This is a genomic window from Algoriphagus resistens (assembly GCF_001442615.1).
In the GTDB taxonomy this organism is placed as follows: Bacteria; Bacteroidota; Bacteroidia; order Cytophagales; family Cyclobacteriaceae; genus Algoriphagus; species Algoriphagus resistens.
The window spans coordinates 57,672-173,014 of the sequence record NZ_LMXN01000006.1; the positions used below are offsets into that span (position 1 = coordinate 57,672).

General features: G+C 42.9%; 80 protein-coding genes (2 of these 80 cut by a window edge). 36 read left to right on the forward strand and 44 right to left on the reverse strand.

Going from position 1 to position 115,343, the window contains the following annotated elements:
* The 7 genes from AS141_RS12425 to AS141_RS12455 all read left to right on the forward strand — a co-directional run.
* Positions 1–870, forward strand: the 3' portion of a protein-coding gene (locus AS141_RS12425; RefSeq protein ID WP_057937993.1) for a hypothetical protein. It extends 372 nt beyond the left edge of the window; the window shows 870 of its 1,242 coding nt (coding positions 373–1,242); its start codon lies off the left edge, out of view; its stop codon occupies positions 868–870.
* 313 nt (positions 871–1,183) lie between these two features.
* A complete protein-coding gene (locus tag AS141_RS12430) occupies positions 1,184–2,293 on the forward strand; it encodes a hypothetical protein (RefSeq protein ID WP_057937994.1) in 1,110 nt (369 codons plus the stop codon).
* A gap of 47 nt (positions 2,294–2,340) precedes the next feature.
* Positions 2,341–3,360 (forward strand): sensor histidine kinase, encoded by a 1,020-nt coding sequence (locus tag AS141_RS12435; RefSeq protein ID WP_057937995.1) that lies wholly within the window; start codon positions 2,341–2,343, stop codon positions 3,358–3,360.
* Positions 3,357–4,448 (forward strand): sensor histidine kinase, encoded by a 1,092-nt coding sequence (locus tag AS141_RS12440; RefSeq protein ID WP_057937996.1) that lies wholly within the window; start codon positions 3,357–3,359, stop codon positions 4,446–4,448. The genes AS141_RS12435 and AS141_RS12440 overlap by 4 nt, the downstream gene beginning before the upstream one ends.
* Complete coding sequence (locus tag AS141_RS12445; RefSeq protein ID WP_057937997.1) at positions 4,429–5,202, forward strand: LytR/AlgR family response regulator transcription factor; 774 nt, start codon at positions 4,429–4,431, stop codon at positions 5,200–5,202. The genes AS141_RS12440 and AS141_RS12445 overlap by 20 nt, the downstream gene beginning before the upstream one ends.
* A 415-nt stretch (positions 5,203–5,617) precedes the next feature.
* Positions 5,618–8,851, forward strand: coding sequence for a DUF5689 domain-containing protein (locus tag AS141_RS12450; RefSeq protein WP_057937998.1), 3,234 nt, complete (start codon positions 5,618–5,620; stop codon positions 8,849–8,851).
* Positions 8,852–9,047: 196 nt separating this feature from the next.
* On the forward strand, positions 9,048–9,545 hold the full coding sequence (locus AS141_RS12455) for a MauE/DoxX family redox-associated membrane protein (protein ID WP_057937999.1): 498 nt from the start codon (positions 9,048–9,050) through the stop codon (positions 9,543–9,545).
* 628 nt (positions 9,546–10,173) lie between these two features.
* Here AS141_RS12455 and AS141_RS12460 read toward each other — a convergent pair.
* The 10 genes from AS141_RS12460 to AS141_RS12500 all read right to left on the reverse strand — a co-directional run bounded on the left by AS141_RS12460 (position 10,174) and on the right by AS141_RS12500 (position 22,366).
* Positions 10,174–11,091: a helix-turn-helix domain-containing protein gene (locus AS141_RS12460; RefSeq protein ID WP_057938000.1), complete on the reverse strand. Its 918-nt coding sequence runs from the start codon at positions 11,089–11,091 to the stop codon at positions 10,174–10,176.
* Positions 11,092–11,410: 319 nt separating this feature from the next.
* Complete coding sequence (locus AS141_RS12465) at positions 11,411–13,216, reverse strand: HAMP domain-containing histidine kinase (protein ID WP_057938001.1); 1,806 nt, start codon at positions 13,214–13,216, stop codon at positions 11,411–11,413.
* 13 nt (positions 13,217–13,229) lie between these two features.
* Positions 13,230–14,360: a histidine kinase gene (locus tag AS141_RS12470; RefSeq protein ID WP_057938002.1), complete on the reverse strand. Its 1,131-nt coding sequence runs from the start codon at positions 14,358–14,360 to the stop codon at positions 13,230–13,232.
* A gap of 21 nt (positions 14,361–14,381) precedes the next feature.
* The gene (locus tag AS141_RS12475) at positions 14,382–15,515 is read right to left on the reverse strand and encodes a porin (RefSeq protein WP_057938207.1); all 1,134 of its coding nucleotides are present in this window, start codon (positions 15,513–15,515) and stop codon (positions 14,382–14,384) included.
* 67 nt (positions 15,516–15,582) lie between these two features.
* Positions 15,583–16,155: a potassium-transporting ATPase subunit KdpC gene (kdpC, locus tag AS141_RS12480; protein WP_057938003.1), complete on the reverse strand. Its 573-nt coding sequence runs from the start codon at positions 16,153–16,155 to the stop codon at positions 15,583–15,585.
* Between the two features lie 10 nt (positions 16,156–16,165).
* Complete coding sequence (kdpB, locus tag AS141_RS12485) at positions 16,166–18,199, reverse strand: potassium-transporting ATPase subunit KdpB (protein ID WP_057938004.1); 2,034 nt, start codon at positions 18,197–18,199, stop codon at positions 16,166–16,168.
* A gap of 10 nt (positions 18,200–18,209) precedes the next feature.
* A complete protein-coding gene (kdpA, locus tag AS141_RS12490) occupies positions 18,210–19,904 on the reverse strand; it encodes a potassium-transporting ATPase subunit KdpA (RefSeq protein ID WP_057938005.1) in 1,695 nt (564 codons plus the stop codon).
* 2 nt (positions 19,905–19,906) lie between these two features.
* Positions 19,907–19,984, reverse strand: a complete 78-nt coding sequence (kdpF, locus tag AS141_RS27405) for a K(+)-transporting ATPase subunit F (RefSeq protein ID WP_082632295.1) — start codon at positions 19,982–19,984, stop codon at positions 19,907–19,909.
* Positions 19,981–20,349 carry a DUF7674 family protein gene (locus tag AS141_RS12495; protein ID WP_057938006.1) on the reverse strand — a complete coding sequence of 123 codons (369 nt, stop codon included), beginning with the start codon at positions 20,347–20,349 and terminating at the stop codon, positions 19,981–19,983. The genes kdpF and AS141_RS12495 overlap by 4 nt, the downstream gene beginning before the upstream one ends.
* A 676-nt stretch (positions 20,350–21,025) precedes the next feature.
* Complete coding sequence (locus AS141_RS12500; protein ID WP_057938007.1) at positions 21,026–22,366, reverse strand: sigma-54-dependent transcriptional regulator; 1,341 nt, start codon at positions 22,364–22,366, stop codon at positions 21,026–21,028.
* Between the two features lie 427 nt (positions 22,367–22,793).
* Here AS141_RS12500 and AS141_RS12505 point away from each other — a divergent pair, with 427 nt between their 5' ends.
* A complete protein-coding gene (locus tag AS141_RS12505; RefSeq protein WP_057938008.1) occupies positions 22,794–23,855 on the forward strand; it encodes a bifunctional transcriptional activator/DNA repair enzyme AdaA in 1,062 nt (353 codons plus the stop codon).
* 202 nt (positions 23,856–24,057) lie between these two features.
* Here the strand turns inward: AS141_RS12505 and AS141_RS12510 are convergent, their stop codons facing one another.
* Entirely contained in the window at positions 24,058–24,927 is an 870-nt protein-coding gene (locus tag AS141_RS12510) for an alpha/beta hydrolase (protein ID WP_057938009.1), read from the reverse strand.
* 484 nt (positions 24,928–25,411) lie between these two features.
* Between AS141_RS12510 and AS141_RS26865 the strand changes: the two genes are divergently transcribed.
* From AS141_RS26865 to AS141_RS12530, 4 genes are all read left to right on the forward strand, one after another.
* The gene (locus AS141_RS26865) at positions 25,412–25,690 is read left to right on the forward strand and encodes a GNAT family protein (RefSeq protein WP_198293541.1); all 279 of its coding nucleotides are present in this window, start codon (positions 25,412–25,414) and stop codon (positions 25,688–25,690) included.
* A 644-nt stretch (positions 25,691–26,334) separates the two neighbouring features.
* Positions 26,335–26,625 (forward strand): nucleotidyltransferase family protein, encoded by a 291-nt coding sequence (locus AS141_RS12520; RefSeq protein ID WP_057938010.1) that lies wholly within the window; start codon positions 26,335–26,337, stop codon positions 26,623–26,625.
* Positions 26,626–26,648: 23 nt separating this feature from the next.
* On the forward strand, positions 26,649–26,966 hold the full coding sequence (locus AS141_RS27410) for a HepT-like ribonuclease domain-containing protein (RefSeq protein ID WP_198293542.1): 318 nt from the start codon (positions 26,649–26,651) through the stop codon (positions 26,964–26,966).
* Between the two features lie 244 nt (positions 26,967–27,210).
* Positions 27,211–28,080: a PDZ domain-containing protein gene (locus AS141_RS12530; RefSeq protein WP_157243464.1), complete on the forward strand. Its 870-nt coding sequence runs from the start codon at positions 27,211–27,213 to the stop codon at positions 28,078–28,080.
* 77 nt (positions 28,081–28,157) lie between these two features.
* Here AS141_RS12530 and AS141_RS12535 read toward each other — a convergent pair whose 3' ends face one another.
* The 12 genes from AS141_RS12535 to AS141_RS12590 form a co-directional block, all read right to left on the reverse strand.
* The gene (locus AS141_RS12535; RefSeq protein ID WP_087149416.1) at positions 28,158–29,705 is read right to left on the reverse strand and encodes an alpha/beta hydrolase fold domain-containing protein; all 1,548 of its coding nucleotides are present in this window, start codon (positions 29,703–29,705) and stop codon (positions 28,158–28,160) included.
* 17 nt (positions 29,706–29,722) lie between these two features.
* Positions 29,723–32,026: a discoidin domain-containing protein gene (locus AS141_RS12540; protein WP_057938012.1), complete on the reverse strand. Its 2,304-nt coding sequence runs from the start codon at positions 32,024–32,026 to the stop codon at positions 29,723–29,725.
* Positions 32,027–32,127: 101 nt separating this feature from the next.
* Positions 32,128–34,431 (reverse strand): TIM-barrel domain-containing protein, encoded by a 2,304-nt coding sequence (locus tag AS141_RS12545; protein WP_157243465.1) that lies wholly within the window; start codon positions 34,429–34,431, stop codon positions 32,128–32,130.
* Positions 34,428–37,013, reverse strand: a complete 2,586-nt coding sequence (locus AS141_RS12550) for a glycoside hydrolase family protein (RefSeq protein ID WP_057938014.1) — start codon at positions 37,011–37,013, stop codon at positions 34,428–34,430. Before AS141_RS12550 ends, AS141_RS12545 begins: the two co-directional genes overlap by 4 nt.
* 23 nt (positions 37,014–37,036) lie before the next feature.
* Complete coding sequence (locus AS141_RS12555; RefSeq protein ID WP_232424895.1) at positions 37,037–39,325, reverse strand: FAD-dependent oxidoreductase; 2,289 nt, start codon at positions 39,323–39,325, stop codon at positions 37,037–37,039.
* A 7-nt stretch (positions 39,326–39,332) separates the two neighbouring features.
* Positions 39,333–40,988, reverse strand: coding sequence for a sodium:solute symporter family protein (locus AS141_RS12560; protein ID WP_057938016.1), 1,656 nt, complete (start codon positions 40,986–40,988; stop codon positions 39,333–39,335).
* Positions 40,989–41,052: 64 nt separating this feature from the next.
* Entirely contained in the window at positions 41,053–43,530 is a 2,478-nt protein-coding gene (locus AS141_RS12565; protein WP_057938017.1) for a hypothetical protein, read from the reverse strand.
* A 133-nt stretch (positions 43,531–43,663) separates the two neighbouring features.
* Positions 43,664–45,352 (reverse strand): RagB/SusD family nutrient uptake outer membrane protein, encoded by a 1,689-nt coding sequence (locus AS141_RS12570; RefSeq protein WP_057938018.1) that lies wholly within the window; start codon positions 45,350–45,352, stop codon positions 43,664–43,666.
* Between the two features lie 11 nt (positions 45,353–45,363).
* The gene (locus tag AS141_RS12575) at positions 45,364–48,474 is read right to left on the reverse strand and encodes a SusC/RagA family TonB-linked outer membrane protein (protein ID WP_232424896.1); all 3,111 of its coding nucleotides are present in this window, start codon (positions 48,472–48,474) and stop codon (positions 45,364–45,366) included.
* Between the two features lie 484 nt (positions 48,475–48,958).
* A complete protein-coding gene (locus AS141_RS12580; protein WP_057938019.1) occupies positions 48,959–49,471 on the reverse strand; it encodes a TlpA family protein disulfide reductase in 513 nt (170 codons plus the stop codon).
* Positions 49,472–49,526: 55 nt separating this feature from the next.
* Complete coding sequence (locus AS141_RS12585; protein WP_057938020.1) at positions 49,527–50,609, reverse strand: hypothetical protein; 1,083 nt, start codon at positions 50,607–50,609, stop codon at positions 49,527–49,529.
* Positions 50,606–52,396, reverse strand: a complete 1,791-nt coding sequence (locus tag AS141_RS12590) for an FAD-dependent oxidoreductase (RefSeq protein ID WP_057938021.1) — start codon at positions 52,394–52,396, stop codon at positions 50,606–50,608. Before AS141_RS12590 ends, AS141_RS12585 begins: the two co-directional genes overlap by 4 nt.
* A 278-nt stretch (positions 52,397–52,674) precedes the next feature.
* On the opposite strand from AS141_RS12590, the gene AS141_RS12595 reads away from it, so the two are divergent.
* The gene (locus AS141_RS12595; RefSeq protein ID WP_057938022.1) at positions 52,675–53,691 is read left to right on the forward strand and encodes a LacI family DNA-binding transcriptional regulator; all 1,017 of its coding nucleotides are present in this window, start codon (positions 52,675–52,677) and stop codon (positions 53,689–53,691) included.
* 211 nt (positions 53,692–53,902) lie between these two features.
* Here the strand turns inward: AS141_RS12595 and AS141_RS12600 are convergent, their stop codons facing one another.
* Together AS141_RS12600 and AS141_RS12605 are read right to left on the reverse strand one after the other, a co-directional pair.
* On the reverse strand, positions 53,903–54,958 hold the full coding sequence (locus tag AS141_RS12600; RefSeq protein WP_082632282.1) for a succinylglutamate desuccinylase/aspartoacylase family protein: 1,056 nt from the start codon (positions 54,956–54,958) through the stop codon (positions 53,903–53,905).
* A 189-nt stretch (positions 54,959–55,147) separates the two neighbouring features.
* Positions 55,148–56,443: a nucleoside hydrolase-like domain-containing protein gene (locus tag AS141_RS12605; RefSeq protein WP_057938023.1), complete on the reverse strand. Its 1,296-nt coding sequence runs from the start codon at positions 56,441–56,443 to the stop codon at positions 55,148–55,150.
* A gap of 360 nt (positions 56,444–56,803) precedes the next feature.
* On the opposite strand from AS141_RS12605, the gene pnuC reads away from it, so the two are divergent.
* From pnuC to AS141_RS12675, 14 genes are all read left to right on the forward strand, one after another.
* Complete coding sequence (gene pnuC, locus AS141_RS12610; RefSeq protein WP_057938024.1) at positions 56,804–57,430, forward strand: nicotinamide riboside transporter PnuC; 627 nt, start codon at positions 56,804–56,806, stop codon at positions 57,428–57,430.
* The gene (locus tag AS141_RS12615) at positions 57,408–58,481 is read left to right on the forward strand and encodes an acyl-CoA dehydrogenase family protein (RefSeq protein WP_057938025.1); all 1,074 of its coding nucleotides are present in this window, start codon (positions 57,408–57,410) and stop codon (positions 58,479–58,481) included. Before pnuC ends, AS141_RS12615 begins: the two co-directional genes overlap by 23 nt.
* Before the next feature lie 263 nt (positions 58,482–58,744).
* Entirely contained in the window at positions 58,745–60,244 is a 1,500-nt protein-coding gene (locus tag AS141_RS12620; protein WP_057938026.1) for a rhamnogalacturonan acetylesterase, read from the forward strand.
* Between the two features lie 593 nt (positions 60,245–60,837).
* Entirely contained in the window at positions 60,838–61,131 is a 294-nt protein-coding gene (gene rhaM / locus AS141_RS12625) for an L-rhamnose mutarotase (RefSeq protein WP_394331077.1), read from the forward strand.
* A gap of 11 nt (positions 61,132–61,142) precedes the next feature.
* Complete coding sequence (locus AS141_RS12630; RefSeq protein ID WP_057938028.1) at positions 61,143–63,920, forward strand: glycosyl hydrolase; 2,778 nt, start codon at positions 61,143–61,145, stop codon at positions 63,918–63,920.
* Between the two features lie 94 nt (positions 63,921–64,014).
* A complete protein-coding gene (locus tag AS141_RS12635) occupies positions 64,015–65,439 on the forward strand; it encodes a purine-cytosine permease family protein (RefSeq protein ID WP_057938029.1) in 1,425 nt (474 codons plus the stop codon).
* 2 nt (positions 65,440–65,441) lie between these two features.
* On the forward strand, positions 65,442–65,630 hold the full coding sequence (locus AS141_RS12640) for a hypothetical protein (RefSeq protein WP_057938030.1): 189 nt from the start codon (positions 65,442–65,444) through the stop codon (positions 65,628–65,630).
* A 221-nt stretch (positions 65,631–65,851) separates the two neighbouring features.
* Positions 65,852–67,129: a hypothetical protein gene (locus tag AS141_RS12645; RefSeq protein ID WP_057938031.1), complete on the forward strand. Its 1,278-nt coding sequence runs from the start codon at positions 65,852–65,854 to the stop codon at positions 67,127–67,129.
* A gap of 135 nt (positions 67,130–67,264) precedes the next feature.
* Positions 67,265–67,495, forward strand: coding sequence for a hypothetical protein (locus AS141_RS12650; protein WP_057938032.1), 231 nt, complete (start codon positions 67,265–67,267; stop codon positions 67,493–67,495).
* 185 nt (positions 67,496–67,680) lie between these two features.
* Complete coding sequence (locus AS141_RS12655) at positions 67,681–68,892, forward strand: hypothetical protein (RefSeq protein ID WP_057938033.1); 1,212 nt, start codon at positions 67,681–67,683, stop codon at positions 68,890–68,892.
* A 217-nt stretch (positions 68,893–69,109) separates the two neighbouring features.
* A complete protein-coding gene (locus tag AS141_RS12660) occupies positions 69,110–69,691 on the forward strand; it encodes an RNA polymerase sigma-70 factor (RefSeq protein WP_057938034.1) in 582 nt (193 codons plus the stop codon).
* 3 nt (positions 69,692–69,694) lie between these two features.
* Positions 69,695–70,678 (forward strand): FecR family protein, encoded by a 984-nt coding sequence (locus AS141_RS12665; RefSeq protein ID WP_057938035.1) that lies wholly within the window; start codon positions 69,695–69,697, stop codon positions 70,676–70,678.
* Positions 70,679–70,766: 88 nt separating this feature from the next.
* Positions 70,767–72,536, forward strand: a complete 1,770-nt coding sequence (locus AS141_RS12670) for a peptidase associated/transthyretin-like domain-containing protein (protein WP_057938036.1) — start codon at positions 70,767–70,769, stop codon at positions 72,534–72,536.
* Positions 72,537–72,774: 238 nt separating this feature from the next.
* Complete coding sequence (locus AS141_RS12675) at positions 72,775–72,996, forward strand: hypothetical protein (RefSeq protein WP_057938037.1); 222 nt, start codon at positions 72,775–72,777, stop codon at positions 72,994–72,996.
* Positions 72,997–73,560: 564 nt separating this feature from the next.
* Here AS141_RS12675 and AS141_RS12680 read toward each other — a convergent pair.
* Positions 73,561–73,830 carry an ArdC-like ssDNA-binding domain-containing protein gene (locus AS141_RS12680; RefSeq protein ID WP_057938038.1) on the reverse strand — a complete coding sequence of 90 codons (270 nt, stop codon included), beginning with the start codon at positions 73,828–73,830 and terminating at the stop codon, positions 73,561–73,563.
* Between the two features lie 1,046 nt (positions 73,831–74,876).
* On the opposite strand from AS141_RS12680, the gene AS141_RS12690 reads away from it, so the two are divergent.
* Together AS141_RS12690 and AS141_RS12695 are read left to right on the forward strand one after the other, a co-directional pair.
* Positions 74,877–75,089, forward strand: a complete 213-nt coding sequence (locus AS141_RS12690) for a hypothetical protein (protein WP_057938040.1) — start codon at positions 74,877–74,879, stop codon at positions 75,087–75,089.
* 158 nt (positions 75,090–75,247) lie between these two features.
* On the forward strand, positions 75,248–75,754 hold the full coding sequence (locus AS141_RS12695) for a hypothetical protein (RefSeq protein ID WP_057938041.1): 507 nt from the start codon (positions 75,248–75,250) through the stop codon (positions 75,752–75,754).
* A 503-nt stretch (positions 75,755–76,257) separates the two neighbouring features.
* On the opposite strand, the gene AS141_RS12700 is transcribed toward AS141_RS12695, so the two are convergent.
* On the reverse strand, positions 76,258–77,202 hold the full coding sequence (locus tag AS141_RS12700) for a DUF4097 family beta strand repeat-containing protein (RefSeq protein WP_057938042.1): 945 nt from the start codon (positions 77,200–77,202) through the stop codon (positions 76,258–76,260).
* A 315-nt stretch (positions 77,203–77,517) separates the two neighbouring features.
* Between AS141_RS12700 and AS141_RS12705 the strand changes: the two genes are divergently transcribed.
* Positions 77,518–77,835: an antibiotic biosynthesis monooxygenase family protein gene (locus tag AS141_RS12705; protein ID WP_057938043.1), complete on the forward strand. Its 318-nt coding sequence runs from the start codon at positions 77,518–77,520 to the stop codon at positions 77,833–77,835.
* A gap of 78 nt (positions 77,836–77,913) precedes the next feature.
* On the opposite strand, the gene AS141_RS12710 is transcribed toward AS141_RS12705, so the two are convergent.
* The gene (locus tag AS141_RS12710; RefSeq protein ID WP_057938044.1) at positions 77,914–78,486 is read right to left on the reverse strand and encodes a hypothetical protein; all 573 of its coding nucleotides are present in this window, start codon (positions 78,484–78,486) and stop codon (positions 77,914–77,916) included.
* Positions 78,487–78,617: 131 nt separating this feature from the next.
* Here AS141_RS12710 and AS141_RS12715 point away from each other — a divergent pair, with 131 nt between their 5' ends.
* Positions 78,618–79,217: a hypothetical protein gene (locus tag AS141_RS12715; protein WP_057938045.1), complete on the forward strand. Its 600-nt coding sequence runs from the start codon at positions 78,618–78,620 to the stop codon at positions 79,215–79,217.
* A 4-nt stretch (positions 79,218–79,221) separates the two neighbouring features.
* Positions 79,222–80,286 carry an alpha/beta hydrolase gene (locus AS141_RS12720; RefSeq protein ID WP_057938046.1) on the forward strand — a complete coding sequence of 355 codons (1,065 nt, stop codon included), beginning with the start codon at positions 79,222–79,224 and terminating at the stop codon, positions 80,284–80,286.
* 143 nt (positions 80,287–80,429) lie between these two features.
* Here AS141_RS12720 and AS141_RS12725 read toward each other — a convergent pair whose 3' ends face one another.
* From AS141_RS12725 to AS141_RS12755, 7 genes are all read right to left on the reverse strand, one after another.
* The gene (locus AS141_RS12725) at positions 80,430–82,352 is read right to left on the reverse strand and encodes a sialate O-acetylesterase (RefSeq protein ID WP_232424898.1); all 1,923 of its coding nucleotides are present in this window, start codon (positions 82,350–82,352) and stop codon (positions 80,430–80,432) included.
* A 77-nt stretch (positions 82,353–82,429) separates the two neighbouring features.
* Positions 82,430–84,211 carry a glycoside hydrolase family 9 protein gene (locus AS141_RS12730; RefSeq protein WP_232424899.1) on the reverse strand — a complete coding sequence of 594 codons (1,782 nt, stop codon included), beginning with the start codon at positions 84,209–84,211 and terminating at the stop codon, positions 82,430–82,432.
* Positions 84,212–84,218: 7 nt separating this feature from the next.
* The gene (locus AS141_RS12735) at positions 84,219–87,497 is read right to left on the reverse strand and encodes a VCBS repeat-containing protein (RefSeq protein ID WP_198293543.1); all 3,279 of its coding nucleotides are present in this window, start codon (positions 87,495–87,497) and stop codon (positions 84,219–84,221) included.
* Between the two features lie 281 nt (positions 87,498–87,778).
* Complete coding sequence (locus AS141_RS12740) at positions 87,779–89,059, reverse strand: glycan-binding surface protein (RefSeq protein ID WP_232424900.1); 1,281 nt, start codon at positions 89,057–89,059, stop codon at positions 87,779–87,781.
* A gap of 28 nt (positions 89,060–89,087) precedes the next feature.
* Positions 89,088–90,755, reverse strand: a complete 1,668-nt coding sequence (locus tag AS141_RS12745; RefSeq protein WP_057938047.1) for a RagB/SusD family nutrient uptake outer membrane protein — start codon at positions 90,753–90,755, stop codon at positions 89,088–89,090.
* Between the two features lie 18 nt (positions 90,756–90,773).
* Positions 90,774–93,932, reverse strand: coding sequence for a SusC/RagA family TonB-linked outer membrane protein (locus AS141_RS12750; protein WP_057938215.1), 3,159 nt, complete (start codon positions 93,930–93,932; stop codon positions 90,774–90,776).
* A gap of 440 nt (positions 93,933–94,372) precedes the next feature.
* On the reverse strand, positions 94,373–95,377 hold the full coding sequence (locus AS141_RS12755; protein ID WP_087149417.1) for a glycoside hydrolase family 5 protein: 1,005 nt from the start codon (positions 95,375–95,377) through the stop codon (positions 94,373–94,375).
* A 380-nt stretch (positions 95,378–95,757) separates the two neighbouring features.
* Between AS141_RS12755 and AS141_RS12760 the strand changes: the two genes are divergently transcribed.
* Positions 95,758–96,096 (forward strand): hypothetical protein, encoded by a 339-nt coding sequence (locus AS141_RS12760; RefSeq protein WP_057938048.1) that lies wholly within the window; start codon positions 95,758–95,760, stop codon positions 96,094–96,096.
* A gap of 75 nt (positions 96,097–96,171) precedes the next feature.
* Here the strand turns inward: AS141_RS12760 and AS141_RS12765 are convergent, their stop codons facing one another.
* From AS141_RS12765 to AS141_RS12790, 6 genes are all read right to left on the reverse strand, one after another.
* The gene (locus AS141_RS12765; RefSeq protein WP_057938049.1) at positions 96,172–98,598 is read right to left on the reverse strand and encodes an ABC transporter permease; all 2,427 of its coding nucleotides are present in this window, start codon (positions 98,596–98,598) and stop codon (positions 96,172–96,174) included.
* Positions 98,599–99,161: 563 nt separating this feature from the next.
* On the reverse strand, positions 99,162–103,259 hold the full coding sequence (locus AS141_RS12770) for a hybrid sensor histidine kinase/response regulator transcription factor (protein WP_057938050.1): 4,098 nt from the start codon (positions 103,257–103,259) through the stop codon (positions 99,162–99,164).
* A gap of 131 nt (positions 103,260–103,390) precedes the next feature.
* Positions 103,391–104,704 (reverse strand): xylose isomerase, encoded by a 1,314-nt coding sequence (xylA, locus tag AS141_RS12775; RefSeq protein ID WP_057938051.1) that lies wholly within the window; start codon positions 104,702–104,704, stop codon positions 103,391–103,393.
* 41 nt (positions 104,705–104,745) lie between these two features.
* The gene (locus AS141_RS12780) at positions 104,746–106,248 is read right to left on the reverse strand and encodes a xylulokinase (protein ID WP_057938052.1); all 1,503 of its coding nucleotides are present in this window, start codon (positions 106,246–106,248) and stop codon (positions 104,746–104,748) included.
* Between the two features lie 13 nt (positions 106,249–106,261).
* Positions 106,262–107,905 carry a sodium/sugar symporter gene (locus AS141_RS12785; protein WP_057938053.1) on the reverse strand — a complete coding sequence of 548 codons (1,644 nt, stop codon included), beginning with the start codon at positions 107,903–107,905 and terminating at the stop codon, positions 106,262–106,264.
* Positions 107,906–108,022: 117 nt separating this feature from the next.
* Positions 108,023–108,748 (reverse strand): aminotransferase class IV, encoded by a 726-nt coding sequence (locus AS141_RS12790; RefSeq protein ID WP_157243466.1) that lies wholly within the window; start codon positions 108,746–108,748, stop codon positions 108,023–108,025.
* A 254-nt stretch (positions 108,749–109,002) separates the two neighbouring features.
* Between AS141_RS12790 and sdaAB the strand changes: the two genes are divergently transcribed.
* From sdaAB to AS141_RS12805, 3 genes are read left to right on the forward strand one after another with little or no spacing between them, the layout of a single operon-like run.
* A complete protein-coding gene (sdaAB, locus tag AS141_RS12795) occupies positions 109,003–109,680 on the forward strand; it encodes an L-serine ammonia-lyase, iron-sulfur-dependent subunit beta (protein ID WP_057938055.1) in 678 nt (225 codons plus the stop codon).
* A 7-nt stretch (positions 109,681–109,687) separates the two neighbouring features.
* Entirely contained in the window at positions 109,688–111,037 is a 1,350-nt protein-coding gene (locus tag AS141_RS12800) for a TolC family protein (protein WP_057938056.1), read from the forward strand.
* A gap of 3 nt (positions 111,038–111,040) precedes the next feature.
* Positions 111,041–112,351, forward strand: coding sequence for an efflux RND transporter periplasmic adaptor subunit (locus AS141_RS12805; protein WP_057938057.1), 1,311 nt, complete (start codon positions 111,041–111,043; stop codon positions 112,349–112,351).
* A gap of 105 nt (positions 112,352–112,456) precedes the next feature.
* On the opposite strand, the gene AS141_RS12810 is transcribed toward AS141_RS12805, so the two are convergent.
* The 3 genes in view from AS141_RS12810 to AS141_RS12820 are tightly spaced (at most 1 nt apart) and all read right to left on the reverse strand, a layout consistent with a single transcriptional unit that may run on beyond the window.
* On the reverse strand, positions 112,457–113,056 hold the full coding sequence (locus AS141_RS12810) for a Maf family nucleotide pyrophosphatase (RefSeq protein ID WP_317043038.1): 600 nt from the start codon (positions 113,054–113,056) through the stop codon (positions 112,457–112,459).
* Positions 113,013–114,323, reverse strand: coding sequence for a DUF1015 domain-containing protein (locus tag AS141_RS12815; RefSeq protein ID WP_057938059.1), 1,311 nt, complete (start codon positions 114,321–114,323; stop codon positions 113,013–113,015). The genes AS141_RS12810 and AS141_RS12815 overlap by 44 nt, the downstream gene beginning before the upstream one ends.
* A 1-nt stretch (position 114,324) precedes the next feature.
* A protein-coding gene (locus AS141_RS12820; protein ID WP_057938060.1) for an acetyl-CoA carboxylase biotin carboxylase subunit crosses the window boundary here: on the reverse strand, positions 114,325–115,343 show its 3' portion. It continues 478 nt past the right edge of the window; only the last 1,019 of its 1,497 coding nucleotides appear in the window; its start codon lies beyond the right edge, outside the window; it ends in the stop codon at positions 114,325–114,327.

A 115,343-nucleotide genomic window follows, 5' to 3' on the forward strand; every position in this document is an offset into this window, starting at 1 on the left:
CTCCAGATGATGGAACCAAATGTCAATCCTGTTGAGTATTCCTTTTCCCTAAGTAAAATCAAAACCACAGGCGTTCCCAACTCTGTGGTCTTTAGCTACGATGCATCCAACTCCCCCAGTGATTCAGTTTATATTGTGCAGACATGGGATATCAGACGAAAAACCCTGGTCCCCAAGAATGGAAAAAAACATTCGGCAATCTATTATTACCCTGGTTTTTTTAACACCAAGCTGATCATCAACAACGAGGTCGTCAGCAATCAAGATCTTCAAATCAGCACTGATGGCTGGCTGGGCTTGATAGAAACCCCAGACAAGCCTATTTATTTCTCCCGAGAGGAAATCCAGTCAACAGAAGGGGTAAAGGTTGATGGAGACTTGCTCCAAACTCACCAAATCGCTTCCAGCCCCTCCTCCCCCAAAGTGCGTTTTTTCAACCAACAGGATCTGGGGGGGCTGATGAATGATACCTATGAATTCGAGACTGAAATCAGAAATCTTAATCAGGGATCAGACAATCTCTGTCATTATGTGGAAGTACTGATCCAATGCAAAAATGACATCATCATCATTCCTCTGGCGGACAGTGCCTGTATCGGAGACTTGGGGCTGGCGTATTTGGGACACTACCTGGAATCCAAGTATGAAGATTTGAGTGGCTTTGGTGCTGATCTGGGAGAATGGACCAAACTGAAAATCACTTCCCGAAATGGCAAGGCAGAGATTTTTGTGAATGACTCTTCAGCCATGGAACTAACGGCCAAAAATACTCCAGTCGGAATTGTGGGAGTCCAATACCGCTTTATTGGTGAGGGTGAGGTCAGGTATGCTAAATTTCGTGACAAAAATGGACAGGTAATTCAATTGTAAGAGATCGGTTCTATTAAATAGCTTTCACCTGAACTAGTATTTGAGCACTAAATTAAATCCAGGAGAATGCTATCTAGTAAGTAAAGATTCTTTTAAGAAAAATATTCTTACGAGTACCTAAATGATAATGCATACCTGCAAGACCATCTACATCTTCCTCCTTGTATACCTAAGAACTAATCAAGTTAACTGAGTTCAATCCAATCATTCGACGATTCATTCCATTTATCCCACACTTGACTGCATCTGGTTTTTTCCCAATGTAGCTAATGGACATATTTGAAGTATAATCTTTAAACTACATTTTCTGAACATGAATATTTCACCAAAATTCTATTACTTGTGGATACTGCTTATTGCAATGTCCTCCCTCCAGCTGGTTAATGGCCAGTCCATCAGCATTTCGAGCAGTGAAACCACCCATAACTTTGTCTTTAATGACGACAATCAAAAGCTCAAGGTGGAGTCGAATGGGAAGGTTGAAATCGGCAACGATGAAAAATCCATTTCCTCCATCTCTGCTGGAGGCTATCTGAAAATCGAAAAAACAACCTTTGGCAATTCCCGGTCAATTGTCATTAAGAATGACGGTTCAGGCCTATCTTACGAATACAAAGAAGGGGGTAGAAAGAAACCTTTTGAGCCAGATGGTAAAGTCTGGCTTGCAGAAATACTCCCAGAACTTATGAACACCACCAGTCTGGGAGCTGAAGAACGGGTGGAAAAGATCTATGCATCTAGCGGAGCAAAGGCTGTTTTGGGACTCGTAGATCAACTCAAGGGTGATTACCTTAAATCCATCTATCTAGGTCTGCTGATGAAGAAAAACCTTAATCCTGCAGAGATCTCCTCCTGCATAGACAAAACAATTTCGCAGATTGATTCGGATCATTACCAACTTGAGGTCTATAAAAGAGTTAATCCGGGGTATTTTAAGGATCTGAACCAGTTAAACAAAGCTGTAGGTGCTCTGGATTCCGATCATTTCAAGACTGAATTGCTCATGCCTATCTTTAAAACCAATGTCATGGACGGCAAAGGAGAGGAATCCATCAGATTGATCAAAATGGTGGACAGCGATCATTTCAAGACAGAAATCGCAAAAAGCATTTCATTCAGTTCACTTTCAGATCAGGAAATGAAATTCATGGTAAATGAGCTTGTGCCTACCATCGATTCAGACCATTTCAAAAATGAACTGCTAAAAACCGCTGTGGATAGTGGAAACATGAATGAAAACAGAGTCTTAATCATCCTGGACGGTATAGAAAGTATAGACAGTGATCATTTTAAGGCAGAGCTATTACTTTATCTTTGCAGAAAGCACGGATCTGAAAAAGTAAAAACAAAAATCAGGGAAACCGCCAAAAACCAAATTGATTCCTCCCACTTCCTGGGTGAAGTCATGAAGTGCGCAGCCTAGATCAGTTCACAACTAACGATTGCAGCTTATTGCGATTGCATTACCCCATGTCAAAACCGCTATCCTTTATACTCTCTCTCCTATTGGTCCTGGCTTTGGGATTCTATCTGCTCTACAATGGCGGATTAATCGATTGGCTAACAAAAGCCTCCTGGTTTTCGGGGGCTTTTCTGCTGATCAGCATACTTGCCGGATTGAGTATTTATTTTGGAAATCTATGGTTCAAAAGGATTGAGACCAAGCATGGAAACCGTTATGCTTTATTACTACTTCTGATTTGGGGATCCCTGATGGCTTATTCCTATGGAATTGGCCAGATGGTCAACAGAGCACTCGGAGATGGATTGGAAAACAGAAGTGATGGGTTGGCCTTGAAAGGAAGTATAGTGGGATTGATTCTGGCTATTTTGATCGTTTGGATCAATTATTCCTGGATCTCTTATGCCAGATTTTCAAAAAAAACCATCCAGCATTTGCGAAATGAACGCACCAAGGAAGAATTACAATACAAATTACTTCGCTCTCAGCTGACCCCACACTTCCTTTTTAATTCTTTCAATACTGCCTCAAATCTCATTGCTTCCCATCCTGAACAAGCTGAGAATTATATCCGGAAGCTTGCTTTTAATTTCAGGCATCTGGTCAAAAATGGGATTCAAGCTCTCAATACGCTGGAAAAAGAACTTGAAATAGTTGAAAACTACATGCATCTGATGAAAGTCAGATACGGTGAGAAGGTGATACTTGAGCAGCGTATCAAGCAGGAAGTAGTGCAAAACTGTATTCCTGCCCTTGCAATCCAGCTTTTGGTGGAAAATGCACTCAAGCATAATGTGGCAAGCTTAGACAATCCCTTGAAAATCCTCATCACCGCGGACCAGAAGCAGGTGGTGGTGACAAACACGATTACCCATGCTCCTGGGCAAATTTCCTCTACAGGGGTCGGACTGAAAAATCTCAAAGGTCGCTACAGCTATTATGGCAATATGCTTCCTACCATACACAGTTCCGAGCATTGCTTCTACGTGAATCTGCCTTACATCTCCAATTCAACTTCCCAAAGATGACCAGGATTCTTATCCATAATCCTCTCAGAAGGCTCTTGCTTCCCTTAGGTGTCGGGGCATTGGTATATTTATGCGTTTTGCTTGCATTCGATACGATTGAAACGGCTTTGGAAGGCTTTTTCACCCAAGAACTTCTATTCTGCATCATCTGCAGTTATCTGATTTTGGAAGGGAATCTACTCCTGCTTCGATTTTCGGAACCCAAGCTGACTGAATCCCCGAATTTCAACAAACAGGTAATCACGTTACTTGCCTTTACCACCCTTGGCAGTATTGTCTTGACAAGCGGAATGCTGATCGCCTACTTCTATTGGTTTGAAAATATGGCGGACATTCAGGTTTATTCTACTGAACTTCAGATATTCAACGGGATATTTCTGTTTGTGTCACTGATGTACCAAGGCCATTTCGCGGGATATTATTTTATCCACAATAAATTCCAAAGAGAACTGGAAGCTGAGCAAAAGGAAAAGGAGCTTCTGGAAAGAAGCATCGACCTTTTTCATTATATGATGAATCCTGATTTTCTTATGGTAGGATTGGAATCCATCTTACTGAGAATAAAAGAACAGAATTATGAACTGGCTGATGAAGGCATTCTTTTGCTTTCAGATATCTATAGGCATTCCCTGAAAAACCAGGACGAATTGGTTCCTATAGCGGAGGAACTACAAGCGATGAAAAGCACGAGCACATTTTTTCAGCAGTTCGTTTCAAAACATATTCTGTTACAAATAGCCTCTGAACCTAAAAATACGCTGATCGTTCCCCGGACTTTGACCAAGCTATTGGAAGCTATTGCCTATTCTCAACTTTCCTCCGCTACACGGCCTCTGCAGGTCAATCTGGACTTTCATAAAAATGAGCTGGTACTGAAATTTGAGTCCAATTTTGCCCTGACCAAAAGCGAGCAACTTACAGATACACTGAAAATAGTCAAAGATCAATATGGCTGGCTGAACAAGACGTTGAAATGGAAAGATCAACTGATATTTTCCATTTATGTGCCTTTGGAGCAGCCGTCCTCCCAAAATCCAACAAACCATTCCCCAGACTTACACCATCAAAATGAAAGTAATCCTGATTGAAGACGAGCTTCCGGCAATAGAAAAAGTGAGGCATTTTCTGGAAAAATATGATTCAGAATCCCTCATTCTGGGAGTGGCGCATTCGGTAGCTGAAGCGATACCTTTACTCAGTAAATACGGAGAAGAAGCAGATCTGCTTTTGGTAGATATCCAACTGGAAGATGGGCTGTCATTTCAGGCATTGGACCAGGTTTCATTTTTCAAGCCTGTGATTTTCATCACCGCTCACAACCAATATGCTTTAGAGGCCTTTCAGGCAAATGGGATCGATTATCTGGTAAAACCTATCCGATACAGCGCATTTCAAGCCAGCATTGACAAATTCCAACAGCTTCGGGGAACTACCCTCACTCAAAAGATAAACCATAATCTTTGGGGAAATTTCAATAAGCCTTCCTATAAAGAGCGCTTTATGGTGAAAATCGGAGAACACATTCATTCCATTCCCACTGCCTCCATCAGGCTTTTCAATACAGAAGGACGGAATACTGATCTCATCCTCCAGGATGGGAGAAAGTTCGTCACCGATTATAAAATGGAAACATTGGAGGAATTGCTGGATCCCTCGCTGTTTTTCCGTGTCAACCGAAGTTTCATGGTTCACTTGAACGCTATCAAAGACGTACTGGTCTATTCAAACAGCAGACTTAAAATCAATCCTACACTCAGCTTTAAAGAAGAAATAATTGTGAGCAGAGAAAGGGTAAACCGGTTTAAGGAATGGCTTGGAGGAACTACCTGTTCAGAAAAATAGGGTTTTGCATCCATCTCCCTTGTAGTCCAGGTTACCTATGGCCTACTGAAAAACCCAGGCCATCTACGTTAAAAAAACAGGACAAAATGAGTGAATGACCCCAGTTTTTAATTTTAGATTTTGGTGCCATGGGTATAGCAATTTAGTGACAGTTCATATCCACCCATGCTGAAAAACCATTGCGCAGCAGTACCATCCCGGCAAGTCCTAACTGGTTTAGGGTCCAGATGATAAAAACAATCCGCGACTGGCTGGCGTTTTTGGGCCTTGCGTGATCCTGAAGGTAACAGGTTTAAGTACATCACCCATGCTGTGAATCATAGAAGTCAATACTTAAAAATATAACTCAGAGTTAACTTTTTGCACACTGAAAGAAACTATAAAATCATGACCTTTAGTAAAAACCATTTTATTTATGAATAATTTTTTACTTAAAACAACCTGGATACTTTGGGCATTAACCAGCAGTTCTGCACTGGCCCAAGAGGTCTTCATCAATGAAATCCATTACGATAATTCCGGAACGGATATCGGAGAAGCTATCGAAATTGCAGGGCCTGCAGGAACTGATCTTTCCGAATGGTCATTGGTACTTTATAATGGGGCAAACGGAACTGTTTATGATACAGACAATTTAGCCGGATCAATTCCTGACTTAGGGAACGGTTATGGAGTTGTTGCCCTTTCTTATCCTTCAAATGGCATACAAAACGGATCCCCTGATGGAATTGCCCTTATCCAAAATGGCACCGTCATTCAATTTCTAAGCTATGAAGGTTCATTTCAGGCAGTAGGCGGTCCAGCTGATGGAATGAGCAGCTCGGATATTGGTGTGAGTGAAGCAGGTACCGCGCCTGTTGGCAGTTCTCTTCAGCTCTCAGGAAACGGAAAGGTATATTCTGATTTTGCATGGCAGAACTCTTCGAACGCTACTTTTGGGACCTTCAATACCGACCAATCCTTTCAGGGTACGCCAGTACTTTTCATCAATGAATTTCATTATGACAATACTGGTACAGATGTAGGTGAAGGTATAGAAGTCGCGGGTACTGCAGGGCTGGATCTTACCGGGTATTCTTTGGTACTTTACAACGGAAATAATGGGGCTGTTTATAATACCATCGCCCTTAACGGTATTATCCCAAACCACGACAATGGATTCGGAACACTATTTATTGAAACCGTAGGGCTTCAAAATGGTTCTCCGGATGGTTTTGCTTTGGTAGGCCCAAGCCAGGAAGTAATCCAGTTTTTAAGCTATGAGGGGAATTTTATTGCCGTAGGAGGCCCTGCTGATGGAATGAACAGTGAGGATGTAGGTGTAGTCGAAGCTTCCTCTTCGCCGGTTGGAAACTCACTTCAACTTCAGGGTTCAGGCACTAAATATGCCGATTTTACCTGGTCTGATTCCCCTATCGCCAGTACCTATAATGCTATTAATACCGAGCAAAGCTTCGGCGGAATTATCGTCGATCCTGAACCGGAATTGATCAGTATTGCAGCTGCCAGACAAAAAGCACTCGGTACTAAAGTTATCGTAAAAGGCATTTTGACTGCCTCAGACCACTTCGGAGGACCTGCATTCATTCAGGATCAAACAGGAGGCATTCCGGTATTCGATTCCCAAATCCACGGGAAGGAAGTTTTCCAAATCGGAGATGAAATCCAGCTGTTGGGCACTATCGGCTCATTTAACCAGCAACTTCAATTGGTGGAAGTTGAGGAGTTTGAATTGATCAGTTCCGGCAATCCACTAAGTCCGATTTCAGTAAGTATCAGTCAGCTCACCGCTGAACTGGAAGGCCAACTGATCAGTATATCTGCAGCCTCTTTTGCGACTCCAACCGGTCTATTGTTTCCGGAGAGCAACTATGTAATCACGGATGGCAGCGGCAACCTAGAACTTAGAATCGACGGGGAAATCACTAGCCTAGTCGGGCGTGTAATTCCTTCGGATGCACAGACCATTACCGGTGTATTGGGAAGTTTCCGGGGCACGCTCCAGCTTTTGCCAAGATTCTTGGAAGATCTGCCGGGTACCAGCCCATATGCTCAGGAAGGTTCAGATATCCCTTCCGGTGAAACATTGGATATCATGACCTGGAATATGGAATTTTTTGGTGCTACCCTTACAAATTATGGTCCTTCGGATGTAAATCTTCAAGCTGCAAATGCCTTAAAAGTATTCGAAGCTACCCTACCGGATATTATTGCCGTGCAGGAAGTGAGCGATGAATCTCTTTTAACATCCGTGGTAAGTCAGATGCCGGGATATTCCCTGATCTGCTCGGATCGCTATTCCTATTCATTCGACGGACCTGATCCAAGCTTTCCTCCACAAAAGCTGTGTCTTATTTACAATACCGCTGTGATAGACATTATCGGAGAGAGAGCCATGTTTGAGCAAGTTTATGATGAGGCCCGATTGGGATTAAATCCTATTCTGGACAGCTATCCTACGGGAACTCCATCTTCATTCTGGTCCAGCGGGCGTCTTCCATGGATGGTCACGGCCATAGCCGAAATCAACGGTGTGAAAGAAGAAATCAATTTGATCAACATTCATGCAAAATCAGGTTCTGCCACAGCGGATCTGAACCGAAGAAGATTTGACAACCAGGTCTTAAAGGATAGCTTAGACGCCTATTTTGCTGATGCAAATATCATCCTTCTGGGAGATTACAATGATGATCTGGACGAATCCATCGGTTCCGGACCAAGTACTTATGAGGAATTTATTTCGGATGCTGATTTTGATGGTGTGACAGTGAGTCTCAGTGAGGCAGGTCTTCGCTCCTACATTTTCAATGATAATGTGATTGACCACATTACCTTATCCAATGAGCTTTATGACAATTACTTGGAAGGATCGGAAGGGCTGTTTATCCCTTTTAATCTGATTGACAATTATGCCAATACCACCTCTGACCACCTGCCTGTATTTGTTCGGTTGCTGCCCGGTGAACCGTTGCTTTCGGATGCGGGTGAAGGGGCTGTAGTTTACTATGGTTACCCACCACTTTCCGGCACAGTTCTCAGCGCTGCAGATGCTGTGGGTGGCATCGCTCCTTATACTTATGCCTGGAGTGATGGCCAGGTAGGTCAGGAAATTACGGTTTCACCTACAGAAACTACCACCTATACCCTTACTGTCACAGATGCCCTGGGCAATGTGTTTACAGATGAGGTGACAGTTTGCGTGGTAGATGTGAGAAGTGGCAATAAAGGCGACAAAGTAATGGTTTGTCTACGTGCCGGGAATTCCGGAAAATCCCATACCCTGAGTGTAGCATTAAATGCTGTCCCTTCATTTCTAAAAAGAGGAGCAACTTTAGGAAGCTGCGGAACGGTGATTTGTGACATGGAAACAAGCACCGAGTCGCTTGTCTATAAGGAGGCACAAATCATAAAAGCTTACCCAAATCCTATGGAGGATCAGATAGCCATTGAACTCGATCGGGAGATAAGTCTGGACATAAGCTATATTCTTTACAGTGATAGAGGCGAAATGATCGAAAGTGGTGTGAGCCAGTTTAATCAAGGGCGTAGTGAATTTATCATCCGATCCGACCGATTCAAGAAGGGCATTTATTTCTTACACTTAACGGGTGGGGATAATACTAAAATTATCAGATTGCTGAAAAAGTAACTATTTATCAATTTTATGAGAAGGTCCAGAAATTTTCTGGACCTTCTTTGGCTGCGGAGGATAGCCCTTTAAATTCTGTATATTCCTCCAGGGTGATCAATTGGTATTTCTGCTTATCCAGTTTTTTTCACTTTATTCAGGCTTTTGTAAGCATATGACCTGCTTCTGCCTGTCAAAACCATGACCGGTTACAGAGTTGCTGATCACCCTGCTCCTGCACTTTTCGGTCAGCAGATGGTGGGGATACCTCTCAAGCATCCTGCTACTCACTGTATTTACCACCTATGGGGGACTGATCTGGGCAGGGGCTTTCCCAAGGATACCCTGCAACTGTGCACGGATATTGGTATCCATGGGATGGGAAACCCATTTCTTCCTGAACCTTGGATTTATAGGAATGACAGTCTGGAGTATGGGGATGGAGAAATCAGCTACGGTAAGTTATCGATATACCGAAGGCCCATACCGCGGACTAACCGATGACCCGGGGAAAAAGGAGGTCAAAAGCCCCCTAACAAGTAAATGGGGAGCAGCAACCTTAACTGCTAATGGCTGTAGCAGGTTTCAGCTGGATGACCAAGAACTGAAAAAGGGCGGTGGAAAAGTCCACCGCCCTACAGCCCAAATCCTGCAAGTGAAATGGGCTGCAAAAAATGCAACCGGAACAAAAAGATTGGCCTTGTTCTACTTTTGAAGGTTAAAACAACTCAGCCGATGAAAATAATCAGTGAATACAACATATACAACTAACTTTACAACAACTGCACCGTCTGTTTCCATGATCGGAAGTGGAGACTCCAAACAATACTCTGCGGTACAGGGAGCAGAACCGGCTCCCGTATTTTTAAAAGCAGCATCTTTACTCCCTTCTAATACATATCCATTTCTTTCTTTTTCAATGTAATCGCAGCCTCAAAGGATCAAGTCATTGGTCTGCGTTGCCCAATTTTACTATCCTCATTGTTTTTTTGAACTGTCAAGGAAATACTACCATATTCATCTTCTCCCCGCCTCACCCACACTCAAATTAAGATTAAGATAAATCTACTGATATTTGGAGAGACATTATCACTAGAAAAAAGCCCTAGATCGTATTGATTAAAGAAGTACCTATAAAGGTTTACAACAATTGCAGCCATTTCAACTGAGCGGTAGAAATGGCTACAATTGGCGCTGGGAAAAATAAATTTCCTTACCAAATCCTTAGCGTTGATAAAAGATGAATTGGATCTACTGCACCCTGTTCCCAAGGTGCATGAAGAGCTTATCATGCATAAATTCCGTTTGGACTGGAACTACCATTTCAGGAAGCATCAAGGCCATCAGTCATTTCCTCCTTCTGCTGTGATCAAAGTAATACCAGTCAGATCCGCTTTCCCTTGTTTCAAGAATTCGTAGGTCATCCGATCTGCCTTGCAGTCTATAAAACGGATACGTTTCAATTTTTTATTGTTCTTAAAAAACGTATTTATAAGTGTCGCATCCTGGAAGGTCACCCTGGTAAATGCACAGTTTTCAAAACAGCAGTCCTCAAACGTGCCATTGAAAACGATATCGGCAATATAGGTGGCGTTGAAAGAGGTACTGTTCCAAACGGCATCTACCATACTGCTTTTCTCGAAGCCCCCGGATTTAATAACTGATCCGGAAAAATCGGTACCGGAAAAATCGCATCCTTTGACATAGCTTTTTGAAAATTCTGTTTCTTTCAGGGAACTGCCCTTAAACAGATTGCCTAACAAATAAGAGTTCTGAATGTGGCTGTTGCTGATATCTGAACCTGAAAAGTCGCAGCCGTCAACATTATTGCCCTTCAGAAGAAGTCCGGACAAATCAGAACCGATGAACAAGCAGCGCTGCATGTTGGATGAACCGAATTTTTCATGTAGGTTTTTCAATCCGGAAAAGTCAGCGTCTACCCAGTTTCCCTGTGACATATCCCAGCTTAGTTTTCCCTTCTGCTTTTCATCCTGCAATTCAGCCGATTGTTTTACCAACGGCTCATTTGGTACCGCCCCAGTGACCGAGGATCGGAAGTTCTCAGAGAAATAGTTAAAATCAACTCCAAGAATTTCAGCAAGGCGGTTAAACGTAGTGATATCCGGCATGGATTCCCCACGCTCCCATTTACCTACCGCCTGTGGGCTGATGAATAATTGTTCGGCGAGCTGTGCCTGAGAAATAGTTGCCTTTTTTCGGGCTTCGGCAATTTTATTGCCAATCTTTTTAGTGTCTAACATAGGTGCGAGTTTTACTATTTATGATGCTTCAAAGGTATTTTCAAGCAGGCCCTGAATCAAAAAAAAACAGCTACTTACAGTTGTATCTGCACTACTTCTGGTTGTTTTCGACAACTATCAGGGGGAGGTGTAACATTCTTTAAGAGTTGACTGATTTTTACCACATAAGTTGGTAAAAAATCGATTGTTATTCGATTGATTGACCGTCTCCCTAGAATTTCGGAAAAGTGCAAAAAAACCTAATCGAAGTCGCGCATTGTTATAGAAACTTCCTTACGTAAGGATAGCTTGCAGACCAAAAAATTCTCCCTTAACATTTTCAGCTGGCTAAGTTCAGCCTAATCCAAAATGAAGCCCCCTTTCCCTCCTCGGACTCCACCCCGATACTTCCCCCCATTGCCTCGATAAATTCTTTGGAGATGGCCAGTCCCAATCCCGTTCCCGAATCATCAGAATTCTTCAGCCGTGAAAATTTTCGAAAAATTTTCTTTTGATTTTCAACAGCAATACCCTGGCCCTGATCAATCACACCTATCTCCAAAAACTTCCCTTTTTGCGCTGTCTTTAGTTGAATTGTAGAACCTTCAGGCGCATACCTTATGGCATTTGTTAAAAGATTGTTCAATACCCACACAAGCTTATGGGCATCCACGGTAACAGCGGGGAGATTTGCTTCAGACAGATGCGTTATTTCCAATCCCTTATCTTTCAAAAATAGGCTCACCCCCTCCACTGCTTTATCAATCAGATTATCAGGAGATTCAACTGTTAGATTAACATCAATTGTTCCGCTCTCAATCTTGGATATGTCCAGAACTTCATTGATCATTCTTCTAATGCGTTCACTATTATTTTCAATAGTCTCTACCAATTCTACCTGACTTGGAGCCAGCGAGCCTGTCTTTGTATTCCTAAGAAGATTAGTACTCATCAAAATTGCTGAAACGGGCGTTTTCAATTCATGTGAAAGCGTGGCTATGAAGTGGGTCTTCGCTTTATCTTTTTCTGTGAAATCGGTGATGTCTGTCAATACTATTACATGTCCCATGAGACCTTCCTTCTTATCCTCTTCCAGACGGCCTACTACATTAATGATATTTTTGGCGAACAGCCTTTCCTTATGATTATCTATTATAGTTACCGGAGGGTAAATCTTTTCTTCGAAAGGCATAAAATCAATCATCAACTCTTGGATAAGGCTCTCCATCAATTGATTATCTGCAGCCAATTTAGGGGCATATTCCCCCATTATCTGATCGCGGTCTAGACTCAACAGCTTCAAACAATGGTCATTTGCAAATATTACTTTTTTGCATTCATCCAGTCCCAGAATTGCTTCATCCATATGGTTAATGACCGCATTCAAGCGCTTCTGCTCATTGATAAGTTTAGCCAGATTAGAATCCTCAAACTTATCGAGTTTTGCTGCCATAAGATTAAAAAGACCTGCAAGTTTGCCATATTCATCCTTAGAGTGTAAGGGAATATTGACCTTGTAGTTTCCTTTCGAAATCTCCTTGATGGCCACAGCAAACGTCTTAAGAGGCCTTGAAATATAAATTGGCAGGGCGATTATAAAAACCAATGCAACCAAAATACTGGCCCCGGTAAAGATATTCATGTATAACACAGCATTCGAGGCGGTAGTACCTGCCAGCTCATTCTTGTGTAACATGGTCTCCTCATTTATTGAATAGATGCTCCCTGTCTGGATTTTTATCTGATAGATCATCGCCAGGATTTGATCATTAGTTGCAGCAGTTGAACTTGCTCCCGCCAGGTATAATCCCTCTAGCTTCTCCAGATTATCGGAGAGCTCTTTTGTAAGCTTTTTTTCACCTGATTCTGTGACATTTACATGCTGTAGCCGGATGGCCTGCTTGATCGGATCAAAGATCTGTTGGGCTTCAGCTTCGGAAAATGCCTTATCTAAAACTTTTAACTGCAGCTCGTCGAGTTGGTGTTCAATGTCTCTGAGGTACATCAAGGTTCTGTAATTATCCTGCATAATGGCCGCAGAATCCTTTGCCAGCCATCGCAGGTAGTAACTTCCAAAACTTCCAAGGAGAATAATCACCCCGAAAAGAAAGAGCAGTGAGAAAAACAGTTTGTACTTAACTTTCATTTTATGAGTTGGATTAAAAAACCAGGATCACGTCGATTTCCCGGTTTACCAGTTTTTTGAGCAATTTATCGAAATAATTTCTTCCGCTAAGCTGGCGGTAGAGACTGAAATGCGGTCTTCCTATGATCAGATTGCTGATCTTATATTTTTCTGCATGCTGGAAAATTAGCCCGGGGATATCATCTCCTTTTACTTTAATGACCTCTGCACCTAATTCAGCTGCCCATTTAAGATTTTGAAGCAGCTTCCGCTGCACCGCCAGGTCGATTCTGTCTGACTGCTCTTTGGGAATCTGTATATAAAGCACAAACCACCGTGCCTGGTAATGGGCAGCCAGACGCGAAGTTTTCCTGATGATTTTACGCCCCCCCTCAAAGTTGGTGCTTACGCAGGCCATAAACCGTTCGGAAGGCATCCGGGAAGCTTCCGGAAGCACATTCTGTATTTGATGTTCCACCTGCGTTGCAACCTGACGTAGGGCAAGTTCCCGAAGCTGTAGTATCTGCTCCGGCTGGAAAAAATTATCCAGTGCACGCCGGATACGGTCTCCGCTATAAATTTTTCCCTCTTTAAGTCTTTTGATTAAATCCGCTGCCGGCAGATCAATGTTCACCACCTCATCTGCGTAATGAAGGATTTTGTCCGGAATACATTCTTTGACCTGTATCCCGGAAATCTTATGTACCCTGTCCACCATATTTTCCAGATGTTGTACATTAAACGCGGTGATTACATTGATCCCGGCAGAGATAAGTTCTATCACATCCTGCCAGCGCTTTTCATTTTTACTCCCGGGAATATTGCTATGGGCAAGTTCATCCACCAATACCACATCCGGCCGAACAGTCAAAATCCTTTCCATATCCATTTCCTCTAGCTCTCTGCCTTTGTAGAAAACTTTTTTACGGGGAATCAAAGGAATACCATCCACTAGCGCAATCGTATCCTTTCGGTCATGCGACTCTATAAACCCGATCTGCACATCAACCCCGGCTTCTAACAGCTCATGTGCCTCCTGCAGCATGCGGTATGTCTTTCCCACACCTGCAATCATTCCGATATAAACTTTCAGCCGTCCTTTTTTACGTTGGCGGATTAGCTTTAAGAATTGATCCCCGATTGGTTTTTCCCTGTTTATATCCATAGACTTCAACAAATCATTGGTTTAAAATGCTACTGAAAGGGAGGTTCCCACGAGGGTATTCTTCCCTGAAGGAGCTCCATTATTATCGAAAATCCTATCGTCGCTTTTTAAACTTCTTGCCTCAATCCGCCACAGCACATTTTCAGCCAGCGCCAAATCCGCATTCACAGAATATCCGAAGGTTTTAAATCCATTAGGTGTTCCCGTGGAAATAATCACCTCCGAAGGATCGGCATAGTACTCCGCCCTTGCTGCCAGTGCCAATTTTTCGCTTACTTGATAACGGGCTATTACTACCGGAGAATACCAACAATCAAAGGATTTACTCTTTTTTGCCTGCTGCTGGACACCGATATCAAAACCCGCTATCAGTCCCAAGCTCCCAGTGAGTTCAAACTGGCCATAGAAGTTATGAAAATACCTCATTTCCCTCAAGCTGTCAGGCGTATCACTCCCGATAAAGGAACTACTGTTCAAGGTGATTTTACCGGTAGGCTTATAGGTTAGCTGGTGTCCAAAAGCAGGCGTATTATTTCCTTCAATGCGCTGAATCCGCTGCCAACCGTTCAAAATTAAACCACTGACAAACCAACGCCCATCTTCAGAAGTGTAAGACAGCTTGGCCCCGCTTTCAAAATAGGGAGAATTATCTGCGAGCATGGACCTTGTCATATTCCAACAAACTGCCCCAATGGCACTTTCAAACCCGATGTGCGAGGGGAAAATCCCTGCATCAACCCACAGTTCGTGGTTTTTGGAGATTTTCACCCCCATGCTGGCTTCGTAGATAGTTTTGAGTACTCCCGGCTCAGCCGCGAGATTGGCATTGGCATAAGTCCCTGTCATCAAGGCTAGATTTGCCCGTACCTGCCCAGTACGATAGGAAGCCTGTAGGTAACCAATATTTAGGTTCACCTCATTATGGCGGTTAAAGGAATACACAAAGTCTGGCCGGGTGTGGTTGCCGGGATTCCCAAAATCGTAGAGATAATAAGCCTCCAGGTAACCGCTAACAGAAAATGGAGATATTTCTTTGGTATCCTGGGCATAAACAATCCCACAAAAACCAAAGCTCATCAAAACTGTACAAAGTCCCTTGTTTGGCGTTGGAAGAAAAGAAAACAGAGACTGGAAATAAGTAACAAAAGGGTTCATACGCATGGTAATATAACTTACATCAAGTGGTTTTGGTGACAAAACCGGCCTTAAACCGGTTCTAGCGTCAGTTTGAAACAGTCAATTCATCAAGGGCCAGATTTATTTTGAGGACATTTACGTTATCCGAAGGACCAAACAGACCCAAGAGTGATTTTTCTGAATATGATTCAACTAATTCATGAACCCGCTTCGGATCAATGGACCGTGCTTTTGAAATCCTGTTTATCTGAATCAAAGCCCCCTGTTTGCTGATGTGGGGATCCAGGCCAGAACCAGACGCTGTAATCAGCTCAACAGGAATTTCAGCTATTTTCAATCCGGGATTACTGTTCACCAAAGATCCGATTCTTTCCCGGACCAAAACCATAAGTTCCGGGTTCGTCGGTCCAAGGTTTGATCCGCCGGTTGAAGACGCATCGTAATCCACAGCAGAAGGTCTTCCCCAGAAATATCCAGGACTTGTAAACGATTGGCCTATTTGCTCAAATCCCACTAATTGCCCATTTCTGATAATGGGATTTCCTGCTGAGCTTTTAGGCATTGCTTTTCCTATGCCTACCATGGCAAGAGGATATAAGATTCCGAATAGGACAAGGGTACAAACCCCAAGTCCCAGCACTCTTCTTAAAGATTTCATAGTATATATTTTAAAGCGCGAGATTGACTATCATGTCTATAATTTTGATTCCAATGAATGGTACAACAATGCCTCCCAAACCATACACCAACAGGTTTCTGGTCAGCAAAGAGGAGGCACCGACGGGGCGGTACTTCACCCCACGAAGGGCTAAAGGAATTAGCATCGGAATGATGACCGCATTGAAAATCACTGCTGAAAGAATAGCTGATTCAGGAGTGGAAAGATTCATAATATTCAGGGCACCAAGCCCTGGAATTGCTGCTGCAAATAAAGCGGGGACAATTGCAAAATACTTTGCCACATCATTGGCAATAGAGAAAGTAGTTACATTTCCGCGGGTAATGAGCAACTGTTTTCCTATCTCGATTACTTCCAATAGCTTAGTTGGATCACTGTCCAGGTCCACCATGTTGGATGCTTCCTTTGCTGCTTGTGTACCACTGTTCATAGCCACTCCCACATCTGCCTGGGCCAATGCCGGAGCATCGTTGGTTCCATCCCCCATCATTGCTACCAGTTTACCCTGACGCTGTTCTTCTTTGATATAGTTCATCTTATCCTCAGGTTTTGCCTCAGCGATAAAATCATCAACCCCTGCTTTCCCGGCAATGAATGCTGCAGTAAGCGGATTGTCTCCGGTTACCATTACTGTCTTCACGCCCATCTTTCTTAAACGTTCGAAACGTTCTTGAATCCCGGGTTTGATTATATCCTCCAGCTGGATCACCCCAAGTGCCTTTTTATCCACAGCCAAAGCAAGGGGAGTTCCACCCTTGTTCGAAATTTCCAGTACTTTCTCTTCCAACCTCTTCAAATCGTCCTTGTTTTCAGACCATTTACAGATTGCATCCCATGCTCCTTTCCGTATTTTTCTGCCATCGGGCAAATCCACACCGCTCATTCTGGTTTCCGCACTGAATTTGATAAAGGAAGCATCTCCTATAGCATTCTTTTGTACGGTTATATTTTGCGTCCTTGCCAGTTCAATGATGGACTTTCCCTCCGGGGTGCTATCTGAAAGAGAACTGATGACACATAATTCAGTAAACTCCTCTTTACTGATCTGCTCAAGATGGGAGAAGCTTGTAGCTTTACGGTTACCGATGGTAATAGTACCGGTCTTGTCCAACAGGAGTGTATCAATATCCCCGGCAGTTTCCACAGCCTTACCGGATTTCGCTATGATGTTTGCCCGAAGGGCACGGTCCATCCCCGCGATCCCTATGGCTGACAGCAGGCCTCCAATGGTGGTGGGTATTAAGCATACAAAAAGAGATACCAGTGCAGCGATTGTGATGGGGGCATTTGCAAAATCGGCAAAGGGCTTCAATGTAACTGTTACGATCAAAAAGATCATCGTAAAACTCGCCAACAGTATCGTCAGAGCTATTTCGTTAGGTGTCTTCTGTCGGTTGGCCCCCTCCACAAGCGAGATCATTTTATCCAGGAAGCTTTCTCCAGGTTCAGTCACAACCTGAACTTTCACCTTATCTGAGAGCACTTTTGTACCCCCGATCACACTGTTGTGGTCTGTATCGGCCTCCCGGATCACAGGAGCCGACTCTCCTGTAATCGCAGACTCATCTATAGAGGCTAGCCCCTCGATGATCTCACCATCTGCAGGGATCACATCGCCTGCCTCAGCAAGGAAAACATCTCCTTTTTTTAGATCAGCAGAGCTTGTTTCCCTTATTGATCCATCCCCATTTAGAAGTTTGGCCAGGGTATCCTTTCTGGTTTTCCGCAGTGTATCGGCCTGTGCTTTTCCTCTTGCCTCAGCAATGGCTTCGGCAAAATTCCCGAACAATACGGTCAGGAAGAGTAAACCGGTGATCACGGCATTGTATGCAAAATCACCAAGGCTCTCATGGGAGGAAAAGCCGGATAGTGCTGTCACCACCATCATCACTACTGTGCCCAGCTCCACGGTAAACATTACCGGGTTTTTGATCATTAACGCCGGAGAGAGTTTTGCAAATGCCTGTCCCACGGCTTCACTGATAGTCTCTGCACTAAACAGAGATTTATTTTTATCTGACATAATCCAAGAATTAAAAGGTGTAATATTCCGCCAACGGCCCTAAAACCATGGCGGGAAAGAATGCCAATGCTGCTACAATCACGATGACCGAAATCAGCACTGCGCCAAATGCCGGGCTCTCCAGCTGAAGTGATCCTGCTGTCACAGGCACAGGATTCTTGGCTGACAAGGATCCTACAATGGCCAATGGCCCTATAATCGGGATATACCTGGCCAGCAACATGATAATGCCCGTCAGGACATTCCAAAAAGGGGTATTATCGCCCAGCCCTTCAAATCCTGAACCGTTGTTTGCCGATGCTGAGGTATTTTCATAGAGCATTTCTGAAAACCCATGGAATGAAGGATTATTCAACCACCCCAGAGAAGGGTCCTGCACTAAACCGTAACTGGCCATCGCGGTACCTACCAGAATCAAGAAAGGGTGAAGGATGACAACAAGCGCGGCGATTTTGACTTCTTTCGCTTCTATTTTTTTACCAAACAGACCCGGGGTTCTGCCGATCATCTGTCCAGCGATGAATACCGCCACGATCACAAAGAGAAAGAAATTGATAAAACCAACCCCTACTCCCCCATAGACAGCATTGATAAACATATCAAGCATAAATATTCCCCCTGAAAGAGGCGTATGACTGTCATGCATACTGTTGACAGAACCGTTGGAAGTCGCTGTGGTAGATACTCCCCAAAGAGAAGATGCAGCCGCACCAAAGCGGACTTCTTTGCCTTCCATATTCGATTGTCCGTTTGCGATACCCATTTCTGTAAAGGCAGGGTTACCTTTCAGTTCTTCGCTGATCGAAATAGTGGCAAAGCCCACAAATAACAGGCTCATTATACCGAAGAACATCATGGCTAGTTTTTTTCTGTCCATGAAAAATCCAAAGGCAAAAACCAATGCCATAGGAATTAGAATAATAGCCACATTCTCAGCGATATTGGTCAGGTAATTCGGATTTTCAAATGGGTGCGTGGAATTGGGTCCAAAATACCCCCCTCCATTTGTCCCCAATTGTTTGATCGCCACCATGGGTGCAGTAGGCCCGCCGGCAACCTGCACCGTTTGTCCTTCCAGGGTGGTGACCTGAGAGAGTCCCTCAAAATTTGAGGTTGTACCGTTGATCATCAGGATCACTGCCAACACCACTGCTAAAGGCAGCAATACACGGGTGCAGCTTTTTACCATAAGGTTGTAGAAATTACCCAGGTTAGTACCCCTGCGGTTTTTCAGACCCTGGAATAGCAGTGCACAGGCAGCAATTCCTGTACCCGCGCTGACAAACTGTAACCAGCAGAATACCAAGAGCTGCGTAAAATAGGAAGCCCCGGTTTCCCCACTGTAATGCTGCAAGTTGGTGTTGGTGGTAAAACTTACAGCGGTATTGAAAGCAAGTGTAGGCTCCCAGTTCCCGATATTCACCGGATTCCAAAAGGGATGGGCTCCCTGAAATACCAAAGCAAGGAATGCAAAGAGGAAAAAAAACACATTGATACCAAGAAGCGCTTTGAGGTTTTGTTTCCAGTCCATAGGCTGGTCTGGATCTATTCCGGATAACTTAAAGATCAAACGCTCCAATGGTGAAAGAAAGTCTGTCCAGGTTTTTTGCCCACCGAAGACCTTCACCATGTACTTGCCAAGCGGCCAGGCCAACCCTACCGAAAGCAGGAAAATCAGGATAACTCCAAGGATTTCAGTATTCATGATCAGAATTTTTCAGGTTTAACAATAGCATAAAACAGGTAGCCAAATGAGGCCGCCGATACGATTAAGAGAATGATCATTTTTCCAGTTGGTTAGGTCTATACAGGATCAGGTAGGTTCTCAGCAGGCAGAATGGGAGCATTGCCCTCACCATCTGATGTGTCCTATCATCGATGTCGAGATGTAGTCTGGGAATGAATATGTGCTCAAATGCCACCTTTACCATTTCATTTCCTTTGCGGTAAAGGTTTTCTGCGAGCTGGAAGCATTTTTTCACCCGCGCCAAATCACCGATAAGAATCATCTTTTCAGTATAGGCCGAGAAATTGACCAGCGTTTGAAACAGATGCACGGTGCTTATTTCCTGGGCCTCCAACCCGGGCTCCTGCTTCAGATCAGGAATCTCCTGCTCGATCAGTTGGGTAATAGCATGAAAGGTTTCCATAGTCAGTTCTTTAAAAGTCTGTGAAAGAAGACAAGTGATCCGTAGAAAATACCAAATACTGCTATGCCTAACAGCAGCATGGAAAGTGTCATCATTAAATTCATTTTTAACTTAGGTTTAGGCCAATCAGCAGCGCAATCAGTAAACCTGGCAAAGCCATTTGTAGGAAAGGTCCTTTGAGGTAAACGATATCCTCCAGCCAGTCTTCGGAGGATTCATATCGCTTGGACTTGCTATTCTTTCTTATTGAGCTGCATGACCGACGTTAGTTTTCTGCCAGCGTGCCAAAAGAAGTGCCCTATGGGAACCTATAGCGATAAATAATTTTCAGTCCACTGGATTTCAGCGAATTACAGGCAAATACGCTTAAGAAACATAGATTTAGCCAACCCTAAAACCCTTTCAAAATGACATGATTTATCAATATGACGCAATTGAACCATAGAGCTTGGGGGAGGAAAAAATAAGATTGTATGTTTGGCTATACGTGCTACCCTTTACACTTTTGGGTTAATAGGTGTTCACATTAAGCGGGAAAACAGATGGTTCCCATGCCTGATGCCGGGTGGAAAGAGGAAAAGATAGTATTGACAGTCTGTAAGGAATTGGGGTATTAGCTAGTTAGCTGCGCTATAGTCACAACCTTTCACCAGCACAAAAGATCGATACGGCAGACTTATTCTATAAGCTGGTACTCCTCCATCTTCCGATACAGTGTGGAGACTCCTATACCCAAAAGATTGGCAGCTTTGGTTTTGTTGCCACCTGTGTAGTCCAGCACCTTTTTAAGGTGTTGTTTTTCCACTTCTTTCAGATCAAAGACGCCGGCACTACCCCCGATTTTGGCTTTCTCAAAATCGAAAGGTAACAGCTCTTTTGTAAGCATATCACCTTCGCACAATATCACCGATCTTTCAACAATATTTCGCAATTCGCGGATATTCCCTCTCCAGGAATGCTTCTTGAGCGCTTCGCTGTAATCTTTTGAAATTCGATTAATCCTTTTCCCTGTTTTGAGGCCGAATTGGGCTGCAAAATGTTCTGTCATCAGTGGGATATCCTCTTTTCTGTCATTCAATGCAGGTAATTTAATCTGAAATACGGATAGTCGATAAAACAAATCTTCCCTGAATTTGCCACTGATACTTTCCTCTTCCAGATCACGGTTGGTAGCGGCAATAATGCGGACATCTACCTGTGTTTCTCTGGTATCCCCCAATTTCAAAAATGTTCCCGACTCCAGTACACGCAAAAGTTTAGCCTGCAGGTCCAGATCAAGCTCACCTATCTCGTCAAGGAATATAGTCCCTTGATTGGCTTCCTCAAAAAGTCCTTTTTTGTCCTTGGAAGCACCTGTAAACGCTCCTGCTTTATAGCCAAAAAGTTCACTCTCCAGTAGATCCTTACCAAAAGCACTACAGTTTACCGCTACGAATCCCCTGTTATTACGGGAACTGGAAGAGTGTATTGCATGCGCAAAAACCTCCTTACCGGTCCCTGTAGGTCCGGTAAGGAGAACCGTTGCATCCGATGGTGCAACTTTTTGGGCCAAAGTGATTGCCTGTTTTATAAAGGGGGAGTTGCCGATAATCTGTTCAAAACCAAATTTTTGGAGCATCCTGTTTTCCAGTTCCTTGATCCTAAACTGTAATCTGGCCTTTTCATCTGCCCGGCTCACCAAGGGAATGATTTTATCATTATCATCTCCTTTGACCAGGTAATCAAAGGCACCGTTTTTCATCGCCTGAATCCCGTCAGCTATAGTTCCATATGCAGTGAGGCATATAATTTCTGTCTCAGGGAAACCAGCCTTAATTTCCCCTGCTAGCATAACGCCCTTTGCATCGGGGAGTTTGACATCGCAAAGCACTACATTGACCTTTACTTCTCCCAGGATGCGCATTCCCGCTTTGGCGTTCTCAGCAGTGCGGACCACATAGCCTTCATATTCCAACGTCTTGGCCAGTAGGTTACGGATATCCTTTTCATCATCAATTATCAAAATTACTCCTTCCATAATACTGTTCTCTCCCTTGCTTAACTAGAATAAGCGAAGTAAGATAAATCAGGGTAATTTTGTCACAATAAGATCAAAAACTTACTTGTTGTAATTTAATCATCCCCCCATTATCGTACTTTCATGGGCCTTCCATTTGGCTTTTAAAATCCATCTTTGCCAATCGCCAAATTTTTAGGCTTTGCTGAAAAACACAGTATTTAATATCATGTATTAGAAGAGATAAAATAACATATAATACTAGCAATCAACAATTTAAATATTCACAAATAGTATCTTTTCAAAAAGAATAAATAGTCTTCTAGCGGCCCTTCCTACGTATCAGTCTTTGGTTTAGATAGTAACTGCTAAAAAATAGCTGTTAATTTTTCGGTTGCGGGCCGGAGCCCTATAGCACAACTTTGTATCGTAAATAAAATGAAATGCAATGACAGGACTTACACAAGAGATCATGTACGCAGCGATTTTAGAGAAAGACACTTCTTTTGAGGGAGTATTTTTTACTGCTGTAAAAACGACCGGAATTTTCTGCAGGCCATCCTGCACCGCACGCAAACCAAAACTTGAAAATGTGGAATTTCTATATACTTCAAAAGATTGTCTTTTAAAGGGTTACAGGCCATGCAAGGTATGTCGTCCCCTGGAAAACCTGCATGAGACCCCGCTCCCGATCAAACAGTTGTTGGAGGAATTGCATGCGGACCCTACCCGCAGGTTTAAAGACTGGGACCTGAAGCAAAAGGGCATAGAGCCACACTCCCTGCGCAGGTGGTTTTTAAAGAACCACGGTATTACTTTTCAGGCTTACCAGCGGATGTTTAGAATCAATTCGGCTTTCAAAAAAATACAGGTCGGAAATACAGTTACCCACACCGCCTTGGATACAGGCTACGAATCATTAAGTGGCTTTGGACATTCCTTCAAAAACATATTTGGTGTATCTCCAAAAAACAGCAAAGCACAACGGATTATAGACCTTAAGAGGATTGAAACTCCACTGGGGACGATGTATGCCTGCGCAGTTGCAGAAGGTGTTTGCCTGTTGGAATTTACAGATAGAAAAATGCTTGAAACTGAATTAAAGTCATTGTGTAAACTATTGAATGCAGTTATTGTACAGGGGGAAAATGAACATTTTAAAGTGCTGGAACACGAGCTTTCTGAATACTTTGCAGGCAAACGCAAGTCTTTTAACACCCCGTTATTCACACCAGGATCCGAATTTCGGAACAGAGTCTGGCAGGCATTACAACAAATCCCTTTCGGAACAACCAGATCATACCTGGAACAGGCAAAAGCCATTGGCAAGCCGGAAGCTGTACGGGCCGTTGCCAATGCAAATGGGATGAACAGGATTTCTATCCTTATTCCCTGCCACAGAGTGGTGGGCACAGATGGCAGTTTAACCGGCTATGGAGGAGGAATATGGAGGAAACAATGGTTGCTAAACATGGAAAAAGGCGCTGCTGATAGTACCTCAGAAATGTGATAAGGCATCTATACCCTTCCCAAAAATGTCATTCGTTTTACCTATTGTTAAGCTTCCTCAGATTTAGCATGTGGCCCTGACTTGATTCACACACGAAGATGACAAGTGGCTGTACGCTCACTGATCCCCAGGTTTGCTATTGCGCACTACACTTCAATTTGTAGAATGTGAGGCACTTGCCTCGAAAATCATAGCTCAACGATCAGAATTGATGGAAACCTGCAGTAACAAACGTTAATACTTCCGGAAGTGCACTACGCCAATAGGACCAAGAGTGAACACCATCGCGGATCCGAAATTCGTGCTCTATTTCTTTCTTTCGCATCGCAATATGTAAAAGGCTGTTGCCTTCGTAAAGAAAATCACCGTCCCCACAGTCAATGTACCAGCGGACACTGTTTTTCTGATCTTCTGGAATGTTCTTCACTAACTCCAATGCACTGTGATGCTGATAATATGCTTCTAAATCCTTTTCGGATACTCCTGCATACTGTTTTTCCCATCGTTCCAATGCCTCATCCAATGAAATCGGACCAACGTAAGCGCTCAATGGGCAGGCTGCAGAAAATAAATCCGGACGCTGAAGGGCATACATCAGCGTTCCTCCCCCTCCCATTGAAAGACCCGCAATGGCTCTATACCTTTTTTCTGTCCTGATTCTGTAGGTTTTTTCGATGTAAGGCATAAACTCGTCAAAGAAGAAATCCTCATAATTCCAGTCATTTTTAGGACTGTTAAAGTATCCTCTTTGACCGGTATTCGCATCGGGCATCACGATAATCATCGCCGTGGATAGTCCCTCCTGGATTGCCTTATCTGCAATATGCTTTACTTCACCGAATTGCACCCAGCCGGTCTGATCATCCCCGGCACCATGCAGCAAGTATAGGACCGGATAGGAACGACCGGATGATTCATAGTCCTCTGGTAGATAAATTGAATATTTCCGGTCCATATCTAAAATAGTGCTCTTCACAGCTAGGTTATCTATCACCTTTCCCCCACTCTGTGCGAATAAAGCATGGGAGGAAATCACTAAAAAGGTAAAAATCAAAAAGATTGCTTGTTTCATATTTGCTTGATTTTAATTCTATATCGCTTAAAAGGAGGTACTAACCCCAGGGGTTAGGAGATAATAAATATGAAGTTTTTATTGGTAATAAAACAGTGTGGAGTGTGGATAATTCTGTAGACCGACTTAAAAGCACCACACTTCCATCATATTTGCCTACATTTTCCAAAAGAATACACCCTGTCGATTAGGTGTTTTTTCTTTAACTTGGTTAAAATCAAAATATGGGCGGTATAGTAAAAACTAAATAGTAAGTGGTAAAGTTTGAACTAAATTGATGCCAGCGATTACAAGTCTAAAACGCAAATGGAACTATAAAGCTGTGCTGGATTATTCGATAAAGGAAACCAAATAAAAGGAAATCTCCTGCAAAATTATAAAGGACGACATTCCCGATAGGCAGATTGCCAAATTCACTAAGTTGTCCATAGTGGAGATCGAGAAAATTTGATGAAATTCTTACAAACAGTTACCCAACGTAACCATGATGTTTGAACAGGATTTTATCGAGTTTGTGGAGTTTCTTAACAAGCACCAAGTCAAATATATGGTGGTCGGGGCGTATGCCCTTTCGTTTCACGGAAGACCAAGGCATACAGGCGACCTCGATATATGGATAAAGCCCGATGCCGAAAACGCCCGTAAGATGGTCAAGGCGATAACGGACTTCGGATTTGACCAGCTTGGCTTACCAGGATTATTTCCTATGAGAAAACTGTGTTACACAATTGGGCTATCCTTTGTTGCTCATAAAGACCCTTAACGTCATATCAGGAGTTGACTTCGATAAGGCATACAAAGCCCGTATGGAAACCGAAATTGACGGCCGGCAAATATCATTCCTCAGTGCCAATGATTTCATAAAGAACCAACAGGCATCCGGACGTGCACAAGACCTTGGCGATAGCGAATCCTTATGGACATAGCCAAATTGAAATTTCAAGAATCATAACATCGAAATCCATTTCAGACCATAGATCTGCACCAGTTACTCCACCCTGTTATCTACGAATAATGTTCAAAGTTGACAATATTGATGAATTAGTACCAGAATTATCAAGCAAGGTACAGACTTGTTGGTGAAGTGGTTAGTATGAAGACATATAACGTCTTTGCTACCTTCTTGGAACAGAATGACTGCTAATTGGACTTGCTGAACAACTAAACGAAAAGTGAACAAACAACGAACCTCCAGTAGTGCCTTCACCTCCTTAACTTAGCAAGAGCCTACTCGGACAAACCTCGGAAACGGCTAAGTGGTTTGTATTTGCTAACTTTAGTGCCAAAACACCGTTACTTCTCACACACAAAAAAACGTTAGGGTAAAGGTAAGACGGAGTAGTAACGAGCTAGAGTTCGGCACATTGATTTTACCAAAGATTGAGTAGAAAGTGGTATTTTTGGATTATGAGTACGTTACAAGAAATAAAAAATGCATTGAGTGTTCATAAAAACAGATTATTTAATGACTATCCATTAAAATCAATGGCGATTTTTGGCTCTTATTCCCGGAGAGAACAAAATGATTCTAGTGATTTAGATATTCTCGTAGATTTTTCTGATAGGATTGGTGTCAGGTTTATTGATTTAGCGGAAGAGTTGGAGAATATTGTTGGATTCAAGGTAGATTTAGTTTCGAGAAAAGGAATTAAAGAAAAATATTTAAAATACATTGATTCTGATTTAATATATGTCTAAGCGCGATACAACATTGTAGTTAGATGATATGTTGCAATCTGCGCATAGGATCAAGAAATATAAGAGCACTTGATTATAATCAGTTTGTATCGAATGATAAAACAATTGATGCAGTTGTTCGAAACTTTGAGATAATTGGAGAAGCAGCACATCGTATCGATTCTCATTTCAGAGATAGTAACCCAGAGATTGAATGGAAACGAATACGAGGATTTCGTAATCGGATAGTTCATGATTATTTTGGGATTGATCATGATATAGTTTGGAGTAATGTGGAATCATATTTAGATGAACTAATTGATTGGCTTGATACGATAATCGACAAGAATAAAGCCACATAGCCCCTTCTTTAGGCAACAAGCGGTAAGGCAGAGTTAGCAAGACTTTTAAAAGCAATGTTGGAGAAGTAACACCATTCCTCCTTGAGGAAAGGCATAACAGCTTTGATCCGATCATGGAGATGCACCAGCGTATTCTATTAGAATACCTGAGTACCAGCTCAGAAATCATTGTACCAATCCCTTTGGAACAAATTTTCTTATTAGTGTAAAAATCTTTCATAAAACGTTCCAAATATCCACCTTGGTGAGTAAGCACCCTGAGTGGATAATGCTTGATGCTATTAAGACTACGATTATTAGAAATAACCGGTTTCATTGTGAACATGGCTGGGATATAGATCTGGATGACGGGTCAAGTAACTACGAAATCTATAACAATCTTTGTTTAAACGGAGGAATAAAACTTAGGGAGGGATTTTATCGAAAAGTCTACAACAATATTGTGCTTAACAATGGATTCCACCCCCATGTGTGGTTTAAGAATAGCCATGATGTATTTACCAGAAATATCATTATGGCCCACCATATGCAGATTGGAGTAAATCATTGGGGAGATAAAGTAGACGGCAATTTTTTTACCTCAGAAAGGGATTTGCTAGTAAGTAAAGAGTACGGCGTTGAACAGAACGGGGAATTTGGGGATCCTGGATTCATAAATCCTGAAAAAGGAAATTTCGGGGTAGCTGAAAATTCACCTACAAAATCAGCAATAGGTTTTGAAGATTTCGACATGGACAAATTCGGGGTCACTTCAGCCAGATTGAAAGGTATGATTGAAAAACCTTCCGTTCCGGCACTACTGATAGAGAGAAAAGAGGAGACGGCTAAGATTTATGAATGGCATGGGTTCAAAGTGAAAAACATAGAAACACCGGGAGAACAATCAGCCGCCGGGCTAAATGAGATCACAGGTGTTTTGATTTCGGAAGTGCCTGAATTATCTCCTGTTCCACTGCAGAAAGGGGATGTGATTTTAAGCTGTTGGGATAAGCAGATAAAGGATGTATTGGATCTACAAAAAACAGAAAAAGGCAATGCTTGGAAAGGGCGCCTGGATCTGAAAGTTTGGAGGAATCAGAAACTGATCGGTATCACCGTTGATACGAATTGGTAGCGCAACCTCAACAGAAGATCTACCATCGGAGGAATTTATAAAGACATCTGATTTCAGTACCAACCCTGCATTAAAATTCACTTCAGCTGCTTTTTCAGATACCCATACTGTCTTAAGAAATTCTCAGAATCCTGAATCATCTCAACGTAAAAGGGGGAATATCCCTTTCGGTAATAAAAAATAGGGTGCCCTGCACCTGGGTAAAGCTTTAATTCACATTGTACGCCTTTGCTTACAAGCAATGATCTATACTTTTCCGCAGTGGCCACAGGCAATAAAGGATCTTCAGTACCCACCAAAATTAGAGTCGGGGGTGTATTTACGGTCACATTATGTAAGGGAGAAATAGCCTTATAACCGGCTTTCATCTTATCAGATCCATAGCCATTGGGACCATTGTCAATCACCGGGTAGAAAAGTAAATTCAGGTTTGCCCTGGCACTGATTGACAGCTCATCATCAGGATCATCGAAACCTGAAAGGGTTCCTGTGGCCGCCGCCAGATGTCCACCTGCAGAGGCTCCGGCTACCGCTATTCTGTCGGGGTCTATGTTATATTTTTCAGCATTCTTCCTTATCCACCTGATAGCTGATTTGGCATCACCCACACTTTCAAACGCTGAGGTACCGTTATCGAATTCCGTACTGTAATCTGCAGAGATTGCCACCATTCCCTTTGATGCAAAATAGCTTGCTTCCCTATAAAACTGAAGCGGACTTCCTACTTTCCATCCACCGCCAAAGAAGAACAGTATGCAGCTGCGTTTCGCTTCGCCATCTTGCCCATCAGGTTTAAAAATGTGGAGTTTTAACTCCTCGGTGGGCGTGTTTTTATAGGTGACCAACTCAGGGTTGAATCTCAGCGATGGCTTATCCATTACCTTGGTCAGCTTATCAAACCAAACGGTTGCCATCTTCAGGGCGCCACCCTCATTTGGGTGCACTTTATCATCAATGGTATCCTCCTTCCACTCAAACGCGTTAGCCTGATCCACCAGATAAACTCCCCCGAACGTTTGCCGGGTTTCAGCCACAAACTGTTCAATTTCTTCGTTTAGCACAGGGATATAAGAATACTTTGGAAGCTTTCCGCTTTCAATCACTTTGGCAATTAAAATAATGGCCTCTGGGTTGATACTTTTGATTTTTGCAACGATTGCTTGATGTGCCGCAATTATCCCTGTCACAGGATTCTCCTGTGAAAAATGATTATGCCCAGTATGAAGCAAAACAATGTCTGCAGGAAATTGTCTATAAATACGATCAGTTTGAGATGCTAAAAACTCCGCATTTCTTCCGCTGTATCCGGCATGGGCAATTCCCCCAATAGTTGTCTGAGATTGATTTGGGCCAATAAACTCCACCTGATATCCTGCCAAATACAATTTCTCCCATAGCGGATATAAGTAGGAACTGAAATTATTTCCGCCTTCAGTAATGGAATCACCCAAGCCCAAAAGGGTATAATTTCTTTCCTGTACCTCTGAGACTTGTTGTGCCATACCCAAATGAAAAACCAAAGAACAAATCACCACAAAAGGAAAAATCATACCTCTCCTTTTTATACGCTGCGGCAGCCACCCTTCCGTCAGATGATAAAATTGATCCAGGGGACTATTTTTCATTTCTCCTGCTGTTTAACTTATAATTCTACTTTCAAAACATCCGTTTTTGCCATAAACCCATAGCCATAGCGCACAGTAAATTCCCCGCCCTGCCGAATCTCCATCTTCTCATTCTGTGAGCTAATCCAGCCGTTTTCTATTTTCACCTTACCTAAGTAAATCTCAGAATGTGGAGCTTGCTCAATAAGGGTAACAATAATATCCTGACCGGCTTGGTTGCTTAAAACCACTTGTACCGGCTCATTCCTATCAGCATCAAAATTTAATGGGGCTTTAAGCCTGATTATCAACTCGCCCTCTTCACTATCCAGTGTGATGCGGCTATAATGGTTGGCCAAATAAGCCATGCTGGTATTGAAAGCTGTATTAAATTGCACCCATCCTTCTGTCCAGCCCAGGTTCCCTACCTGCGGATGATTGGGATAATGGAAAGATTTTGGTGATCCATCAAAGACAAATTTCACCTTATCCAATAAGCCAATCCCGCCGGTATGATAGCTGTACCACCCCAGGTCAACCCCCTCTATTTCGCTTGGACCTCTGAAGGAAAAATGTCTGCCTGTCGGGTTTCTCCCAAAGGAATTGTCAAGATGGGACCATACCAAAATCTCCAGGGAATCCTTCAGCTTTTCATCATCCAAAACCTCCATAGCCGCTAAAGCAGCAGCTGGAAACCCCAGCACATTCCCTGTTTCATTCCAACTTGGGGGAGTCCATTCCTCTTGGCTGTACTTTCTGAAATCCCAGTAATTATCAGCCCGTGAAAGTGCCACATTTGCCCACGCCTCCACTTTTTCTTTTAATCCTTCAGGAGCTTTATCGGGATATTTTGCGTAAAAATAAGCAAATGCCCTCAGGGTAATATGCTCGGACATTCTCTGCCCTTTGGTAGTCATAGGATCATTCCAATCCAGATTCCTGATCATCCAGTCCAACTGTAGGAAAGCGGCATCAAAGTATTTCCGGGCATCGCTTTCACCGTTTTGCATAGCCACCTCATACATCATCAGATTGGGAATTACCGAATGTCCCGGCGGCAGCTCTCCTTTTGTAGTACCCAGCTTGGTTTTCAACTCCAACAGATTATGGCTTGGACTCAGGTCATATTTGGTGGTGGAATATTCTGAAACCGTTTCTTTCTCCCAATTGTCCTTAAGGTATTCATACACCACATCAAAATTTTGCTTTGGCAGCCACCGCTTCAAATAGGGCCATGCGTAAAGAAAATAAGCGAGCTCAGCCTTCTGCATTTCATGGTCCAACTTCTGTGAGATCTTCACATCTGCATCCCAATGGATCAGTTGCACCAGATCAGGTGTGTTTTCCGCGTACGGCTCAAGTACCCCCCATTTCCCCTTGTAGGCTTGGGGAAAGGAATCATTGGGCATGTAGTGGATTGTCTGCTCCATTCGTTCGAAAGCGGCAGGATTGGCCAGAAACAGAGACACCAGGCTCTGCTGCGCCCAGTTAAAAAAATCACCGTCTCTCCACGCCCATGAAAGTGGTCTAATAGCATCGGTGGTCCCTAAATAATGCCTGGCTCCGATCATAAAATCCACCATGTTCCTATAAGTAACCCGTTCGAGCCAGTTCACTCCGATCCGAAAGGGAAAGGACTCGTGCCCCTGGATCCTTACCAGATACTCCCGATTGGAATGCGGATTGAATGCAGAGAAATCACCTACATGATTTTGCAGGAACGACTCAAAGACCGTTTCGCCGGAGGTAAGGTCAACCAGCTCAAAATGTGCTTCGGGAGCTAAAGTCGGAGCGGAAAACCGCTTAGGTCTATTCAGGTTGTAACCGCTTTGATTCACCAAAATTTTCCTCACATCCAGCGCAGTGCTATCGATGTACTCTTGTCCATAGATTCCTAATTCAGAAATACCCACTGCCTGATTCGCCTCAGCAAAAAAACGGATACGATCCGAAAGTACAGGCTTTTCCAGAGCCAAGGAAACCCTGTTTTGCTGATTTTCTTTGACCTCCTTCACATTTTGCCAATTCCCATTGTGCATAATCTGAAGTTTAAATTCCTTCAAAACAGGTAAGTCTTCAGCAAGATCCACTTCAATTTTTACAATTTCAGTCGCCCCCGGCAAACGCACCATCAACCAGCTGGCTTCCTGGCCAAGCTTACTCTTCCAAGTACTGGAGGCTGACAATTTCCCGTCAATAGCCCGCGCTGGATTAAATTCTTTCTGGGATGAACTGGCACTTGCGGAACCAGTCAGTGACAGGTTATTCTGCTGGGCACTGGCACTGAATCCTGCTGATGTCACCAGGACAAAAACCAGAAAAGAAAAGTAGGAAAATTTCATATGATTATAATTTGCTTTTTAAAGGCCATATGGAATCTCGCATGCGTTATGATCATCCCTCTGTATGTTGCTTGCAATATGCTCGATTTCATTTTATCTTATCATTTTGCATGTATTTGGTAGGATTTGCCAGGCATTATCTCAAAGAAATATCCACGCATTTCGGCATCCCACACCATTTTCTTTTTATCAGAACTATCTTCGCTAACACGGTAGGAATCCCCTTTAAACACAGGAGGTTTCACAACAGATTTTGATTCCCCATCCGGAAAAATAAATTCATAATCTTTCCCGCTAAAATTCAGGGGGAAATAATAGAGTAAAAGCCGTGAATCCTTTCTAAGTACCAGGAAGTCATTGCCCCCGATAAAAAGCGGGATTTTTTCATCCGGAAATTTATAATCAGGATAGGTCTTTCCTCCATCCAGCACCTCCCCGGACTCCCAGTCCATCCATTTTCCTTCGGGCAAATACAGATTTCGCGACTGCACGGAGGCATAATCATTCCCAAATACAGGAGCAGCCAGGAGGGACTCTCCTATCATCCAACTATATTGGCGTCTGGTGGAATCAGCGAGTATATACGTGTTTTTATCCTTGGGAAAAGTAAGTGGAAGCGGAGACATAGCATGGGGAAATCCGGTCTCAAATCCCCTCACCACTTCACTGTAGATATATGGAACAAGCTGGTGATGCATCGCCACAGCCTTTTCCACCACCTTCTCATAAGCTGGATTCTGCATATGCCAGGGACCATATCCCAAGGACATGACCGGCATTACAGCTGCCAGCATTGCATTCCGAACGAAGTACCGCTTTTGATCCTCAGTCAACGGATTGGTCAAATACTTTCCGGCCACAATATCAGGATACACATTTCCTGCGCCGCTGTAGGCATAGCTCAGTGCATTGATCGGCGTGCGATCCTGGTCAAAGCCATACTTGGTATCCTCCATTCTCAGAATATCCCCGGGAACACTGTAGGCGGAATTCCTTACCATCACCAATTTTCCCCGGTCCATAAATGCCTCATTGACCGGGTTTAGCTTCGCGTCATTATTGAGCAATACGCCATCCTGAAGCATCAAATCTTCTTTGATGCCATCAACTTTCCATTTTTCAAAACCGGAAACAAACCAATTGACAGCATCAGGCTTTTGGGTATTGAGCAAATAGGTTTTTCCTGAGGGAAAGTTCACATCAAAAACTTCGGGAGCTCCCATCGCATCCTCTACAAAATATCCTCTTTCAAGTCCTTCCTTGACAAAGTCACCGTCATTGGCAGCATCGTAATTCCCCCCGTCCCCAGGCAAGGCTTTGAAATTGATCCTGCTCCCCAAGAGTAATTTAATAGCTCTTTGTCTGAAAAAATCTTTCATTCCCTGCACATCAGGATACCTGGGATTCGGAAGTCCGTCATCTCTTCCCCGTCCGGGAACACTGTCCCAAATCCCAAAGGAAGCAGTAGTGCCCTCTGTAGGTTTTCTACGCTCTCCCTTCCAGAAACCACTTCCTACCACTGCCCATTTTAGCGGATACCCTTTTTCCAGATAGGTATCAATATCCTGCTGAACAGATGATTGGTAGGTGTTCCACCCCAAAGACCCGAATGCTTCGTAACCTACTTCAAAAAAATCAAACTTGGGCTTCTTAGCGGGATACCCTTCTTTTTCCCTTACTTCATTGTAAGCATGATAAAGTTGCCTGGGGTTTCCGAAAAAATAATAGGCATTCAGTTTTTCTGCATCACCTACTCCCATTTTGTTTTCAGCAGAGTCAATGGCTATCCTTTTCTCCCCGTTTGCAAAGATTACCTGAGCGATGTGCTCGGAGGGAAAAACAGCAAACGTCGAGATAAAGCGGTAATGGTTCCAGTTATGGCCTGAAGTCTTATCGTTCATAAAATGATCATTTCTGTAGCCAAAAAGATCGGTTTTCCCTTCATAGCCTCCATGATCTCCCAAACCATACACCGGAGACATACTGGCAGTACGGACTTCCATTGTCAACGGTAAAGACGGCTCGGAAGACCATACTTCTACATGTAACTGCCCCTCACCTAAAGTCATCCGAAAATCGGCGGTTTCCCCCTCGTTATTGAGAAGTTTTCCATGCAATTGGTTTCCGTCTTCCGTATAGCTATCAACAAAAGCTGAACTCGGTTTCACAGAGTCCCAGGCGGAAAATAAAATCCCTGAACCCGCATGGGCAGGCAAAAGCTCTTTACCATACCTGTCGAAGACCGAAAATGCCGAGTTGGATTTAGTTAATCGGAGGCTAAGTGTTTCACTCTGGATAAATATAATATCCTCCTCGGCGGTTCTGCCTGAAAAAACACCACAGGCGGCCAAGGGCAACAACAGCAAGTACATGCACTGCCTGATCTGTAGGGTAACATTTTTCACTCAAACATTATTTTTAGTGCAGAAAGCCCATACCCCTCAATTTCAATAGTCCAGTCCTCTTCTTTATCCAAAGTCCTGATTACTTTCCCACTATCATCCAAAACCTGTATGGATTTTAGTGTGGATGGCAATCCTGCTTTTTCCAGGTCCAACAGCACGGTCCCGCCCTGCTTCTCAAATCGCTGATTAAGAAGGACTACATGTAGTGTTTTGCCATCTTCGGATGCTGTCACCACATGTTCTATAGAAGGATTGCTTAGGGTTAATCCCCGGGTTATAATTTTCAGGTTAGCCGCATCGCCAAATACGCTGCCCGGAGCAAACCCGTAACTCTGGTGCGGTCCGACTTTGGGCGTAATAAATCCCCGCGGAAACGTAATAGTTTGATTTGACCGCAATTCAACTTCAGCCATCAGATAATCGGTAATCCAACCAATCTGCCACCAGGCATGATGCGGAAAAGGCCCAGAACCGGCATCCATTGCCCGCCAGTAATAGGATGCTACACTGGTTTGCTTGTTTACAAATGCATCCCGACCAATCGCCGCCGAGCGGGCCATGTCTTTAAAAATCGGTTCTCCTGTCAACTCATACATCCGGATAAACATCCCTGCATGGCTGGCAAGCAAAATAGGGCCGTTCCCATTGGCTGAACCCAGCGCTCCCCCATGCTCAAAGCTCAGACCGGCCTGTGCTATTTCCCAATCCAGTACTTCCTTGCCATGCACAACCTTTTTGGTAGTGTTTGCAATAGGATGGGTATAGATATGGGTGGTATATAGTTCAGCTGCTCTGATGGCTGCATCCCGGTAGGCAGTATCCTTTGTCAGCTCATAAAGATCCAAAAATGCCTGGGCACTTTGGCCTGTTGCAAAATCCGGAACATACCTGGCATCTCCGCACACGCCTAGAAATTTTCCGTTCTCAACCCCGTTTGCAATAAACCAATCCGCACCTCTCACTGCAGCATCCAGGTATTTCTGATCGCCCAACAGCCTATTGGCAACCAGCAAACCGTAAAATGTGGGTCTGAAATCAGTGAGTTCCCGGAACAGTTCCTCTTCATCCCGGCCATAAGCAACAGCCCAGCTTCCGTCACTTTTCTGCCAGTCCAAAAGTAGCTCAGCACCAAGCCGCAACCTTTCTTTTAATTCTGCATTATCCGGTTCAAAAAGAAGTATATTCCCGATATCCAGCATGATGTAATACATCAGTGCTATTGGCTCCACCATATCCCCCCATTCCTCCACAAACTTCCTGGATTTATAGAGGTAGTATTGACCGATCGCTGCCCCTTTAAAAAAACCATCAGCTGTCTGCTGCTGTTTTAGCTTAAAATTCAGTGCATAGGGCAGTATCTGCCGGTTTATTTTCGGGTTTCCGGTGCTTTTTGCCAGCATCCACATCGCTCCGTAATCCGCATTTTTCATCGCGTCCTTATCCGAGCCTACCACTCCGCCCAGGTAGGATTGGGCACCTATTTCTTTTCCCTCAAAATCCTCTATCCGCCAAAGGGATGTGGCCGGATCCATCAGGTAAGCGTGCATTTGCGCTACTCTGTTACTCAGCGACTGTTTGTTTGAACGCAGGTGTACCCCTTCTTCAAATTCATAAACATCATACACTGCATGGTTCAGCATGGCAAACCAGTCCACCTGCTGAATACTTATGCGAAATCCGAAAGTCAACGTTTCTCCTGCTTTCATTGCACTGCTTTGTTCACCAAGGACTGGGTAATAAATAGAAGGAGACAAATGTGAATTCCTGTTCATATGTGATATCCCCAAGTGCCATTTGGCATGGGTGTTTTCATCAGACTCCCAGGGATCTCTCCCCAACTCTGGATTGGGAATAGCCGCTATTGTGAAGCCCTTAACCGAGGTAATCATTGGACTCAGCGTACTTGCCGTATGCTCACTGAATACAATTGGCCTGTTTGGAATTCCATTCCCGTAGCCATAGGAAAGAGGAAGGTTTTCTTCCAGCTTGTTCCCATGGAAATAGCCCGGAACAGTAGCCCATTTCAATTCATTTTCCGGTACAATAACAAGTGTAGGACTTGCCAGGGAATAGTAACCATCGTGATCCGCATCAAAAGTTTGTTCAATTGAAATGTCGTTGGACTCTTTACCCAAAGTCCATAAACTGGTAACGGTTCCAAAATCCGTAACTGCTGTAAACTGAACACTTGATGCATTAATCTTTTCCGCCTTCCCAGGGTAAAAGTTAAGCGCTTCCCCTGCTGTATTCAGGTTTACGGGAGCCGTTCTTTTTTTCCAGGTCGGGACGATGTATTTATAACTTTCTCCGGGGAAAGGCTCTCCTGTGCCGGTAAGAAATTCCTCTTGCGGATCAGCTACAGGTTTTTGACCTGAAGTCAAGAGCGTATATTCACCAGACAGGTGCCCGAGATCCTGCCATTGCGTTCCGTTATAAATTGCAAGCTTGGAAATCTCCCACCCATTCGAGGTTTCGATCCATTCAATATGGATTTTTTGGTTGGAAAGCTCCATCACCTGCTGCGCAAAAGCCTGCACGGGAAGCAGCAAAAATAAGCTATAGATTATAAATTTAGGGTTCATTGTATGTCTGTTTAACTTCCGTCTTAGTTGCAAATAAGCCCAAAAAGTGCTGCGGGAATTGCCTCTCCGGGGTGGTCTAATTCAATAATCAGCCGTTCTACAGAAATAGCCGGCTTAAAGGAAATTACATTGATTGTCTGGTGATTTTCCATTTCAGCATGCAAAAGCTTACCGTTCCCATCCGTAATCCTGTAGGATTTCACACAAAACGGGATTTCCGATTCGGGATGTCCCATCAGTGTGGACTCCATGGGATGATCGTAATCAGTATCAAAAAACAACTTAATTTCCTTGATAGACTTCGCTTCCCTCCAACTGATTTTTAACTGCGGATGAGCATCTTCAAGCGAGGCTACCCAGGCATTGGGCGTGAGCGTGGGTCTGAATATGCCGTTCAACAGGTTTCCCTTTCCGAATGCTTTCAGGGGCTGGTTTAATTCAAAGCCCAGATTATGCCCGTTTGGGCGTCTTTCAGGAACCCAAAATTCAAACTCATCGATGCCAATTCCGATGGGCGGAGATTGAATACTGCTGGTAGCAACAGACTTATTGAATTTATTAAATACAGAAAGTATTCCGGTAACCCGGAGATCCGAACACTTCACTTCCACCGAATCGTTTTGCAACAGACAAAGCGCCAGGTATTGGGACCCCTTACTTTCAAAATCAAAGTCAATGTGATAAACGTGCTCACCCTTTCGTAACCGGATTTCCTTTTGCTCCAGTAATCGGTCCAACGTAAAATTCCCTGGCTTTTGGCTATTTCTAAGTTCAACTTTTTGAATACAATCCTGCGCTGATCTAAGCATTAATTTCATCGAGATCTTCTCCGATTCTGTTACCGGAAGCAATTGTGCCATTGAAAACCCAAGCGATTTCCAGGGGCCGCTATAAGGAAGCGAGGATAGCTCAAATTCACTGGAAACTTCCAGCCCTGCATCGCTGAGCATATCATTTTTTAGATTCAGGGCAGTATGGGGTATATACTGGCCCGATTGTAAAAGCAAGTTTTGAAGTGCCTTCATATGATCAGCGGTAGCCAATCCAGCCGGTAGCAGTCCTTTTTCCAGGCAAAGCTTAGCTGCCATTGCAATTGCCTGGCTATTGTGGGCACAGGTTGCCATGACACGTGTAGATCCAAATGCCACATGGCTGGCGCTCATCAACCTTCCGCCCAAGAACAGGTTTTTAATGTTGCGGCTGTACATAGACCGGTAAGGAATCTGGTAAACTCCTTTCGAATGCCATTGCGTACAGCCCGGCTTGTCGCTGTAAACACCGTCTGCAGGATGAAGGTCAAGAGCCCAGCCTCCAAACGAAACCGCATCAAAATGTTCCCGCTGCTCAATTACATCTCTTTGATGCATGATGTAATCCCCTTCAAACCTTCGGCTTTCCCTTTTTCCCGGGATGGTTCCCACCCATTCCAGGGTCAGGTTTTCAACATCCGGATATTCCCCGGAATTTTTCACATGATCCCAGATCCCATAAATTATTCTCCATAATTCCCATTTAATATCCTCACTGCTCAGAATAGTATCTGCGCGTCCCCCATATTCCACCCACCAGAGCCTACAACCGTCCTCACGTAAGTTAAACGTTTTGAAGCGGGGTAATTTTGACAGCTCCCGGTTGGCGAACGAGGGGGGCACAAAACGTACAGGCTTCCCGGTATCCTTACTGTAGAAATAAAGGGAATGCCCCAAAAGCTCTCCGTATTTTTGATCCGGAGCAAATAATTCATCAAACTCTTCCTTTGATTCAGCTCCCATTCTAAAAGCTGCCCCCGCCAAAAAACCTACTATTCCATCCCCGGAGGCATCCATGAACAAAGGGGCAGATAACTTAAATTCGGTAGAATTCTGGCTACAGAATGCTTTTACAAAAGCAATCTTGTCCTCTCCGGATTTTTCCAGATCATACACACTTGTATTAAGCAAAAGTGTGATGTTCTTTTCCAGAGCTATTTTTTCCAGCAGGATTGTATCCAGCAGAATTGGATTCCCTTCCGGATTTCTGTACATGTTCTCCACTAGCAGCTCGTCAATGACACCACCTTCCCGCGCCCAGCGATTATTGTTGCCCATATGAGAGGTGGCCCCCAATACCCATAGACGGATTTCGGAAGAAGCGTTTCCCCCTAGTACAGGACGATCCTGCACCAGGCAAACCTTCAGCCCTTCCCGCGCCGCAGTAATGGCCGCGCACGTGCCGGACATTCCTCCTCCCACAATTACCAGATCCGATGCAATTGCCACTGCATGGGATTGTCTTTTTCCGGTGAATGCGCCTTCTTGTATCATAGTATTCATAAATGAATTAATTCTCATGTTGGATTTTGTGGATCCGTTTGGTGTAGCTGTAGAGGAATGCTCCAAAAACCACTATAGCAATTCCAAGGATCATCAAATAAATGGCAGCATTTTCTGCCCAAACGGTTAAAATGAGTAATAGACCTCCAATTGCCACCATGGCTATGGAGAGCACTCTTATTCCATAAATATTCTGGATCTCTGCAGCGGAATTTGTGGTTGCGGGGATCTCATTTTCAGGTATTTCCTGGGATTTTTGTTGGCTTTCCTTCCCTATAAACTCATATCCTGACAAAAGCAAAAAAGGTAAGCCTACCCCTAGGATCATTTCTTCGCTTCTGCTAAGGGAAAACCCAAGCATTAGCGGGGATAGAAATTTAAAAAACAGATTGACTGCCAGGCTGATCATGGTCACCCCCAGGATAGACTTCCCTATTTGTTTTTTGGAAAACAAGGCCCAGATCGCAGGACCATACAGCGCTCCTCCGGTCACAGCCCCTATACTTAGCACTACTTCCACTATTCCACCGGCTAAAGGGACCAGGAATGCCACCCCAATAGTGAGTATCCCAAATATCAATGTGGAAATACGGGCAAAGACCATTAGGTTTTTGTCCGAAGACCGGGGCCTCAGCGGTTTATAAACATCATTGGTCAATACCGCTGCGGCAAGGTTCAACGAAGTATTTACAGAACTGGCAGTGGCAAATATCATCCCTCCGATCATCAGCCCCAGCATGCCTACAGGCAGTACTTCCTTACAGATCATCAAGTAAGCGCCTTCAGCCTCCAACCTGCTCAAAGCAGGGTTAATCACCTTGTATATCATTGGGGGAAGCATCCAGATAATCGGGCTCACTAAATACAATGCACCAAACAAATACCCGACTTTACTGGCGGATTTGGTGTTTTTGGTACTGGTATAGCGTTGGACATAGGCCCAGTTCCCCCCTATGAAAACCAGGTTATACGCACAAAAAGCACCTATAAAAAGGGGGGAATATTCCCCGTTAAACATATGAAAGAACGTCTCGGGAGCAGAGGTTGCGAAATTGGAGAGTCCTCCGACTTTATCGATAGAAAGGGGCAGCACAATTAACACGGCGGCTGTAAGAATAACAAACTGCAGCACGTCGGTCACCACAACTGCCCAGAGTCCCCCTACTGCAGTATAAACCATGATTATACCTCCCAAAAGCAGGATGGAGTAATAGATATCAAAACCGGTTGATACGTTTACTATTTTTGCAACAGGGTATAGAAAGGATCCCGTATAGCCCAGGGACAAGGACAAAAACAGGTAGGTATAATATTTCTGGACTTTTACTCCGAAACGCCGGGTAAGATATTCCGCCACAGTAAGTGCATTTGTAGCCCGCCATTTGGGAGCAATAAAATACCCTATCAAGAATCCGGCAATGCACATCGCCATCTGTATGGTGATGGCCACAAGACCGTGTTGATAAGCAATTGATCCCCATACCACGAAAGTCCCTGCGGAGAAAAAGCTCATAAACAGCGACAGGCCATTAATTCCCCAGGGGACGGCGCCTCCTGCGGCAAAGAAAGATTTCATATCCCCTCCCTGTTTACCAAAAGACAGTCCTACGACCATAATGATCAGGGTAAAGAGGATAATGGTGGAGTAATCTAGAAAGGCCATTGAATGTAATTATAAATGCCTAAGGCACTTTTAAGGTGTTAATTCATTGAGATGTTAGGGAATCCTACTTGTACGTGAGCCAGGCAGTCGCGCTGCAGGCAGAGGTAGTTTTGAATCGGATCCAGCGGGATTGAAAAGTCTCTGGAAATTCAAAATGTATTGTTTCATTTGCAGGAACTTTGATTTCCTTATAAGTCATCCACGGGCCGTGTCCTATTGGTTCTACTTCAAGGATAAAGGTGATCTCCTGATCTGAATCATGGGAAAGGCTTAGGCTTTTTTGGTCATAAAACCCGATCAAATAGGGATCTGATGGGACATTCGCCTTTACCCGGGTATCCTTCCAAGGACCACCTGTTCCCGTAGGTTTGCCGAGTTTCCAAAGGTCATCGATTGCGCCTACCCAGACAGACGCCTTTCCATCTTCTGAAATAATGATATGCTCCCCATCTTTGGCTCCCTTTTGGAGGCCTGATAATACCAAAAGCCCTCTGTAAGACGCAAAATCGTGCACCTTAAATTGGTGGGAAGCAACAGGACGGATCTTCGCAAAGCCATCTGCATTCTCTGCAGGGAGCTCATAAAACGTTCCGTGCGCGTTAAAAAGATCCCTTTCAGTAGCCACTTCACGGGCAATTCGCATTGTCCCATTTACAGTAAGCGGGTCAAAAGCTTTCTCGCCCAACGGCAGGCGCCATCTTCTGCCCGAATCATCAATTACCAAAACAGATGAAGCATCCACTGCAACCACTCCTTTTGCTATGGCAAACTTATCTTTGATAAAATCCGCAGTTTCAGGGTCATCTTTTTTTACAAGATTCATTTGCCCATCCAATTCATAGTAGCCGTTTTCCTGAAACGTCCCATCAACAAAAGTCCCGGAGAGAATTCCCAAAGCACGGCGGTTTTCGCCCAAACCGTACAGCAATCCTCCTGAGTAATCCAGCTCCTTCAGCGTGGCCAGCCCATTAAAAAGCGCATCCGCAGACGAATAATACCTGCTTTGATCGGTGTATGTGAAATGTACAGTAGCCTTTATGTTTCTATCTGTTTTCACCCGTACCCATTCACCTACTTCATTTTCCCCGAATGCCACTTCGGCAGATTGACCGGGAGAAACCGTAATACTTTTCAGGGCTGTCCAGTTTCCATTGCCCAATTTATCAACTTCAAAATCAAAGGAGGCTTCACTTTCCCCTTCATTTTTCACCCAAGCCATGCGCTGATCCCAGCCGGCAAACAAGAATGGGTCAGAAGGATTGTGTTTTACTATTTGTTCAGATATGTATAAGGCTCCCTCTGCGGTATTAGGTCCCAGCTGGTCCGGTCGGTCAATCGAGGTGAACCATAGGTTGGAATTGGACTGGCCCGGGCCTTCAATCCCACCCTTCACATTCCTTTTGTTCAGAAATTCTTTTTGGGCAGAATCATCACAGCCAAATACCAACTGGTCATTCCATCTGGCATAATCCCCTATAACCTTTAAATAGGCTGATCTTGGACGTATCCCTGCAGTATTCTTAGAATTGAAACCCTGTGGAAAATCCCAGAACATTCCATGCATTGTCATCAAATACTCAGGAGTATCTTCTGTTCCTATATCTCTGATTCTCGGCCATTCAGTATTCCAGCCATGGGCGCCGTCGTAGCTATGGCTTGCCTTCGGCATTCTGTAAAATGACCACTTTCCATGATCTCTTGAAGCTAATAGTACAGATCTATGATCCCAGCCAGTTGCCCAAATCGGATCTGTTTCAGAATTGGGATTTCCATGGATTCCGCCTGGCCCAGTCACCTCCACAAACTGGTTTCTGCGGACTATTTTCCAATCTTTACCATCCCATTCAGCCAAAGCCCCAGCCTCAATATCGAATTGCTTAAGCGCTTCAGGCACATCCTCTCCATTATTGGAATATGCCAGCACGCCTTGGCCAGCGTATAAACCCTTACCGTGCGCCCCGACTAATAAAGGACTAAACTGTGCAGCGTTCCCCTGCTTTCTCACTACATTTCCATCAACGTAGAGCTGCTTGACTTCTAGAGAATGAACATCTACTTCATAGAAGCCCTCCTCCATCGTGCCATAATAGATTTTATTTTCTGGATCAGACAAATGTCGGGCGTTGCCCGTATGTCTTCCGGGCATAATTTCATAGGGTATTGTCCTGACATTCCCATCATCAGCTATGGCATAGGGACCGATAAACAATTGGTTGCTTTCATCATGGATCATCCTGTTGGCGGGTGTGCCGCCTATGCTTTCTTTTCTTACAATTTCATCTAGATCAGGAGTGATCTCATAGAGTTTATCAGAAGAACCAAAGGGCATATGAGGTGCATAGGTAATCACCCAAAGTCTGTCCCCCCAAGGCACGACTGCTCCGGTACCACATTCCCCTTCATCATTGTAGAAAGCTAAATGGGGATAAATCCCGCTGATCTGTCTGTGCTTACTTTTGCTTGAAACCTGGGCAATTATTGAATTGCTTACCAGGGTAAACAAGATAATAGGAAGTATAAATAAAAATCCGAAATATTTCATTGAGAGAAGGATTGGTAATCACTGTGTTCTAACTCTTAAATAAGTGATTTTAAGAAACAAAAACCTTTAAATAAGCCTATACCCCAAACCCAAACTAGTTACCGTTCGGGAGAAGCATAGGCCTTATAAAGGGTTAATAGCCTGGGTTTTGTTCAAGATTTTCATTGATCAAAATCTCTTTGGTAGGTATAGGCCATAGATATTGTTTAGACCCATCGAATGACCTGATAGCCAACCTTTTCACCAAGCCTGCCTCATACATTGGGGATAAATCAGCAATGCCATTTTCATCAATTTCAGGAGTCATCGGAAAAAACCATGTCCCCGCATCCACTACTTTTTCCTTCAGTTCGACAGGATCCAGCAAGCCATAGATACTTTGGTTCAGTGCTTTTTCAGCAATTTGCCATCTGATCAGATCACGATACCTGTTTCCTTCAAAGGCAAATTCCATCCTACGTTCAAAACGGATAATTTCCCTAAGTTTTGCCTGATCCATCGAGGTAACTGCCGGATAGGATGAATCATCTGAAACAGCTGCCCCATAGGCCCTGGCCCTGACGCTGTTGATTGCATCGAGTACTGATTGGTCTATCTGACCCAATTCAATACTTGCTTCTGCATACATCAACAATACGTCCGCAAATCGCATAAGAATTCGATCATTCTCAGCATTGAAGTTTGGTAGCCAGTCCTCATCGACCCCTTTCTGTAAAAGCAGACCGTTAAAAGAAGCAAAAGGCGCTACTGACCGAGTGTCATTGTTGGTTTGCTTTGTACCCGTATTGAAATTCATAACCATCACAGAATCCGGATGAGGCTCATAGATAAAATTCAAATGTGTTGACCCAAACTCAACGATGGTTGAGGCGCACCTAGGATCTCTGTTTTCAAATGGATTGTGAGGATCATATAGAGGAGATTCATCTATGGGAAGTCCGTCTGTACACAAGAACGCACTGAACAAATCCCATGAAGGAGCTTGGGCTCCTCCCCATCCACCGGCATTTCGAGGAAGGAAATCCCTGACATACCAGGTGACATTTAACGCTCTGGAACGTGGAATTGCAAAAATAACCTCGTTGGGATTTCTGGTCTGCGTAAGAAATAAGTCATCAAAATCCTCATGAAGCGTGTATTCCCCCAAATCCATGCATGCCTTTGCTGCTTCCCTGGCGACCTCCCAATCTCCCATTTCCAATGCAAAACGTGCCTTCATTGCCAATGCTGCACCTTTTGTCCCGCGCTTATTTTCTGAAGATCCATAGGCAAGCGGCAATAAGTCAGCAGCAAGGTCGAAATCACGGTAAACCGCTTCTTTAACCGTGTTTTTATCGGTCCTGGTCAATGTAAATGCTTCATCCAAAGTCAAAATATCCTCTGAATAAATGACATCACCGAAAAGAAAAACCATTTCCGCATACTTTTCTGCCCTCACAAATAATGAATTCCCCCTGAACTCATCAATGGTAGCCTGGGGTACGGTGCCTTCTACCTTGTCCAGGTTCAATAAAATGGTATTGCACCTGGCAATGACTTTATATGTGTTCGCCCAAAGGGTATTGATAGTTCCCCATTCCCCATTAATAGTAGCATTTGTAATGGGCGTCAATGCTTCTCTATTCGTGTAATCATCAGTCCAGCTATCGTTTAGATCAGTCCAGAAAACATCTCTAAAGAGATCGTTTACCGACATGTCTATCTCAGTTTCATTCGAGTACCAAGATTCACTTGATCCTTGAGAAAGCGGGTTCAGATCCAGGTCCGCACATGAAGCCAGTCCCAGTATTGCCCCTATATAGATATATACTTTAGTTTTCATTTTGCTTTTCTTTAGAATTGAATATTGGCACCCAAAACAAATGAGGACGTTATCGGATATCCTGAAAGGGCTACCTCAGGGTCCCAGCCCTTAGGATAACTGTTGATCGTAAAAACATCCGATGCGTTTCCGTAAACACGGATGCTTCTGATTCCCACACGCTGTAGAACAGCAGCTGGAATGGTATAACCCAATGAAATATTCTTCAGTCTGAAATATCCTCCATCAATCATCCAGAAATCAGACATGGCCATGTTGTTTCCATCGCTGGTTCTGGAAAGACGTGGATATCGGACATTCTGATTTTCTTCAGGAGTATTGTAGGTACTCCAATAATTTCCGTCGATGATTTTTGGTACATGTCCCCAGTTCTCAGGAAGTGGCTGGACCATCAATCCGCCCATTCTGTAGTTTTGGCTACCTACTCCCTGGATCACGAGTCCAAAGTCAAAGTTTTTGTAATTGAGTCTGATATTTCCTCCATATAAATAGCGAGGCATGCTTCCTCCCAATAACGTCCTGTCATATTCAGGTGAAATTTTTCCGTCAGGCACACCATTCGGCCCGCTAATGTCCTTGTATTTCACATCACCGGGACGGACAGAAGCATTGAGCACGGCAGAGTTATCTACTTCCTCCTGTGTCTGAAACAATCCATCTGATTGATAACCGTACCATTCATCAAATTGGCTACCTTCCATTCTTACCTGGCTTCCCAAAAATTGGATACCTCCTAGATCACCCATAGTGGATTTAAAATCAGAAAGGTTGAAGCCCACAGAATATCCCAACTCCCCAATATCATCAGCCCAACTTAATTCAAATTCCCATCCATTGGTGTACATTTTACCAGTATTCTGATCTGGATTGTCAAAACCAATGTAATCGGGAATCTCTAATGGGAGAAGCATGTCGCTGGTTGTTTTCTTAAAGTACTCACCCGACACCATCAGACGATAGTTAAAGAAATTTGCATCCACCCCGATATTATAGGAGGCTGTCTTTTCCCAGCTGATGTCTGGAATAGCATATTGCCATTGGGCAGCAGATTGGGTTGACACTACATTGGATCCTTGATGGAACAATACATTCGCAAAACCTATAGAAGATTGGTAGGGATAATTACCGATTCTCTCGTTGCCCAGTGTACCGTAGGAACCCCGGATTTTCAGAAATGAAACTACTTCATTCCCTTTGAGAAACTCTTCCTCAGAGAGCACCCATCCTAAAGAGAAGGACGGAAAGGATCCCCACCTATAATCTTCATCAAATCTTGAGGATCCGTCAAAACGAAGATTGGCCTGCATAAAATATTTCTCGCCATAATTGTAGGTCACTCTGCCGAAAAATGAATTGTATGCATTTTCATATGCACTACCTGAGTTCCCACGGAATTCCAGTGGGCCTAAATCCAGGTATGGGAAATTATCAAGTAAATATTGATCTCTCGAAGCGCCAAGACTTTCATAAAAGGCACTGTAGTTCTCATTACCGGCCAACAAATTCAGATTGTGTTTCCCATAGCTTTTATCATAGGTTGCCAAAAACTGGGTAGTCACCTGATGATTGTCATTTCTTGATTCCGAAAGACTGGTTGAATTGGCCCATTGAAGTGTCCCCATGTATACTGTAGGATCATCATAAGCATAATAAGGTACTCTTTTCTGAAAATTCTTCCCTTTGTTGAAGTTGAAATTAGGGGATAAAACAGCAGTCAGCTTTAAACCGTCAGTAACTTCATAATTAGCAGCCATTCTACCGCCAAACTGGTTTTCCCAGTTCTGTCTAAAACCTCCGTATTTAATTTGACCATAAATATTAGCTCCGGTCTTTCCCTCACCTACTCTACCATCCGACCATTCTGCCGCATAAATAGGCGCTGAAATAAACATATTATAAATAGGATCCATACTCGGGCGTTTGTTTACTTCCCTTCTGAAGAACATATCCATGGTCACACTTAAACGTTTGGTGATATTGCCGTCAGTATTGATCCTCGCATTGATTCTATCAAAATCCTGTCCCATATATAAACCACCGAATCTATCGTAGACAATTGATGCCTTAGTCCGGATTGCCTCTCCTCCGCCTGATATATCTATCGCATGCCTTTGGCGGGGGGCACTGTTTTTTAAGATCAGATCAACCCAGTCAGTAATAGGGTACAAGTCAGGATTTTGGGCATTCAATTCATAATAATTGTCTATCTGATCTTTAGGATATTGAGGATACTCATTTTCGTTATTTCCGTTATCGTTCCACCTGAGCTCATTTGCAATCTCCATATAGCGTTGTACATCAACATATTCTGGTAAAGTAGTAGGAACTTCCATACCATATTCAAAATTGTAATTTAAACTCAGCTCTCCTTTTTTTGCCCGCTTGGTAGTGACTACGATAACACCTGCTGCCGCACGTGCCCCATAGATGGAAGCAGAAGCAGCATCCTTCAGCACAGAAATACTTTCAATGTCATTGGAATTTATATTGTCTATACTGCTAACCGGAACACCATCCATAATGATGAGCGGATTGCTGTCACCTATAGTGGTTATTCCCCGTATCCTTATACTCGCTGAGGCTCCCGGAGCATTATTGTTCCTAGTCACCATGACCCCTGGGACTGTCCCTTGGAGTGCCTGTGATACCTGTGAGGTCTTTCGCTCGGTCAAATCCCTTCCTGAAATGGTAGAAACTGCACCTGTCAAATCACTTTTCTTTTGAGTTCCATATCCAACCACTACCACTTCCTCAAGATCTGAAAGATTTTCTCCCAAGGTTGCGTTAATTACGGATTGATTACCCACGGGTACTTCTTGATTTTCAAACCCTATAAATGAAAATACCAGTACAGGATCAGTGACCCCATCCGGAATTGTAATTTGAAATTTTCCTTCCAGATCAGAAATAACCCCGATTGAAGTTCCTTTCAAGAGAATACTTGCTCCCGGCAAGGCATCTCCATTTGAATCTTTGACCATGCCAGTAATTAGTCTTTCATCCACTTCTTTCATCGATCCGAGATGGAAAATAGATGTTGAGGCAAACACTTCGTTGGAAAAAGGTGGATGCCAAACAAGCAGTAAAAGCATTGCCAGCACCAGCAGTAATTTTCTATTCATACATCAGTTATTTTGGTAAAGTTCGGGTTATTGTTTTTCAATATATCAATTGAAACAACTAGTTTATTGCACACAAGATACTTGTTTATAAAATAATAAATAAACATTATTTTATACTAATTTAAAATTTACATTGCAACCGTTACCGATAACGTTTACATTTACAAATAGCGTAAAAAAACATTCACAATTTTAACAAATTAATATCAGAATAAACGCTTAATCATCTTGAAAATAAAGAACTAAATTAAACAGTAACAACTTCGGCATATAATCAGAAATTCAATCAAACGGGAACCGAGATTTCGCTCTAATAGAATTTTGTAATTTAATATCTAATAAATTATATATCGCACACTAAATTCAACTAGGGATCATAAAAACATGGGAACCTCTGCCAGTACCTTGAAAATATCACTTCTTATATCGGATAACCAATGATGTAAAAACAATTCCAAGAATAAAGAATATTTCAGAATACAAATCAGTCTGTCAATAGCTTGTTTATTTTGGCAGTCAGCTCATTGATCAGCTCTTCATCTGATCCTGAAAATCCTTTTCCCCTGTACCTGATATTCCCGGAAGCGTCCAGAATAATCCGCTGGGGAAGAGTTGTGATCGCAAGTGCTTCGCTTAAGGATTTCTCACCTGCCAGGGGTCTATCCAGGTACACCTGCATATCAAAGCCTCTTTTATCTAAAAAATTATTAATAAAGGGTCCATCTCTCCCTACAACCTCCAGGGTGTTGATAAACAGAAAGATTACATTTTCAATATCTTTAAAATTATCCTCTGTTTCAATCAGCGCCGGAAAAGATTTAATACATGGAGCACACCAAGTAGCCCAAAAATCCATAACAACAACTTTTCCAAGCATATCTCTTTTCTGAAACGGTTTGCCGTTACTATCAATAATCCGGAAATCCGGAAATTCATTTTCAGCTGGATCGTATTGCTGGGCGTAAAGAGATGATTGGGTAGCAACATGTAATACCATACAAATAAACCAACCTAGTATAAATCGTTCAAAATGTATTTTCCTTTCCGTCCTCTTAGTTATCCCAATCCCGTTCATCGATAAGATATCCATAATTAAATTCAGTATTTTCAGCAGCCTCTCTTACATTTTTCTTGGTGACTGCTGTAAGCTTATTATTATGCTCAATGATGTCCAAAAACTGCCTGGTCTGATTTCCGTTCATGCTGGTAATATATGAGCTAATGTATTCAATTGATTTGCTGCTTATATTTTTTGAAGTTGATAATTTATTAAACAGGGAAGTTTTGGTGTTTACATCAAAAAAATTAAACATAGCACAGACATCGTCCTGAACCGAAGCAGTATTCCACATCTCATCAGGAATGTTTTTAAGTATATATTTTCTGGTCAAAGGAATACTTTCTTTTAAAGAGTTTAGCCAATGGCTTTTATAGATTGAATAATCATTTACCTTGAAATTATGGTAGGCAAACAGATTGTACCCTGATCTGTCTGAATTTAAAAGGGATACCATCAATGCTTTATCAAGTAGCTTCTTCGTATGACTGGAAAGCATGTTTTTGATAGCCCCATTATATGCCAGATGCCAAAGGGTATAAGAAGAATATAACGCACCCTCTACTACCTCCTCTTTGATTTCCAGTGCTGTTGCCCCGGTGGTACCATCCACTACATCCGAGGCTTTGACTTTCTGCTTGTCGATCAGTTCGCTTTTTTCCTTGAATTTTAAAATGGAACCATCATTATTAAGCAGTTCATGGAGGCGGTCATAATCTTTCCCCGTAAACGGCTCGTGGTCAAATTTTGTCAAAGGATGTTGGGCAACTGTATCGTAGCCTACATATTCGCCGACCAGGTCCCAATACATTTTGACGTACATAATCTCACAGACCTCATCATCGCATACAGTAGTTCTAATATTGGATTGGTAAAACAGCGGTCTTTTTGATCCGGTGACCAATTCTACCGAAATGGGCTCGATCAACCCATCTTCCATCAGTTCGCCGATTATCGTTTTTTCGAAAGTATCCTCAATTTTAATCGGCAGATCAAAATAAAGCGGATCTTCAGGTGCTACTTTGCCGTTGACTCCGGTACACAGTATAATTATCCCAACAGCTACAATCAGTCTCACTTCTTCGGGGCAATGGTATTATAGTGCTTCTGTGATTCGATCAATTCCATGTATTCCTCCAGATGATCGGTATAAACTTCCCGCGGATCAATTCCATATTTTTCACAGATTACAGCTGCAATTCCCACAGCTGCCCCCATCTGTCCTGTCGTCCTCATTACTCTTGGGCCTCCCAAACCTATGTGGGAACAGCTAAAGTTTCTCCCGGCCATGAATAAGTTCTCAATATTTTTGGAATACAGAGATCTGTAAGGGATGTAATATTTGGGAGTTTTGTAGAAAATGGCTTCTGAAAGAAAATCAGGCTTGCTCTCATCCTTTAGGTTTTGCTGATAATGCACATCCACCTCCCGGGTTTCCATCACCACCGAATCAGGAAACTTTCGTTGATCTGTCACATCGTTGAATGTGAATATATAATCACCTTCCAATCTCCTGGATTCTCTTTTCCCGACCAGATAGGAAATCCATTCAAATGCCAGGTTTTCTCCTTCCGGTTTATCTTTTGCATTGGCAAATGAACCGTAGATCGCCTTCAGCATGTGGTCTCTGATCTCCTCCGCATCATCAATCTGATGAAGATCCAAGCGTGAGAGCTCCCATTTCCAGGTTCCTTCAGTGGCTTCATGATTCTGTGCAACCTCTTTGGCCCAGGGAACCTCGGGAAATTCTACTGGAGCATCATTTTTTACCGTTCTCCACAACACAGAAGAGCCCATGACAAAATCATCGGATTCTTCCGGAGACCACAGCTCACCCCATTCCTCATAGGCTTCACCATAGGTGTCCACGGATTCCCTTCCGTACATAAAATCCGCACCTGCCCAAAAGCCGATCCACCCATCTCCTGTGGAATCAACAAAACGTGGGGCAATAAACCGTATTCTCTTTCCTTCTGAAGTATGACGTGCATCCACCGATGAGATCCGGTTTCCTTCTGTATTGGCATCATATGCCCTCCAATTTGTATAGAGGTGGATATTTTCATACTTCTCTACATTCTTGTGTCTCTTAATTTCATCTTTATAGGCCTCAGGGGACCCGTTGGGATAATGCTCAGTATCCAACATCCTCAATATCCTTTCAAAATGACCATAAATTCCCAGCGTATGAACCCTGATTTCACTGCTTGCATTTCCTCCCAATACAGGACGGTCGTGAATCAATGCTACGCTCAATCCCTGCTCTGCCGCGGCAATGGCCGAAGCACATCCGGCAATTCCTCCTCCAACTACTACTAAATCGAAATCCAAGACTTCTTCAGGACTGGAAGCTTCGTCTGATTTCTTCATTCTCCAGGTAGCCAATTCCGGACTTTCACGCGGAGGAGCGTTCTGATCAGTACTTAAAAAAATTGCATCACATCTTCCGTTAAAACCTGTCAAATCAATCAACGCTAATTCCGTATCCCCACTTGCCAGTTTTATCTTCCCGGCATATTCCCAGGACCATCCGGGTGTCACCCCAAGTGTTTCAGGCAAAGTCCGGCCATCTATGGCTATCTGAAACCTTCCCGGTGCCTCCCAATTCCCAGGGGCCCAGTTCTTGGAACGGACCCAGACATGGTATTCTCCGGATTCACCAAGCTGGAATTTTGTATGGGCATCAGCCACAGGAGTTCCCATACCATGCGCCATCAAATAAGGGGAGCCCATCTGTTCGACAAACTGGGGATCCACAACCCATCCTCCCGGGTCATCAAAACTTTCAGCTTCAATTAAAACCGATTGGGCATTTGAGAAAATAAACAGGAAGTTAGAGATCAAAAGAAATCCAATAATTCTCATTAACATGGATATAGAGTTAGGGTTTATCTAGGATCAAAATTATCTATTCGATTCCAAATAAAAGATGTTATCATGCACATAATTCAAAACTTTATACCGTAAACGTTACCGAAAGCGTTTACAATTGCCATTTCATCAATCTTTAGGCAGAATAATTACCAAATACATAATATAATTTTGGCGCATAATTGAGTTAGGGTAGCTTTGCTATAGTGACTTTGCTTGTTTGCATAGCTAGTTTGCCTATATTGAAAAGTTTAATTCACCCAGAATAAACCATGAGCAAAAAAGTAACTACAATTAAGGACATAGCTGAGCGCCTTAATGTTTCTATAGCCACAGTTTCGCGAGCACTTCGTGGATCTACAGACATCAAACGTGAAACGAAACTGGCGGTCATGGAGATGGCGAAGGAAATGGATTATCATCCCAATCTTTTGGCCAGTAGCCTAAGCAGTAAAAAGTCCAAAATCCTCGGAGTGGTAGTACCCACAATCAACAGGCAATTTTGGTCCAACTCAATATCCGGGATTGAGAATATCGCCTATGGCCTGGGGTATAAGGTCATGATTTTTCAGTCTGCAGAGTCTTTTCAAAAAGAAGTTGAGATAGTAGAAACACTGGCCAATAGTCGCGTGGATGGGATTTTGTTAGCCTTGTCCAAGGAGACAAATTCCTACGGTCACATTCAAAATATTATGGATAGGGGAATTCCCGTTTTACTTTTTGAACGGGTATGCTCAGAAATTAATTCTTCGAAAGTCACCACTGATGATCTGAACGGATCCAAAGAAGTAGTGCAGCATCTAATAACCAGAGGAAAAAGAAAAATCGCCTACCTCAGCGGGCCTATGTCTCTGGGTGTTTGTGAGGCTCGGCTGACCGGATATAAGGAAGCGCATGAAGAAAACCGGCTTTCCTTTGACCCGGACCTCATTTTAGAGCTAGATGATTTCACTTATGAGGCTGCGGAAAAAGCTTTAAAGAAACTTTGGGAAGGGAGAACTAGACCCGATGCATTATTTTGCTTTGCAGATATATTGGCTATTGGGGCATTAGAAGCGGGGAAAAAGCTGGGAATTAAAATTCCTGAAGAATTGGCGATAGCGGGATTTGGCAATGACGACATAAGTAGATTTGTAAGCCCGTCCTTGACTACCATGTCCCAACCATCCTTTGAAATGGGACAGTTGGCAGCTGATTTAATATTAAAAGAGATTAACTCGGAGGAAGATCTTACAGAACCCCATTATAAAACCATTAAGCCTGAATTGATTATACGGGAGAGTACTTAATCACAAACATCTGCCTTGTTACCATTTTTACTGTAAACATCCTCAATAGATAAATCCAGGTGAGGCTAAAATTCAGCAATTCGAAGTTTTAGCGTTTAGGTAGCCAGTGCAATTCTTCCTTCTTATGCCCTTTTTCAAAATTGCCCCCCTTCTCAAGTAAACCTAAGTTGAGCCTCCCGTGACCCCTAATGCTATCAGCTAAGGTTACAATCTAATTCACCTTCCCTATACAAAACATAGTCTCTCCGGTATTTACCGGCGGGGTTCCGATTTTATAAAGGACTATCCCATCAAAACCTGAATGAATTTCCTCTAATTTTTCTCCAAAAATGTCCGTGATATAGCCTAAATATTGCCCCCTGGATACCTGGTCTCCGCTTTTAATATCACTATAAAAAATTCCCTGTACAGGAGCTTTAATGTAGTCTGGATTGACTAGCCACCTCTGATCTGAATGGGTTGAAATGGAACCCTGGATCATTTCCATTTCCTTGAGCATATTCAGAATTCCATTTTCTATCCTATCAATAGCCACTCTATCTGCAGCGCCCAACTTGCCCGCCTCTATGCTTAGTGCTGTTTTCCCCTGCTGTACAGCTTCCTTGAAAGCATATTCAGATGGCTGATCGGCTTTTAATGTGTAAGGATAGATTACGTTATATTCAAAATCAGCAGCACTGGCCAATTTTCTTGCCAGACCAACCTGTGCGGAAGCATCCTTTCTGTCATAAAAACATACGAAAGGAAGCAAATCTTCACTTGCATCACCTCCATGGATATCCAAAAAAACATCTGTAACCGGAATAATGACCTGACTGATAAATGCTGCTATTTTCTCGGTAACGGTTCCTGATCCATTGCCCGGAAATACGCGATTTAAATTTTTTCCGTCTTCAGGATGGGTGAAAACTGATCTTTGGTAGAAGGATGCTTCGCTGGCCAGAGGGATTATGAGTAAACTCCCTTTCAACTCTTTTGGGTCGATGGATTTAAGAATTCTCTGGACTGCAATAATAGGCGGATATTCAAAGCCATGAATTCCTGCCACTATAGTAAAAACAGGGCCATCTACCCGTCCCCTGATTATACTCAGCGCCAGTGAATCGCTCTCACCTAAATCAATGTAGCTATTCTTTATTGTTCCTGGAGCAATTCCCGCTAAAGGCGAGACCTGAGCAAAAGCACTTCCAATCGCTAGGCTAAAAGAAAAAGTCAAAACTAATAGGAGTAGTTTTGGTATAGTATGAACTAAGATGATTTGTTTCATTTCCAGCACGTGTTTTTAATTGATAAGAAGCTGTCCGGTTACCTGCACAGCTTCTTGGTAATTCTAACCAATTCCAATCAGAAATGAAAAATCCGCGAGGCTTTGGCTAACATACATACTGTTAATTTATCTCTTGAAATAGAACAACACGCTTTTGAAGCAAACCCAGGAATACGTATATGATAGGGGCTACTTTAACCACTCCCATCTTTTAGCCCAATCCCTCATAAACTCTTCTCTGTACTTCGACACCGTTTTAGCTCCCTGCTGGTCCTGAAGGAAGTATGTTGGATCCTGACGGTCACTAAACCAGTTTTCACCAAGGATATAATCAGTTGCAGAAGGTTTCGCCGGCCAAGGAACACTACTTACATATTCTCCTTGCAAAGCATCCAATTCAGCGATTCCACTACTGGTTCTGTAGGCTCCTATTTCGGGCTTTTTCGAGGAATATTTTACTCCATAGACTCCATCACCAAGGTAATAACCTGGCCATAGCTGGTCTTGTATCTGAATTTCAAAAACTACGGAATCCCGGGCAATATCCAGATTAGGCCCCTCAAATCTCCATTCTAGAGTAGCATAGGCAGCAACGGTATCTGCCGACGAACTTGCACCGAAAAAAATCGCTCTTGAACTCCGGTCAATTCTGTCAAAGCTTCCTCCCCAGCTTTCTCCCGAAGGCTCATCTGGATTTCCATTCATCACATAGGCCAGAGATGGGGTGTCACCCATTTTGATTTCACCGCCGTAGTGCTCCTCAAAATTCGATGCCATCGCTCCCCTTCCTTGGATATAGTTCGTATAGAAGTTCTTGTTGCTGATATCTGCCGGGGAATCTTCATCCATAAACCAACCCCTATACGTTGCATTCGCCTCAATCATCCAAAGATCCGGATGGTTGGCTGCGATATAGCTGTAAGCATTTACACTCCATTTTTTATTTGGTCCGCCAATCCAGTATACTTTAATATGGTTCTTAATCTCCGGCTTATCATGAAGGGCCTGGGCCAAATCCTCCAAGCCTCCCCATACAAGCACCCAAAGTGGTTGATTGCTTTTCTTCATTGCAGACTGAATAATCCAATCCGAACCTTCTGTAGCAATGGAATAACCCAAAAAGGGGGCACCGTTAAGAGCACCCTGTTTGGTTATCTTTCGCAAATCCCCAGGTTCGGGAAAGTCTGCCCTGCGTTCCAATAGCTTGGGATAATCCAGTTCATATAAAGCGATCATATCCAAAATATCTGATGTTCTACCGTTGCCATACGGAGAAGAGATCAAGCCTTCTATCTGAAAAAGATCAGCATACATCAGCAAATGGATCAGTGATTGGAAGTCATCAGGGTCGGTACCACCTATGTCAGAACTGACCAAAATCCTAGGTTTGGGCACTCCCTGTTGTGCTTGTATCCCATTAAAAATCAATAGGTTAATGATTAATAGCAAACCTACCCTTACAAGAAAAATTTTTACTTCTCCCATTACGCAATGATTAGTACGTAAATATCGGACTTCCCCTTGACTTACTATCTGTGAGTATCCTGCTAGTAATACCCCTGAGCAATTGTCCAATAGAATTCACTTAAATGCTAGGGAATCTAAATGGAGGGAGGCAGGAGCATCGGATCCATTAATTCAAAGGAAAGGGAGTAGTGTCCATCCTTTCGGATAATCAGGTATTAATTTCTATATTAGCGGCATCAAATAAGGGGTGCCCTAACTGTTACGGGCTGAGATCATACCCATCGGTGAGCGATCACCGAGCACCTGATCCGGGTAATGCCGGCGTAGGGACTAGATTACTGTTCTCCCTTTTTTGAATAATCATAAAACGTTATTCAAATGCTAGTTACTATTGATATGAGTCTGCTCGCCGAGCAGATCGAATCCACCAGTTTATTGGAATGGATCGCTGTGGGTTTCGGCGTTTCCGAAGTGCTTCTTGCCCGCAAAAACAATGTTTTGCTCTACCCTGCGGGGATTATCGGAATTCTCTGCTCAGGTTTCCTGTTAGTGGATGCCAAGCTCTATGCAGAAACTCTCCTCCATGCCTACTATCTGGTGATGAGTATATATGGCTGGGCGATGTGGAAAAACAGATCTGCCAGTGGCGCATCCCAAATCTCCCGAAGTACAGGCGCTGAACAGAGAATCACTTGGGCAATTGCTCTTGGTGGATGGGCATTCCTGTACTTTATGCTTACCAATTTCACTGATTCTGATGTGCCTGTAATCGATGCTTTCGTCTCATCCACAGCGTGGGCAGGGATGTGGCTTTTAGCCAAAAGGAAATTGGAAAACTGGATCTGGCTGAATGTATCCAACCTTGTTGCTATTCCCCTGCTCTTCCACAAGCAACTGATTCTAATCTCATTTCTTACCATTTTCCTCTTTGTAGTGGCGGTCTTTGGCTATTTCGACTGGAAAAAAGAACTTGACCGACCCCATGAAAAATTCAAAACTGTTTAGTCACGAACTTGCCACAAAAGCTGAGAAATTGGGATGCCTGCCCGAAGAATGGCTGACTGAAATCTACCATCAAAAGTGGTTCAAACTTTTTGTCCCCAAAGATCTCGGCGGGTTAGGTTGTTCCCTACCCGAGGCATTGGAAATCGAGGAAAACTTAGCCCGCCTCGATGGGAGTTTAGGTTGGACGGTAACCCTTTGTGCGGGAGCGGCTTGGTTTGTGGGCTTTATGGACGATTCAGTTCGAACTGCCATTTTCCCCCCTAAAGAGCTGTGCCTGGCAGGAAGTGGCTTTGTAGGAGGTAAAGCGAATCTGGTTAAAGACAAGTACATCATTTCAGGAAGTTGGACCTATGCTTCAGGGGCTTTGCACGCTACCCATCTTACCGCCAACTGCGAAATTCTGGAAAATGGTGAGGCAGTTTTGGACGATGAAGCAAAACCTGTAGTAAAAGCTTTTGTACTGGACAGAAAGGATGTGGAAATTCTCGATGGTTGGAATTATATGGGAATGGTAGCCACAGGAAGCCATGCTTTTCGTTGTGAAAACCTCAAAATTTCCCGAAATCGCTCGTTCGAAATCCTGCCCGAAAAAGCGAAGCTGGATGCTCCTGTCTACCAATATCCATTTCTCCAATTTGCCGAAGCTACACTGGCAGCAAATATTCTGGGCATTTCACAGCATTTGATAAACTTAATTGAGGAGTCGTTCTGGAAAAGACACGAGTACAGAAAATACGATAAGAAGCATCTCAGGCACTTCGAGAAACTACTTGACAAGCAAAAGGAAAAACTAACAAGATTTCGGGATGAGTTTTATCAGCAGGTAAAAGCATCTTGGGAAGAGCTTGAAAAACACGGGAAAATCTCAAGTTCAAGACTAAAGAAAGTCAGTAAAGTTAGCCGCAGACTAACACAAAAGTGCCGTGAGATAAATGGAAAATTATATCCTTTTTCAGGACTGGAGGCAGCCAAAACCCATACTGAACTCAACCGCGTTTGGAGGGATTTTAACACCGTAGGTCAGCATGCGCTTTTGATATTTCCTTTTTAGAAAATGTAGGCAGGTTAAAAGCCAGGTAGTATGTGCAGTAAAATTACCCGCAGGTTATCGCTGAAAAGGTGTATAGATAGCCGTGGATTGGTAAGCATAAAAATCAGTGTATTGACAAAATCAGCATAGATCTGAACAATTGATCTACGGCAGTCGAGCCTGCTGGAAATGTATTTTTGTATTAAAATCGGGTTTTCACCTAAAATCCTTTTGTTAAATTGTGCGAATCAAAATTTGCAATTCTTAGCAGCTCCTTACCAAGTATGTTATTCAAAAGCTCTTTACCCCCCTTTTCCCTACTCTTGATAGTCATCCTTTTTGCAGCTTTTCAGCAACCTTCTGACGAACAGAAAACCCTCTATCTGATCGGAGATTCTACAGTCAGAAATGGTGGAGAAGGGAATCTACAACGGGGATGGGGAAATTTCCTTCAGGAATTTTTCGATAGCAGCAAACTAGAAGTGAATAATCGGGCAATGGCCGGAAGAAGCACGAGAACTTTCATCAAAGAAGGAAGATGGGACAAGGTCCTGGAGACGCTGAAGCCGGGGGATTTTGTGCTCATGCAATTTGGGCATAATGAAGGATCAGAGCCGGACACAACAAAAGCAGGTTACAGAGGAGTACTCCGGGGAACGGGGGATGAAACCAAAGAACTTACCTGGCCGGATGGCACACGGGAAACCGTCCATACCTATGGATGGTATTTGGAAAAATTCATCAGGGAAACGAAGGCTAAAGGGGCAATTCCCATCGTGGCTTCCATGGTTCCGAGAAATAAATTCCAAGACCGGGAAGTAGAAAGAGCCTCCCAGGATTTCGGGAGGTGGGCGAAGGAAGCCGCTAGTAAACAAGACTCTTTCTTTATTGACCTCAATTCAATTATTGCTGACCAGTATGATGAATGGGGGCCGCAAGTCGTTAAAGGGCTTTTTGAGCGCGACCATACCCACACCAATGAAGCCGGCGCAAGAATTAATGCCTGGTCTGTGACTGACGCCCTGAAAGACTTGAAAGATTGCGATCTGAGAGATTATTTGAAAAAGGATAAGCCAACATTGTTTCTGATCGGTGATTCTACGGTAAAAAACGGTCAAGGTGATGGTGCTGGCGGACTTTGGGGCTGGGGAGATTTTATCGCTCCCTATTTTGATCAGCAAAAGATCAAAATACAAAACCATGCCCTCGGTGGCACAAGCAGCCGCACATTTCAGACCTATGGTCTTTGGCAGAAAGTGTTGGACAAACTAGAACCGGGAGATTTCCTTATCATGCAATTTGGTCACAACGATTCCAGCCCACTGGATGATGAAGCCCGGGCGCGCGGTACCATCAAAAGTTCCGGTTTGGAGGCTGAAAACATATATAATCCCATAACAAAAAGCCAGGAAACAGTCTATTCTTATGGGCAGTATTTACGACAGATGATTTTGGCAGCAAAAGCTAAGGGAGTAACCCCTATCGTCTGCTCGCTGATTCCCAGAAATAGCTGGAAAGATGGCAAAGTCATCACTGCAGAACATGATTATGGACTATGGGCAAAACAAGTGGCCTGGAATACTGAAACAGCTTTTATCGATCTCAACCAATTGGTCGCCAATGAATATGATGAATTTGGCGAAACCTATGTAAAAGCCCACTTCTTCAATGAATCCGATCATACGCACACCATTGAAGAAGGTGCAGCGTTTAATGCCAAACTAGTTGTTGAACAGATTAAGACTCTTCCTGATAATTCACTCAAGACTTTTCTAAAGGATTAATTTGTAATTTCAAATCAAGGTAATTTTTACTGGGATTAAAGCTGTCTGTCTGCTCTTTCAGTAGATATAGTATCTCTTATTCCAGCTCAGTCTACTTTCTTTTCGGTTTTCCAAAGCTCCCGAAGGTTTTGGTTTAGAATTCCCATTATTTCATTAAACAGTTTGGGTTACAACCGGAACTGTTTAATGAAATAAAAAAATAAATTCCTGAAAATTCAGGAAGTGCAAAACTAGTGTAACTAGTTCTTGGAAGAACTGAATGCACGTTCATTTATAATCATTTGCAGGTGGTTTTATGCAATAAAGGAAGTGTTCTCTTGCATAGACTTTGCATCCTATATGTACTAAAAAAACTGTCTTTCTGACTTTTGATGATGTAACTATACCTCCTTTTTGCGCAATTTTTTCTAAGTATTTGCGCAAAAGTTCTATCATTTCTTTTCCATAAGTAGTATTTGACGAATAACCTTAACAGGTGTTGGTTTATCAAATAGTTGATTTTTCTAACCCATAAGCTTTCATAAATTACATGGCGATAAAAGTTTTTAAAAATTATTACACTACCCAAAATGCCAAAAAAACTAGCCTTCCGGATGAAACTCATTCCTGGCTTTGAAGAAGAATACGAGAGAAGACACCGTGAGATATGGCCTGAACTTGTTACTTTACTTAAAGATACAGGAATCATTGATTATCAGATTTTTCTGGACAAAGAAACTTCTTGTCTTTTCGCTATACAGGAAGTCAATGGTAACTCCAGTTCGCAGGATCTGGGAAGTACCCAGATCGTGCAGCGATGGTGGGAATATATGGCAGACATCATGGAAACAAATGCTGACAACTCCCCAGTCTCCGTAGAATTACCCAATGTTTTCCATCTGCATTAATCCACATCCAAATGTTTTACCAAATCCGTTCATCGATTTTTATCCCTGTTTTTCTCATTTCAGGGATTTTATACGCTCAAGAGCAACCTGCTCAATCCCCTATTTGGCCAGAAATAACACAAAGTGCCAAACCTTGGACCCGCTGGTGGTGGATGGGAAGTGCCGTAGATGAGAAAAATCTATCAAATCTGCTTGACACCTATAGTGAAGCGGGCCTTGGTGGAGTGGAGATCGCACCGATCTATGGGGCAAAAGGGTATGAAGATCGGTATATAGATTTTCTTTCAGAGGATTGGCTGAGCATGTTGGCCCTCACTATCGATAAAGCTAATTCCCTTGGGATGGGGGTGGATATAACACAAGGAACGGGCTGGCCCTTTGGAGGCCCCCAGGTAAGTGCGGACAATGCAGCATCCCGAATGGTGATTCAGGATTATAAAAAATCGGATGGTCAAACATTTACTGATTCCATCATTTTTAGTAAAACGAAAGAAAGCCAACCTGATGCAAAACTTCTTGCAGTCATGGCTTACAATGAAAACAACCAAGCGAAGGAAATCACAAAATATGTTGATCAACATGGAAAGCTTAGCTGGAATGAAGCCGGGGACTGGCAGGTAAAGGCGATTTTTTTGGGTAAAACCGGCCAGCTGGTGAAGCGTGCTGCTCCCGGCGGAGTTGGTTATACACTGGATCATTTCAGTAAACCGGCGGTTGATTCCTATAACGCCTATTTTGAGCATGCGCTAGCTGAAAAAAAATACGGTTTTAGGGCGTTTTACAATGATAGTTTTGAAGTATACGGCGCGGATTTTACGGCTGATTTTTTTGATCAGTTCAAAAAACGTCGTGGTTATGATCTGAAGGAATTTTTACCCTTTCTGAAACGTGAGGATAATGCTGAAGAAGTTCGACGGATCAAGTCTGATTACCGGGAGACTATCAATGACCTGCTGCTAGCCAATTTCACTGGAAACTGGACAGAATGGGCACATAACCAAGCTAAACTCACCAAGAATCAAGCGCATGGTTCACCGGGAAATCTGCTGGATCTTTACGCCTCAGTGGATATTCCTGAGTGTGAAACCTTCGGGTCCAGTTACTTTCCCATTCCGGGTTTGCGAAGAGACAGCGCAGATATCAGAAACGTAGACCCAGATCCAATCATGCTGAAATTCGCTTCCTCCGCAGCCCATCTGACAGGCAAAAATCTGGTATCCTCAGAAACTTTCACCTGGCTGGGTGAGCATTTCAAATCTTCATTTTCCCAGATGAAACCAGAAGTGGAGCAGGCATTTTTGGCCGGAGTGAACCACATTTTTTATCATGGGGTTACCTACAGCCCTGAGGATGTCCCCTATCCGGGTTGGTTATTTTATGCATCATTGAATTTGACTCAGCAAAATAGTCTTTGGCCACATTTCAATGGTTTCAATGAATATATCGCAAGGTCTCAGGCAATTTTACAAGCCGGAAAAGCAGATAACGAACTGCTTGTATATTGGCCGGTTTACGATGTGTGGGCTGAGCCTACAGGAAGAATGGAAATGATTACGGTTCATGCTGTCGATGAATGGCTGCATCCGACAGAATTTTATAAGCAATCCAAAAAGTTAATGGAAGCTGGCTATTCCCTCGATTTCATTTCCGATGAAATGATTTCAAACTCGAATGCGAGCAATGGCTTGATCCGGACTTCAGATCAAAATTCCGCTAAGGTTTTAATTATCCCTAAAACTGAATTCATGCCCACGGAAACCTTGAGAAACATTCTCGAACTGGCTGAAGATGGGGCGACCATAATTTTTCAGTCAAAGCCTGAATCCATTCCCGGCTATCATTCTGACCAAAAGTCAAAGCAGGATATTTTCAACCAATTATGGGCTGCAATTGAATTCAAAGCAGGTCAATCGAAAATAGGAAAAGGCCAGATATTTCTTTCTGAAGAGCTTGCTACTACCTTGGAAGATCTGGGAATCTATCGGGAATCTTTAGTGGATTCTGGCTTGGGCTTCATCCGAAGAAAAGTGGAGGGCGGGACCTATTATTTTCTGGCCAACCATACTGCTTCTCCTGTTAACCAGGAAATTTCTTTGAATTCTTCTGCAGAATCCGTGATCCTGATGGATCCCTTAACCGGAAAAACAGGCCAACTTCCTTCTTCTGGTTCACCCAAAGGAACCAGCGTTCATCTTTTCCTCAAATCGGGGGAATCAGTCTTCCTAAAAGCTCTTGAAAAAAAGTCTGACCTGCCTTCGTCAGTTTGGACGGATTACAGCACCCCATTAACTGCGACAGACATTTCTTCGAATTGGGAGGTTACTTTCAATCAAGGCCAACCTACACTCCCCAAATCCCAAACTATGGCTACTTTGAAGCCTTGGACAGACAACGGGGATCCGGAAGCGGATGATTTCTCAGGCCAGGCAACCTACACGAGCACTTTTGATTTTAATAAAACTGAAGACAGGCATTATTTACTGACTATCGAGAAAGTCTATGAGTCAGCCAAGATCTGGATCAATGGTCACTATGTAGGGAATATCTGGAGTATCCCCTACCAGTTGGACCTAACTGAAAAGCTGAAGGATGGAAAGAATTCCATCAAAATAGAAGTCGCCAACCTGATGGCAAACAGTATCAGAAATTTGGATAGAAATGGTATTGAATGGCGAAATTATCACGAAATCAACTTCGTCAACATAGATTATAAGCCTTTTGAGGCAAGTAACTGGAAAACCATGGAATCTGGACTGGATGGAAAAATCCAGATTCTGGAATTTGAGTAGTTGAAATACGAATAGTGGGATTAAACCATATACTACAGGATACTTGTCAGCGTAGTCGTCCCTATTTTGAATCCCAAGGCCCAAAAGAAAACCTATGACCGAAAAACAAAATCTCAAACAGCGGCTCGAAGCTGTCAATGAATACGAGCGGACTCCTATTCCAAAAAATAAACTGAAAGGCTGGAAAAGCTTCATCGGAACCTATGCTGGCGAACACACAGCAGGAACTGAATTTGTACTTGGTCCCCTATTCGTAGCTCATGGTGCATCAGCCGGAGATTTGGTAAGTGGTCTGATTGTCGGAAATATCTTAGCAATACTAAGCTGGGCTTTCTTTACAGGAAAAGTAGCGGTAAAGACTAGAGTAACACTTTATTATCAATTGGAAAAAATCGCGGGAAATAGATTCACCCTTATATACAATATTGTAAATGCAGCCCTCTTTTGCTTTTTAGCAGGATCTATGATAGCAGTTTCAGCTACCGCAGTTGGGATTCCCTTCAACCTTCAAATGCCTTCTTTGACTGACGTATATCCAAACAGTGTGGGCTGGATAATCACTGTTTTTGCAATAGGAGCAATCACTACCGTAGTGGCAATGTTTGGGTTCAACGTGATTTCCAAGTTCGCCAATATCGCCGCTCCCTGGATGATTATGGTCTTTATTGCGGCTGCAGTCGGTGTTCTACCCAGACTGGGAATTAACTCTTTTTCAGATTTTTGGCCAATCGCAGAATCCACTATCTGGAATGGGATTCCTTTGGAAGGCCAAAGTAAATTCACGTTCTGGCATATTATGTTCTTCTCATGGTTTTGCAATATGGGCATGCATATCGGCATGGCGGATATGTCAATCTTGCGCTATGCAAAAAAGTGGACATATGGATTTTCTACTACCGGAGGTGTATTTTTGGGACACTTTATAGCATGGATGGCATCGGGAATTCTCTATTCTCTTTTTCTATTGGAATCAAATGGAAGTTTGGTATTCGCCCCCGGCCCTATTGCATACGAAGCGGCAGGAATAGCTGGAGCAGTCTGCGTAGTGATCGCAGGTTGGACCACGGCCAATCCCACATTATATCGAGCCGGGCTCGCCATCCAATCCATCAATCCTAAATGGAAGACCTGGAAAGTGACGCTTTTCGTAGGTATAGTCACTACTATAGCAGCATGCTTCCCTGCTTTGGTGATGCAATTGCTGGAGTTCGTAGCACTTTACGGGCTGATCCTGATGCCTCTGGGAGCGGTGATTTTCCTGGATGTCTTTGTACTTCCAAAAATGGGACTGGCCAGCAACTACGCAGAGCTGACCAAATCACATTTCAACCCAGCAGTGGGAATCACTTGGGGAATCTCTCTTGTGTTCTGCCTGGGATTGAATATCTGGGGTGGAATTGAAATCTTTTTCCTTGGACTTCCAGGTTGGTTTGTAGCGGTATTTGTTTACTTGCTTGCTTCCAAAGCGCTTCAGAAAAAAACAGCAAATAGCTCTCCTACTATTCCTTTAACTTACTGATTATGTTAACTATACTTAAGATTATATCATTTATCGGTTTAGCTTTTACACTGGTACCTTCCTTTCTTGTTATGAAGGGAGTCATAGATCCTCAGCATTCTAAAATACTCATGTTGATTGGCACAATAGTCTGGTTTATCACTGCGTCATTTTGGATGAATAAGAAAGAAAATGAGGAGGAAGCCGGATAGGCTGCTATAGTCCCATAGTAAAAAGCAAGGCTTCTGGAGAAACAGCACAAGATCAGATACTGGAGCCGCTTGTAAAGGATAACATTAGTCTGCGATCTTTTCTGCGGAAAAAACCAAAACAGTGTCAAGCTTACCGAGAAGCAACAACAACATTGAATAATATAACCGTGCCCTTAGCGTAATCTTCACGGCCTTTTGCGTTTAAAAAAACATACCCAACAATGAAACTTACCCTAGATCAGATTCAAGATCAGAATCTATTAAAATTAACCGAGCACGCCAGAAGCTTTGAGTTCCTGGCGGAAAATCTGGACAAGAAAGGTTACCATGTAGAAACGCTCATTTCCAAAATTCAGGATTTGCAGATCGCAATTCCGAGTTGGGCACTTGGAACCGGTGGTACCCGCTTTGGAAGATTCTCCGCAGGTGGAGAACCTGCGACGCTGGTCCAGAAAATTCAGGATGTCGGCATCATTCATGCGCTCAATCAATCTAGCAATGCAGTATCCCTTCATATACCATGGGATATACCAACTGACTATCAATTAATTAAAGACACCGCCTCAGAAATAGGAATTGGATTCGACGCAGTCAATTCAAATACTTTTCAAGACCAAGCAAACCAGCAGAGCAGTTACAAATTCGGATCATTGGCCAACTCAGAAGCAGCTGTCCGTGAATTGGCGGTGGAGCATAATAAGCAAGTGATCGGTATTGGGGAGAAACTAGGTTCAAAAGCATTGACTGTATGGCTCGCGGATGGAAGCAGTTTTCCCGGGCAGCACAGCCTGAGAAAATCTTTGGAAAATACCCATTTGTCCCTTCAGGAAATTTATAAGGACATCCCCGAAGATTGGAAGCTGCTTATAGAATATAAGCCGTACGAACCTTACTTCTACAGTACAGTGATCCAGGATTGGGGAACGTCCTTTCTCCTGGCTAATAAGTTGGGCAAAAAGGCCTATACACTCGTGGATCTTGGACATCATTTACCAAATACGAATATCGAACAGATTGTAGCTACGCTGATGACTGAAGGAAAGTTGGGAGGATTTCATTTCAATGATTCCAAATATGGCGACGATGATTTAACTGTAGGAAGTATCAAACCCTATCAACTTTTCCTCATCTTCCAGGAGTTGGTAAAAGGATTTAATGAAACAAACAATCCACCACTTTCTTGGATGATAGATGCGAGCCATAACTTAAAAGATCCGATGGAAGATCTGATCCAGTCAGTTCAGGCAATTAAGCTCGCTTATGCACAAGCTCTTTTAGTGGATAGCACCTCATTGGAATCAGCTCAGGAAATCCATGATGTAACGGGGGCACAGGAGATTTTGCAAGATGCTTACCGGACAGATCTTCGTCCTTTGCTAGCTGAAGCCATACGAAGATCGGGCGGGGCAATTGATCCAATTAGATCCTTTAGAAACCTTAAAGTAAGAGAGTCGCTGATCGATGAAAGAGGCTTAAAATCAGTTGCTTCTGGTTTGTAAATTCTTTACACCAACAAATACCTAAGGCTGCATAGGAACATGCAGCCTTTTTTTTTGCGCAATTTTTTTTCCCTCCGCACTAGGGGTAGTATTCCAATAAGCTGTCTTTGATATGACACCAATAACAGGTCACTAATGAAAAAGTATAGCCAACTACGAAAAATCACACAAGTTTTCAGCGAGTACGGAATAGTATTGACCGGAGCACGAAAACACGACCACTTCATCTTCGATCTGCGAATGGATAAAATTTTCCTGAATGGATTGATTTACGAATTGGAATATGCGCTGGATAAAGAGCTCGAAGACCACAAAATACTAGGGGTGAATGCTCCCGCTCAGCTTATCGCTTTATTACTTGATTGATCTGCCCTAAAAAACCTTCATGAATTAGTACTTCGGGACAATCGCAGGGGTTAACACAACTAGAAAAAAACAGTAAATCCTGCTTCCTGAGAAGCAGGATAACAAGAGCATAAAAATTTCGCGTCAATCAGCAGCTATTTCCGCGAGGATCTGTCTGCGGTTAAAACATACTTTCAAACAAATCAATGAAAACTTTAGAATTAAAAATCACCTTTCTTTCCTTCCTATTCTTGGGAATAATCTCAGTTTCTTACGCCCAGGAGAAAAGTCCTGCCCACTTGGGGCTATTTTATCCTGTTTCTACCCATGGAACCACTGCGGCGGATTATACCAACGACTTCAGTCTTCACTTACTTACCGGACTGTCCGGTGGAGAAACAGGTGCTGCAATCTACGGATTGGCGGGCATTGTAAAAGGCAATGTGCATGGCGCACAGATTTCAGGTCTTTGGAACAGCGTTACCGGAAAAGTAACTGGAGTCCAAGTGGCAGGATTGTTAAACCAAAGCGCTGATGCAACACAGGCTGCACAAATCGCAGGTTTAAGCAATATCAATAGAGGAAATGCTGCTTTCCAGGCTTCTGGAATATTCAACAAGGCTACTATTGTAAATGGGGCTCAGATCGCAGGGATTTCAAACCTCGCGGATAGTATAGACGGAATTCAGGTGGCTGGAATTGCAAGTATAACCAATTATGTAAACGGTTTACAGGTAGCTGGAATAGCAAACATTTCCCCAGCTATAGTCGGGGCCCAGATTGCAGGGATTGCTTCTGTATCTAAAAATGTAGATGGAATCCAGATCTCCGGGATTTCCAATGTAGCTGACCGTGTGGAAGGAACACAGATTGCCGGACTTGTAAACCGGGCTAAAACTGTCAAAGGCCTTCAAATCGGCCTGATTAATATCGCCGATAGCGCTGACCTTACTATAGGCTTAATTAATATGGTAAAGAATGGGGACAAAAGGCTTGGATTGTCTATAGATGAGAACCTCAATGCTTTTCTCACATTTCGCTCCGGAGGGAAAAAGTTGTATGGGATTTTGGGTGTTGGAACAAACTTAGAGGTTGAAGGATTGCGTTATGGATTTGAAGGTGGATTAGGCCTGAATCTGTATGAAAGTAAGGTTTTCCGCTTCGACGTAGAAGGAGTAAACAAATACCTGACAGATTTTGAGGGAAACGATTTCTCAAAATTCAGTTTGCAATTACTTCCCGCTTTGAAGATTTCCGAGCGCATTCATCTTTTCGCGGGACCAAGCCTGAGTTACATGCATGCAAATGACCTTGAAGCAGTAGAAAGAACCGGATTGACAATTTGGGATGATACCTCAAGAGAAAATTACCAAGCTGTACTGCTTGGGTTTACTACGGGGCTCAATGTGAGATTTTAAGAAACTAGCAGGAGGGAGATTGAAGACCGAAGGAAAGGCAAACTGCCAACGGAAAAACAACCCTTACACTACAAAATACAATTAACGAAGGATGTTACCAATCTACTGCATCGCTCTCCCGGCTTTTTTTTGCTAATATTCCCATATTTTTACAAAGAGCGCTAAGGGTAAGGCACGCTCAGCTTGTCATACCACTGAAAGCATTACTAAATCGCAAGTGACAGAGATTTTACCACCCCCGTCAAGTACGTCTACGCTCGTCGATGAGCAAGCATTCGAAGTGGTCTTCAAAACTTATTTCAAGCCTTTGCATGCGTATGCAGGAGCACTATTGAAAGAGGCCGATACCGCAGAAGAAATTGTCCAAAGCGTATTTCTAAAGCTTTGGGAGAAGCGTGAATCCATCGAAATAAACAGTTCGCTGAAGGCATACCTTTACCGGGCTGTATATCATGACAGTCTGAACCATATCAAGCATCAGCAAGTGAAAAGAAAGCATTGGGAACATGCACATTATGAAATGACACAAGGTAAACCTGAGTTGGTTGGTCAGCAGATGGAAGGCCAGGAGAACGAACTTTATGGCCGATTTCAACTGGCATTGGAAAAACTCCCGGAGAAATGCCGGATGGTCTTTAACCTAAGCAGGTTTGAGGAGCTGAAATATCAGGAAATTGCGACCAGGTTAGGAATCTCTCTCAAGACGGTGGAAGCCCATATGGGAAAAGCATTGAAAACACTCCGGGTGGAACTGGCAGAATTTCTTCCTTTGCTGGTAATGTTGTTGATAAATCTATAAGCTATGGAAACCATGAACGAAGAAAAATTGATCAAATATTTACTTCAAGAAAGCGATTCTAGTGAGACCAAAGCTATTCAGGAATGGATTGAGAGTGATCCGGCTAATCAAAAGCAATTCGAGGAGATAAAATGGGTATGGGATTCCAGTAAGGAGATTTTAAGTAAGAGTGAGGTAGATGAGAATGCTGCCTGGAGGCGTTTCAAACTAGTTCGAGATGAAAAACAAGCTTCCAAGACGCAACAAAACCAGCGTTTTCTCCGAAGCAATTTCTTCAGGTCGGCAGCGGCAATTGCACTAATTTTCATTTCTGCATGGGTATACTCCACTTTCCTCCCGCAGTCTGGAAAAGCATATTTTGGCTCTGTTGAATTACGTTCAGCCAGTTCTCCGCTGGAAATCCCTTTGCTTGACGGTACCACCCTCACGCTGAACAAAAACACTTCGTTGAGCTATTCTCAACGGTTTTATTCCAACCAAAGAACAGTAAAACTGGATAAGGGTGAAGTATTCTTCGATGTGGCAAGGAACGAAAACAAACCCTTCATAGTCCAAAATCAAAAGGTGCAGATAACCGTTTTGGGAACAAGTTTTCATGTTAAAACCGATGGAAATTTCACTCAGGTGATTGTAGAAACGGGCGCTGTACAAGTAGAAATCAATGGAAAAAAAGAAATTCTAAAGCCTGCAGAAAAGTTGGTAATAAATCAGCAGACAGGAAGCATGGAAAAAGGCACTCCGGAGAATTCACTTTACAATTATTATGTAAGTAATAAATTTCAGGCTAACCGCACCCCTTTGGAAGATTTGGTGAAAATGCTCAATGAAGCATACGGTTCGAAGATAGAAATCAGAAGAGAAGAGCTGAAAAAACTCCCGATCACTACGACGCTGGAATATGGCTCATTGAATAAAAACCTCGACGTGATCAGAGAAACCCTGAATCTGAAAATCGTTCTAACCGATGGAAAAACTATCATTGAGTAAGCCTCTTCAGAATAAAGGACTATGGTTGTAAAATCATAGTCCTTACTTTATTAAATTGAATTCCAATTCCTGTTTTTATTTCTTAGCAATGCTGCGTACCAAAGTACTTTTTCAGGGCTCTCTCCTACTCATACTGTTTTTGATCAGTTCGGTCAGTGGGTTTTCTCAGATGATGTTGGAAAAAAAAGTTCGGATTACACGGACAGATGATCTCACACTTCGCCAAATGCTGGATACGCTATCCGCAGAAAATGATTTTTATTTTTCTTATGAAAGTACTCTTCTGCAATTGGACAACCCCCTGAAAGCAGAACAGTTTTCAGGATCGATTGGAGATTTTCTCATTCAAGAGCTAGGCGACGAATATGAATACAAGGAATTGCCTGGGTATATCATCATACGCTATGCTCCGGAAAAACTTGATCTCGAGGCTGAAATCGAAACAAGATTTAAAACAGTAACGGTCAAAGGCTACATAAAAAATACACGTACCAATGAAGGGGTAAGCCAGGCAAGTGTCTATGATAAACATAGCCTAGCTTCCACGCTGACAGATAAAAAAGGGTATTTCAAACTGAAGTACAAAAAATTTGATTCATCCATTTGGCTTACGCTGAGCAAAGAAAATTATAGAGACACTACCTTTTTGCTTTTGCCCACAGTAAGTATTGTGGCAGAGAAAGAAAACCGCAGGTTTAGGTATCTACCAGGAGACAGCACGACCAGGGAATTGGAAGATAGTTTTCTTGGGAGAATGTTCATTGGTTTTAGACAAAGGCTTCAGGGAATGAACGTTGGAAGCTTTTTTGCCGAAAGTCCAGTCCAAATGTCATTAACTCCGGGACTAAGCTCCAAGGGTATGTTCAGCAGTCAGACGATCAGTAATTTTTCCTTGAATTTAATCGGCGGATATACCGCAGGAATTGAGGGGATTGAAATAGCGGGTATTTTCAATATCAATAAGAGAGATGTCAAATCGGTACAAGTGGGAGGAATATTCAATATGGTGGGCGGAGGATCCAGCGGACTTCAGGTAGGCGGAATTTATAATTCAGTTTACAAAAGTGTAAATGGGCTGCAAATCGGAGGAATTTACAATCATGTCAGGGGTAATGTAAATGGGCTGCAGATCGGAGGAATAGGTAATCAAGTGAATAATAATGCTGATGTACAGATAGCTGGAATAGTCAATCACGCTAAGAAGTCAAACCATTTTCAGCTGGCCGGAATAGCAAATAATACCTCGAAATCTGCCGGATTTCAATTGGCCGGGATTTCTAATCTGGCAGCTGACACGGTAAATCATCAAATCGCTGCCATTGTCAACCGGGCAAAAAAAGTCAATGGGTTTCAATTTGCGCTGATCAATATTGCAAAAGAAAATGATTACCCAGTCGGGTTTTTAAACTTTATTAAGAACGGCGAAAAAAACCTGACTTTCGCCCTAGATGAATCAGGGTTCACCCATGTTGCTTTTCGGTCAGGCGGAAGAAAAATGTATGGCATCTTTGGTGCCGCCTACCAGCTTCGAGAAGTGGATACACCTTACGCATTTGAGCTAGGTATTGGTATTCACTTAGTGCCTGATCGTAAATTCTCACTGGATACAGAATTTGTGACTTTGACTGCCAGCGATTTCGCTTTTGTAAACAACCATATCCAATCATTCAGGTTATTGCCTGGGTTGAACGTGGGAAATCATTTCAGGATTTTTGCAGGCCCAAGCCTTAATTTTGCTTTTCTGGATCCCGGACAGGGAAACTTTACAGATGGCTGGAATATTCTGGAGAAAACCACTTCCAATGGAATTTATCGCAGTTATGGAGGGATTACAGGTGGGGTGCAAATGATTTTTTAAGCAACGCATATTGTTCATACAACAAACATTTACCCACAAAATCAGCAACAGAATGCATTTTTTAGTATTTATATGCGAGAACTAGTGAAAAGTGGTGATAGATGCGTACAAACACTTAATGAATTGGGGAATATAGGACTAGGACAGACGGGATAGGCTTTAAACTTTCCACAATAGGGCCTCCTCTCAATCCAAAGGAAAAAAGAAAACCTCCCATTAAGAGGGCTAGATCTGGGGAGTGAATAATACCGGTCAGCGATGGGCAATCAGCACCAAAGAGGCTATCGATGGAATCGAATCCGGACAGTGGGAACTGTTTGTTTTATCCAACACCAATGAAATTCCGGTGCGGATCAAACGGAGAGAAAATCAACCTCCAATATTGATAACACAGGGGGGCGGATACCTTCATCACCTGCTGGAAGACCTGCCGGAAATCAATTCGGAGGAAATTCTTTAAAATTCAACAGAACGTTATTCTACAAAAATTAAATTCAGTTTGGAATTTAAATATTTCGTTGAAGCACACGCACTAGCTTTCCTGAATATTGAGTTCTACTAGCAGTGTATTCAGGTATATTCCGCTAAAACCTGAGTTGATAAAATCATTTCTGCCAAAATTTTCAATCCTCGAACTACTGCTCTACCCAATAGATGATGCACTTGAATATGCAATTGGATGAAGTTACCAATAGCTACCGGACACTTAGCCAATAATCCTCAATTTACCCTCCGTATGTTCCAAAAAGGCGTTGCTTTGTTCCAACAATGCTTGCATACAAATATTTTCTATGATAGTAAAAATCAATTTTCACAAATACTTTCCATTACAAGTGCTCTGATTACCGAATTAGACAAATATTTTCTAATATGATTATTCAAATTGAAAATATTTTCTATTAGAAATAAATCCTCTAGAAGATGAACTAAGACGTCCTATCTGTGAAAACCTTCAGAAGTTTCAAACACCAAACAATTCAAAGTCGTCTAAAAAATCAACTTTGGGTAGACTACTTATAAGAGACTACCTCAGGTAGTAGGGATACTGATGTCCACAGGATAGTAAAAGCCAAAGGTTGATCCCCTTGTAAGGCTTTCTCGTCAGGTAATTGGAGGGTAATCCCATCTCATGCCATGTCTGTTTCCAAGGAATCACCCCCTGCTCCAGTTTCTCAATGATCAGATTAGTAAACTTCTGATAGATATCCGATGATCCTAAGTAGGGTTTGCTGAAAAAAGTCTGAGGTATTCCAAATGCAAGGTGGCCGATTGAAAATGTATCCTTGTACCACAAATGGGGCTAACGTAGAAGATGGTATGGCTGAGCCTTGCTTAAAAATCCTGATTTTGAAATTTTCTTATGCATGGATAAAGACCTATTGTCGTCCATAAGCTTGCACCTGCTGAAAGACCGTTCGCATGAAAATGGGCTAATCATTCAAAATGATGGCTTTTGATCTACTAATGGCGTTTTTCAGCATGCTCTACTTAAAGAAAATCTACCTTTGGCAACAAGTCTTTTGACAATAGATGTTACAGCAAATGATATTGAGCCTGAACTAAGAATAAAATATAAGGATGATAGTACTACAGGTGGGGTACAAATGATTTTTTAAGCATCCAGGGAAGTACATACATTCCGGTTCAAGTCTTATAACCTGAACCTAGATCAGTGCAGTCTTCAGACTGATCTGCCAGTCATTCATTGAGGTAAATTTCCACTAGGGGAAGGAGCGTGTATAGTAGTTCTAGCTTCTGGAGAAGCAGGATAACATAGGGCAGAAAAATAAATGTTGAATAACACTAAACTTCGTCCGCGTAAACCTCCACGTTCCCTCAGTTCAATGAACTGCTCACTTTTCCATTGATCTGACTGAAATTAAACTTCCCGCTTGAGCCCACTGCGTTTATATTTCCCTCAAGATCTGAGATAGTAGCATTACCCGAAAAGATTTCCAACTCAACATTCCCTACAAGGTGAGTGGCGTTAATTTTGCCAGAGCTCAACTCCAAATCAATGAGTGGTGCACTGACATTAGCCAATTCCAAATTGCCCTAGCCCCCAAAAGAGGGAATATCGAATTTTTCTCTTCGAGATTTGCGGTTGCTGGCGGGTTTGTGTACTATATTGGAAATAAGTTAATTTGGTTTCAAATCTAAAATCACCAAAAGGTGTTGCCCCCTTGATTTCAAGAGATGAGAAATACTTTATAACGAGAATTTAACTGAAACGTCCCAAAACAACCTTTAGATTTATAGCGCCTATACCAAATCCATGCGTTGATTCCTAATAAAATATGTAAATTTGTCATCAATAAAGTATAAATAAATTCAACTATCATGGAAAGTAAGATAAAAGAGGAGGTCTTTCTAAAGAAAGGAAAAATGAAAAAAGATCTTTGTTATATGACTGCAGCTGAAAGGGTGGCGTGGAAAGAAAAAATGGGTAAAGAAATCCGCTCCCACTTGTTTTCTATTGGCCAACCATTGGTTTATCGAAAGAATGGACAAATGATTGCGGAATATGCCGATGGGCACATCGAAAAGGTTTAAAATTGGCTAAAATTTTTATCATATCAGGTCCTCCTGGAATTGGCAAAAGTACGTCAGGCTCTTATTTTGTTCCAGAAAACTTAAATATTATTGACCCTGACCAAATTGCTCAACGCTATCGTGAACAAGGATTCTAAGATTATAAGGATATTGGAAATTTGAAATTCAGCGACCTTATAAAAAGAGAATTAATTTCTGGAAGGGATTTTGGCGTGGAGCTTAATCTCGGCTTCCAAAGTCATTATGACTTTCTAAAGTCCATAAAAAGCTTTAACCCTAATAATTCTGTTGAAGTAGTTCTTTTTCATACTGATGATATTTCACTATGTCTTGACAGAGCCAAGACCAGACATGAGCAGGGTCTTCATCTTGTTCCTCCAGAAACTATACAGGAGATGTATGATAATACCATTCCATTACTTAAAGAAAATCTACATTTGACAACAAGTCTTTTGGCAATAGATGTTACAGCAAATGATATTGAGCCTGAACTAAGAATAAAATATAAGGATGATAGTACCAAACTCGAAGTCTTCGGGAGACAATCTATATGGATTGAAAAAGAATTAATACCCATTCTCCAGCTTGCTATTAAACAACGTTTAGAACTATCCCCAAACGAAACCAAAAAGGTTCCTAAACATCGTCGTGGCCCTAAGCTGTAACACATTGCTATTTTCGTAACCTACCTTTTAAATGAAAAGTTTTACCTCTTCAAGACGAAAATCTTTCTAAGTTCAGTTCGGGGATTTTGCCACGTTCTATTCCAAGAAGACCTAAACAATCTGTATCCTTTAATGAAGAAAAGAACACGCCATCCTTAGCATGACAATTAAAGAATGATGGTTTTTTCCACCCTTCATTTCAAAAGTAGCCCCCATCGAATTCGAATTTAATGGAAGGCATACATTCCGGTTCAAGTCTTATAACCTGAACCTAGATTAGTGCAGTCCTCAGACTGATCTGCCAGTCATTCATTGAGGTAAATTTCCTCTAGGGGAATAAGAATGTATAGTAGTTCTAGCTTCTGGAGGAGCAGGATAACATAGGGCAGAAAAATAAAGGTAGAATAACACTAAACATCGTCCGCGTAAACCTCCACGTTCCCTGTGATTAAACTTAAAAACCCGGCCAAAGCCGGGTTTCGGGTGATGTGAGCAACTCTTCACTAATTCCTTATTTGGATGTTGCCACTGGAGACAACACCTGACACGGTATAAGGAGAACCGTTATTGATCTTTAAGGAGCCAGAAGAAGTACTTTCTCCTACTCTTAGATTTCCACTGGATGATTTTAAATCATAGTTGAAATCATCCAAATTGGAATCTGTCTGTATATCAAAATTACCCGAGGAACTTTCCAACCGCGTATTAGGTCCTAAGTAAGAATCTTCAACTGTATAGTTACCAGAAGATATTTTCAATTTCCCAATTTCTTTGACACCGCTCAAGACGCCGTTACCTGAGTTCAATGAACTGCTCACTTTTCCATTGATCTGACTGAAATTAAACTTCCCGCTTGAGCCCACTGCGTTTATATTTCCCTCAAGATCTGAGATAGTAGCATTACCCGAAGAGATTTCCAACTCAACATTCCCTACAAGGTGAGTGGCGTTAATTTTGCCAGAGCTCAACTCCAAATCAATGAGTGGCGCACTGACATTAGCCAATTCCAAATTGCCCGAGCCCCCGTCGAATTCAAATTCCTGGGAAGAAACATTTGTAATTAGGATATTTCCCGAACCGGCGTCTAAATCAATATTCATCAACTCTGGACCTGAAAGATTTAAATAGCCCCGATTGTTTCCTGCTCCAATGCCGCTTCTTTCCACTTCAATGATCAGCTTATCCTGATCCACCCGATACTCAATAGAATAATTTCCTGGTCTGCTGGATTCCAAAGAACCAAGAAGCTGAACTGATTCAGCATTTTCATTTCCCTGATAGGTCACATCTAGAAATGAGGACTCTATTTCAATAGAAGTAATTCCAGAAAATTCTTCATTAATTGACTGGACTAACTCAAGGTCCGTATCGCAAGATGTCAAAGAAGATAAAGCTAAACCCAATGTAAATAAAGCTAATAATCGAAATTTAATTTGTTTAGTTTTCATAAACAGGTAGTCTTTTAAAATAAAATAATGGTTTTTAACATTAACTAGTCTGCTTGCATACAACTATACGTTGATCCAAATGCCTCTGTTTCCCACGTTCAAATTACTTGATCTAGATCAATCCGAAATAAACAATCAACCATTCATTTTGGGCTTGAAATGGTAAACTCATTTTTTGTCCCATGGTTTGATCATTAACTTTACAATTCCTGATTTCTAAGAGTCAAATCACTAGGCGCAGATTTTCAAATCACCTTTGGCAGACAAAGCTTAGACAGGTAACTTTATATTTACCCTTAGTTAAAATCTGTAAAAATGATAGCAGACACTCCCGCCCCTCCTTATTATGCAGTGATTTTTTCGAATATCAGAACCGAAATAGAAGAAGGCTATGCAGCAACTTCTCTGGAAATGCTAAGGTTAGCAGAAACTCAGAAAGGGTATTTGGGGCATGAAAGTGTAAGAGAGCAATTGGGAATTACCATAAGTTACTGGGAAAGCCTGGATGCGATACGCAATTGGAAACAACAGACTGATCACCTCCTAGCCCAAAGAATGGGACAAAAAAAATGGTATTCAGCTTACAAAACACGAATTTGTTTGGTAGAGCGGGACTATGGATTTGAGAAGTAATAAAGGGCCTTAGCACTATAGAATAAACAAACTATCTGCTAAAGCCCTTATAATCTATAATTGAGCCGCTTTAAACTACTAAAAAGCATATCCCAGTCCGATTCCGGCATATAACGGCCAGAACCCATTGTTGTTGAAAATAGGGTTCAAATTGACTTTCCACATAAAACCACCGTCGGAAGGCATTCTTCGATAGCCGAAGTTCAACACGCCCATCACGGACGGAGAACCATCTATATCCAAAATGAAACTGGTTCCAGAATTGCTTTCACTATGGGAGTCGCAGATATAATTGCCATTTTGATCATAATAGCAATTCTGATAGGTATAATCCTCGTTATCGAAAGCCAGGAAAGTCGCACCAAAGCCCACTTCAAAAAAATGATTTCCCTTGCCGTATAGTTTATTCACCATCACAGGAAGAGAGAAGAATGAATCCCCTTCTAAGGCATAGCCACTAAAACCAACTCTCATGCCCCAAGAATCCCGTTTTTCCTTATCAAATCGAAAATCATAATTAAAACTATAAGGTAAACCCACTCCCCCCAACTCCACATAAATTGCCTGGGTAGCCACTTTATTTTCTGCTTCCTGCCCTATTGCAAATTGACTTGACAATAGCAAAAGAAATCCGAGTACAATACACTTCATCTATACAGTTGTTTAAGATTTATTAATACGAATTAACGCAATTCACCGCAATAAGGGGCTTAGATTTGACTAAATTATATTGTTTAATCACTAAATTTCCCGAATCATAAAATAGGCAGCCTTTTAACTTTATGAATAAATTTTTAAAAACCAAGAGCGTAAAAATGACTGCGGCAATTTTATCTGCCTACCTGTCTATGTTGGTTTTTGTGGCTTGTGTGGATGATCCTCAAATAAATCCTTTCGGTGAATGTGGAGGACCTTCCAATGTAAATGCTACCGATGTATCACTAGTTTATGAGCCGTACAAAAACAATCAGTTTGCGGTCGAAACCGATACAGTTAAACTTGAAGAGTTCAATGTCTATCTAAAAATTGCTTCCGAAACTATTGCACATGCCCCCTCTACAGGCAGTTTCCCTGGAGTGGCATACGCACTGTCCTGTGCTCCGAATTTAAATTTTCAAAATATCACAGGCATATCGATGACACTACTTGCGCCTTATGGGGACAAAGAGGCCGGTACAGATATTTCGAGTCTGGTAAAAACACATGATGACATCAAACTGTCCGATTTACGTGATTTCACTGGATCTACGGGGCAATATAGGCTTTCGGTTGATTTGCAGCCTGAAAACAAATCCCAATTAAAAACCAAGACCGTTTTGAAACTAAAAAATGGTTCAGAGAAAATTTTTGAATCCTCCTCACCCGTGCTTTTAACCAACTGATTTTATGCTAAGAAAAATACTACTGGGCGTATTTGCCACTGCAATGGTTCTTGCCATCGTATATATGTTGGGTCCTAAGCTGAAGCATGAGGAATTAACGATTGAATTCCCTGAAGTACCTACCCGGATATCCGAATTGCAAAACTACCTGGCTCAAAGAGAAGATTCTGTAATTGGCCTCAAACCGGGCAATGAAGCTTATATTGTGTGGGCGGATAGTTTAAACAAGCGTAAGACTCCTTATTCAATTGTCTATATTCATGGTTTTGGTGCCAGTCCCATGGAGGGAGATCCTGTTCACAGATTTCTTGCTGCCCATTTTGGAGCCAATCTTTTTGTAACCCGACTCCCAGAGCATGGTATTAAGCGGGAAAACGGCATGGAATACATGAGCGCCCAGGCATTGGCAAATGCTGCCGGGGAAGCATATCAAATAGGAAAAAGTCTTGGTGATGAGGTAATTGTAGTCGGCACCTCCATGGGTGGCGCATTGACTTTACTATTGGCAAGCCAGCAGCCAGACATCAAAGCCATAGCTGTTTATTCCCCCGCGATCAGGGATTACCAGGAACAGCTATCAGCGATCTTCAATCCTTGGGCACAAAAAATCATGGAGAAGACAGCGATGAAAAAGTTGACTTATCAAAAGCGCGAAGGTGACAAAGCACTGTATTGGTCTGAATACTATAATATTAATGGGTATAAAAGCCTTGCAGTCATCATGTACAGCAACATGAACGAAGCTACTTTCAAAAAAATCAATCAACCCTTATTCTTAGGATACTATTACAAAGACAATGAAGCTCAGGACATGGTAGTGTCTGTACCCAAAATGAAAGAAATGTATGAACAGGTATCTACACCTGCATCAATGAAGCGGGAAAAAGCATTTCCAAATTCAGGCGACCATGTGATAGGAAGTTCCATCACTTCCGGTGATTGGGAAGGAGTGCTATTCAGTACAATTGATTTCTTGGAAAATGTAGTGAACATTCCCCCTAAACCTGAATTTCAGGAAAAGATAGATGAGATGCTGGAAACCCAGGATTTAATGGAAAAAATCAAGTAACAAATGAAATCGAGCATGACTCCAGCGTCACACACTGGGATGATTATAATGCATGCGAGATTCCATATGACCGCTGAGAAATAAATAATAAACACATGAAAAAGACCAAGATTAAATCATTTGGTCTTTTTCATTCTATTTCTTTATTCAAATTTCTTCCTGAAAGGTACGGTAGGAAGATCCAGGTTATTCACCAGATTCACCTCAGGATTGTCAGCCCAGGCATAACGGATCTCACCGGCTTCCACTCCCTGCGGAAGTGTGATTTTCACAGATTCTTTATCGTAAATGAAGGCTTCTACTTGTTGAAAATCCCCGTTTTCTTTGGCTGCAATGAATCCCTTCACCGCATCGCCTTCTGTTAGTTTCAAACCTTCACCTACTGAACTGAATTTGACAATCAATTCATTCCCCTTTCTTGACAGTGAGTCAAAACGCGGCCCAGAGGCAACATTCTTTTCACCATATGCCACTTTCCTTGCCTGTAACCAAAGTCTTTCACCTACATCCTTTTTATTTTTTGGATGGATATCATCGGCTTCGCCTATATCGATGATCGTGGCCATTCCCGTATTTGGAAGTTCCAAAGTCTGGGCCTGCGCTTCTCTTAGGAATGCCCAGTTACTTTCTGGCTGCACTTCTTTTCTCTCCATGAAATTGGCTAGCTGCACAAACAGGAACGGAAAATCGCCCAATCCCCACTTCTCTCTCCAGTTGGTAATCATGGCTGAAAAAAGCGCTTTATATTCACCATGACGACCCGCATTACTTTCTCCCTGATACCAGATCACTCCCTTGATCGTATAAGTTGTAATCGGAACAATCATGGCATTGTACATCATTCCAGGCATCCAATTATACCATTCTACTTTTGGAAGATGTGGCTCTACTGTTGAATTGGAATAGGACCATGTCCCCTCCAGTGAAATTTTCTCACCTGACTGTAGCAGGTACATTTCTCCCTTCTGTCCTATTCTCGGTTGATTATTCCAGGTATTGATAGCGCGTACAGTTAAGACATTCGTCCCTTTAGCTAACATGTCAGCAGGGATTTCTATTTCCGGCACCGCAATTCCCCAGTCTTTGTAATGGAGCAATTTTCCATTCAGATACACGTAAGCCATCTGATCAATATAGGGCAAATGAAGCATGAGGTTATCAACATTGGAAAGGGTAAACTTCTTACGGGCCCAGGCGATGTGCTCCAAAGGATTTGCTCCGGGCAAGTTGACTTTTCTCCAGCTGGAATCATCATAAGAAACCGAAGCCACATTCAAAGCTGTAAGAGAATCCGGCCTGCTGACCATAGAATCACGCCTGTGGCGGTTTGCATCATTCTCTTTTAGCTTAGCATCCCAACTTTCATTGTTTTCAATGACATCCTTTGCCTGCTCATTAAATGATCCCTCCATTTCTGCCAGAATCTCCACGTCAGTCCAACCCTCGACGGGAGTTCCTCCCCAATTGGATTCTATAATCCCTACCGGCACTTTCTTTTCCAGGTTATTCCGCTTCGCAAAAAACCAAGCTACCGCCGAAAAATCCTTCATATTCACTGAATCAGCTACTTTCCACGCTCCTCCTACCACATCATCAAGCTCCACCGCACTATAAGAATTTGGAATCTTAAAAAAGCGGATCTGAGTGTTTCCTCCTTCCGAATATTCCTTTTCAGCTCCAATTACCTGAGATTTCAGCGTCCATTCCATATTGGATTGCCCCCCTGCCACCCACACATCGCCTACATAGACATCATTGATTTTTTGTTGATTTACCTCCAACACAAAAGGACCTCCAGCAGGCAATTTGGGTAACTCTAAAATCCATGTACTATCTGATTCCACAGTCCCACTTGTGATCGCGCCAGCCAAGCTCACCCGCACATTTTCACCCGGAATTCCTTTTCCCCATACTGAAATAGACGCTTCCCGCTGTACGACCATTCCATCTCCAAAGAGTTTGGGCAAAAAAACCTGAGAATCAAATTTTGAAGACCCACAGGAAAAAATGAGTAAAAGGACTAACAACTTCAAGGTATTTCTCATAGAGCTTATAATTTCTTTCATGAATTTGCTTAAAAAATCTGAGACATCTAAACTAAATTCAAGTGAAGCGTAGCCCCTGACCAATTTCCTGGATTTTATCACTTGATAGCTTCCAGGGAATTGGTTAAATAGGCAAAAGGAGCATTCCAGTTAATAGCTATTTCATTGGATGCATAGCTGCAGTTTTCGTCAGTGTAAGACTCGTCTGCAAAGGAACTGATATAGGTACAGCCATCCTGTTGTCCAGGATTTGGGCCTCCCACTAGGAAACCGGGTAAGGGTGGCAAATCTGGTCGTGACTCAGCTAACCTGTGGTGCGGATGGAGCGGTGTTTTGCTTCCAAAACCCGTGACATAGGAATACCCCGTAGCATTTCTCCCCAAAAGATAATCCAGATTGTCCAGGGCTCCTTCAAGAAAAACAGGCTCATTAGTTTGCCTGTAAGCATATAATAAAAGCATTCCCTGATTGGCGGCTACAGCATTGGATCCCCAAATGAAATTGCCCACCTCTGTCTCCATAGGGGTATGGAAACCAGTTGCGTCAATTCCTTCAAGTTGGTTTCTCGCTGCCGCAAGAAGATTTATTTTGAGCATAGCCATCCATTCCTGAGGCAACAAGGTGATGTTATCCTGATGCCGGAGTAAGGAATAGTATCCAAGCCAGGCGACTTGGTTCCACGAGGGGAGTTTAAAGCTTTGATCAGCATCAATCAATTCATCCCAATAGATCAAATTGTGCGTAGTAATGAACAATTCTGAGGCGGCCCAGATCCGTTCATCGGCAGGATTATGGTCCCCATAAGTGCCGGTAACCACGTCTGGATCAAAGACCATATTCATTTCATTTTGTTTGTAAAGAACATCGGGATTTTGCTTTGCCCAGCTCCAGGCTTTTTCTGCAGCTTTCAGATACATCACGGACTCTTCAGGTAAATAAGCTTTATAAATACGGGAAGCCTGGGCCATCACTGCAGCGAAATCTAACGTGGCCGTAGTGCTTTTGGCTACCACATACCTCTGGGATACAGCCAAATGCGGCTCAACCATGCCCTCAAATCTGGCAGTTGTGAGCTTATGGTATACCCCACCATCTCCCGGATCCTGCATGGTGATCATCCAATCCAGATTCCAGCGGATCTCGTCAAGCAAATCAGGAACCTGATCCCCTGATTCTGGAATGTTCAAATCAAGCTTCTGAAAGTAGCCAGGATGGTCTTCAAAAAGAGAAAGTAAGGTACCTACTGTGATTCCTGAATTCACGATATACTTATTGTAATCACCAGCATCATACCAACCTTTTGGAGAGGACAGCAATTCACCAACCTTTCTGGAATCCGATGATGCAGAAGGATGAACCATCACCTGATCGTCGGGATGTCCCAGCTGTCTGGCCCAGATCCCTGCGTGAGTTTTGTCCAATTCCATACCGGAACGCTGATAATAAAACGCTTTAATGCTGGCTTTTCCCAGTTTTTTGTGGATTTGCGGGTGAATCTCAAAAGGATGGGATTTTCCAACCCCATTTAAAACTAGTACGTAGTTTCCAACCTGACTGAACGCGGAGAAATCAGCAACCCTGGAAGTATGTCCAGAAAGTGTTCCGGTTACTTCTTTCGACAATTCCCCTTGGTACACGATGTCCTTATTGTCCAAATCCCAGACCGCAAAATCCTCTGCTTCCCCGTGATTTAATATCACGGCTCTTTTATCCTGATCAGGATAAAAACCTAGCTGGTTCAATCGGATAGATTCATCTACAGGCAAACTTTCATCCACCATCGGAGCCTTGCAAGACCACAGTATTATCAGCAAACTGAAGGTAAGAATATACGTATACCTCATTTCATTTACCAAATTGATATTCAATTTCTTAATCACAATTAATTCAATTAACCCCGTATTTAATGACACCTGTATTTGGCACTCCTATCCAGACATTTTTTTCAATAGAAACGGCACTGCTGACATTGGAGCTGACATAACCTAGCCTTTGATCTAGCATAGTAACTTCCCAGTTTCCGTCTTCTTTCCTACGCAAGACCCATCCTGGATTAGCATCAATTTTGCCGATTTTCAGCCGTACGTTTTCCTGATTTCCGAAAAGCAATAGATCATATCCTTTAGATGATTTGATAGCAGTAACAGCCTGAATCGGCGAAGATTGCACCAGCATCGGTAAGGCTGTTTCCTCAAAAACACCGTTCTTCAGGGTATACATTTTAGTTTCCAGGGATTGGGCCTCGACTATTCTGGCTTTTTCTAGTTCTTTTTCGCCAAGGATATCCTGGATTTTGGCTTTTGAAAATGCTTCATGGCTTGGGAAAAGCACTTTCTTTTTGTACAGCTGGGCAGCCAGCTCGTCGCGGGAAAAGAAAGGATACTCCTCTCCCATCACAGGAAAAGTCATCAACGGGTCTACAGACCCATTGCTGTCAAAATCCTCAAAATATATCCGAACCGGATTTTGCGTATCAGTTTGGAGCCTGGAATTCAAACCCCAATTCCCTGCTAACAACTCTGGTTTGCCATCGCCATCTAAATCTTGTATGAACACTGCTGACCAAAGCCCTGACTTTCCTCCAGGTATAAACTGTTCTGAACGATCTACTATTTTTCCTTCTTTAAGTGTAAGGATTCGAATTCTATCAAACTCAGAGGCAACGATTAATTCCTTGAGCCCATCCTGATCAAGATCATAGCTTTGCGCTGCTTTGACTCTGGCTATTTTCTCCAAGGAAATGGGAGAAAAAGTACCGTCACCACCATTTATCCAAACCTGACTGGCAACAGATTCCGGCCATCTTCCCGGAATATATCCTGAGCCTACAAAAAGATCATCCAATCCATCGCCATTTGCATCCCAGCTAGTGACAAACTCAGTAGGTTGAATTCCGAAGTCAAACTTGGATTCGGCAAAGACTCCATTTCCTTCATTGATCAAAAGCAAATCCCGCTGTCTGACATCTTCCTTTTCCAAGTCGAAATACCCCCCTTTTGCCACATAAAGATCCAAATCCGAATCCCCGTCTGCATCCAAAGCAGTGACCGAAGTAATTAAATGAGAATCTGAACTATAGATTTGATCGCGTTTGTTGCCATCAGGTGATTGTAAAAAGAGTTTTGTTCCGTCCGAAAAAATCAGGTCAGTCTTGTTATCACCAGTAAGTTCGGCCGCTACCATAGAAACCTTATGCTGGGAAAGGCTGTATAGCAACTGACTTTGGCGCTTGAAATCATTGGGAAGTTTTTCTTCGTTCCCGATAGCATATACTTGATGCTGCCTGTGGATAGGATAAGCAAAATTGTCGTAGACTGTTTCTTCAACTGCTTCAGCTTCTGACACATCGAGTATCTGATTGGCTTGTGGACTCTTGATTCGGCTTATTTTTTTGTTTTTCCAACGCACTTCAACCGAATCTACTTTTCCTTCTCCCAAACCAAAATGCAAGATCGCGCTTACATTGCCCTGATAGCCTTTGTAAATCTGCTGCTCTTGATAGCTCAGTTTGCCGTTTTGGTATACACTTACCTTGGCACCGACTCCATCAGGATTTCCTTCCAAACCTCTCAGGCGGATCTGAAAGTAAGTTGAATTTAGGGATTCTGACCTGCGGTTTTTAAAAACCTGAGCTGGTTCATTTAGGTTATTCAGTACCAAATCCAGATCTCCGTCCTGATCCAGATCTGCGTAAACAGCTCCATTGGAATTGCCGGGCACGCCCAGGCCCCAGTTTTCAGATCGATTTTCAAATTGGATTCCGTTGATGTTTTTGAAAGCATAATTACCAACTTTAGTTGCCGGCATTTTTTTGATCAGTTCATTGATCCCTTCTCCAGTGACCTTGGAGTTTTGAAGGAACTCATTTCGGTAGTTGATAAAATCCAGATTTGTGAAATCCTTCAAAAAACCATTGCTGACAAAAAGATCTGTATAGCCATCGTTGTCAAAATCTGCGAATAAAGGCGCCCAACTCCAATCTGTAGCACTGATTTCTGCAAGTTGACCAATCTCTGAAAAAGTACCATCACCCCTATTCAGCTGCAACATATTACGCATCAGCTGATGGTGAAGGCCTGCCTTGAGAAATAGGGAATAATGCTCGTAATTCTCAGGAGTGAAAAGCAGCTTTTGACGCATATTATCCTCGGGAAGCATATCCAGACTGACAATATCCAACTTGCCATCTCTATTGATATCGGCAGCGTCCACTCCCATAGTATACAGACTGGTATGGCCCATCGCCTCTCCAATTCCGTTGACAAAGGTGCCGTTTCCCTGATTGATATAGAAGTAATCTGGTGCGGAGTAATCGTTTCCCAGGTATATATCGGGAAAAGCATCTCCATTGAAATCAGCTATGGAAGCTCCCAAACCGTAGCTCAAACCAGTTTCGCTCAGGCCGGATTCCTTGGTGGCATTTCTGAAAACGCCATTATCGTTTTTATAAATTTTTGTGCTGCTCATCGAATCAGTTGCGCTTAGCATTGCTTCGAAAGCATTGATATTCAGATTGCTGAAAAGCCTGGGATTGTGATTCAGCAGTAGCATATCCAAGTCTGCGTCTTGATCCAGGTCGGAGAAATAAACTGCGGTACTGTAACCGGGATCATCCAGCCCATAATCCGCTGCCATTTCCTTGAAAAACGGAATACTATCTTTATCCAATCCCTGATTTACAAACAACTGATTCCTTCGCTGCCCATCTGGCAAATCCCCAGAATAGCATACATAAATATCCTTAAACCCATCTCCGTTGATGTCAACGATGGCTGTGCCCGTACTCCAGGCATTATCCTTTCCGGCAGTTCCTGTTGCCAGGGTTATGTCCCGGAATTTCAGATTCCCCTGATTCAAAAAAAGTTTGTTTTTGCCCTGGTTTGCAGTAAAATAAAGGTCTTCCAACCCGTCATTATTTAGATCTCCTACGGCTATTCCACCTCCATTATAAAAGTATTGATAGGTCAGAATATTGGCAGCCTCAGTTTCTTGGATCTGGTTGGTAAAGGTGAGCTTGGTGGAGTCTGGGCTCAGCAATTCAAAAAGAGTCTGCGGTAGTACTTCTTCTTTTTGCCCGCAGGCGAAGAATAATAATCCTGCTCCAGACAGAAGGATCTGGAGTAGTCCTGATAAGCTATACTTCTTAACTATATGTCGGGGGTTCAAGCTCAATGTTTGGTTAAAATTTCGTGATTTCCCTCAGTGATTTTTTTCTCTGGTCAGCAGGTTAGAGAACAATTCAGCTAGCTTTTGGAGTTGTCTACATCATTCTTTATTTCAATTCAAATTCACCGTACTACAAGAGAATTAACTAGCTACGCTCACCTGCGAAACCTTAGTGCCTCCTAGAGTCAAAGAAAAGAAACCCACCAGGGTCTAGAAAAAATCTCCGAGGCAAAACCCTTCGCCCCGGAGATTGAATTAATAAACCTCTTATGCTATACTATTTAATTTATTGCCCGGATTACCCGTACATTATCTACACCGAGTACCGCTTGAATATCATTGGAAGTGGTATTCACCACAACCAGTCTTAGTTGATGAATAATATTTCCATTTTCATCGAAATTCCCCGCCAGAAAATCTCCATAGGTACTTAAACGGGTACTTCCATTAGATAATTGACTCAAATTGGCAGAAATGGTGTACCAAGAGCCATCCGTAGTGCGGACAAAATTCGAAAGTGGGACATTATAGCTCAATTCATTACCATTGACATCAGGATACCAAAATTGTAACTCCAAACCTTCAATGGAGGAGGATGTGTTTACTGCTATCTCTACCCTGATATCAAAGCTAGCTGCTGGCGCTGAGGGTTCATACCCTTCTCCTTCCGGTAGAATTTGGGCACCACCCCAGTTCACCAAATTGATCACTTTGTCATTGTTCCAACCGTGACTTGCAGGAAAAGCCTGGTTCATTCCACCAAAGTTCCCTTCTAGGCCGGAGATACCAGGCTGTGAAGGTTTGATCATATCTCCTGACATTCCCCATCCCCAGTCCCATGGCCATGCAAGCGCACCATTGGTATCAAAATCTGCCACCATGCCCTTTCCGGCATAGATTTGCGTATTTCTATTGGTAGCTGATCCACCGGATTTAGTCACCACACGTATCGATTGTCCTTCTGAGAAATCCAGATTAGCAGGCACTTTAACTTTGAGAGAAGACCCAGCTGCATTGGTTTCAAAACCGGAAGTCACATACACATCCTCTCCCGGAAAGTAAACGGTATCCACAAAGAAGAAATATCTGCCAAGCAGTGTAAGTTCATCACCGGCTTTTACATACTGGTTTTTCACCTGAAGAACCTGCGGAGCAGGGGGAAGTGTCTGGAATTCCATGATAGCTTCACCCGCTTTGTTTACCAATCTCAATGTATTAGGTACATTTGGATCAGTGGCCACCGTCGGAACCGAGTCCCCTACTGTTACAATCACTGTACTGTTAGTGACATAGGCCGTGTTCACGCCCAGTGGGTAATCGTTCAGGTATACTTGCTGTGTTCCCAATAGATTGTTACCCAAGATCGCCAATGTGCTTCCCAGGGTAGCAGAAGTAAAAGCACTATCTGCTGTAGTAGGATCTGTACTGCGCACCCGCTCGATGGTCGGCGGACCGACGTTTATCTCATCTTCTTCCTTACATGCTCCCAGTATGAGTACCATTACCAGCGCAGAAGCTGCCAGCAGGGAATACGAGGATCTTATATTTTTTATGATTTTCATGTTTTTCATTTCAATGTAGGTCTACAAATCAATTTTCTTGAGCAGAGAAATCATACGGTACAGCAGGCTTTCTCAGGTTCGGTGCCCTCGACAATTCCGCAGAAGGAATAGGAATCTTAAAATTGGATTCGTTCACTGTAAAGAATCTTGGGGAAGAATCATCTGCAGGAATCTCGATTTCCCAAAGTGTGGGATCAGGGATCTGGTCTGCATAGATTCGGAAAGTGCCCCGATCCTGATTGGAAAGTATGCTATACGCCTTTGCCGGATCATAATACTCGAGTTTGGTAAACTCATACCAAGCTTGGCCTTCCATTGCAAATTCTTTTATCCGCTCTTCAAATACATCCTGCCAGGTCACAGAAGTCAACGCATTTACACCAGCTCTGGCTCTCACCATATTTACATACTTCAGTGCTTCAGCAGGATTTTTATCCAAAACAGCCTCAGCGTAGGTCAGGTAAACATCCGCCAATCGAAGAATATATGTATTGATTTCTGTTCCCTGCTGTACGACTTTTCCGTCGTTGTCTTCAGGTCTTCCAACCACATACTTTTTCACCCAGGCTCTACTGTTATAGGGTCTGCTTCCATCAAGGCTACGGGCAGGTACTTCCAACTCCTGGGCAGATCCCCCTGGAGGCACTTGGGTGATGTAAGAATAATGATCGCCAGGAAACATGAAACTTCCTTTTCTTCTCTTATCAAATACCAGATCATCATACATGTCCAGCATCCACTTGGATGCTCCTATGTCTCCGCCCCATCCGTCACCGAAGCCGGTGATTTCAGAACCGAATGCCAGAAAAGCCTGTACTGAATTTTGAGCTCCCCATGCACCAGCTTGACCGGCATTGTATACCCACTGGAGTGCTGCAAGCGTTTCCTTGTTATTATTATTGGCGGTTTTGAAAAGATCCTCGTAGTTTTCCATCAATTCTGCACCGGAGTTATCTATTACCCGCTTCGCATAATAAGCCGCAGAATCCAGGTCAGATTGATTTCGGGATCCAGATACACCTGCTTTAGTCAGGTACATTTTTGCCAGTACACCTTCCGCAGACCATTTGGTCAGGCGTCCGGTCATAACTGAGCTTTCCGGAAGATTTTCTGCCGCGTAGCGGAAATCCTTAATGATAAATTGCCATACGGTTTCTTCGGTATTTCTGGCAATGGTAGTATCCTGCAAAAGCGCTGTATTGTTGGTTATAATCGGAACCGGACCCCAGTTTTGGACCAGGTAAGAATAAGCCAGGCCACGCATAAATCTACCTTCAGCAATACCGTGATTTTTGATCCGTTCAGTCACATCTTCTCCCGCAAAGGAATTGATGTTGTTGATCAATGAATTTGACTGCGCTACTACATTATAGAATGCTCTCCAAGAGGCACCGTTTTCTGCAGTTTCCCCGGTAGTATTGAACCGGACGTTTTCCAACTGATAAGATCCTGATGTCAAGACACCACCTCTGGCATCCCCTATTCCATGACTTGCTTTATCATTGTAAGCAAACCATACCATATTATAGAGTGGTGCAGATGCTGCCAAGATCTGATCGTCAGTCTTGTAAAAGTTAGCATCTACAATCGCGTCCAATGGGGGTCTATCCAAGAAATCCTCTGAACAGCCCACCATTCCTCCAAGAAGCAAAGTAGCTCCAAGGACTAAATTTTGGAATTTTGTGTTTGTTTTCATGTATTTATGATTTTTGGATTAGAAGTCAACACCTAGGCTGAATGTGTACATTCTGGTCTGGGGATACCTGCCGTAGTCTACACCGATCAATTGATTACCGGCAGATACATTGTTTCCAATGGAAGCACCTACTTCAGGATCATATCCTTTGTACTTAGTGAAGGTGAATGCGTTCTGAACCCCAAACGACAATTTCAGGCCTCTTACTACATTTTGCTTTCCAAGAAGCTCATTAGGGACTACATAGGAAAGGTTGATGTTTTTGATTCTCACATAAGAACCATCCTCCACAAACTTGTCTGAAATTCTAGATCCGTTTCCATTCAGATCTGTAGCTGTAATCCTCGGAACATCAGTATCTGGGTTGGCGATGAAAGGGTTACCTGACTCATCCATTTCGATACGGGCATAGTCATAGGTTTCCAAAAGCATGTTTCTACCCAGATTTACATTGTTTGGATTGATGTTAATGAATCTGTTGTAATTATAGATATCTACACCAAGCGCTCCTGTAAACAGGATATCAAGGGCAAAACCTTTGTATGAGAACTGCTGGGTCATGCCAAAGGTGAATTTTGGCCATGGATTACCGATGAAAGTCTGATCACGCTCATCAATCACCCCGTCTTCGTTAAGATCTTTGTACTTGATGTCACCTACATAGATGCCGTTATCACGGTCAACCTGGATTGGGTTTCCGGAGTTATCTACCGGTCTGGCGCTTGACTCCACTTCTTCGATTGATTGGAACAAGCCATCAGCCTGATATCCGTAGAACAACCACGGGGCATACCCAGGCTGAGCTCTGGCGGTAAAGTTATTCAGCCACCAGGCTGTGCGGTCAATGAATGCTGTCTCGGAAAAGAATTTGGTCACTTCAGTTTTGAAACCTGAGAAGTTGTAATTAGAACTCCAGGAGAATCCACTGGCCCTGTTGTCTATATTGATCGTATTGATTGTGATGCCATATCCCTTGTTTTCCAAAGCCCCAATATTCACCGTAGGAGTACCTATGCTTCCTTCTCCTGAAGTGCCCATGTACCAGGGAAGTGGGTTAGGCAAAAGCAAATTGTCAGTTTTCTTCAGGTAGAAATCCCCTTCGATCTGGATTCTGTTGTTCAACATGTTCAGGTTGAAACCAAGGTTGACTGTAGAAGTCTCTTCCCACTTCAGATTTGGATTTCCAAACCTTGAGACCAGAAACCCACCACCCCAGGGAGTAGGAATACTAGGAGAGCTAAGTGGTGCATAGATCGCATTAGGATCACCTTGATTACCCGTAAGACCAGTTTCAAAACGGATCTTTAACTCATCCATCCAGGTAGCATTCTGCAGGAAGTTTTCTTCAGACACTCTCCATGCTGCAGATACGGAAGGGAAATACCCCCATCTATTCTCAGGACCAAAGTTCGCAGAACCATCAGCTCTTATAGCACCTAATAGGATGTACTTCTCGTTGAACGTATAGTTTGCTCTTGCAAAGAATGACTCCATTGCCCAGTTATTGGCTCCGCCGCTGTTGGTAGCTCCCTGAGCAGAACCAAGTCCAAGCTCCTGAAGATCATTGGAAGGGAAGTTCACCCTGCCTCCGTTCAGAAATTCATATTGGGATTCCTGGGCTTCATGGCTGGCCATGACATCCAACGCATGCTTTCCCCAAATAGCACTATAAGTCAGCATCTGGTTCCAGTTCCAATAGAAGCTGTTGCTGGATTCTTCTGTTAAAGAGTTTGTGTCATTGGTCACCACACCTAAGGTATAGGTTGGGGTAAAGAAGTGGCCGTTATTATAGTTGATGTTTGTATTCACCATAGTACGGAACTTAAGGCCTTTTACCAAGTCGATTTCTACATTGAACCCACCCTGAGCCCCTCTTCTCTTATAGCTTCTATCCAATAGATTGGCCAATGCGATCGGGTTTGCTGGAGTGAACTGCAAGCTAGATCCATTTACAGGATCCGCACCGCCCCAAGATCCGTCAGGATTGGTTACCGGTACATTTGGCGCCATCTGTATGGCATTGTTGATCACATCAGAGCTTCCTGTCGCCAATTGCTCATCGGTATGAAAAAGCTGTAAGTTCAAGCCAAGTTTCAACCATTTTCTGGTCTGGTTGTCAATGTTTGTCCTTACTGAGTAACGGTCAAACGAAGAGCCTATCGCCACACCTTCCTGGTTAAAATATTCACCGGAGATATAGAACTTGGTTTTCTCATCTCCCCCAGTCAGTGTGATGTTATGTTTGTTCAAAGGAGCAGTTTTGAAAAGTGCATCCTGCCAGTTGGTTCCTTCACCTAATATAGAGGGGTCCAAAAAAGCTGCCGGAGGATCACCACCGGTGATTTCGCTGATATCATTGGTCATAGTCGCATATTGACTCAGTGACATCACATCCAGATTTTCTGGTTTATCCTGCAGTGTATACAGGTAATTGTAAGTGATTTTAGTCTCACCCGCCTTTCCTCGTTTGGTTGTAATCATGATTACACCGTTGGTACCTCTGGATCCGTAGATCGCAGTAGCAGAAGGACCTTGCAATACTTCCATAGATTCAATATCACTTGGGTTCAGACCCGCAAGCGGATTGGTGGAAGAGGTATTTCCGTAAGATACAGCAGCAGGTTGCACCTGCACACCATCGATTACATATAGCGGCTGATTTGTACCACTAATAGAGTTGATACCCCGGATGTTTACCGAGATGCCTCCCCCTGGTGCCCCTGTATTTTGGGTCACATATACACCTGCAGCACGTCCTTGTAGCGCTTGCTCTATGGTGGTGTTGACAGTACGCTCTATGTCTTCAGAAGTCACAGAAACCTGGGCAGAGGACATATCACGTTTTTTCATAGTGCCGTAACCTACCACTACCACTTCATCCAGGGAAGACATATCTTCTTCCATTGAGATGTTGATTGTAGATTGGTTACCTACCACGACTTCCTGGGCTTTATAGCCAATAAAGCTAAAAACCAGGACGGATTCCGAAGATGGAACAGTAATAGAATACGTTCCGTCAACTTCAGTTGCTACACCAGTAGTGGTTCCTTTCACCAGCACTGTTACTCCAGGCAGAGCAAGTCCATCTCCAACAGCATTCACGGTTCCTTTCACCGTGACCTGGGCCTGGACTACACCTACCAGAAGCATGAGCCAAAGTGGTAATAGTTTTTTCATCATTAGGGGTTTAATTGTAAGAAATTGGTAAATAGGTTTGGAGCAGGAAAAGATTGTCCCGTCGTAAAATTTAATCTAATAGGTAGTAAGTAGTGTTTCATTCAGTTTGGGTTTTGTTTATAAAAATCACTGAGACAAACACCAAAAGCTGAATTGTATTCCTTGCACCGAACTTGCATATCCAGTGATAATTGAATGCAGGGCAGTTCAATTTTAAAAAGAATAGGATCAGGTTTTTGGGTTTATGTCTTTGATCCGAATAAATGTAGTTTTAGTAATTTGGACGGAGGGTATGCAAATGTTTTTATTAAGGGTATCAAATGTTAACAGACATAAAATCAGCTGAAAACAAGGCACTTACCTGTCATTAATTTCATTTTTTTCAGGCTAAAAACCCCATAAATAAAAAGATGGGGCATTTTGAAATGCTACTCCTCGCACTAGTCAAGGTTCTTCTTCAATGCTTTTTTCACTACTTCCCCCCATGGCTTAATTTGAGAACCTGTCCAGTTTCCTTCAGAAGATGCAGCAGGAAAAAGCATAGAACAAGTCTCGTTCTTGTCTGCAATAGACCAGGCTGCCCAAGATATTTTTCTGCTCTCCATCCAACTAAGCCAAGTGTTCCATGAACTTGTATCTATTGGTCCATCACCTGTAGCTTCCATGCCCGCGCACTCAGTGACAAACAATGGCAAACCAGCCTGATACGCTTTCTCCGCCCTTTCTCTCAGATAGTCCTTGTGCGTAGCGGCATAGAAATGCAATACATACATTATATTTTCCTGATCCAGAATAGGATTCTGAGCTACAAGGTGTATATCCTGACTCCATGTAGGCGAGCCAACCAGAATCAAATTATCAGGATCGTGTTTTCTGATTTCAGAGATAATCTCTTCACTATAAACTTTTACTTCCTCCCAAGTCTCATAATCGGGCTCATTGAAAAGCTCATAAATCACATGGGGTTTATCACCATACGTTTTCGCCATTTCAATAAAAAAATCCTTGGCTTGCGCTGGGTACAAGTCATGGCTATGCCAGTCGATGATCACGTACATATTCTCTGCTATGGCAGCATCTACTACAGCTTTGATCTTCTCTATTGCAAATTCAGGGTTTTCAAGGTAGGCATCTGCTGGATCCACCCCCATCGCAGCCCTTACCACATTAGCATTCCAGTCATTTTTCAGCCATTTCACCGCAGAAGTATTGTAAAATCTAGGCCACCAATTGTGCCAGCCAAAACTAACTCCGCGAAGCATGACGGCTGTGCCTTCACTGTTGGTCAGCTTCCCATCAGTTACTTTTAACTGTCCAAAGTAGTTGACTTCACCAACTGGCCCTGGATCCTGTGTAGTAACATCAGGGTTAGGGATAGGATCCGGGGTAGAGGCTTCAGAGCAGGATGATACTATCAAGCCTGCAATGATCAGAAATTTTTTCATTCGTCGGGTTCTGTTAATTGAATCTTCAATTTTACACCAACAGAATTTTAAACAGGGGTACCAATTGTTTCCGATTGGGGTAAAAACCGTTAAATGATATATCCATCCGAGGATCCCATAGTATATAGGTTAGGAAATTCAGAAGATCGATTTAAGCCTGTGTTGTTTACAGCTTGAGGGTGAAATTTGGATTAGGCTTTTTTGCTTACGGCTTTGGATCCTTTCAAACAGAACCTTGAGCCATTCAAATTCATTGATGTTGTTCTTTTTGCAGCTTGCCATGGAGCTCGAACACAATCAGTTCCGCCAATTTGGCTAGATTATAGTCAGGGCTGTTCCCATTGGGCAGACGGGCCTGTATTTATATTTGTTATACTTCAGTGATTTCTCAAGCCTGTCTAGAGCAGGAGCTGAGTGTTTCTTTCTTTCCTCTGTCCTATGCTCCTAGTCCAGTGCATGCGGCCTCATCCGTTGCCCCAGGGAATACAGCAGCTGCAATTCATCTCAATCCCGTAAGAGCAGGTGTTGTCGAAATGGAGGAAGAGTATCCGTTAAGCAATTGTGGGGATTTTTATGGAAGTGGAAAGGGTGGTATTGATGAAGCGGATATTTGCGCTGTTCGGAATTTGCAATTCCGGACCTGGATAAAGCGGATTTCAACTCCCTGCTTTCAGTTGTCCGACATTGCAAAAATCAAACAGCAGGATATGGAGGAATAGTCAAATGGTGTGTTTAGCCAAAACCGAAAGCCGGATGCAATTAGTAACCAATCTAGTAATTTCCAATTTCTCTCCCTACTCACTCCTTAAGCTCTCCACAGGGTTCATCAGGACTGTTTTTAAAGTTTTTCCACCTATTGTAATTACCGTAAGGATCAAAATAGCCAGTGCAGGGATTCCAAAAAGCCACCAACTGAGTTCGATGTGGTTGGCAAATTTCCCCAACCATTCTTTTACGATAAAATAGGTAACAGGAATCCCGATAGTCATTGAAATTAACACCGTCTTTATGAAGTCTTTTGACAGTAAAACGAGCAAACCAGTCGTGCTGCCTCCGATCACTTTTCTGACCCCAATCTCCTTGGTTCTTTTGGCTACCGTAAAAGTGGCCAACCCGAACAAACCAAGGCAGGCAATGAAAATGGCAAAGAGTGTCAAGACTCCAAATACCTTTTGGAAGCGTTCGTCCGCTTTATATTGCCTATCGTATTCCTGATCAAGGAAAAAGTAGGAAAATGGTTTGTATGGGAAAATGGTCTCGTATTGCTGCTTTATCATGGCCAGTTGCTCAGCGGGATTTTGCCCTGCAAATTTCACGCTGATATACCCCTCAGCATTTGGGGAATAACCCATAAGGATAGGGATTTGGGCCGCTTTTGGCGATTCTTGATTGTAGTTTTTTACTACACCTCTGATGGTGCTTCTGTGTCCCCAGAAATTGATGGATTTTCCAATTGCCTTTTTCGGATCCGCAATCCCCCATAAATGCAATGCCTTTTCGTTCACAATAAACTGTCCGTCAACTGTATCCTCAAATGTATCTCGGTTGGTGGAGCTAAAATTCTCACCTGCCAAAAGCTCAATTTCCATCAGGTCCAAAAAGGCAGTGTCTATTAAAGTCAGATAAAAATTGAAGTCTGTTTTTTCCGGAGCGTCGCTAAGGTTAACGCCCCTGGTAGTTGACATAGAAGCACCCGAAAGTCCCGGTACCGTCATGGACGTAGCGACTGACTTTACATCCGAATTGGCCAAAAGCGATTGCTTGAATGATTCAATGCTTTGGCTTACATGCTCTCCGGCAGGTGTTTTCACCACCACTATCTTTTCTGTATTTACACCAATATCCAGATTTCTCAAATAATCGATCTGAAGGTAGACCGCGAAGGTTTGTACCAGCAAAACCACAGTAATTCCAAACTGAAATACCACTAACGACTTTCGAAGAAAAACACCTTGCCCTGAATGTGAAAAGCTTCCTTTTAGTACCTGCGATGGCTTGAACGAAGACAGCACAAATGCAGGGTAAATACTCGATAGGACGATTGCCATAATCAAAAAACCAACCAAACAGGCCCAAAAGAACAAATCCCCGAAAATGGAAAAGCTTTCGGGCAAACCTGCCGTTTCTATGAACAGGCTTTCAACCAAGGAAATAAGCATGATCGCCAGTAGAGCTGAGAAAACGTTTATGATCAATGATTCTACAAACACCTGGATTTTTATCTGTAAACCCGTAGAACCGACCACTTTCCGCATGCCCATTTCTTTGGCCCGGTCCAGGGCTTTGGAAGTGGAAAGGTTGGTATAATTGACCAAGGCGCTGCTGATTACCAAAAATGCAACGGCCAACAAAAAATAAACCGAACGGGCATCACCGTTTGGTTCTGTTTCAAATCCTTTTTTGGAATATAGGTGGATGTCGCCAATCTTTTGCCCGATAAAATTGTTGTTGACCGCTACTCCCTGGGCCTTAAGTTGCTTGTTGAACAACACTAAATTCTCCGTGAAGTTGTCATAATCCGCATTTTCGGCAAGCTCTACATAGGTAAGCGTATTGTTTCCAGTCGCATTGTCTTCTGTCTCGCCAAAATCAGAAATTAAGGTTGCATAGGACACCAACATGTCAAACTTCAAGTGAGTGTTGCTTGGGCTATCAGGAACCACACCCACCACATTCATCAATATGGGCAAATTGGGGCCTATGATTTTGAATGTTTCTCCAACGACATCGATCGTATTGAAATATTTTATGGCGGTACTTTCGCTCAATACTGCCTGATGGGGCTTTGTGAACAGATCTTGGTTTGATCCTTGAATCAAGGAATAGTGAAATATGTCAAAAAAGGAGGGGTCAACACCCAAAACCTTGTCCACGACATATTGTTTTAAGCCAATTTGAATATCAATACTTGGTTCACCGACAGGGTAAGCCCTGGTACTGTTCTCTACTTCTGGAATTTCATTTTTCAGTACTTCCGCAAGAACGGGGAAAGTTTCAACGTCTTGGGCAAATACGGTTTCGCCGTTTAGGTAATCGGTGGTGATCCGCACGATCCTGTCGACATTGGGATACCCGTGTTCATAACTCATCTCATAGCGTACATACTGCACGATCATCAACGTAATAGCCAACCCCGACGCCAAACCAAGCACGTTGATAGCTGTAAAGGACTTGTCCTTTCTAAAGGTCCTGAATGCGATCTTGAAGTAGTTCTTGAGCATGGGAATCAATGTAATTGTTACTAGTCAATTGCTAAAGGTGGGTGATCAGTTTGTCCTGTGCTGTTCGGAATTTGTAATTCCCAACTCGGATAAAGCATTTAAAATCCAAGGTTATCAAGCGTCTGTCATTTAAATTGTTAAGCAGCGTGAAATCACTAAGTAATTTTATTTTCGTTTATGAATTGTTTAATATCCATGCCAGTATCAATCTGCGAAAACAGGCTAATTTCGGTCATCAAACCGATTTACCACGGCGTGAATCAGACACTTTTGTCCGTCAACGGGCAAAAGGTATCTTTAAAAAGTCGGGTTGTTCAACATTATTAGTGCGTTGTTCGGAATTTGGGATTCTAAACCTTTATAAAGTGGATTTCAAATCCTTGTGATCAGTCGTCCCATATTGCAAATGCCAAACAGCTAGATACCGATGAGTAGCGTAATGGTGTGGTTAGTCGAAGCTGAAAGGACCAAGATGGAGTTGTTGGCAGGAAATCGTGGAACTCTTTCTAAGAGATCGTATGGAAATCAAGGGATACTATGCTTAAAAAACCTTAGAAATAAGATCATCCAGCAGCTATTTCTTGCTGACGGACCGCATATTCCGAAGGAAGTACCGAGAATTCCGCTTTGAAATGCTTCGCAAAGTACTTGGCGTTGTTATAGCCTACCATGTACGCAATTTCTGAGATATTGAGTTGGCTTTTAGCCAAAAGCTGAGAAGCACGTTTCAAACGGATCAGGCGAATAAACTCTATCGGGCTTTTGCCGGTAATGGATTGGAGCTTTTTATATAAATGCACTCTGCTCATCCCTAACTCCTTGCTTAAGAATTCTACAGAAAGCTGAGGATCTTCCATGTACTTTTCTACCAATGCTACCGCTTTTTGGATCAGCTGGTCGTCCAGTGAAGTTACATTTACTTCTGATGCATTGATTTGGATCTTGTTTCGGTTTTGTTCCTGGATCACTTTTCGCTCACGCAAAAGATTCTTTACACTAAGCTGCAAAATCTCCAGATTAAACGGTTTGGTCAGGTATAGATTGCAGCCGCTGTCCAGACTCTGAACCATCGTTTCTTCGGATTTTTTGGCCGTAAGCAAGATCACGGGAATGTGTGAAGTCTTAATATCCCCTTTCACTTTATGACAAAATTCCTTCCCATCCATTTGAGGCATCATCAAATCAGAAATGATCAAATCAGGAATATGCTGCTGGGCCAGATCCCAGCCTTGCGCCCCATTGGTTGCTGTAATAACCTGATAGGTCTCCGAGAGACAATCTCTCAGGTAATTTCTAAATTCCACATGATCCTCAGCAATAAGAATTATGTCTTTCAATTCACCTACTGAAAGTGAGGTTTCTTCATCTTCATCGTCCAGGTTTTCAGGGATAATCAGGGCCAGTGGGATAGTCAGGGAAAATACAGTCCCCATACCTGGCTCACTTTCTACAGTGATTTCTCCGTTCATCGTACGTGCAAAATCCTGGACCAAAGATAAACCGATGCCGCTTCCCTGATTTAGCTGCTGCTTATGCCCTTCTGTAGTGTAGAATCTATCAAAAATCTTCAGCTGGTCTTCTTTAGAAATACCGATTCCGGTATCTGATACCGACAGAATCAAAATTCCCTTCTCCTCATTTTCCTGCTGCAATTCAAGTGTCACCGTAATAGCACCATCTTCTTGGGTGAATTTGAATGCGTTGGAGAGCAGATTGAACAGGATTTTCTCCAATTTGTCAGGATCAAAAATCGCCTGCTGCGCTTGTGTGTTTGTTTCGAAATTCAGATGGATATGCTTATTCTCCGACAGTTCATGGAAGTCAGCAACGCATTCCTTGATGAATTGAATCACATCACCTTCTGAAGGATGAAACGCCAAACCACCATTTTCTACATTTTTGACATCCAAAAGTTGATTAATCAGTTTAAGTAAGCGTCTTGCATTTCGCTGGATAATCTTGTATTGGCTAAGCAAACCCGTATTTTCAGTCCCGGAAATCAAATGCTCGGTCGGAGTCAAAATCAGGGATAGCGGTGTCCTAAACTCATGGCTTAGATTGGTAAAAAATTTGGTCTTCAGCCGGTCCAGATCCTGAACACGTTTGGCTTCCCTCATCGCCTGCTCCCTGTCAAATTTCTCCCGTTGCCTGGTTAACAGTTGATGTCTGAAATAGAATATTAGGGCAAAAATTGCCATTGCATACATAAAATAGGCAATAGGAGTCTTCCAGAACGGAGCCAGAATCCTAATATCCAATTTGTATTCATTTAAGCTCCATCCATCCAAAACAGTACCCGGCTGCACTACCAAGGTATAGGTGCCCGGATCGAGGTTGGTGAAGGTGACTTTTGCAAGATCATCATTGAGATAAATCCAGTCATCATTGAAGCCAAGCAGCTTATAACGGTATTTGTTTTTTTCCGGATAAAGAAAATTCAACGCACTGAAGCCAATGGAAAAAATATTTTCGTCATGCCTTAGCACAAGCTGGTCCATTTTATCCAATGATTTTGTAAGAAGTACCCGATTACTCAGACGCTCACCAACCTTGACCTCCTCATTAAATAGCTGGAAATCCGTAAAAACCACAGCCGGGTTATTCCGTTCAAATGCAAAATTTTCAGATTTAAAGATATTATAGCCATTTGGACCACCAAAAATAAATTCTCCCTTACTTGTCCTTAACGCTGCATTCTTATTAAAGAGTGCTGCCTGAAGGCCATCTTTTTGATCAAAATTCTGAAAGGTAACCGAAAACGGAGTCACATTTCTGTTTATCTCCGCATAGCTTAATCCCATTTGGGAACTTATCCAGAGATTTTTATCACCGTCTTCAATAAGGTCCACCAGATAATCTGTCGGTAATCCATCGGCCTTCCCGAAGTGGATAAAGGTGGAATCTGATGAATCAAAGTAGTACAGACCGCTTAAGGTCGAAATCCATAATATTCCCTCTACGTCTACATACAAATCACTGATATTAGAATCTATCAGACCGTTTCCCTGAGTTTCTGAATAAAAAGCGCTTTCTCCTGTTTGGTAGTTCAGTCTATTCAGACCACTGCCTCCGGACACCCATATATTCCCTTGTTTATCCTCTGCAAAACCGGTTATATACTGATTGTTCGTAAAGAACGGTGCGCTTCCAGCTGGATAATTATGAAATTCTTTTCTGTCCTTATCCAACATAGATATACCGGAACGGAGCGTGCCAATCCAGATTTTCCCGGTACTGTCCTCAAAAAGTTTCCAAATACTAGGCCCTGGAATGCCTGATTCATTCTCAGACGGGTAATTATAATTTTTAAATTCCTTTCCATCAAAGCTTCCTAAGCCATTCAGATAGGTTCCTATCCAGAGAATCCCTTCATGATCGATCATCAGATCCACAATGACATCACCAGTCAGACTTTTGGCATCTTCAGGATTATGCCTGAAGGCTTTATAGGTATTGGTTTTTCTGTTATGATAAAAAAGCCCTCCCCCATTAGTCCCTATGTAAAGATTGCCCAAGCTATCCTCAGCAAAAGAATTTACATCATTGAAAGGAAGAGAATTCGGATCAGCAAAGTTTTTGCGGACATGGGAGAACCTCAGCAGCCCCTGGTGATAATAGGCAACCCCTTTTTTGTGGGTGCCTACCCAAATAATATCTTCGCTGTCTTTATACAGGGAGTAAACAACATTGTGAGGCATGGTATTATCCTGCGAATTCTCACCCGCAAGGTAGTTGACTGTCCCATCATATTTGTTAAGGACATTGATCCCGCCATGGTCTGTCCCCAGCCAAATCTGCCCCACTTTTGCCTCCACAATGGTTTTCACCATATTATTATTTAAGCGAAACTCCCCTCTGTTTTCCTGGTTTATCCGGACTTCATGCGAATACCCATCAACCCTGAACACTCCCAAATCCCGCTCAGGATCAAATATCCAGGCATCTCCATCGGAATCAATCAAAATCTCATAAGTTGCTGAAGATGGAATTTCATCTTTCGGAAGTCTTAGCGTCTGCGTGACTATGAGACGGTTTGGATCGAGTAAATCGATGACTCCAGAACTGTGGACCACCCATACCAATCCATCAGGGGCTTCTGCAATTGCTACTACCTGGTTGGAAAAAAGACTTCCCTTGTTACCGTTCTTCTGTACATATACCGTTTTCTTGGTTTCTTCATCGTAAATGCTGATTCCTTTGGCCGGGTGTGTGAACCAGAATCTACTTTGGCGGTCTTTCATCAACACCCCAACAGAATCAGAAGCTAAATGATATATGCTGGAAAATACTTTCAGACCTCTTGAAAACTGCTCATTTTCAGGATTATAAATATCAAATATCCCGTTTACATTTTTAATCCATAGCTTATCTCCTGGACCTATGAAAATTTTGAGTATATTATTGTGAGAGATGGAAGTTGAATCTTTGGTATTCAAAAAAATCTTCGTGCGTGTGCCATCATATCGGTACAGGCCATAGGCTGTGCCGTACCACATCATGCCATCTGCATCTCTGACCATACTCAGGATATTTGAATTGGATAAACCCAGGTTTTCGTCAAGGTTTCGAAACACAAGTTTTTCTACTTCGTCCTGAGCGGTTACCGATCCGGTCCAAAACATCATCAAACATACTATTCCACAAATCACATATCCTTTCATACACGGTAAACTAGGGCTGCCAAATTATGAGAATTAAAGGAAATATCTTATTGAAGATCCAATCTTTTTCAACAAAAAAGTCCGATTGAAGCAACTCAACCGGACTTTAATAAATTATTTATAAAAGATACTTAGATAAATCTATTTAGAAGATTTTCGAAGTACTCTTGCTTACCACTTGTCTGAATAGGCTCCCCTACTTCAGCAGCATAGTTTCTCAAATCTTCCAAGGTAAGATTTCCTTCTTCAAAGGATTTTCCTTTTCCGGAATCAAAGCTTGCATAGCGGTTTTTCCTTCTTTCCAAGTAATCAGACTTGTCCAGAATGTCCTGGGCGATCAGCATCCCTCTCGCAAAAGCATCCATACTTCCGATATGGGCCAGGAATAGATCATCCATATCAGTTGAGTTTCTTCTGATTTTTGCATCAAAGTTAACTCCACCGCCCTGGATACCTGCTGAGGTCAACAATACTAGCATGGCTTCAGTCATTTCCTGCAAGTTCATCGCAAACTGATCGGTATCCCAACCATTTTGATAGTCACCCCTGTTGGCATCAATGCTACCCAGCATACCGGCGTCAGCACATACTTGAAGCTCATGTTGGAACGTGTGTCCCGCCAAGGTGGCATGGTTTACCTCGATATTCAATTTGAAATCCTTGTCCAGTCCATGCTGTCTTAAGAAGCCTATGACGGTGGCAGCATCGTAATCATACTGGTGCTTGGTCGGTTCCATAGGCTTAGGCTCGATAAAGAATGTTCCTTTAAAACCGTTCTTTCTGGCATAGTCACGTGACATGGTCAAAAACTTGGCAAGGTGTTCCGTTTCACGCTTCATATCTGTGTTGAGCAAGGACATATAACCTTCACGCCCTCCCCAAAACACGTAATTCTCACCATTCAAGGCAATCGTCGCATCAATTGCATTTTTCACCTGAGTGCCTGCCCAGGATACCACACTGAAATCCGGATTGGTGGAAGCACCATTCATGTAACGGGGATTGCTAAAAACGTTTGCGGTTCCCCAAAGCAATTTAACACCTGTTTCTGCCTGCTTTTGCTTAGCGTATTCAGTAATGATCTGCATTCTTTTCTCGTACTCTCCCAAGGTAGGTCCTTCATCGATCAAGTCGATATCATGGAAGCAATAGTATGGGGCTCCGATTTTTGTGATGAATTCGAAAGCAGCATCCATTTTGTCTTTAGCGCGCTGAATTGGATCAGCAGCCGCATCCCAAGGATGAACAATCGTACCCGGTCCGAATGGATCTCCACCAGTCCCGCAGAAGGAATGCCAATAAGCGATTGCGAATTTAAAGTGCTCCTTCATTGTTTTGCCGGCGATGATACGATTCTCATCGTAAAATCTAAAAGCCAATGGATTATCACTTTCCTTACCTTCGAAAGGGATTTTATCGATTGAAGAGAAATAAGTTTTTGACATTTTTACTGTGGTTTATTAGGTTTTATAGGTTTGAAATTTAATTATATACTCATCTTTTGGATTGCTTCCAAATGGCTTTTCCAGGTGGAATAAACTTCTTCATAAGGGTCAAAGAAATGCTCGTTTGGCTCTATTGTTTCCAACAATTCCAATCCCGCAAAAGCCTCCGTCTCAGAAGCGAACACTCCCGCTCCGATCCCTGCCCCTCTGGCTGCCCCTTGAGCGCCATCTGTGTCATACAGTTCGAGAACCACTCTGTTCATATGAACGAAAGTCTTACGGAAAACCGGGCTAAGGAACATATTTGCCTTCCCTGCCTTGACAGTCTTCAGATCCAGTCCCATTTCCTGCATAATCCGGAATCCAAAGGTAAGTGCTGATACAATACCTTCCTGTGCAGAACGGATCATATGCCGTTTGTCATGCTTTAGAAGATCCAAACCGAGCATGTGAGCGCCCACGGGTTTGTTCTGCATGATGCGCTCCGCACCGTTCCCAAAAGGAATAAACGTCAGTCCTTCAGAACCAATCGGAGCAGAACTTCCCAGCGTGTTCATTTCATCGTAATCAATATGACCTGCACCCATTATTTTTTTCAGCCAGCTATTCAAAATACCTGTACCATTCACACAAAGTAAAACTCCATACGATGGATTTTCCATGGAATGATTTACATGTACAAAGGTATTAACTCTGGACAAAGGATCATGAAGTGGTTTATCCGCGACTCCATACACTGTCCCTGAAGTTCCGGCTGTAGTGGCCAATTCCCCAGGCTTCAATACCTGAAGGGAAAAAGCATTATTAGGCTGATCTCCGGCACGGTATGAAATAGGAACCCCTTCTTCAAGTCCTGTAACTTCAGATGCTAACGCTGACACTCTTCCCTGAATAGAATAAGAAGGAACCACATCAGGAATCCAGGATTTAGAGATTTGGTAGTTCCCGAGAACTTTGTCACTCAAACCATTCTTTTGAAAATCCCAGAATATCCCCTCTGATAACCCTGTCTCCGAAGTACAGATCTCCCCGCTCAATCTCATTGCAATGAAATCACCCGGAAGCATCATTTTATGGATCTTAGCTGCTATAGCAGGTTCATTCTCTATCACCCAGCGGAGCTTGGAAGCAGTGAAATTCCCAGGAGAATTCAGCAAATTTTTAAGGCAGTATTCTTCGCCTAGCTCTTTGAAGGCTTTTTCCCCTATTCCCACCGCACGGCTGTCACACCAGATAATGGATGGTCTCAGGACGTTTTGATCCTTATCCACCAATACCAATCCATGCATCTGGTAAGCAATCCCAATTCCTTTCAGCTCGCCTTTTTTCACTTTAGTCTTACTAAGCACAAAGCGGATGGAATGCTGCACATACTTCCACCAAATCTCCGGATCTTGTTCTGCCCAGCCCTTTTCAGGGGAATCAATGATCATTTCCTCTTCAGGAAAAGCTTTGGAGAATAAAGACTTTCCAGAATCGGCATCAAGTAAAGAGGTTTTGACAGAGGAGCTCCCAATGTCAATCCCTAATAATAAACGTCTCATTTAACTGTGTTTTTTACCAGAATACGATGTATAGAGCTGCAGTAATTCCCGCGATCAGGACCGCACCGATTTTGAAAGTTGCGCTGGTCCTGAACAGCTCTTTAGTGATTTCTATGCTATTTGGATGGTCTTTCCCTTTACCTTCTACCAGACTGATGATGATCATCAAAGCAGCCAGAATCAAAAATACGACACCCATTCTATCGATGAACGGCAATGCCGGAAAAACAATCTTTAAGACTACAGAAAGCGGGATACTCAAAGCTGCTCCTGTAAGAGCTGCATTTGAAGTTGTCTTCTTCCAGAATACACCAAAGAAGAAAATGGCAAAAACCCCCGGACTGATAAATCCAGTGTATTCCTGAATAAACTGAAATGCCTGATCTAAAGCTCCCAACGCCGGAGCAACAACGGATGCCACAGCAAAAGCGACCAATGCCGTAATCCGACCAACTTTCACCTGTTTGGCTTCGGATGCACCTTTTCCTATGTACTTATTGTAAATATCCATGGTAAAAATAGTGGAAGTACTATTGGCCATAGATGCTAAAGAAGATACGATAGCTGCGGTCAGCGCTGCGAATGCCAATCCTTTCAAACCAACGGGTAATAGTTGCAGCAAGGTAGGATAAGCTCTATCAGATTTGATGATGCCTGTAGCGGGATCCTTCATTGATTCAATAAATCCCACGTCTATGCCATTATTGACTATTACGAATGCCGCGATACCGGGAATCACCACGATAAGAGGCATAAGCAACTTTAGGAATCCGGCGAAAATCATCCCTTTTTGGGCTTCATCCAGGCTTTTTGCTGCCAGCGCCCTTTGCGTGATGTATTGGTTGAATCCCCAGTAGCTAAGGTTCGTAATCCACATACCTCCTACCAACACAGAGATCCCTGGAAGGTCAAGGTAGGCATCACGAGTACCTCCGGCACCATCTGGAATCATCATTTCACCTTTGGACAATATCATGGAAAAGTGGCCAGGAACCTCTCTTCTCAACAAGCCAAGTCCTTCCCAGGCATCACCCCCACCTACCATTTGCAGCGCAATATAAGTAGTGGCAAGCCCACCTGCTATCAAGAATACCACCTGAATTACATCAGTCCAAGCTACTGCCTTAAGTCCGCCATAGATGGAATAGATCATGGCAAAAAGGGCCAATCCAAAGATACCATAGCCCATAGGTACATTCAGAATCGTATTCAAACTCAATGCACCCAGATACAATACTGAGGTAAGATTGACAAAAACATAAAGAAGCAACCAGAAGATTGCCATCGTGGTTCTTACCCGCGTATCATATCGATCTAACAAGAACCCAGGCATGGTATAGATGCCTTTTTTGATGTAAACCGGTAAAAAGAAAATGGCCACCACCAACAAGGTGACCGCTGCCATCCATTCGTAGGTGGAAATCGCCAGTCCTAAAGCAAATCCAGAACCGGACATGCCTATGAACTGCTCTGCAGAAATATTGGAAGCGATCAAAGACGCTCCCACCGCCCACCAGGGCAAGGCTTTGGAAGCGAGAAAATAATCGGAAGAATTTTTTACGTGACCTTTCTTCTCACGGGAAACAAAAATCCCCATCCCGATGATGAGCAAACAATAGCCTATAAAGACGGCTAAATCTAAAGGTTCTAAGAGCATAAATTGTTAGGTTAGGTTTGGGCAGTTAGTTTGGGTAAACGACTAATCTTATTAGAATAAGCCGATAAAGATAATATTTTCATGATAACGTCTACAATAAAAAGAACCTATTTGAAATTAATGAAATATTAGTTTTAAAAATTGTAAAGGAACTGTGGACAACTTCCTGCCTCTAAAGCTCCCTAAATAGCTGATTCCAGAACAGTTACTTACAAAAACCTGTTCTGCCTTCTCTAATTCCACAAGTTTAAATTCTCCTTCCTGGTAAAATATTTCATGTTGGATCATATGCTCAAGGATTACTTGTCGGCTCACGCCGTTTATACAGCTGCAGCTTAAAGAGGGTGTGTATACTATTCCGTCTTTTATCCAAAAAACCGTTGATGCGCCGGCTTCCGACACAAACCCTCTATAATCAAGTAGGATTATTTCGTCCAGTCCCCGCTCCTTTCTTTCCTGATTGGCCAGGACATAGGGCAGTGCATTGAGTGATTTAAACGAACACCAAAGCGTGGGAAACAGCTGAATTTTCCCAGAAACATCTACTTTTTCTTTAACCGAGGGTGGCTCTGCAAATTCTGTAACCTGTAAAACCTGAAACACTCGGGTAGACTCAGGAGTATATTTCCCTGACCCTGCCCGATAGACTGTCCATCGAACCCGTTTTAGTTGGGAAGGGTAGTTATCAGTTAGTAAATCCAGAAGCCCGAGCGTATCAATAGCATCAGAATCCAAACCAAGAATTTGCATTCCCCTCATTAATCGTTGAATATGATTGTCAAAAAACCTAATTTCACTTTTCATCCATACCATGGTCTCGAATAAACCATCTCCAAAATTCATGGCACGGTTTGGAAGTTTCGTGCTAGGTAGGCATGACCAAGTTTCGCTTGTGGGAGATTTTTGAAAGATTGTTTCGATTTCGTTCATAAAACTGTTCATAATCGGTCAGGAACTCATTTTGTTATCGTTTCACTATGTTAAACTATGTAAACATGTCCCCATTTAAATCGCATTCTATACAATAAATATCATTTTTAGCATGAATTCGTATGAACGATTTTACCTTAGCACCAAAATTGGAATATTAGTCCCAGATGGCAAATAAAAGTAGCGTTTTTGATATGATCGGACCAATAATGATAGGGCCATCTTCTTCCCATACAGCTGGTGTAGTCAGAATTGCCAGAGCTGCTATCCGTGTGCTGGGGGGAATTCCTGATGATGCTTCCATCACTTTTTATAATTCTTTTGCAAGAACCTATGAAGGCCATGGAAGTGACCGTGCAATAATCGGAGGATTGATGGACTTCAAAACTGATGATGGTAAAATTAAAAACGCGCTCGAAATAGCCAGGGAAAAAGGAGTCACCTTTCGGTTCAAATCGATTGGCAATTCTTCCATCCACCATCCCAATACGATAAAGCTAAACCTCAAAAAAGGGGATAGAACTGTAGAAGTTGTGGGAGAAAGTTTAGGTGGCGGAGTGATCAACATCTCAGAAGTTGATGGATTTGTGGCTAATTTTTCTGCAGCAGACCATACCCTTATTATTAAGGCGGAGGATATAGCAGGGGCAATTGCTTTCATTTCAGCTGTAATAGCTCAGGAAAAAGCCAATATTGCCACCATGTCAGTATCAAGAAAAGGTAAGCATGATCTGGCATGCCATGTCATAGAAATGGACTCTGGAATAAAAGAGCTTACCTTAAATTATTTAAAATCATTATCCTGGATTACAGAATTAATATATATTCCTGACATTGACCTTTAACTATACTATGAGAAAATTGCTACTAAGCTTTGTCTTAGCGATTGGGATTGGTTTTTCATCCCTGGCACAAGAAGTTACACTGCCTGCTGGTCCTTTAGACCTTGAGACCGCTGTTTCTATTGGCCTGAAAAACAATCTCACGTTAAAAAGAAGCGAATTAAATCAACTGACCAACGAAGCTACGCTACTACAGAATCAGGGGCAACGCTATCCCAATCTGACTACCGGTGCAAGTTCTGGGTACAGATGGGGTAGATCTATTAATCCGGTAACCAATCTTTTTGAAACGGCCCGTATTGGTAACATCAATGTGTCTGCATCCTCAAATGTCACCGTCTATGCCGGTAATCAAATCAATAACTCTATTAAACAGTCTAAGGTGGATTTGGAAGCCGGAATGTATAACATTGAAGCTACCAAAAATGACATCATCTTGAATATCATCAACCTTTTTGTTAATGTGGTATTCAACCGTGAGCAGGTAACAGTGGCTGAAAATCAATTAGCGTCTACATCAGACCAACTGACCAGAACCACCAAACTAGTAGAGGCAGGATCGCTTCCCCTTTCAGACCAATTAGATGTGCAGGCTCAAAATGCCACAAATCAGGTAAATTTGATCAATGCAAAAAATGACTATAATATCGCAAAGCTTAACCTTGCACAGGCTCTGCAGATACCTTATACACCAGAATTTTCTGTAGTTGAGCCTGAGTTTGAAATAAATGAATTATTAATGGCCACAGAAACTCCCAGGGATATCTACAACCAAGCCTTGGGAATAATGCCAGAAATAAAAGCTGCACAAGCGAATGTCCAAAGTGCTGAATATGGAGTAAAATTGGCAAAAGCAGGTTATTATCCTACACTTGGTGTAGGGGCAAATATCTTCTCCAATTACGTCGATCAGGTTTACGGCACAGAGCGCCCAACCTTCGGCCAGCAAATAGAAAACAACTTATCTGAGGCTGTTAACCTCCAACTCAGTATTCCGATTTTTTCCAGGCTAAGCAATAAGGCTAACGTACAGAGAGCAAGAGTCCAGAAGCAAATCTCTGAGGTAGCTGCATTGGAGGCAGAAAATCAATTAAGGAATGATATTGAAACTGCATACAATAGTGCCCTTGCCGCACAATTGACTTATGAATCCTCTCTGGTGCAAGTGGAGAGTTTAGAGGAAACTTTTCGGATAGCCCAACAAAGATTCGATCTGGGAGCTATCAATTCAGTGGATTTTCAGGTGGCTCAGAACAACCTTTTCAATGCACAGGCAAATTTGCTAAATGCAAAATACACTTATATTTTCAGAGTAAAAGTTCTTGATTTTTACCTGGGTAATCCAATTAATCTTAATTAAACCATGGCCAATAAGAAATCAAATAAGCTCTTATACTACCTTCTTGCAGGTATAGTAGTCCTAGTTATTTTTGCAGTAATCGCCCGAAATGCCGGCTGGGTGGGCGGAGAAAAGGAAACCCAGGTGGAAGTCACCACAGTAAAACGGGTGCAGATCATCGAAAAAGTAAGCGCGTCGGGTGAGATTCAGCCTGAAGTAGAGGTAAATCTAAGCCCCGATGTAGCGGGAGAGATTATCACGTTGAATGTAGAAGAAGGGGATTCTGTAGCAGCAGGAATGCTGTTGGTGAAAATCAGACCTGATAACTTTATATCAGCGCTGGATAGAACCAAAGCCAACTTCAGCCAGCAGGAAGCCAATCTTTCCCAGTCGCGTGCAGCACTGCAGCGCTCAGAAGCTCAATTCACGCAGGCTGAGCAAAACTTCAATAGACAAAAGAGCCTCTATGAGTCAAAAGCTATTTCAGATGCCGATTTTGAGCAAGCTCAGGCAGATTTTATTACTGCACAGAAGGACCTTGAAGCGGCCAAACAAAGCGTTCGGGCGGCAGAATTTGTAGTGAAGAGCTCTCAGGCATCTGTAGATGAGGCGTCTGAAAACTTACGATTGACCAATGTCTATTCACCAGTGAGCGGAATCGTATCCAACCTTTTGGTAGAGCAAGGCGAACGTGTAGTAGGAACTCAGCAAATGGCCGGTACAGAAATGCTGACCATTGCAGATCTTTCTAAAATGGAGGTTCGCGTTGATGTCAACGAAAATGATATTGTGAGGCTGAGTTTGGGAGATACGACAATTATTGATGTGGATTCTTACGCTTATACAGGCAAAACTTTCAAGGGGATAGTGACAAGCATAGCCAACACCGCCAACGTAAAAGCATCTGCTGACGCCGTAACTGAATTCAAGGTGAAAATCAGAATTTTGAATGATTCTTATAAAGACCTGGTAGCGGAAGGCAAGAAATATCCTTTCCGTCCCGGAATGACTGCTTCTGTAGAAATCCTTACTAATTCTAAAGACGACGCACTTTCTGTTCCTCTGGCCGCGGTGACCACCAGAGAGCATAAGCAAGATACGTTGGCAACAGGTACTACACGTGCCCAGGAACTGGTATTTATCAACGATGGAGGTGTTGCCAAGCTAAAAACAATTAAAACCGGCATCTCTGATTTTCAGAATATAGAAGTATTGGAAGGCTTAGCCGAAGGAGACCAAATCATCTCAGGTCCTTACTTCATCGTGAGCAAAGACCTAAAAGAAGGGGACAAAATTGCTCCCATTGAAGGTAAAACAACTGCTGCTAAAAAATAAACGCAGAACATAATCGCTAGCCTACTACTCAGAAAGCCCTGTGGATTAACTTCCACAGGGCTTTTTACATAGCATCTGACCAAAAGAAAAATTCTATACCTCAGCTCACCATTTTTTCAACTGGGCATATACCAAGTGAAGCGGAAAACCTATCACATTATAATAAGATCCCTGGATTTTCTCCACACCCATAAAGCCAATCCATTCCTGGATTCCATACCCTCCCGCCTTATCCATGGGCTTATAGTGATGAATATAATGCCATATTTCCTCTTCCTCCAGAAATCTAAAAGTCACTATCGTTTCATCTTCTAATGTGATTTGCTTTTTCTTGTCCCGGAAAGTGACAGCCGTCATCACCGAATGGGTAGCACCCGAAAGACTCTTTAGCATATCAAAGGCCTCCTCTTCTTTGGAAGGTTTGCCGAGCACATGTCCGTTTTGTATTACTACAGTATCTGAAGTAATCAGGATTTCATCCTCGGCCAGTTCTTCAGGAAAAGCCTCAGATTTCAACTTGGATAGGTAAGCAGCTACATATTCAGCCTGAATATCTTTCGGTATGGTTTCATCTATCGGATTGACCCTTACTTCAAACTCAATTTCCAAACCCTTTAACAATTCTTGTCTCCTTGGGGAATTGGAGGCAAGTATAATTTTCTTATTGGTGAGATTGCGCAACAAAGGCTCCATAATCGAATTCAAATTCATCTTGTTTAATACTGGCGAAAAGCAATCCACCCAATGCTTTTGGATAGAAATAAGTGGATTTCTGAGGCATCACTTCGCCACTTCTGCACACTTCTAATACTTGTTCCATTTCTAATTCACGTGTGATAACAGCAAAGCTTGCTCTTCCTGAGCGGACTTCATGAATGCATTTTGAAAAGTTTCGTTCGTAAACAATCTGATCCGAATTCCTTTGATCTGCCACCGGAATAGAAATAATCCGGGCAAACAACACGTCATGAAGAACCACCAAATCGAGCTTTCTGATACTTTCCGGCAAATGAAGGTTGAGCTGATCTATCTTCTCTGGTTTCAAGTGCAAGGTATAACTCTGCTCTCCCATTACTAATCCAAAGGTATGAGGTTTGTGAAAAGCATAAGCACCTAATTCTTCAGGATCAGCAAATTTTTTCACTTCAAACCAATCCCTGATCTTTTCCAGGAAGGAAGCCGGGGTAATTTCCAACCCATAAAACAAGCGGTGTGTAGGCAGTATTTTCAGGTGATTTCCTCTGGTATTGGTCAGATACATCAGATGATAATCAAAGCCTTTCCACTGCATTCCGGGAAGTTCTCCCCGCATGGACTTCCTATATTCTATGGCCCCCTCCAGTCGGTGGTGACCATCAGCCAAAATGACTTGCTTACCTTTTAGTACACTCAAAAAGTGTTTGATGATTTCTGGATCCCGAATTACCGCCATCACCTCCCGGACACCCTGATAATCCTCTAGCTCATATATGGGATTAGCTATAGCATCATCCATATATTTCTCCAACTGCTCACCAGGATCCTCATACAAACCGTGCGTTGGACTGGCTTGGATCTGGGCAGTTCTCAAAAGATCAATTCTGTCATTGACTGCGGAGACAATGGTGTTCTCGTGCCTCAAAATGATCTGATCGCTCCAATCATAGGCTTTGATCTGTGCGATAAATCCTTTCCTACAGCGCTCATCATGCTCACCCGGAAGACGAAAATATTGATAATATACATAGATCCCCGGTTGGCTATCCTGATGGATTATACCCTCAGATTTCCATTTATTGAGAGTTTCCAGGGCTTTTTGGGCAGGATCATCTCCTTGAGGTACGGATAAATGGATACTGTTCAACGGATTTTCGTACAACAGTTTCCGCTGCCGGGCAGATACAACATCAAAGAGAGGAGCAGTCAATTCCTCCATCCTCGGAGTCAAAGCATCGGCATATCGCCAGGCTTTCAAGGGTAAAATCTCTGCCATCCTACCGAAGTCTATTTCTCCATGCTGACTCCCCTTTTTCAGTTCGTTTCCTCTCCGTAGTTTGTCCCCTCGCTGTTTTTGTGAAAAATTCAACGGCTAAAGCTGAGATCAGTTCCATTTCAGATTCAGAAAATTGATAGTCAAGTACAGAAGGATCGAAATAATTTTCTACAAACCCCGTATCAAAGGCACCGCTTAGGAACGCATCATGGGTAATGGCAAATTTGCAGAAATCAAGGGTGGTCTGTATGCCCACAATCTTATAATCTTCAATGGCACGCACCATAGTCTGGATGGCCGACTCACGGTCTTCTGCATGGGTGATCAGCTTGGCTATCATCGGGTCATAATAGATGGGGATTTCCATCCCCTGCTCAAAACCATCGTCCACACGGATTCCCATCCCCTGCGGGCGTTTATAGGTCTCGAGCTTTCCGATGTCGGGAAGGAAGTTATTTCCCGGATCTTCAGCATAGACACGGACTTCAATAGAATGACCGTTAATTTTCAACTCATCTTGGGTGAAAGAAAGTGGATTTCCCTCCGCAATTAAAATCTGCTCACGGACAATATCCTTTCCTGTGATCATTTCAGTCACAGGGTGCTCCACCTGAAGGCGGGTGTTCATTTCCAGAAAATAGAAATCCAAATTCCCATCCACAATAAACTCTACTGTCCCGGCTCCATAGTAGTTACAGGCTTTGGCCACGCCCACCGCTGCCTCTCCCATCGCTTTTCTCATTGCTGGGGAGACTACCGATGAGGGGGCTTCCTCAATCACTTTCTGATGCCTTCGCTGGATGGAGCATTCCCGCTCAAATAAATAAACAATAGTCCCCTGTTGGTCTCCCAGCACCTGGATTTCTATATGTCTGGGAGAAGTGATATACTTTTCAATAAAAACAGCACTATCACCGAATGAAGATTGTGCTTCGCTCACTGCACGCTGCATTTGCTCTTCAAACTCACCTTCACTATCCACAATCCGCATCCCCTTTCCCCCTCCGCCTGCACTGGCCT

Excerpts from the sequence above, each read along its gene's own strand:
- AS141_RS12430 (WP_057937994.1), top strand. The coding sequence starts at position 1,184 with ATGAATATTTCACCAAAATTCTATTACTTGTGGATACTGCTTATTGCA.
- AS141_RS12435 (WP_057937995.1), top strand. The coding sequence starts at position 2,341 with ATGTCAAAACCGCTATCCTTTATACTCTCTCTCCTATTGGTCCTGGCT.
- AS141_RS12440 (WP_057937996.1), top strand. The coding sequence starts at position 3,357 with ATGACCAGGATTCTTATCCATAATCCTCTCAGAAGGCTCTTGCTTCCC.
- AS141_RS12445 (WP_057937997.1), top strand. The coding sequence starts at position 4,429 with ATGAAAGTAATCCTGATTGAAGACGAGCTTCCGGCAATAGAAAAAGTG.
- AS141_RS12450 (WP_057937998.1), top strand. The coding sequence starts at position 5,618 with ATGAATAATTTTTTACTTAAAACAACCTGGATACTTTGGGCATTAACC.
- AS141_RS12460 (WP_057938000.1), bottom strand. The coding sequence starts at position 11,091 with ATGTTAGACACTAAAAAGATTGGCAATAAAATTGCCGAAGCCCGAAAA.
- AS141_RS12465 (WP_057938001.1), bottom strand. The coding sequence starts at position 13,216 with ATGAAAGTTAAGTACAAACTGTTTTTCTCACTGCTCTTTCTTTTCGGG.
- AS141_RS12470 (WP_057938002.1), bottom strand. The coding sequence starts at position 14,360 with ATGGATATAAACAGGGAAAAACCAATCGGGGATCAATTCTTAAAGCTA.
- AS141_RS12475 (WP_057938207.1), bottom strand. The coding sequence starts at position 15,515 with ATGAACCCTTTTGTTACTTATTTCCAGTCTCTGTTTTCTTTTCTTCCA.
- kdpC (WP_057938003.1), bottom strand. The coding sequence starts at position 16,155 with ATGAAATCTTTAAGAAGAGTGCTGGGACTTGGGGTTTGTACCCTTGTC.
- kdpB (WP_057938004.1), bottom strand. The coding sequence starts at position 18,199 with ATGTCAGATAAAAATAAATCTCTGTTTAGTGCAGAGACTATCAGTGAA.
- kdpA (WP_057938005.1), bottom strand. The coding sequence starts at position 19,904 with ATGAATACTGAAATCCTTGGAGTTATCCTGATTTTCCTGCTTTCGGTA.
- kdpF (WP_082632295.1), bottom strand. The coding sequence starts at position 19,984 with ATGATCATTCTCTTAATCGTATCGGCGGCCTCATTTGGCTACCTGTTT.
- AS141_RS12495 (WP_057938006.1), bottom strand. The coding sequence starts at position 20,349 with ATGGAAACCTTTCATGCTATTACCCAACTGATCGAGCAGGAGATTCCT.
- AS141_RS12500 (WP_057938007.1), bottom strand. The coding sequence starts at position 22,366 with ATGGAAGGAGTAATTTTGATAATTGATGATGAAAAGGATATCCGTAAC.
- AS141_RS12505 (WP_057938008.1), top strand. The coding sequence starts at position 22,794 with ATGACAGGACTTACACAAGAGATCATGTACGCAGCGATTTTAGAGAAA.
- AS141_RS12510 (WP_057938009.1), bottom strand. The coding sequence starts at position 24,927 with ATGAAACAAGCAATCTTTTTGATTTTTACCTTTTTAGTGATTTCCTCC.
- AS141_RS26865 (WP_198293541.1), top strand. The coding sequence starts at position 25,412 with ATGATGTTTGAACAGGATTTTATCGAGTTTGTGGAGTTTCTTAACAAG.
- AS141_RS12520 (WP_057938010.1), top strand. The coding sequence starts at position 26,335 with ATGAGTACGTTACAAGAAATAAAAAATGCATTGAGTGTTCATAAAAAC.
- AS141_RS27410 (WP_198293542.1), top strand. The coding sequence starts at position 26,649 with ATGATATGTTGCAATCTGCGCATAGGATCAAGAAATATAAGAGCACTT.
- AS141_RS12535 (WP_087149416.1), bottom strand. The coding sequence starts at position 29,705 with ATGAAAAATAGTCCCCTGGATCAATTTTATCATCTGACGGAAGGGTGG.
- AS141_RS12540 (WP_057938012.1), bottom strand. The coding sequence starts at position 32,026 with ATGAAATTTTCCTACTTTTCTTTTCTGGTTTTTGTCCTGGTGACATCA.
- AS141_RS12550 (WP_057938014.1), bottom strand. The coding sequence starts at position 37,013 with ATGAACCCTAAATTTATAATCTATAGCTTATTTTTGCTGCTTCCCGTG.
- AS141_RS12555 (WP_232424895.1), bottom strand. The coding sequence starts at position 39,325 with ATGAATACTATGATACAAGAAGGCGCATTCACCGGAAAAAGACAATCC.
- AS141_RS12560 (WP_057938016.1), bottom strand. The coding sequence starts at position 40,988 with ATGGCCTTTCTAGATTACTCCACCATTATCCTCTTTACCCTGATCATT.
- AS141_RS12565 (WP_057938017.1), bottom strand. The coding sequence starts at position 43,530 with ATGAAATATTTCGGATTTTTATTTATACTTCCTATTATCTTGTTTACC.
- AS141_RS12570 (WP_057938018.1), bottom strand. The coding sequence starts at position 45,352 with ATGAAAACTAAAGTATATATCTATATAGGGGCAATACTGGGACTGGCT.
- AS141_RS12575 (WP_232424896.1), bottom strand. The coding sequence starts at position 48,474 with ATGAATAGAAAATTACTGCTGGTGCTGGCAATGCTTTTACTGCTTGTT.
- AS141_RS12580 (WP_057938019.1), bottom strand. The coding sequence starts at position 49,471 with ATGGTATTACATGTTGCTACCCAATCATCTCTTTACGCCCAGCAATAC.
- AS141_RS12590 (WP_057938021.1), bottom strand. The coding sequence starts at position 52,396 with ATGAGAATTATTGGATTTCTTTTGATCTCTAACTTCCTGTTTATTTTC.
- AS141_RS12595 (WP_057938022.1), top strand. The coding sequence starts at position 52,675 with ATGAGCAAAAAAGTAACTACAATTAAGGACATAGCTGAGCGCCTTAAT.
- AS141_RS12600 (WP_082632282.1), bottom strand. The coding sequence starts at position 54,958 with ATGAAACAAATCATCTTAGTTCATACTATACCAAAACTACTCCTATTA.
- AS141_RS12605 (WP_057938023.1), bottom strand. The coding sequence starts at position 56,443 with ATGGGAGAAGTAAAAATTTTTCTTGTAAGGGTAGGTTTGCTATTAATC.
- pnuC (WP_057938024.1), top strand. The coding sequence starts at position 56,804 with ATGCTAGTTACTATTGATATGAGTCTGCTCGCCGAGCAGATCGAATCC.
- AS141_RS12615 (WP_057938025.1), top strand. The coding sequence starts at position 57,408 with ATGAAAAATTCAAAACTGTTTAGTCACGAACTTGCCACAAAAGCTGAG.
- AS141_RS12620 (WP_057938026.1), top strand. The coding sequence starts at position 58,745 with ATGTTATTCAAAAGCTCTTTACCCCCCTTTTCCCTACTCTTGATAGTC.
- rhaM (WP_394331077.1), top strand. The coding sequence starts at position 60,838 with ATGAAACTCATTCCTGGCTTTGAAGAAGAATACGAGAGAAGACACCGT.
- AS141_RS12630 (WP_057938028.1), top strand. The coding sequence starts at position 61,143 with ATGTTTTACCAAATCCGTTCATCGATTTTTATCCCTGTTTTTCTCATT.
- AS141_RS12635 (WP_057938029.1), top strand. The coding sequence starts at position 64,015 with ATGACCGAAAAACAAAATCTCAAACAGCGGCTCGAAGCTGTCAATGAA.
- AS141_RS12640 (WP_057938030.1), top strand. The coding sequence starts at position 65,442 with ATGTTAACTATACTTAAGATTATATCATTTATCGGTTTAGCTTTTACA.
- AS141_RS12645 (WP_057938031.1), top strand. The coding sequence starts at position 65,852 with ATGAAACTTACCCTAGATCAGATTCAAGATCAGAATCTATTAAAATTA.
- AS141_RS12650 (WP_057938032.1), top strand. The coding sequence starts at position 67,265 with ATGAAAAAGTATAGCCAACTACGAAAAATCACACAAGTTTTCAGCGAG.
- AS141_RS12655 (WP_057938033.1), top strand. The coding sequence starts at position 67,681 with ATGAAAACTTTAGAATTAAAAATCACCTTTCTTTCCTTCCTATTCTTG.
- AS141_RS12665 (WP_057938035.1), top strand. The coding sequence starts at position 69,695 with ATGGAAACCATGAACGAAGAAAAATTGATCAAATATTTACTTCAAGAA.
- AS141_RS12670 (WP_057938036.1), top strand. The coding sequence starts at position 70,767 with ATGCTGCGTACCAAAGTACTTTTTCAGGGCTCTCTCCTACTCATACTG.
- AS141_RS12690 (WP_057938040.1), top strand. The coding sequence starts at position 74,877 with ATGGAAAGTAAGATAAAAGAGGAGGTCTTTCTAAAGAAAGGAAAAATG.
- AS141_RS12700 (WP_057938042.1), bottom strand. The coding sequence starts at position 77,202 with ATGAAAACTAAACAAATTAAATTTCGATTATTAGCTTTATTTACATTG.
- AS141_RS12705 (WP_057938043.1), top strand. The coding sequence starts at position 77,518 with ATGATAGCAGACACTCCCGCCCCTCCTTATTATGCAGTGATTTTTTCG.
- AS141_RS12710 (WP_057938044.1), bottom strand. The coding sequence starts at position 78,486 with ATGAAGTGTATTGTACTCGGATTTCTTTTGCTATTGTCAAGTCAATTT.
- AS141_RS12715 (WP_057938045.1), top strand. The coding sequence starts at position 78,618 with ATGAATAAATTTTTAAAAACCAAGAGCGTAAAAATGACTGCGGCAATT.
- AS141_RS12720 (WP_057938046.1), top strand. The coding sequence starts at position 79,222 with ATGCTAAGAAAAATACTACTGGGCGTATTTGCCACTGCAATGGTTCTT.
- AS141_RS12725 (WP_232424898.1), bottom strand. The coding sequence starts at position 82,352 with ATGAAAGAAATTATAAGCTCTATGAGAAATACCTTGAAGTTGTTAGTC.
- AS141_RS12740 (WP_232424900.1), bottom strand. The coding sequence starts at position 89,059 with ATGAAAATCATAAAAAATATAAGATCCTCGTATTCCCTGCTGGCAGCT.
- AS141_RS12745 (WP_057938047.1), bottom strand. The coding sequence starts at position 90,755 with ATGAAAACAAACACAAAATTCCAAAATTTAGTCCTTGGAGCTACTTTG.
- AS141_RS12750 (WP_057938215.1), bottom strand. The coding sequence starts at position 93,932 with ATGAAAAAACTATTACCACTTTGGCTCATGCTTCTGGTAGGTGTAGTC.
- AS141_RS12755 (WP_087149417.1), bottom strand. The coding sequence starts at position 95,377 with ATGAAAAAATTTCTGATCATTGCAGGCTTGATAGTATCATCCTGCTCT.
- AS141_RS12765 (WP_057938049.1), bottom strand. The coding sequence starts at position 98,598 with ATGCTCAAGAACTACTTCAAGATCGCATTCAGGACCTTTAGAAAGGAC.
- AS141_RS12770 (WP_057938050.1), bottom strand. The coding sequence starts at position 103,259 with ATGAAAGGATATGTGATTTGTGGAATAGTATGTTTGATGATGTTTTGG.
- xylA (WP_057938051.1), bottom strand. The coding sequence starts at position 104,704 with ATGTCAAAAACTTATTTCTCTTCAATCGATAAAATCCCTTTCGAAGGT.
- AS141_RS12780 (WP_057938052.1), bottom strand. The coding sequence starts at position 106,248 with ATGAGACGTTTATTATTAGGGATTGACATTGGGAGCTCCTCTGTCAAA.
- AS141_RS12785 (WP_057938053.1), bottom strand. The coding sequence starts at position 107,905 with ATGCTCTTAGAACCTTTAGATTTAGCCGTCTTTATAGGCTATTGTTTG.
- AS141_RS12790 (WP_157243466.1), bottom strand. The coding sequence starts at position 108,748 with ATGAATTTTGGAGATGGTTTATTCGAGACCATGGTATGGATGAAAAGT.
- sdaAB (WP_057938055.1), top strand. The coding sequence starts at position 109,003 with ATGGCAAATAAAAGTAGCGTTTTTGATATGATCGGACCAATAATGATA.
- AS141_RS12800 (WP_057938056.1), top strand. The coding sequence starts at position 109,688 with ATGAGAAAATTGCTACTAAGCTTTGTCTTAGCGATTGGGATTGGTTTT.
- AS141_RS12805 (WP_057938057.1), top strand. The coding sequence starts at position 111,041 with ATGGCCAATAAGAAATCAAATAAGCTCTTATACTACCTTCTTGCAGGT.
- AS141_RS12815 (WP_057938059.1), bottom strand. The coding sequence starts at position 114,323 with ATGGCAGAGATTTTACCCTTGAAAGCCTGGCGATATGCCGATGCTTTG.